General features: G+C 71.9%; 101 protein-coding genes and 1 tRNA gene (2 of these 102 only partly in view). 43 read left to right on the top strand and 59 right to left on the bottom strand.

Going from position 1 to position 113193, the window contains the following annotated elements; translation table 11 throughout:
- Together ACFY3I_RS21225 and ACFY3I_RS21220 are read left to right on the top strand one after the other, a co-directional pair.
- On the top strand, positions 1-839 hold the 3' portion of the coding sequence (locus ACFY3I_RS21225; protein WP_390861963.1) for an amino acid permease. It extends 691 nt beyond the left edge of the window; only the last 839 of its 1530 coding nucleotides appear in the window; its start codon lies off the left edge, out of view; it ends in the stop codon at positions 837-839.
- Between the two features lie 141 nt (positions 840-980).
- A complete protein-coding gene (locus ACFY3I_RS21220; RefSeq protein WP_390861962.1) occupies positions 981-1937 on the top strand; it encodes an RluA family pseudouridine synthase in 957 nt (318 codons plus the stop codon).
- Here the strand turns inward: ACFY3I_RS21220 and ACFY3I_RS21215 are convergent.
- The 6 genes from ACFY3I_RS21215 to ACFY3I_RS21190 form a co-directional block, all read right to left on the bottom strand.
- Positions 1934-3460, bottom strand: a complete 1527-nt coding sequence (locus tag ACFY3I_RS21215; protein WP_390861961.1) for a cytochrome P450 — start codon at positions 3458-3460, stop codon at positions 1934-1936. The two genes, ACFY3I_RS21220 and ACFY3I_RS21215, sit on opposite strands and share 4 nt — an antisense overlap.
- A gap of 23 nt (positions 3461-3483) precedes the next feature.
- Entirely contained in the window at positions 3484-4104 is a 621-nt protein-coding gene (locus ACFY3I_RS21210) for an ATP/GTP-binding protein (RefSeq protein ID WP_365287859.1), read from the bottom strand.
- Positions 4085-4519 carry a DUF742 domain-containing protein gene (locus ACFY3I_RS21205; RefSeq protein WP_365287861.1) on the bottom strand — a complete coding sequence of 145 codons (435 nt, stop codon included), beginning with the start codon at positions 4517-4519 and terminating at the stop codon, positions 4085-4087. Before ACFY3I_RS21205 ends, ACFY3I_RS21210 begins: the two co-directional genes overlap by 20 nt.
- On the bottom strand, positions 4516-4923 hold the full coding sequence (locus tag ACFY3I_RS21200; RefSeq protein ID WP_351320402.1) for a roadblock/LC7 domain-containing protein: 408 nt from the start codon (positions 4921-4923) through the stop codon (positions 4516-4518). Before ACFY3I_RS21200 ends, ACFY3I_RS21205 begins: the two co-directional genes overlap by 4 nt.
- Entirely contained in the window at positions 4920-6539 is a 1620-nt protein-coding gene (locus ACFY3I_RS21195; protein ID WP_390861960.1) for a sensor histidine kinase, read from the bottom strand. The genes ACFY3I_RS21200 and ACFY3I_RS21195 overlap by 4 nt, the downstream gene beginning before the upstream one ends.
- A gap of 357 nt (positions 6540-6896) precedes the next feature.
- The gene (locus ACFY3I_RS21190) at positions 6897-7523 is read right to left on the bottom strand and encodes a TetR/AcrR family transcriptional regulator (RefSeq protein WP_390861959.1); all 627 of its coding nucleotides are present in this window, start codon (positions 7521-7523) and stop codon (positions 6897-6899) included.
- 228 nt (positions 7524-7751) lie between these two features.
- On the opposite strand from ACFY3I_RS21190, the gene ACFY3I_RS21185 reads away from it, so the two are divergent.
- Genes ACFY3I_RS21185 through atzF form a run of 4 tightly spaced genes read left to right on the top strand, consistent with a single transcriptional unit; the run spans position 7752 to position 14356 of the window.
- Positions 7752-8576: an urea amidolyase associated protein UAAP1 gene (locus ACFY3I_RS21185; RefSeq protein WP_390861958.1), complete on the top strand. Its 825-nt coding sequence runs from the start codon at positions 7752-7754 to the stop codon at positions 8574-8576.
- The gene (locus ACFY3I_RS21180) at positions 8573-9175 is read left to right on the top strand and encodes an urea amidolyase associated protein UAAP2 (protein WP_390861957.1); all 603 of its coding nucleotides are present in this window, start codon (positions 8573-8575) and stop codon (positions 9173-9175) included. Before ACFY3I_RS21185 ends, ACFY3I_RS21180 begins: the two co-directional genes overlap by 4 nt.
- Positions 9172-12681: a 5-oxoprolinase/urea amidolyase family protein gene (locus ACFY3I_RS21175; RefSeq protein WP_390861956.1), complete on the top strand. Its 3510-nt coding sequence runs from the start codon at positions 9172-9174 to the stop codon at positions 12679-12681. Before ACFY3I_RS21180 ends, ACFY3I_RS21175 begins: the two co-directional genes overlap by 4 nt.
- A 19-nt stretch (positions 12682-12700) precedes the next feature.
- Complete coding sequence (gene atzF / locus ACFY3I_RS21170; protein ID WP_390861955.1) at positions 12701-14356, top strand: allophanate hydrolase; 1656 nt, start codon at positions 12701-12703, stop codon at positions 14354-14356.
- A gap of 97 nt (positions 14357-14453) precedes the next feature.
- Here the strand turns inward: atzF and ACFY3I_RS21165 are convergent, their stop codons facing one another.
- From ACFY3I_RS21165 to ACFY3I_RS21115, 11 genes are all read right to left on the bottom strand, one after another.
- On the bottom strand, positions 14454-17306 hold the full coding sequence (locus ACFY3I_RS21165) for a DEAD/DEAH box helicase (protein WP_390861954.1): 2853 nt from the start codon (positions 17304-17306) through the stop codon (positions 14454-14456).
- Between the two features lie 85 nt (positions 17307-17391).
- Entirely contained in the window at positions 17392-18336 is a 945-nt protein-coding gene (gene tatC, locus ACFY3I_RS21160) for a twin-arginine translocase subunit TatC (RefSeq protein WP_365287877.1), read from the bottom strand.
- Between the two features lie 47 nt (positions 18337-18383).
- Positions 18384-18668, bottom strand: a complete 285-nt coding sequence (gene tatA / locus ACFY3I_RS21155) for a Sec-independent protein translocase subunit TatA (RefSeq protein WP_365287879.1) — start codon at positions 18666-18668, stop codon at positions 18384-18386.
- A gap of 259 nt (positions 18669-18927) precedes the next feature.
- A complete protein-coding gene (locus ACFY3I_RS21150; RefSeq protein WP_390861953.1) occupies positions 18928-19122 on the bottom strand; it encodes a hypothetical protein in 195 nt (64 codons plus the stop codon).
- 10 nt (positions 19123-19132) lie between these two features.
- Positions 19133-19366, bottom strand: a complete 234-nt coding sequence (locus ACFY3I_RS21145) for a hypothetical protein (protein WP_365288196.1) — start codon at positions 19364-19366, stop codon at positions 19133-19135.
- A gap of 126 nt (positions 19367-19492) precedes the next feature.
- On the bottom strand, positions 19493-20506 hold the full coding sequence (locus tag ACFY3I_RS21140; protein ID WP_390861952.1) for a helix-turn-helix transcriptional regulator: 1014 nt from the start codon (positions 20504-20506) through the stop codon (positions 19493-19495).
- A 19-nt stretch (positions 20507-20525) separates the two neighbouring features.
- On the bottom strand, positions 20526-21503 hold the full coding sequence (locus ACFY3I_RS21135; protein ID WP_390861951.1) for a helix-turn-helix transcriptional regulator: 978 nt from the start codon (positions 21501-21503) through the stop codon (positions 20526-20528).
- 205 nt (positions 21504-21708) lie between these two features.
- Positions 21709-22080, bottom strand: coding sequence for an FKBP-type peptidyl-prolyl cis-trans isomerase (locus ACFY3I_RS21130; protein WP_390861950.1), 372 nt, complete (start codon positions 22078-22080; stop codon positions 21709-21711).
- A 74-nt stretch (positions 22081-22154) separates the two neighbouring features.
- Positions 22155-23156, bottom strand: a complete 1002-nt coding sequence (locus ACFY3I_RS21125; protein WP_365287889.1) for an FKBP-type peptidyl-prolyl cis-trans isomerase — start codon at positions 23154-23156, stop codon at positions 22155-22157.
- 104 nt (positions 23157-23260) lie between these two features.
- On the bottom strand, positions 23261-24622 hold the full coding sequence (gene pafA / locus ACFY3I_RS21120; RefSeq protein WP_390861949.1) for a Pup--protein ligase: 1362 nt from the start codon (positions 24620-24622) through the stop codon (positions 23261-23263).
- Between the two features lie 9 nt (positions 24623-24631).
- The gene (locus tag ACFY3I_RS21115) at positions 24632-25891 is read right to left on the bottom strand and encodes an MFS transporter (RefSeq protein WP_390861948.1); all 1260 of its coding nucleotides are present in this window, start codon (positions 25889-25891) and stop codon (positions 24632-24634) included.
- Between the two features lie 88 nt (positions 25892-25979).
- Between ACFY3I_RS21115 and ACFY3I_RS21110 the strand changes: the two genes are divergently transcribed.
- A complete protein-coding gene (locus ACFY3I_RS21110; RefSeq protein ID WP_390861947.1) occupies positions 25980-26996 on the top strand; it encodes a LacI family DNA-binding transcriptional regulator in 1017 nt (338 codons plus the stop codon).
- Positions 26997-27064: 68 nt separating this feature from the next.
- Here the strand turns inward: ACFY3I_RS21110 and prcA are convergent, their stop codons facing one another.
- From prcA to arc, 6 genes are all read right to left on the bottom strand, one after another.
- A complete protein-coding gene (prcA, locus tag ACFY3I_RS21105) occupies positions 27065-27823 on the bottom strand; it encodes a proteasome subunit alpha (protein ID WP_365287895.1) in 759 nt (252 codons plus the stop codon).
- A 71-nt stretch (positions 27824-27894) separates the two neighbouring features.
- Positions 27895-28740: a proteasome subunit beta gene (gene prcB, locus ACFY3I_RS21100; protein WP_390861946.1), complete on the bottom strand. Its 846-nt coding sequence runs from the start codon at positions 28738-28740 to the stop codon at positions 27895-27897.
- On the bottom strand, positions 28692-28958 hold the full coding sequence (locus ACFY3I_RS21095; RefSeq protein ID WP_390861945.1) for an endonuclease domain-containing protein: 267 nt from the start codon (positions 28956-28958) through the stop codon (positions 28692-28694). Before ACFY3I_RS21095 ends, prcB begins: the two co-directional genes overlap by 49 nt.
- An 84-nt stretch (positions 28959-29042) precedes the next feature.
- The gene (locus ACFY3I_RS21090) at positions 29043-29261 is read right to left on the bottom strand and encodes a ubiquitin-like protein Pup (RefSeq protein ID WP_365287899.1); all 219 of its coding nucleotides are present in this window, start codon (positions 29259-29261) and stop codon (positions 29043-29045) included.
- 195 nt (positions 29262-29456) lie between these two features.
- Positions 29457-30968, bottom strand: a complete 1512-nt coding sequence (gene dop, locus ACFY3I_RS21085; protein WP_390861944.1) for a depupylase/deamidase Dop — start codon at positions 30966-30968, stop codon at positions 29457-29459.
- 244 nt (positions 30969-31212) lie between these two features.
- The gene (gene arc, locus ACFY3I_RS21080; RefSeq protein WP_365287903.1) at positions 31213-32979 is read right to left on the bottom strand and encodes a proteasome ATPase; all 1767 of its coding nucleotides are present in this window, start codon (positions 32977-32979) and stop codon (positions 31213-31215) included.
- Between the two features lie 569 nt (positions 32980-33548).
- Here arc and ACFY3I_RS21075 point away from each other — a divergent pair.
- Positions 33549-33854, top strand: coding sequence for a ferredoxin (locus ACFY3I_RS21075; RefSeq protein ID WP_365287905.1), 306 nt, complete (start codon positions 33549-33551; stop codon positions 33852-33854).
- A 46-nt stretch (positions 33855-33900) separates the two neighbouring features.
- Here ACFY3I_RS21075 and ACFY3I_RS21070 read toward each other — a convergent pair whose 3' ends face one another.
- The 3 genes from ACFY3I_RS21070 to ACFY3I_RS21060 form a co-directional block, all read right to left on the bottom strand.
- Positions 33901-34482 carry a hypothetical protein gene (locus ACFY3I_RS21070; RefSeq protein WP_390861943.1) on the bottom strand — a complete coding sequence of 194 codons (582 nt, stop codon included), beginning with the start codon at positions 34480-34482 and terminating at the stop codon, positions 33901-33903.
- Positions 34483-34981: 499 nt separating this feature from the next.
- Entirely contained in the window at positions 34982-35884 is a 903-nt protein-coding gene (locus tag ACFY3I_RS21065) for a tRNA (adenine-N1)-methyltransferase (RefSeq protein ID WP_365287909.1), read from the bottom strand.
- A gap of 50 nt (positions 35885-35934) precedes the next feature.
- Positions 35935-37614, bottom strand: a complete 1680-nt coding sequence (locus ACFY3I_RS21060) for a site-2 protease family protein (protein WP_390861942.1) — start codon at positions 37612-37614, stop codon at positions 35935-35937.
- Between the two features lie 141 nt (positions 37615-37755).
- On the opposite strand from ACFY3I_RS21060, the gene ACFY3I_RS21055 reads away from it, so the two are divergent.
- Both ACFY3I_RS21055 and ACFY3I_RS21050 read left to right on the top strand, forming a co-directional pair.
- Positions 37756-38697, top strand: coding sequence for a RecB family exonuclease (locus ACFY3I_RS21055; protein ID WP_390861941.1), 942 nt, complete (start codon positions 37756-37758; stop codon positions 38695-38697).
- A 15-nt stretch (positions 38698-38712) separates the two neighbouring features.
- Positions 38713-39384 carry a response regulator transcription factor gene (locus ACFY3I_RS21050; protein WP_020939010.1) on the top strand — a complete coding sequence of 224 codons (672 nt, stop codon included), beginning with the start codon at positions 38713-38715 and terminating at the stop codon, positions 39382-39384.
- A gap of 77 nt (positions 39385-39461) precedes the next feature.
- Here the strand turns inward: ACFY3I_RS21050 and ACFY3I_RS21045 are convergent, their stop codons facing one another.
- The 3 genes from ACFY3I_RS21045 to metH form a co-directional block, all read right to left on the bottom strand.
- Entirely contained in the window at positions 39462-41063 is a 1602-nt protein-coding gene (locus ACFY3I_RS21045; protein WP_390861940.1) for an ABC transporter substrate-binding protein, read from the bottom strand.
- Between the two features lie 423 nt (positions 41064-41486).
- Positions 41487-42188 carry an HAD family hydrolase gene (locus ACFY3I_RS21040; RefSeq protein WP_390861939.1) on the bottom strand — a complete coding sequence of 234 codons (702 nt, stop codon included), beginning with the start codon at positions 42186-42188 and terminating at the stop codon, positions 41487-41489.
- A 163-nt stretch (positions 42189-42351) separates the two neighbouring features.
- A complete protein-coding gene (metH, locus tag ACFY3I_RS21035; RefSeq protein ID WP_390861938.1) occupies positions 42352-45867 on the bottom strand; it encodes a methionine synthase in 3516 nt (1171 codons plus the stop codon).
- 411 nt (positions 45868-46278) lie between these two features.
- Here metH and ACFY3I_RS21030 point away from each other — a divergent pair, with 411 nt between their 5' ends.
- From ACFY3I_RS21030 to ACFY3I_RS21000, 7 genes are all read left to right on the top strand, one after another.
- The gene (locus ACFY3I_RS21030) at positions 46279-47043 is read left to right on the top strand and encodes an IclR family transcriptional regulator (protein ID WP_390861937.1); all 765 of its coding nucleotides are present in this window, start codon (positions 46279-46281) and stop codon (positions 47041-47043) included.
- Between the two features lie 379 nt (positions 47044-47422).
- On the top strand, positions 47423-48217 hold the full coding sequence (locus ACFY3I_RS21025; RefSeq protein ID WP_365287923.1) for an MIP/aquaporin family protein: 795 nt from the start codon (positions 47423-47425) through the stop codon (positions 48215-48217).
- Between the two features lie 81 nt (positions 48218-48298).
- On the top strand, positions 48299-49837 hold the full coding sequence (glpK, locus tag ACFY3I_RS21020; protein WP_365287925.1) for a glycerol kinase GlpK: 1539 nt from the start codon (positions 48299-48301) through the stop codon (positions 49835-49837).
- Positions 49838-49890: 53 nt separating this feature from the next.
- On the top strand, positions 49891-51507 hold the full coding sequence (locus tag ACFY3I_RS21015; RefSeq protein ID WP_390861936.1) for an FAD-dependent oxidoreductase: 1617 nt from the start codon (positions 49891-49893) through the stop codon (positions 51505-51507).
- Between the two features lie 374 nt (positions 51508-51881).
- Positions 51882-54953 carry an NACHT domain-containing protein gene (locus ACFY3I_RS21010; protein WP_390861935.1) on the top strand — a complete coding sequence of 1024 codons (3072 nt, stop codon included), beginning with the start codon at positions 51882-51884 and terminating at the stop codon, positions 54951-54953.
- Positions 54954-55020: 67 nt separating this feature from the next.
- Entirely contained in the window at positions 55021-55692 is a 672-nt protein-coding gene (locus ACFY3I_RS21005) for a FadR/GntR family transcriptional regulator (protein ID WP_390861934.1), read from the top strand.
- Between the two features lie 163 nt (positions 55693-55855).
- The gene (locus tag ACFY3I_RS21000; protein ID WP_390861933.1) at positions 55856-56875 is read left to right on the top strand and encodes a PAC2 family protein; all 1020 of its coding nucleotides are present in this window, start codon (positions 55856-55858) and stop codon (positions 56873-56875) included.
- 166 nt (positions 56876-57041) lie between these two features.
- On the opposite strand, the gene mshC is transcribed toward ACFY3I_RS21000, so the two are convergent.
- From mshC to ACFY3I_RS20980, 4 genes are all read right to left on the bottom strand, one after another.
- A complete protein-coding gene (gene mshC / locus ACFY3I_RS20995; RefSeq protein WP_365287935.1) occupies positions 57042-58271 on the bottom strand; it encodes a cysteine--1-D-myo-inosityl 2-amino-2-deoxy-alpha-D-glucopyranoside ligase in 1230 nt (409 codons plus the stop codon).
- Positions 58272-58374: 103 nt separating this feature from the next.
- Positions 58375-59190: an SCO1664 family protein gene (locus ACFY3I_RS20990; RefSeq protein ID WP_390861932.1), complete on the bottom strand. Its 816-nt coding sequence runs from the start codon at positions 59188-59190 to the stop codon at positions 58375-58377.
- Positions 59154-59744, bottom strand: a complete 591-nt coding sequence (locus ACFY3I_RS20985) for a DUF3090 domain-containing protein (RefSeq protein WP_365287939.1) — start codon at positions 59742-59744, stop codon at positions 59154-59156. Before ACFY3I_RS20985 ends, ACFY3I_RS20990 begins: the two co-directional genes overlap by 37 nt.
- 108 nt (positions 59745-59852) lie before the next feature.
- Positions 59853-60539: a histidine phosphatase family protein gene (locus tag ACFY3I_RS20980; protein ID WP_390861931.1), complete on the bottom strand. Its 687-nt coding sequence runs from the start codon at positions 60537-60539 to the stop codon at positions 59853-59855.
- A gap of 62 nt (positions 60540-60601) precedes the next feature.
- On the opposite strand from ACFY3I_RS20980, the gene corA reads away from it, so the two are divergent.
- The gene (corA, locus tag ACFY3I_RS20975; protein ID WP_365287943.1) at positions 60602-61606 is read left to right on the top strand and encodes a magnesium/cobalt transporter CorA; all 1005 of its coding nucleotides are present in this window, start codon (positions 60602-60604) and stop codon (positions 61604-61606) included.
- A gap of 12 nt (positions 61607-61618) precedes the next feature.
- On the opposite strand, the gene ACFY3I_RS20970 is transcribed toward corA, so the two are convergent.
- Together ACFY3I_RS20970 and ACFY3I_RS20965 are read right to left on the bottom strand one after the other, a co-directional pair.
- A complete protein-coding gene (locus ACFY3I_RS20970) occupies positions 61619-62407 on the bottom strand; it encodes a ferritin-like domain-containing protein (protein ID WP_390861930.1) in 789 nt (262 codons plus the stop codon).
- A 229-nt stretch (positions 62408-62636) separates the two neighbouring features.
- A complete protein-coding gene (locus tag ACFY3I_RS20965; RefSeq protein ID WP_390861929.1) occupies positions 62637-63692 on the bottom strand; it encodes an LLM class F420-dependent oxidoreductase in 1056 nt (351 codons plus the stop codon).
- A gap of 150 nt (positions 63693-63842) precedes the next feature.
- On the opposite strand from ACFY3I_RS20965, the gene ACFY3I_RS20960 reads away from it, so the two are divergent.
- Complete coding sequence (locus ACFY3I_RS20960) at positions 63843-64826, top strand: aldo/keto reductase (RefSeq protein ID WP_390861928.1); 984 nt, start codon at positions 63843-63845, stop codon at positions 64824-64826.
- Positions 64823-67105, top strand: coding sequence for a helix-hairpin-helix domain-containing protein (locus ACFY3I_RS20955; protein WP_390861927.1), 2283 nt, complete (start codon positions 64823-64825; stop codon positions 67103-67105). Before ACFY3I_RS20960 ends, ACFY3I_RS20955 begins: the two co-directional genes overlap by 4 nt.
- A gap of 89 nt (positions 67106-67194) precedes the next feature.
- On the opposite strand, the gene ACFY3I_RS20950 is transcribed toward ACFY3I_RS20955, so the two are convergent.
- Positions 67195-67920, bottom strand: a complete 726-nt coding sequence (locus tag ACFY3I_RS20950) for a hypothetical protein (protein WP_390861926.1) — start codon at positions 67918-67920, stop codon at positions 67195-67197.
- A 47-nt stretch (positions 67921-67967) separates the two neighbouring features.
- On the opposite strand from ACFY3I_RS20950, the gene ACFY3I_RS20945 reads away from it, so the two are divergent.
- The gene (locus tag ACFY3I_RS20945; protein ID WP_046732800.1) at positions 67968-68156 is read left to right on the top strand and encodes a DUF5703 family protein; all 189 of its coding nucleotides are present in this window, start codon (positions 67968-67970) and stop codon (positions 68154-68156) included.
- Between the two features lie 85 nt (positions 68157-68241).
- On the opposite strand, the gene ACFY3I_RS20940 is transcribed toward ACFY3I_RS20945, so the two are convergent.
- The 3 genes from ACFY3I_RS20940 to ACFY3I_RS20930 all read right to left on the bottom strand — a co-directional run bounded on the left by ACFY3I_RS20940 (position 68242) and on the right by ACFY3I_RS20930 (position 71237).
- Positions 68242-69360 carry a chaplin gene (locus tag ACFY3I_RS20940; protein WP_390861925.1) on the bottom strand — a complete coding sequence of 373 codons (1119 nt, stop codon included), beginning with the start codon at positions 69358-69360 and terminating at the stop codon, positions 68242-68244.
- A 136-nt stretch (positions 69361-69496) separates the two neighbouring features.
- Positions 69497-69730: a chaplin ChpH gene (chpH, locus tag ACFY3I_RS20935; RefSeq protein ID WP_046732802.1), complete on the bottom strand. Its 234-nt coding sequence runs from the start codon at positions 69728-69730 to the stop codon at positions 69497-69499.
- 181 nt (positions 69731-69911) lie between these two features.
- Entirely contained in the window at positions 69912-71237 is a 1326-nt protein-coding gene (locus ACFY3I_RS20930; protein WP_390861924.1) for a M20/M25/M40 family metallo-hydrolase, read from the bottom strand.
- Positions 71238-71447: 210 nt separating this feature from the next.
- Here ACFY3I_RS20930 and ACFY3I_RS20925 point away from each other — a divergent pair.
- Positions 71448-71535: transfer RNA gene (locus ACFY3I_RS20925), tRNA-Leu, on the top strand.
- 52 nt (positions 71536-71587) lie between these two features.
- Here the strand turns inward: ACFY3I_RS20925 and ACFY3I_RS20920 are convergent.
- Together ACFY3I_RS20920 and ACFY3I_RS20915 are read right to left on the bottom strand one after the other, a co-directional pair.
- Positions 71588-71815: a DUF397 domain-containing protein gene (locus tag ACFY3I_RS20920; RefSeq protein ID WP_390861923.1), complete on the bottom strand. Its 228-nt coding sequence runs from the start codon at positions 71813-71815 to the stop codon at positions 71588-71590.
- Between the two features lie 3 nt (positions 71816-71818).
- Positions 71819-72685: a helix-turn-helix domain-containing protein gene (locus ACFY3I_RS20915; protein ID WP_390861922.1), complete on the bottom strand. Its 867-nt coding sequence runs from the start codon at positions 72683-72685 to the stop codon at positions 71819-71821.
- A gap of 283 nt (positions 72686-72968) precedes the next feature.
- Between ACFY3I_RS20915 and ACFY3I_RS20910 the strand changes: the two genes are divergently transcribed.
- The 4 genes from ACFY3I_RS20910 (at position 72969) to ACFY3I_RS20895 (ending at position 79761) form a co-directional block, all read left to right on the top strand.
- Complete coding sequence (locus ACFY3I_RS20910) at positions 72969-73370, top strand: ATP-binding protein (RefSeq protein WP_390862164.1); 402 nt, start codon at positions 72969-72971, stop codon at positions 73368-73370.
- A 399-nt stretch (positions 73371-73769) separates the two neighbouring features.
- On the top strand, positions 73770-77741 hold the full coding sequence (locus ACFY3I_RS20905) for a Pls/PosA family non-ribosomal peptide synthetase (RefSeq protein WP_390861921.1): 3972 nt from the start codon (positions 73770-73772) through the stop codon (positions 77739-77741).
- Positions 77742-77818: 77 nt separating this feature from the next.
- Positions 77819-79192, top strand: a complete 1374-nt coding sequence (locus tag ACFY3I_RS20900) for a M1 family metallopeptidase (RefSeq protein WP_365287964.1) — start codon at positions 77819-77821, stop codon at positions 79190-79192.
- Positions 79193-79338: 146 nt separating this feature from the next.
- On the top strand, positions 79339-79761 hold the full coding sequence (locus tag ACFY3I_RS20895; protein WP_390861920.1) for a YchJ family protein: 423 nt from the start codon (positions 79339-79341) through the stop codon (positions 79759-79761).
- 38 nt (positions 79762-79799) lie between these two features.
- Here the strand turns inward: ACFY3I_RS20895 and ACFY3I_RS20890 are convergent, their stop codons facing one another.
- Positions 79800-80501 carry a FadR/GntR family transcriptional regulator gene (locus ACFY3I_RS20890; RefSeq protein ID WP_390861919.1) on the bottom strand — a complete coding sequence of 234 codons (702 nt, stop codon included), beginning with the start codon at positions 80499-80501 and terminating at the stop codon, positions 79800-79802.
- Positions 80502-80683: 182 nt separating this feature from the next.
- Between ACFY3I_RS20890 and ACFY3I_RS20885 the strand changes: the two genes are divergently transcribed.
- The 3 genes from ACFY3I_RS20885 to ACFY3I_RS20875 all read left to right on the top strand — a co-directional run bounded on the left by ACFY3I_RS20885 (position 80684) and on the right by ACFY3I_RS20875 (position 83716).
- Positions 80684-81205 (top strand): gluconokinase, encoded by a 522-nt coding sequence (locus ACFY3I_RS20885; protein ID WP_390861918.1) that lies wholly within the window; start codon positions 80684-80686, stop codon positions 81203-81205.
- Positions 81206-81253: 48 nt separating this feature from the next.
- Complete coding sequence (locus ACFY3I_RS20880) at positions 81254-82651, top strand: gluconate:H+ symporter (protein WP_365287972.1); 1398 nt, start codon at positions 81254-81256, stop codon at positions 82649-82651.
- A 66-nt stretch (positions 82652-82717) separates the two neighbouring features.
- Entirely contained in the window at positions 82718-83716 is a 999-nt protein-coding gene (locus ACFY3I_RS20875; RefSeq protein ID WP_390861917.1) for an NAD(P)H-dependent flavin oxidoreductase, read from the top strand.
- 18 nt (positions 83717-83734) lie between these two features.
- On the opposite strand, the gene ACFY3I_RS20870 is transcribed toward ACFY3I_RS20875, so the two are convergent.
- The 3 genes from ACFY3I_RS20870 to ACFY3I_RS20860 all read right to left on the bottom strand — a co-directional run bounded on the left by ACFY3I_RS20870 (position 83735) and on the right by ACFY3I_RS20860 (position 86140).
- Positions 83735-84361 (bottom strand): cytochrome b/b6 domain-containing protein, encoded by a 627-nt coding sequence (locus ACFY3I_RS20870; protein WP_390861916.1) that lies wholly within the window; start codon positions 84359-84361, stop codon positions 83735-83737.
- Complete coding sequence (locus ACFY3I_RS20865) at positions 84345-85067, bottom strand: molybdopterin-dependent oxidoreductase (protein ID WP_390861915.1); 723 nt, start codon at positions 85065-85067, stop codon at positions 84345-84347. The genes ACFY3I_RS20870 and ACFY3I_RS20865 overlap by 17 nt, the downstream gene beginning before the upstream one ends.
- 104 nt (positions 85068-85171) lie before the next feature.
- Positions 85172-86140, bottom strand: coding sequence for a hypothetical protein (locus tag ACFY3I_RS20860; protein WP_390861914.1), 969 nt, complete (start codon positions 86138-86140; stop codon positions 85172-85174).
- Between the two features lie 373 nt (positions 86141-86513).
- Here ACFY3I_RS20860 and ACFY3I_RS20855 point away from each other — a divergent pair, with 373 nt between their 5' ends.
- The 4 genes from ACFY3I_RS20855 (at position 86514) to ACFY3I_RS20840 (ending at position 89050) form a co-directional block, all read left to right on the top strand.
- On the top strand, positions 86514-87425 hold the full coding sequence (locus ACFY3I_RS20855) for a DMT family transporter (RefSeq protein WP_365287982.1): 912 nt from the start codon (positions 86514-86516) through the stop codon (positions 87423-87425).
- Between the two features lie 238 nt (positions 87426-87663).
- Entirely contained in the window at positions 87664-88173 is a 510-nt protein-coding gene (locus ACFY3I_RS20850; RefSeq protein WP_390861913.1) for an NUDIX hydrolase, read from the top strand.
- A gap of 164 nt (positions 88174-88337) precedes the next feature.
- Positions 88338-88730, top strand: a complete 393-nt coding sequence (locus tag ACFY3I_RS20845) for a DUF202 domain-containing protein (protein ID WP_365287986.1) — start codon at positions 88338-88340, stop codon at positions 88728-88730.
- Positions 88727-89050, top strand: coding sequence for a DUF202 domain-containing protein (locus ACFY3I_RS20840; protein ID WP_390861912.1), 324 nt, complete (start codon positions 88727-88729; stop codon positions 89048-89050). The genes ACFY3I_RS20845 and ACFY3I_RS20840 overlap by 4 nt, the downstream gene beginning before the upstream one ends.
- A 90-nt stretch (positions 89051-89140) precedes the next feature.
- On the opposite strand, the gene ACFY3I_RS20835 is transcribed toward ACFY3I_RS20840, so the two are convergent.
- Positions 89141-90085: an NADP-dependent oxidoreductase gene (locus ACFY3I_RS20835; RefSeq protein WP_390861911.1), complete on the bottom strand. Its 945-nt coding sequence runs from the start codon at positions 90083-90085 to the stop codon at positions 89141-89143.
- A gap of 127 nt (positions 90086-90212) precedes the next feature.
- Between ACFY3I_RS20835 and ACFY3I_RS20830 the strand changes: the two genes are divergently transcribed.
- The 3 genes from ACFY3I_RS20830 (at position 90213) to ACFY3I_RS20820 (ending at position 92920) form a co-directional block, all read left to right on the top strand.
- The gene (locus ACFY3I_RS20830) at positions 90213-90509 is read left to right on the top strand and encodes a hypothetical protein (protein ID WP_365287992.1); all 297 of its coding nucleotides are present in this window, start codon (positions 90213-90215) and stop codon (positions 90507-90509) included.
- Between the two features lie 167 nt (positions 90510-90676).
- Positions 90677-91699 (top strand): phosphotransferase family protein, encoded by a 1023-nt coding sequence (locus ACFY3I_RS20825; RefSeq protein ID WP_365287994.1) that lies wholly within the window; start codon positions 90677-90679, stop codon positions 91697-91699.
- Between the two features lie 6 nt (positions 91700-91705).
- On the top strand, positions 91706-92920 hold the full coding sequence (locus ACFY3I_RS20820; protein ID WP_390861910.1) for an acyl-CoA dehydrogenase family protein: 1215 nt from the start codon (positions 91706-91708) through the stop codon (positions 92918-92920).
- A gap of 77 nt (positions 92921-92997) precedes the next feature.
- Here the strand turns inward: ACFY3I_RS20820 and ACFY3I_RS20815 are convergent, their stop codons facing one another.
- From ACFY3I_RS20815 to ACFY3I_RS20805, 3 genes are read right to left on the bottom strand one after another with little or no spacing between them, the layout of a single operon-like run.
- Positions 92998-93591 (bottom strand): TetR/AcrR family transcriptional regulator, encoded by a 594-nt coding sequence (locus ACFY3I_RS20815; protein WP_365287998.1) that lies wholly within the window; start codon positions 93589-93591, stop codon positions 92998-93000.
- 29 nt (positions 93592-93620) lie between these two features.
- A complete protein-coding gene (locus tag ACFY3I_RS20810; RefSeq protein ID WP_390861909.1) occupies positions 93621-95297 on the bottom strand; it encodes a class I adenylate-forming enzyme family protein in 1677 nt (558 codons plus the stop codon).
- The gene (locus ACFY3I_RS20805) at positions 95294-96058 is read right to left on the bottom strand and encodes an SDR family NAD(P)-dependent oxidoreductase (RefSeq protein WP_390861908.1); all 765 of its coding nucleotides are present in this window, start codon (positions 96056-96058) and stop codon (positions 95294-95296) included. The genes ACFY3I_RS20810 and ACFY3I_RS20805 overlap by 4 nt, the downstream gene beginning before the upstream one ends.
- A 161-nt stretch (positions 96059-96219) precedes the next feature.
- Between ACFY3I_RS20805 and ACFY3I_RS20800 the strand changes: the two genes are divergently transcribed.
- Entirely contained in the window at positions 96220-97470 is a 1251-nt protein-coding gene (locus tag ACFY3I_RS20800; RefSeq protein ID WP_390861907.1) for an exo-beta-N-acetylmuramidase NamZ domain-containing protein, read from the top strand.
- 80 nt (positions 97471-97550) lie between these two features.
- Complete coding sequence (locus ACFY3I_RS20795; RefSeq protein WP_390861906.1) at positions 97551-98870, top strand: serine-threonine protein kinase; 1320 nt, start codon at positions 97551-97553, stop codon at positions 98868-98870.
- 25 nt (positions 98871-98895) lie between these two features.
- Here the strand turns inward: ACFY3I_RS20795 and ACFY3I_RS20790 are convergent, their stop codons facing one another.
- Positions 98896-101685 (bottom strand): penicillin acylase family protein, encoded by a 2790-nt coding sequence (locus ACFY3I_RS20790; RefSeq protein WP_390861905.1) that lies wholly within the window; start codon positions 101683-101685, stop codon positions 98896-98898.
- A gap of 268 nt (positions 101686-101953) precedes the next feature.
- Between ACFY3I_RS20790 and ACFY3I_RS20785 the strand changes: the two genes are divergently transcribed.
- The gene (locus ACFY3I_RS20785) at positions 101954-102556 is read left to right on the top strand and encodes a hypothetical protein (RefSeq protein WP_390861904.1); all 603 of its coding nucleotides are present in this window, start codon (positions 101954-101956) and stop codon (positions 102554-102556) included.
- A gap of 348 nt (positions 102557-102904) precedes the next feature.
- Positions 102905-103972: an RNA ligase (ATP) gene (locus tag ACFY3I_RS20780; protein WP_390861903.1), complete on the top strand. Its 1068-nt coding sequence runs from the start codon at positions 102905-102907 to the stop codon at positions 103970-103972.
- A 130-nt stretch (positions 103973-104102) separates the two neighbouring features.
- Here ACFY3I_RS20780 and soxR read toward each other — a convergent pair whose 3' ends face one another.
- Positions 104103-104573 carry a redox-sensitive transcriptional activator SoxR gene (soxR, locus tag ACFY3I_RS20775; protein ID WP_390861902.1) on the bottom strand — a complete coding sequence of 157 codons (471 nt, stop codon included), beginning with the start codon at positions 104571-104573 and terminating at the stop codon, positions 104103-104105.
- A 124-nt stretch (positions 104574-104697) separates the two neighbouring features.
- Between soxR and ACFY3I_RS20770 the strand changes: the two genes are divergently transcribed.
- A complete protein-coding gene (locus tag ACFY3I_RS20770) occupies positions 104698-105159 on the top strand; it encodes a MaoC family dehydratase (protein ID WP_390861901.1) in 462 nt (153 codons plus the stop codon).
- 37 nt (positions 105160-105196) lie between these two features.
- Here ACFY3I_RS20770 and ACFY3I_RS20765 read toward each other — a convergent pair whose 3' ends face one another.
- From ACFY3I_RS20765 to ACFY3I_RS20755, 3 genes are all read right to left on the bottom strand, one after another.
- Positions 105197-105820, bottom strand: coding sequence for a TetR/AcrR family transcriptional regulator (locus ACFY3I_RS20765; RefSeq protein WP_365288018.1), 624 nt, complete (start codon positions 105818-105820; stop codon positions 105197-105199).
- Between the two features lie 101 nt (positions 105821-105921).
- On the bottom strand, positions 105922-106209 hold the full coding sequence (locus tag ACFY3I_RS20760) for a YiaA/YiaB family inner membrane protein (RefSeq protein WP_365288020.1): 288 nt from the start codon (positions 106207-106209) through the stop codon (positions 105922-105924).
- Positions 106210-106268: 59 nt separating this feature from the next.
- Positions 106269-107420: an acyl-CoA dehydrogenase family protein gene (locus tag ACFY3I_RS20755; RefSeq protein WP_365288200.1), complete on the bottom strand. Its 1152-nt coding sequence runs from the start codon at positions 107418-107420 to the stop codon at positions 106269-106271.
- 65 nt (positions 107421-107485) lie between these two features.
- Here ACFY3I_RS20755 and ACFY3I_RS20750 point away from each other — a divergent pair, with 65 nt between their 5' ends.
- On the top strand, positions 107486-108133 hold the full coding sequence (locus ACFY3I_RS20750) for a TetR/AcrR family transcriptional regulator (RefSeq protein WP_390861900.1): 648 nt from the start codon (positions 107486-107488) through the stop codon (positions 108131-108133).
- Between the two features lie 81 nt (positions 108134-108214).
- Positions 108215-109183 carry a DMT family transporter gene (locus ACFY3I_RS20745; protein WP_390861899.1) on the top strand — a complete coding sequence of 323 codons (969 nt, stop codon included), beginning with the start codon at positions 108215-108217 and terminating at the stop codon, positions 109181-109183.
- Between the two features lie 64 nt (positions 109184-109247).
- On the opposite strand, the gene ACFY3I_RS20740 is transcribed toward ACFY3I_RS20745, so the two are convergent.
- The 5 genes from ACFY3I_RS20740 to ACFY3I_RS20720 all read right to left on the bottom strand — a co-directional run.
- The gene (locus ACFY3I_RS20740; RefSeq protein ID WP_390861898.1) at positions 109248-110336 is read right to left on the bottom strand and encodes a Zn-dependent alcohol dehydrogenase; all 1089 of its coding nucleotides are present in this window, start codon (positions 110334-110336) and stop codon (positions 109248-109250) included.
- Between the two features lie 13 nt (positions 110337-110349).
- Entirely contained in the window at positions 110350-111738 is a 1389-nt protein-coding gene (locus ACFY3I_RS20735) for an aldehyde dehydrogenase family protein (RefSeq protein WP_390861897.1), read from the bottom strand.
- A gap of 106 nt (positions 111739-111844) precedes the next feature.
- Positions 111845-112297: a DUF3574 domain-containing protein gene (locus ACFY3I_RS20730; RefSeq protein ID WP_390861896.1), complete on the bottom strand. Its 453-nt coding sequence runs from the start codon at positions 112295-112297 to the stop codon at positions 111845-111847.
- A gap of 185 nt (positions 112298-112482) precedes the next feature.
- Positions 112483-113139 carry a class F sortase gene (locus ACFY3I_RS20725; RefSeq protein WP_390861895.1) on the bottom strand — a complete coding sequence of 219 codons (657 nt, stop codon included), beginning with the start codon at positions 113137-113139 and terminating at the stop codon, positions 112483-112485.
- Positions 113126-113193, bottom strand: the 3' end of a protein-coding gene (locus tag ACFY3I_RS20720; protein WP_390861894.1) for a hypothetical protein. The gene runs 658 nt beyond the window's last position; only the last 68 of its 726 coding nucleotides appear in the window; its start codon lies off the right edge, out of view — the gene reads right to left on this strand; its stop codon occupies positions 113126-113128. The genes ACFY3I_RS20725 and ACFY3I_RS20720 overlap by 14 nt, the downstream gene beginning before the upstream one ends.

Genomic DNA, 113193 nt, shown 5'->3' with positions numbered 1-113193 from the left:
TCGGTTCGTTCACCGCCGCGTACGTGCTGATCGGCTTCGACAGCGCGGGCGAGATGAGCGAGGAGACGCACCGGCCGCGGCGCACGGCGCCCCGCACGATCCTCACCGCGTTGGCGGCGGCGGGGCTGCTCGGCGGGCTGGTCGTCCTGGGCGGACTGCTGGCCGCGCCCAGCCTGACCGACGGGCGGCTGGGCGTGGACGGGCTGAGCTACGTCCTGACCAGCAGCCTCGGCGACGGGGTGGGCCGGGTGCTGCTCGCCGACGTGGTGGTGGCCGTCGCGGTGGCGACGCTGGCGATCCAGACCGCCGCCTCGCGCATGCTGTTCTCCATGGCCCGTGACGGGCAACTGCCCTTCGCCCGACGGCTGGCGCGGGTCGATCCCGGTACCGGGATGCCCGGCGCCCCGGCCGTGGCGGTGGGCGCCCTGGCCGCCGCGCTGCTGTTGCTGAACTTCGCCTCACCGGACGCGTTCCTGGCGATCGGGACCACCTGCATCGTGATGCTCTACCTCGCGTACGCGATGGTCACCGGTCCCCTGCTGGTCCGGCGGCTGCGCGGCGGGTTCGGGGCCGAGGGAGCGGACGAGACCGGGGCGCCGCTGTTCTCGCTGGGGCGGTGGGGGGTGCCGGTCAACGCGGCCGCGCTGCTGTACGGACTGGCGATGAGTGTGAACCTGGCATGGCCCAGGGAGGCGGTGTACGACCCCAGCGGGGGACACTGGTACTTCCGGTGGTTCACCGTGCTGTTCCTGACCGCCACCGTGGTCGTGGGGGCCGTCTGGCGCTTCTCCCGGGCGGAGTCCCGAACCGCGGCCGCGGTGCCGGAGGCTGTCGCGTAGGCGGCCGGGGGCGGGTTCCGAAGCGTGGTCGCGGTGCCGGAGGCTGTGGCACGGGCGGGCGGGTCGCGCCACGCGGACGGGACCGGGTCCCGGCACCGCCCGCGCCCCGGGACAGGGGCCTCGCGCTTACCCTGGGCTGCGATGAGACGCAAGACGAGCATCCCGCCCTCCCCGCTTCCCCAGCGCCACGGGGTGGACCCCGTCCGGGTGCGGCTGCCCCCCTCCGAGGAGTGGGAGACCGTCGGCGCCTACCTCGTCGCACGGCTCTCCGGAGCCGCCCCGGGAGCCGTCGAGGCGATGCTGGCGTCCGGGCTCGTCGTGGCCGCCGACGGAGTGCCCGTCGCCGCCCGCACCCCCTACACCCCCGGTCTCTGGCTCTGGTTCCACCGCGACCTGCCCCCCGAGGTCCCCGTCCCCTTCCGGCTCGACGTGGTCCACCGCGACGATCACCTCGTCGTCGCCGACAAGCCGCACTTCCTCGCCACCACCCCTCGCGGCAGCCACGTCACCGAGACGGCCCTCGCCCGGCTCCGGGGGGAACTGGGGGTACCCGCGCTCGGGGCCGCGCACCGCCTGGACCGCCTCACCGCCGGGCTCGTCCTGTTCACGGTGCGGCCCGAGGAGCGGGGGGCGTACCAGACGCTGTTCGGCGAGCGCCGGGTGCGCAAGGAGTACGAGGCGATCGCGCCGTACGACCCCTCGCTCGCCCTTCCCCGGACCGTGCGCAGCCGGATCCTCAAGGAACGCGGGGTGCTGCAGGCGCGTGAGGTGGAGGGAGCGCCCAACGCGGAGACCCTCGTCGAACTGGTCGGGCGCAGAGGGGACCTGGGCCGCTACCGGCTCACCCCGCGCACCGGGCAGACCCACCAGCTGCGCGTCCACATGAGCGCGCTGGGCGTGCCGATCCTCGGCGACCCGCTGTATCCGGTCGTGACCGGCCCCGTGCCGGCCGGTGACTTCCGGCGTCCGCTGCAACTGCTGGCGCGGAGCCTGGAGTTCACCGACCCGGTCACGGGGGTCGAGCACCGGCTGCGCAGCGGGCGAACGCTGCGGGCCTGGGAGTCGTACGAGGACTGGGCAGGTGGTGAGGGCCGCTAGCGGCCGAGCCACCAGCGGCGCAGCCTCGGCCAGATGCCCTGCGGCCTGGCGGATTCCGGGACCGGGGCCGAGGCCGGGACCGGGGCCGGGACCGGGGCCGGGGCCGGGGCGGCGGTCGGCGGAGGCGCCACCGGCCGGGGCTCGGGGGCCGGTGCCGGTGCCGGTGCCGCCGGGCGGGTGCCGGCGACCTGCCAGTCGGTGCGCTGCGGCGGGACCAGCGCGGGGCTCGGCATGAGGGTGACGTCCTGCTTGGGCTTCGGGTCGAAGCGCACCGGCAGTTCCACCAGGTGCCGGGAGGCGATCGAGGCGCGCCAGCGCAGCTCCTCCTCGTCGCAGTCGAGCTGGATGTCGGAGAGCCGGGTGAGCAGCTGGTCGACGCCGACGTCGGCGATGGCACGGCCGATGTCCTGACCGGGACACTCGTGCGGGCCGCCGCCGAAGGCGAGGTGGGAGCGGTTGCCCTGCATGTTGGCGCGCAGGTCGGGGCGGACCCGCGGGTCGACGTTGCCCGGCGCGGGCGCGTACAGCAGTCCGTCGCCCCTGCGGATGCGCTGGCCGCCGAGTTCGGTGTCCTGCTTGGCGAAGTAGGCGAAGACCGTGCTGAACGGCGGCTCGTCCCACAGGGACTGCTCGATCGCCTCGGGCACCGTCATCTGGCCACCGTTGAGCTGGGCACGGAACCCGGGCTCGGTGAGGACCATGCGCAGCGCGTTGGCGAGGAGGTTGGCGGTGGTCTCGTAGGCCGCGTACAGGACGACCCGCAGATGCTGGGCGACCTCGTCGTCGTTGAGCCCGGCGGGGTGGGTCACGAGGTGGCTGGCGAAGTCGTCCTCGGGACGGGCCCGGCGCCGGGCGGTCAGCCGGATCAGGCAGCCCATGACGTACTCGTTGCTGGAGATCGCGGTCTCGGTGCCCTTGAGCGCGTCCCGGGTGGCCTCCACGATCCGGTCGTTGTACTCCTCGGCCATCCCGAGCAGTTCGCACATGACCGCCATCGGCAGGTGCTCGGAGTACTGGGAGACCAGTTCGGCGCGCCCCCGCTCGCAGAACTCGTTGACCAGCAGCTGGGTGTAGCGGCCGATGAGGCGGCGGATGCTGCGGTGGTCGATGGTGGTCATGGCGCCCTGCACCGCCGCCCGCAGCCGCAGGTGTTCGTCGCCCTCGGCGTGCGAGCAGATGGGCTGCCACGCGATGTGCGGCATGAGCGGGTGGTCGGGTTTGACCATGCCCTCGCGCAGCGGGGTCCAGATCCGGCTGTCGCGGGTGTAGACGGCGGGGGTGCGGACCATCTGGAGGTTCTCGGTCAGTCCGAGGACCACCCAGATCGGTACGTCGTCGTGGAGCAGTACGGGGGCCACGGAACCGTGTTCCGTGCGCAGCTTCTCGTAGAGCTCGCCCAGGTGGTCCGCGTCGGCGCCGAAGAGCCGCTGCAGTCCGCCGGGTCCGCGGTCGTGCGCCGGGCAGCCGGGCGGCGGGACCGGGTCGGTGCCGGTGCCGGCCGGGAAGGGGGATTCAGGCGTCACAGTGATCGCTCCGAAGGGGGGTGTCAGGTGAGCGCGCCGGACATGGCGAGCGAGTGCAGGAAGCGCACCAGGGTCATCAGGACGTCCCGGCTGGAGGCCCGGCGCCGGGCGTCGCACTCCACGATGGGGACGTCGGGGGGCAGGTCCAGCGCGGTGCGCAGTTCGTCGAGGGGGTAACGGGGCGCGTCGGGGAAGGAGTTGACGGCAACGACGAACGGCACGCCGCGTTCCTCGAGACGGCCCATGACGTCGAAGCTGACCTCCAGGCGCCGGGTGTCGATGAGCACGACCGCACCGAGGGCGCCTTCGAACAGTCCGTTCCACAGGAACCAGAACCGCTCCTGGCCGGGGGTGCCGAAGAGGTACAGGACCAGCTGGTCGGTGATGCTGATGCGGCCGAAGTCCATCGCCACGGTGGTGGCGGTCTTAGAGTCGGAGCCGTAGTTGTCGTCCACCCCGATGCCGGCCTGGGTCATGGTCTCCTCGGTCGTCAGCGGTCTGATCTCGCTGACGGAACCGACCATGGTGGTCTTGCCGACTCCGAAGCCGCCCACGATCACGATCTTCACCGCGGCCTGGGCGGTGTGCGGCAGCTGGTCCTCGGTGCGGGGGCCGGGGATCGCCTCAGAGCTTTTGAAGTCCATGCATCACCGCTTCGAGAAGTGAACGGTCGGGGAGCGCCTGCCGGACGATCGGGGCGCGCGCCTGAACCAGTTCGGCCGTGATCAGTTCGGTGATCAGTGCCGTCATCGCGCTGAACGGCAGATTGAGGTAGGCCGAGAGCTCGGCCACGGACAGCGGGGCGAGACAGAGCCGGAGCATCACCGCCTGCTCCGGTGTGACCGAGGGCGGTGGGTCGGCGCGGGCCACGATCAGGGTGACCAGGTCGAGTTCGGCCCGTGCTCCGTCCGCTCCGCTGATGACGTAGAGCCGCTCGGGGTTCTTGTTGTCGCCGTCCTCGCCGCCGCCCTCGGCGGCCGGCGGCTCGGGCGGCAGCGGAGGGGGTGGCGGCTGGTGCTCCGGCCTGGGCTGACGCCTTCTGCGTTGCGGAGGAGTCATACGGTCTGCCCGTTCCGCCGCGGCGGACTGGTGAGATGGGTGCCGATGCGGACGACGAGGTCGCGCATCATCTCGCTCATCCGGCCGGGTTCGCACGTCACGTCGGCGAGCACCGCGAGGTAGGCGTTGGCTCCGGCGGACATGAGGTAGAAGTAGCCTCGGTCGATCTCGATCAGGACGAGGTTCATGTCGCCGTTGCTGATGGGGAGTTCCTGGGCGACGGCGGTGGCCAGGCTCTGCACGCCCGCGCAGGCCGCGGCGAGGCGGTCGGCGGCGTCGGGGTCGCCGCCGTGCCGGGCGATGCGCAGTCCGTCGGCGGAGAGGACGACGATCATCTCGACGCCGGGTACCCCGTCGGCGAGCTGCTTGAGCATCCAGTCGAAGTTGCCTCGCTGCTGGATCACTTGAGGTCCCCCTCGTCGTCGGCGTCGGGGCCGGCCGGATCGTTGATGAGGTGCTGGTACTTGGTGGGGTTCCGGGTGAAGTCGGTGGGGTGCACACCCGGGTTGTTCTTCTTGAGGCCCTCCCAGAAGGCCTCGACCCACAGGCCGGGCGCGGGACGCTCGGGCGCCGGTTCCGGCTCGGGCTCCTTGTGCTGCGACCAGATGGTCGGGTTGCCCTCGCGCTCGGCACGCTCGATGGCGGCCTGCTCGGCGTAGCGCTGGCTGAGCGACGTCTTCATCCGGCTGCGCCGCTGCGGCAGGCCGCCCGCGGTCCACTCGGTGACCTCGGGGACGTCGTCCTCCATGGAGATCCCGGCGGGGATGCGGGGGCTGGTGGGCCGGCGCTTCTTGGGGGGCCGCTTGGGGCCTTCGAGGGCGCCGAGTTCGGGCTTGGGGATGCCGGTGGCGCCGATGCCGTGGGCGATGCCGGGGGCCGGGTCGGTGGTCATCATGTCGCTGGGCACGATGAGGACGGCCCGGACGCCGCCGTAGGCCGAGGCGCGCAGCGAGACGTCCATGTCGTAGGTCGTGCACAGGCGGCCCACGACGGAGAGACCCAGACGCGGGTTCTCGCCGAGGACCTGGATGTCCTTGCCCTGCTTGGCCTTCTCCAGCATGCCCTCGATGCGGCCGCGGGCCTCCTCGTTGAGGCTGACGCCGGCGTCCTCGATCTCGATGCACACGCCGGACTGCACCTCGACCGCGGTGACGTGCACCTTGGTGGAGGGCGGCGAGTACCGCGTGGCGTTGTCGAGGAGTTCGGCGGCCGCGTGGATGAGCGGTTCGACGGAGGTGCCCTTGATGTTGACCTGGCAGATGGAGTGCAGCTCGATCCGCCGGTACTCCAGGATCCGGGACATGGCGCCGCGCAGCACGCTGTAGAGGGCGACGGGGTTGGGCCACTGGCGACCGGGGCGGCCGCCGCCGAGCACGGAGACCGAGTCGGCGAGGCGTCCGATCAGCGCGGTGCCGTGGTCGATGCGCAGCAGGTCGTCGAAGACCTCGGGGTTGCGGCCGTGGTCCTCCTCCATCTCCCGCAGTTCGTGCGCCTGCTGGTGGACGATGGCCTGGACGCGGCGGGCGACGCTGACGAACGAGCGCTCCAGGGAGTCGCGCTGGAGGTCCTCCTCGTCGACGATGTCGAGCATGGTGCGGATCAGCCGGCGCTGCGACTCGGGGGCGTGGCGCAGCCGGGGGTCGAGGTCGAAGACCTGGCGGATCACCTCTTTGGGGGACTCGCCGGCCTTCAGCCGGTAGAGCGCGGTCGGGAACACGTCCTTGCCGAGGCGGTCGATCTCCTCGTCGCTCGTGGTGATGCGCTGTTCCAGATACGCACGGTGACGGGCGTGTTCGGCCTGGGCGTCCTGGAGCCTACGGCCGCGGCGTACCGCTTCCGCCGCCGTCGCGAGCACCAGCACCATGCCGACGGCCCCGCAGACGCCGACGGCGGTCCGGGCGGGCTCCGATACCAGGAGGACGGCGGCGGCGATCGCCGCGGCCATCAGTATGGCGGGCAGCAACAGCACGCGCGCCAGGGGAAGTTCACGGCCATTGGGAGGCGATTGCACACTCACCATGTATGCCTTCTGAGACGAATCGGCTGGATGTCGGGGGAGTTCGTGGGGGGAAGGTTCATGGAGCAGTCAGGATCTTCCGTATGATTGGGAACAGGCGCACGAATTCATCTCAACTCGGTGCGCCGCGGGCGAGCTTAGTCCGACCGGATCAACGCCGTGTCTAATTCGGCGAGCACCTGAAACAGCCCGGACGACTGGAGTATCCTCGGTCGTTTTGCACACAGGGAAGTCGCTCGAACACCATCCGTGACGGCGTACGGGTATGCGAGAACGACTCACCGTGACGGGTGAATCAGCGCTCCGGGCCGAAACCCCGGCCGGCTCCGGGCGCCCAGGCCCGCGGTCCGGCCGCCCGGGTCAGACCCCCGCGATCCGCAGCGCCGCGTCGGCCGTGGCGCGGGCGAACTCGTCGACAGGACGCTCGGGTTCGGAGCGGTGGATCAGGATGACACCCTCGATCAGCCCGAAGACGAGGTCGGTGCGCAGTTGGAGCTCCCCCTTGGCGAGCCGCCCGCCCGCAGCCGTCGCGGCGATCAACTGCCGGTAGGCGTCCTTGAGTTCGGACCGCACGGCATGGAACCCGGCGAACCGCTCGGTGTGCACCTCGGGCAGCAGGTAGAGCGCGCCCAGGTTGTGCGGACCGGCGCACAGCAGCTCCACGTCGGCCCGGCACAGCGCCCGCAGCCGCCCCTCGGCCGGGGTCGCGTCGTCGGCGAGCAGCTCACGCGCCCACTCCAGCGACGGGGTGACGGTGGACTCCAGCAGCTCGGCGAGGAGTTCCTCCTTGCCGGAGACGTAGTGGTACATCGACGCCTGCCGCATGCCCGCCCGTTCCGCGACCGCCCGGGTGGTGGTGGCCGCGTAACCGCGGGTGGTGAACAACTCGGCTGCGGCCACCAGCAGTTCGGCCCGCGGATCCAGACCGCTGTCCGGCCGCTGCGCCGCCCGCGGCCTGCCGACCCGGCGGCCACTGCTCGTCCCCATGCGTTCGATCCTCGCACACGGCACCGCGCGGCGATCACCACGCGACCCGGCGGCCGGCGCGGCACGCGTGGCCTTCTCGACCCACCCGCGGCCCCGCTCCCCCGTGAGCCCTCGGTAACCGGGCCGGAACACCGGGGCAACGCCCCCGACCCGGCCCGCCCCTAATTTCTGTCGGGCGACAGAAACACTCCCGAGTCCCACCCGAACCCACGGAGCCGGAGGTCAGCGATGGCGACAGCCACCACGTACGGAGCCAGGGCGCATGCCCGCGCCCAGGCGGGCACCCGCGCCGACGCCATGCCCGTCGTACCGGCCACCGACTGGCCGGACCCGCCCTGCGAGGCCGGCCACCTGGTGTGGGCGGAGACGGTGGCGGGCGGCAACTACACGCACCGCGTCCTGGCCCGCGGCACCGAGCTGCGCCTGACCGACCCGCACGGCGACGCCTGCGCCCACCTCCTGCTGTACGTGGCCGACCGCCCCTGGGAGCGGCTGAACGTCGCGGACACGGTCAAGGTCCAGTGGAACGCCTACCTCGGCGAGGGGGTGCTGCTCCTCTCCGACCAGGGCCGGGTCCTCGCCTCGGTGGTCGCCGACACCTCCGGCCGGCACGACGCGCTGTGCGGCACCTCGACCCTGGTCCGCAACACCGCCCGCTACGGCGACGGCACCCCGCAGTCGCCCTCCCCCGCCGGCCGTGAACTGTTCAAGCTGGCGGCGGCGAAGAACGGCCTGGAACCACGCGACCTGGCGCCCTCCCTGTCGTTCTTCCAGGGCGTGGCGGTGCGCGACGACGGCACGCTGGACTTCACCGGCTCCGCCGGGCCCGGCGGCAGCGTCACGCTCCGCGCCGAGCAGGACCTGACCGTCCTGGTCGCGAACGTCCCGCACCCCGCCGATCCGCGCCCGGACTACGTCAGCACCCCCCTGGAGGTGCTGGCCTGGCGCGCCGAGCCCACCGCGCCCGGCGACCCGCTCTGGGACGCCACCCCCGAGGGCCGCCGCGCCTTCCTGAACACCGCCGGATTCCTCACCGCGAGGGGGCTCGCATGACCACCAGAACCGTCGTCCCGGCACGCGCCGCCTGGTCCGCCGTCCTCCGCACCGGGGAGACCCTGACCATCACCGACCTGCACGGCAACCAGGCCGTCGACTTCCTCGTCTACGACGCGCACGACACGGCGGTCCGCTACAGCGCCCCCGACACCGTGCACGCCCAGGGATCCCTCTTCCTCACCACGGGCAGCGTGCTCCTCTCCGACGAGCACACCCCGCTGATGACCGTGACCGCCGACGAGGTCGGCCGGCACGACACGGTCGGCGGCGCCTGCTCCAAGGAGTCCAACACCCTGCGCTACGGCCACCACACCTGGTCGCAGCACGCCTGCGTGGACAACTTCCTGGCCGAGGGCGCGAAGCACGGCCTCGGCAAGCGCGACCTGGTCTCCAACGTCAACTGGTACATGAACGTGCCGGTCGAGCCGGACGGCACCCTCGGCATCGTCGACGGCCTGTCGGCCCCGGGCCGGAAGGTGACGCTGCGCGCCGAACGGGACGTCCTCGTCCTGGTCTCCAACTGCCCGCAGACCAACAACCCGTGCAACGGCTTCGAACCGACCGCCGCGGAGATGACGATCGGGGCCGCCGGATGAGCTTCGACACCCTGCTGGTCGCCAACCGGGGCGAGATAGCCGTCCGCGTCATCCGCACCGCCCGCGAACTGGGCCTGCGCACGGTCGCCGTCTACTCCGACCCGGACCGCTCGGCACCCCACGTCCGCCTCGCCGACGAGGCGGTACGCCTCGGCCCGGCTCCGGCGCGGGAGTCCTACCTCGACGCCGACCTGGTCCTCAAGGCCGCGAAGGACACCGGCGCGGGCGCGATCCACCCCGGGTACGGCTTCCTGTCCGAGGACGCCGAGTTCGCCCGGCGCTGCGAGGCGGCCGGGATCGTGTTCGTCGGCCCGGCCCCCGAGCATCTGGAGCTGTTCGGCGCCAAGCACACGGCACGGGCGGCGGCCGAGGCCGCCGGCGTGCCCCTGGCGCCCGGCACCGGGCTCCTCTCCGGCCTGCCCGAGGCCCTGCGCGAGGCGTCCGCCATCGGCTACCCCGTCATGCTCAAGGCCACCGGAGGCGGTGGCGGAATCGGCATGTCGGCCTGCCGGTCCGACGCCGAACTGACCGACGCCTGGGACCGGGTGCAGCGCGTGGCCGCCGCCTCCTTCTCCTCCGCCGGGGTCTTCCTGGAACGCCTGGTCGAGGACGCCCGCCATGTCGAGGTGCAGGTCTTCGGCGACGGCGCGGGCCGGGTGGTCGCCTTCGGCGACCGGGACTGCTCCCTGCAGCGCCGCAACCAGAAGGTCGTCGAGGAGGCCCCGGCCCCCGGCCTGCCGCCCCGGGTACGCGCCCGACTCGCCGCATCCGCGCGTGACCTGTGCGCGGCCGTCGGCTACCGCTCCGCGGGCACGGTCGAGTTCGTGTACGACGCGGCCCGTGAGGAGGCCTACTTCCTGGAGGTCAACACCCGCCTCCAGGTGGAGCACCCGGTCACCGAGGAGATCTACGGCGTCGACCTGGTCGCCTGGATGCTGCGCCTGGCGCGGGGCGAGTCCGGCGTGGTCCGGGACCCGGGCGCGCCGCGCGGCCACGCCGTCGAGGCCCGCGTCTACGCCGAGGACCCCTCCCGCGACCACCGGCCCGGAGCCGGCCTGCTCACCCGGGTGGAGTTCCCGCCGGGGGTGCGCGTGGACGGCTGGGTGGAGACCGGCACCGAGGTGACGACGTCGTACGACCCGATGCTCGCGAAGGTGATCGCCCACGGTCCGGACCGCGCGGAGGCACTGCGCCGGCTGGACGAGGCGCTGGCCGGCACCCGTGTCGACGGCATCGAGACCAACCTGGGGCTGGTCCGCGCCGCCCTCGCCGAACCGGCCTTCCGGTCGGCCGCCCACTCCACCGCGACCCTCGCCGCCGTCACCGACCCGACCCCCCGGATCGAGGTCGTCACGGCGGGCACCCTCACCACGGTCCAGGACTGGCCAGGACGCACCGGCCACTGGCAGGTCGGGGTGCCCCCGTGCGGTCCGATGGACGACCGGTCCTTCCGGCTCGGCAACCGCGCGCTGGGCAACCCGGAGGGCGCCCCCGGCCTCGAATGCACCCTCGAGGGCCCGGCCCTGCGCTTCACCCACCCCACGACCGTCTGCGTGACCGGCGCCCCGGCCCCCGTGACCCTGGACGGCACCGCCGTCGCGCAGTGGGAACCGGTCACCGTCCCGGCGGGCGGGCTGCTGGAGATCGGCGCCCCCTCCGCGCACGGGCTGCGCACCTACGTCCTCTTCGCCGGCGGCGGCCTGGACGTGCCCGCCTTCCTGGGCAGCGCGAGCACCTTCACGCTGGGCCGGTTCGGCGGCCACGGGGGCCGGGCGCTGCGCACCGGTGACGTCCTGCACGGCGGCGCCGTCACGGACGGCTCGCCCGTCGCCGAGCGCCCGCGCCTCACGGCCGAGTGGCGGCTCGCGGCCGTCGAAGGCCCCCACGCCGCACCGGAGTTCTTCACCGAGGAGGACATCAGGGAGTTCTACGCGGCCGAGTGGAAGGTGCACTTCAACTCCGCGCGCACCGGGGTCCGGCTGGTCGGTCCGAAGCCGCGCTGGGCCCGCACCGACGGCGGCGAGGCGGGCCTGCATCCGTCCAACATCCACGACACCCCGTACTCGGTCGGCGCCGTCGACTACACCGGCGACATGCCGGTCCTGCTCGGCCCCGACGGGCCCTCCCTCGGCGGGTTCGTGTGCCCGGCGACCGTGCTGAGCGGCGAACGCTGGAAACTGGGCCAGCTCCGGCCCGGCGACACGGTCCGCTTCGTCCCGGTCGACGTGACCGGCGCGCCCCGCCCCGAGATCACCGACGGCGGTGTCCTGGCCCGGGACGGGGACGTGACCTACCGGCGCAGCGGCGACGACAACCTGCTGGTCGAGTTCGGCCCGATGCGGCTGGACCTGGCCCTGCGGATGCGGGTGCACGCGTTGATGGAGGCGGTGACGGCGGCGGACCTGCCCGGTGTCACGGACCTCACCCCGGGGATCCGCTCGCTCCAGATCCGGACCGACCCGGCGCTGCTCACCCAGGCCGGACTCCTCGCGGCGGTGCGGGAGATCGTTCCGGAGCTGCCGCCCACCGACGAACTGGTGGTGCCCTCCCGCACGGTCCATCTCCCCCTGTCCTGGGACGACCCGGCGACCCGCGAGGCGATCGCCCGCTACGTGGCGGGCGTCCGCGACGACGCCCCCTGGTGCCCGTGGAACATCGAGTTCATCCGCCGGGTCAACGGCCTGGACTCGGTCGAGGACGTGTACCGCACGGTCTTCGACGCGGAGTACCTGGTCCTGGGCCTCGGCGACGTGTACCTGGGCGCCCCGGTCGCCACCCCGCTGGACCCGCGCCACCGCCTGGTCACCACGAAGTACAACCCGGCCCGCACCTGGACCGCCGAGAACTCCGTCGGCATCGGCGGCGCCTACCTGTGCGTCTACGGCATGGAGGGGCCGGGCGGCTACCAGTTCGTGGGGCGTACGACCCAGGTGTGGTCGGGCTGGCAGCAGCGCGGGGCGTTCGAACCGGGCATGCCGTGGCTGCTGCGGTTCTTCGACCGGATCAGGTGGTATCCGGTGTCCGCGGCCGAACTCCTCGACCTGCGGGCCGACATCACCTCCGGCAGGTTCGTACCGCGGATCGAGGAGGGGACCTTCTCGCTGGCGTCGTACCGGGAGTTCCTCTCCGAACACGCCGGATCCGTCGCGGACTTCCGGGCACGCCAGCAGCGGGCCTTCGACGCGGAGCGCGACGCCTGGGAGGCGGCCGGCGAGTTCACCCGGGCCGAGGCGGCGACGGTACCCGCCGCCGCGGCGGCCGAGGTCTGCGTGCCGCCGGGCGGCCGGCTGGTGGAGGCCGAGTTCGCGGCCTCCGTATGGCAGCTGAACGTGGCGGCCGGTGACGAGGTGGCCACCGGCCAGACCCTGCTCGCCCTGGAGGCGATGAAGATGGAGTCCAGGGTGCGGGCGCCGATGGCCGGCGTGGTGACGGAGATCCTGGCGCGGCCGGGCGACCAGGTGGAGGCGGGGACGGCACTGCTCGTCCTGGCGCCCGCCGCGAACTGACCGACAGGAGTCACCGACCATGTCCAGCACCGTCTCCCGGATCCGTGCCGCCTACGCGCGCGTCGAAGCGGTCGACCGCCCCGAGATCTGGATCGACCTGCGTCCGCCCGAGGAGACCGAGGCGGAGGCCCGGACGATCGACGAGCGGGTGGCCGCGGGCGAGCACCTCCCCCTCGCCGGACGGCTGGTCGCCGTCAAGGGCAACATCGACGTCCAGGGGCTGCCGACCACGGCCGGCTGCCCGGCGTACGCCTACCGTCCGGCCACCGACGCCCCGGCGGTCGCCCGCCTGCGAGCGGCCGGCGCACTCGTCCTCGGCACGACCAACCTCGACCAGTTCGCGACGGGCCTGGTCGGCACCCGTTCTCCCTACGGCGCGGTCCGCAACGCGGTCGACCCGGCCCGGATCAGCGGCGGTTCCAGCTCGGGTTCGGCGGTGGCGGTGGCCCTCGGGATCGTCGACCTCGCGCTCGGCACGGACACGGCGGGCTCGGGCCGGGTTCCGGCGGCCTTCAACGGCATCGTCGGTCTGAAACCGACCCGCGGCCTGGTCCCGACCGGCGGCGTGGTCCCGGCCTGCGCCTCCCTCGACTGCGTGACGGTGTTCGCCCGCACGCTGCCGGAGGCCGAACAGGCCCTGCGCCACCTGACGGCGCCGCCCGACCGTGCCCTGCCGCCGCCGCCCCCGCGGGCCCCGGGCCCCTGGCGGATCGCGGTTCCGCCGCTCGCCCGGCTCGGGGACATGGACGAAGGATGGGCTCAGGCCTACGAAGAGGCCGTGGAGCGTCTCGCCGCGTCCGGCGCCTCGGTCCGCCCGCTCGACCTGACCCCCTTCACCGAGGCGGCGGCCATGCTCTACGAGGGAGCGTTCGTGGCGGAGCGCTACACGGCGGTGGGCGCCTTCGTCGACGGGCTGCTCGCCGCCGGCGGCGAAGGCCTGGACCCCACGGTGAGCGGCATCGTCTCCCGGGCCCGCGACATCCCGGCGCACCGCCTCTTCGCCGACCGGGACCGCCTGTCCGTCCTGCGGGCCCGCGCCCTCGCCGAGCTGTCCGACGCGGACGCCCTGCTGCTCCCCACGGCTCCCGGCCATCCCACCCTGGCCGAGGTCGCCGCCGACCCGCTGGGCGCCAACGCCCGGCTGGGCCGCTTCACCAACTCGACCAACCTCTTCGACCTGGCGGCGGTGGCGGTACCGGCCGGCGAGGTGAACGGCCTGCCGTTCGGCGTGATGCTGATCGGCCCGGCGTTCACGGACGAGCGCCTGGCCGCCGTCGCCCGCGCCCTGGAACCGCGGGTGAGCCTGGCGGTGGTGGGCGCCCACCTGACCGGCCAGCCGCTGAATCCGCAGCTCCTGGCCCTGGGAGCGGTCCTGGACCGTACGACGACGACGGCACCGGCGTACCGCCTGTACGCGCTGCGGACGGAACCGCCGAAGCCGGGTCTGGTCCGCGTCTCCGCGGACGGGGCCGCGATCGAGACGGAGGTGTGGCACCTGCCGGCGGAGGGCCTGGGCCGCCTGCTGGCGCAGCTCCCCCATCCGATGACTCTGGGCAGGGTGGACCTGGCGGACGGCACGAGCGTCCCTGGTTTCCTGTGTGAACCGGGCGCACTGGCGAACGCGGAGGACATCACACGCCACAAAGGCTGGCGGAACTACCTCGGTGGGGGGTGACACACCCGACCTGGGGGCGCTGGGGGTGCCCCCGGCCGAAGGCTGGGGGAGGAACTGCGCGACCAGCCACAGCGCACCCACACCCGTCGGACAGAGCTCACCCCACCGACGAGTAGGCCACAACCCCCCGCAGCACAAGATCAACGGCCTTCCGCGCGTTCTTCCCCACGGTCGAGCCCTCCACGGGAGAGGCCGCCGCGATCTGCCCGAGCACGTCGATGACCTGCTTGCACCACCGCACGAAGTCCCCGGCCGGCATCTCCGCCTCCCGCAGCACCTCGTCGAGACCCGTCCCGGAGGCCCACATGTACACGGCCCAGGCGAAGCCGAGGTCCGGTTCCCGCTGGCCGACGCCCTCGGTCTGGTTGATCCGGAACTCCTCCTCCAGCGCGTCCAGCCGCCCCCAGATCCGCACCATCTCACCGAGCGCCGCCTTGGCCTTGCCGGAGGGCAGCTTCGGGGCCATCGCGTCGTCCCCGACGCGTGCCTCGTAGACCAACGCCGAGACGCACGCGGCGAGTTCGGCGGGGCTGAGTCCTTCCCAGACACCGGCCCGCAGGCATTCGCTGGCGAGCAGGTCGAGTTCGCCGTACAGCCGGGCCAGCCGCTTGCCGTGCTCCGTGACCTCGTTGCCGCGCAGGTAGTCCAGCTCGGTCAGCAGCGCCACGATCCGGTCGAAGGTGCGGGCGATGGTGTTGGTCCGGCCCTCGATCCGCCGCTCCAGCTGCGTGGTGTCGCGCATCAGCCGGTGGTACCGCTCGGCCCAGCGGGCGTGGTCCTCACGGTCGTTGCAGCCGTGGCAGGGGTGCGCCCGGATCGCGGTCCGCAGCCGGGCGATCTCCCGGTCGTCCGCCGCCTGCGCCCGCTTCTTGCGGGCCCGCTCCGGCGGGATGTGCCCGGCCTTGGTGCGCAGCGCGGACGCGAGGTCCCGACGGGACTGCGGGGAACGGGGGTTGAAGGACTTGGGGATCCGCATCCGCTCCAGCGCCTCGACGGGCACCGGGAAGTCCATGGACGCCAGCCGCTTGACCTGCCGTTCGGCGGTCAGGACCAGCGGCCGCGGACCGTCGTGGTGCTCGAAGCCCCGGTGGCCGTTGGACCGTCCGGCGGGCAGGCCGGGGTCGAGGACCAGCGCGAGACCGGCGTACTTGCCCGTCGGCACGTGGATGACGTCGCCCGGCTTGAGCTTCTCCAGCGCCACCGCCGCCTCGGCCCGCCGCTCGGCCGCGCCCTGCCGGACGAGTTCGGTCTCCCGGTCCTTGAGCTCGCGCCGCAGCCGCGCGTACTCCTCGAAGTCGCCGAGGTGGCAGGTCATGGACTCCTTGTAGCCCTCGAGTCCTTCCTCGTTGCGCTGCACCTGCCGGGAGATCCCGACGACCGACTTGTCGGCCTGGAACTGCGCGAACGAGGTCTCCAGCAACTCCCGCGACCGGTGCCGGCCGAACTGCTCGACCAGGTTGACCGCCATGTTGTACGACGGCTTGAAGCTGGAGCGCAGCGGATAGGTGCGGGTGCCCGCGAGCCCGGCGAGGTGGTCGGGGCTGAACCCCCGCTGCCACAGCACCACGGCGTGGCCCTCGACGTCGATGCCGCGGCGGCCGGCGCGGCCGGTCAGCTGCGTGTACTCGCCGGGGGTGATGTCGGCGTGCTGCTCGCCGTTCCACTTGACGAGCTTCTCCAGCACCACCGAGCGCGCCGGCATGTTGATGCCGAGCGCGAGGGTCTCGGTGGCGAACACGGCCTTGACCAGGCCGCGTACGAAGAGTTCCTCGACGACTTCCTTGAAGGTCGGGAGCATGCCCGCGTGGTGGGCGGCGATACCGCGCTCCAGGCCCTCCAGCCATTCGTAGTAGCCGAGGACGTGCAGGTCCTCGTGCGGGATCGACGCGGTGCGCTCCTCGACGAGGGCGCGCACCTGTTCGCGGGCCTCGTCGTCGTTGAGCCTGAGACCCGCGTACAGGCACTGCTGGACGGCGGCCTCGCAGGCGGCGCGGCTGAAGATGAAGGTGATGGCGGGCAGCAGGCCCTCGGAGTCGAGCCGTTCGATGACCTCGGGACGGCCCGGCGTCCACACCCGGGAGCGCTGCCGGCGCTCCCGCTCGCGGTCGGCCTCGCGCATGGCGCGGCCACGCCTGCGGTCCTGGTAGGAGGGTCCGCTCGCCTCCATCCGGGCCAGCCTGGTCAGGTCGGGGTTGACGGCCTTCTTCTGGCCCTCCCCCTCCTCGAACAGGTCGTACATCCGGCGCCCGGCGAGGACGTGCTGGAACAGCGGGACGGGCCGGTGTTCGGAGACGATGACCTCGGTGTCGCCCCGGACGGTGTCGAGCCAGTCGCCGAACTCCTCGGCGTTGGACACGGTCGCCGACAGTGACACCAGGGTCACGGACTCCGGCAGGTGGATGATCACCTCTTCCCAGACGGCGCCGCGGAAGCGGTCGGAGAGGTAGTGCACCTCGTCCATGACCACGTACCCGAGGCCGAGCAGGGTCTGGGAGCCCGCGTACAGCATGTTCCGCAGCACCTCGGTGGTCATCACGACCACGGGGGCGTCGGAGTTGACGCTGTTGTCGCCGGTGAGCAGGCCGACCTTGTCCGCTCCGTAGCGGCGGCACAGGTCGGCGTACTTCTGGTTCGACAGCGCCTTGATGGGTGTCGTGTAGAAGCACTTCTTGCCCTGCTCCAGGGCGAGGTGGACGGCGAACTCGCCGACGATCGTCTTGCCGGAGCCGGTGGGGGCGGCCACCAGGACGCCCTTACCGGCTTCGAGTGCCTTGCACGCCTCGATCTGGAAGGGGTCGAGGCCGAATTCGTACATCTCGCGGAACGACGCGAGCGCGGTGGCCTGCTCGGCGGCCCGCCTGCGGGCCGCCGCATACCGCTCGGCCGGTGAGAGGTCCTCTGTCATCGTGCTTTCGAGCGTACCGGTCCCCACTGACAACAGGACGATCATTATCCGGAACAGGGGACGGCGGACGACGAAGAGGTGCCCGCGCCGTGTGGCGCGGGCACCTCTTCGTCGGGTGGATCGGACCCGGTCAGGTCACGTCGTCGTAGCCGTTGACCCGCTCCGGGGCCTCGGGCCGGGTGCGGCCCGCCGAGACGGTCTCGACCTCGTCGATCTCGTCGGGCGTGAGGTCCAGGTCGGAGGCCTCGTCGTCGGCGGGGCCCTCGGCCTCGCGGCGGCGCTTGCGCCGGTCGTTGAGGAGCGAGAAGAGCACCGCGCCGAAGTACAGCACCCAGATCGGCCCGGCGAGCGCCAGCATGGAGAGCGGGTCGGTGCTCGGGGTGGCCACGGCGGCGAAGACCGTGATCCCGAGGATCATCGCCCGCCACCAGCCGAGCATCCGCTTGCCGGTGACGATTCCGGTGAGGTTGAGCATGACCAGCAGCAGCGGCAGCTCGAAGGAGAGCCCGAAGACGATCACCATGCGGGTGACCAGCTGGAGCAGGTCGTCCAGCGGCAGCAGGTTGCTCACGCTGTGCGGGGTGAACTGGAGGAGCACCTTCGCGGTGGTCGGCAGCACCTTGTACGCGAAGAACGCGCCGCCGAAGAAGAGCGGGACGCCGGTGGCGACGAACGCGTAGGCGTACTTCTTCTCGCTGCGGTGCAGACCGGGCGCGACGAAGGCCCACAGCTGGTAAAGCCAGACCGGGGAGGCGAAGACCACACCCGCCATCAGCGAGACCTGGAGGGCCAGCGTGAAGGGCGCCAGCAGGCCGTTGATCGTGATCTGGGCGCAGGGGTGGGAGTCCGCCTTGGACCTGGCCAGTTCCCCGAAGGCCTGCTCACAGCCGACCGAGTCGAGGACCGGCTTGGTGAGGAAGTTGATGATGTCGTTGTAGAAGAAGGCGGCGACGACCGTCACGACGACGATGGCCAGCATGGCCTTCGCGAGCCGGTTGCGGAGCTCACGAAGGTGATCTCCGAGAGGCATCCGCCCCTCGGGATCCTTCTCCTGTTTGCGGGCAGACTTGGGCAACCCACGTCCTCATCTCGTGCGGCGGGCCGGGGGGCACCGGCCCTGCGTCAGCGCTGGGTGGTGTCCGACGGCTCGTTGACCGGACGGGAGCTGGTCACGTCACCGGGGGCCGCCTGGATGGTGCGCTGGGCCTGGGCCTGCTCGCCGGAGGCGGGCGCCTGGGCGGAGGAGGTGGTGTTGCCGTCTTCCTTCATGGCCTTGGCCTCGCTCTTGAGGATGCGTGCGGACTTGCCGAGCGAGCGAGCCATGTCCGGAAGCTTCTTCGCGCCGAACAGCAGGATGACGACGACAAGGATGAGAATGATCTCGGGAGCGCCGAGCCTTCCGAACATAAGTCTTTACCTTCTCACCGAGGCGGCTGGGTGGGGGCTGTCCGATCAGTCAGACGTATGTCCGAGTAATCGTGCTGACAGCGATCGTAACGCTCAGGGGTAAACGTCAGGCAATCCCCGCGCGTACGCCCGGTCCGCGGTACGGGCCTCGTTATCCGCGCCGCGATCAGCAGCGTACCTGCCGGGGTGGGCACCGTGACAGGGCGAAGTGACGCAAACCGCTTATGGCGCAGTACTCACACCGGTTGCACAACAGGGCTCAGAGGGTCTCCGCGGCGCGGGCGGCACCGGCCGCCGCCCGCTCCAGGTCCTCGGCGGCCCGGTTGATACGGCGGGCGGAGTCCGAGACCTGCGCGCCCAGGCGCCGCGCCTCCAGGAACACCCGGACGGCGAGTACGCCGAGCACGGCGAGACCCAGGAAACCCGCGGCTACCGCGAACATCGGCCAGAACATGCGGGTGAGCCTAGACGGTGGGGTGCAGGCGCAGGGTGCTGACCCCGCCGCCGGTGAGCAGTTCGACGATCCGCTCGCCCGCCGGCTTGCGGACCAGGATGTCGCAGTCGGGGCAGGTGAAGGAGTAGAACGTGGTCTTGCTGGTGGCTCCGATGGCCAGCCGCAGCGCGCTCGCGGCGAGCTCGAAATTGCCCCGGCAGTCCGGGCAGCCGGCCCTGAACACCACGGGGACCACTCTTCTCATCCCCGCGAACGCGGCCGCGACCGTCACGTCCCGCACACCTGCGACACCGGAACCCGAAGACTCGTCCAAATCCCTGGCCCTCTCCTTCTCGATCGTTCCCCTGCGGAGCGTCTCAGCCGGTCGGGCTCACTCGTGCCCTCCCGCCCCGCCGTGGACCACGGGGCCGTCGTAGGCCGCCAGGGCCGCACGGGCCGCCTCGCGGGCGCTGTCGGCCAGCTCCGGCGGCGACACGATCCGGCCGTCGCCTCCGAGCCTCAGCGCCAGCCGGCGCAGGGAGGCCGGATCGGGGGTGCGCAGGGTAATACGCAGCCCGCCGTCGGGAAGCTCATCCGCGCTGTCGTGCGGGTAGTACTCGGCGACCCAGCGGCCGGCCGGGCCGACCTCGACGACCACCTCGGGATCCTCGGCGGCGGGCTGCACCAGGGCCTCGGACAGGTCGCGCAGTTCGATCTCGGGGGGTGCCGACGGATCGTCGAGGATCCTGATCTCGGCGACCCGGTCGAGGCGGAAGGTGCGCCGGGCCTCGGAGCGGCGGCACCAGGCCTCCACGTAGGTGTGGCCGACGCTGACCAGGCGGATGGGGTCGATCTCGCGCTCGGTGACCTCGTCACGGGCCGGCGAGTAGTAGCGGATCCACAGCCGGCGGCGCTCCGAGATCGCGCGGTCGACGTCGGCGAAGACCCCGCCCTCGGACTCGAAGGTCACCGACAGCCGGGCGCTGGCGTCGCCCGCCTCGCCGGCCGCGGTCTCCACCTTGGCGGTGGCCCGCAGCAGCGCCTGCCGGTCGCCCTCGCGCAGTCCTGGCAGGGTGGCCACCGCGCGGGCGGCCACCAGCAGCGCGGTCGCCTCGTCGGCGGCCAGCCGCAGCGGCTCGGCCGCCTCCTCGCCGAGCGCGGCGGCGTTGTGCCACCAGATGCGCTCGCCGTCGGTGTCGATGTCCAGCAGGTCGCCGCCCCGGAAGCTGGTGCCGCACATGGGCAGCACGTCGAGGTCGGAGACCAGCTCGTCCTCGGTGATGCCGAAGGCCCGGGCCACGTCCGCGATCCGGGCGCCGGGGCGCTCGCGCAGATAGGTCACCAGGGAGAGCATCCGCCGGGTCTGGTCGATGGCGTTCACGGGCCTGACCGGTTTGCCTGCCACTGTCTTGCTCCGCTCCCCCTCAGCCCTTGGCCACGGCACGCAGCCGGTCCACCACGTCCGCGCGCAGTTCGGCCGGCTCCAGGACCACCACGTCCGGCCCGAACTCCACCAGCCAGGCGTCCAGGCCGTGCCCGTACGGAATCTCCAACTCGTCCCAGCCGTCGCCGAGTTCCCGGACCGCCCTGGCCTTCGCCCGAAGGGGGTAGCCGGCGCCCGAGCGCAGCCGGATCAGCGCCGAGCGGTCGGCGATCTCACCGGCCCAGCTCGCGACGGTCTCGCGGACGGTGACGACGTCCGGGACGGGCGCGGTGAAGCGGGTGCCCCGGGAGCGGACCCGGCCGGTGATCCGGGACAGCCGGAAGACCCGCTCGGCGCCCCGGTCGCGGTCCCAGCCCGCCAGGTACCAGTGGCCGCGCCAGCACTCCAGCGCCCATGGCTCCACGTGCCGGGGCTCGGGGTGGGCGGCGGTGGCCTTGCGGTAGTCGAAGAGGACCGGGCGGCGGTCGCGGCAGGCCAGCATCAACGGCTCGAAGGCGGCCTCGTGCACCGGGATGCGCGGTTCCAGGGCGCTGTGCGCCTCGTACGGGTCGACGTCCTCGGGCAGCCCGGCCGCGCGCAGTTTCTGCAGGGCGCCGCTGGCCGCGCCGGCGAGGCGGGCCTGCTGCCAGACCTTGGCGGCCAGCCCCAGGGCGGCGGCCTCCTCGGCGTCCAGGGTGATCGGGGGCAGCCGGTTGCTGTCGCGGCGGGCGAGGTAGCCGACCTCGCCGTCCAGGTTCTCGACGGTCTCGATCACCAGTCCGAGTTCGCGCAGATCGTCCTTGTCCCGCTCGAACATCCGGTTGAAGGACTCGTCCGCGCCGGCCGCGCCCCTGCCCGGTCCGGAGGCCTCGACGTATGCCTCGATGGAGTCCCGCAGCTCACGCTTGCTGAGCGGACGCCTCGTCCCGAGCAGACACAGCGCCAGGTTCATCAGCCGCTCTGCCTTGGCAATGGCCATCGACGCCCTTCGCCTTCCCTATGGTGCTCCTGACGGATGACCGTACCGCTCCGGAGTGGCACGGCAAAAGCCAGTACGCACAACGCGGGCCGAAACGGACAGGACCCGACAAACAGCAAGGGCCCGCGCACACGGCACGGGCCCTCGTCCGGCCGGTTTCCGACCGGGAACGATCAGCGCCGCCAGGGCGCCGACCTGCTCGGGGTCAGACCCCGAGCAGGTCCACGACGAAGATCAGGGTCTCGCCGGGCTTGATCGCCGGGGTCGGGCTCTGGTCGCCGTAGGCGAGGTGGGCCGGGATGGTCAGCTGGCGACGGCCGCCGACCTTCATGCCCTGCACGCCCTGGTCCCAGCCCTTGATGACCCGGCCGCCGCCCAGCGGGAAGCGGAACGGGGCGCCCCGGTTCCAGCTGGCGTCGAACTCCTCGCCGGTGCTGAACGCGACACCCACGTAGTGCACGGTGACGGTCTGGCCGGCCTGGGCCACCTCGCCGTCACCCTCCCAGATGTCCTTGATCTCCAGGTCGGCCGGGGCCGAGCCCTCGGGGAAGTCGATCTCGGGCTTGTCGATGCTCACGTCTCTAGCTCCTGCTTGTGTACGACACGGAACCCGGACAGTCTTTCATCCCCGCCCGCCTCGCGCCCGCATGACTACATCGCCGCGAGGATGTCCACCGTGAAGACCAGGGTCGACCCCTTCTTCACCACGCCGCCGCTCGGCGGGTTGTTCCCGTAGCCCAGGTCCGGCGGTACGACGACCAGCAGCCGGCTGCCCACCTTCTTCCCGGTGATGCCCTGCGCGAGACCCTTGAGGACCTCCTGCATCTGCGCGACGGCGAACTGGGCCAGCCGCCCGCTGTCGTACGTCTGCTCGAAGGTCTTGCCGCTGTCCCACACCTCGCCCTTGAACTGGCACAGGACCGTCTGCGCGGCCGCCACCGCCGGGCCGTCACCCTCCAGGATGTAGTTCGACACCAGCGTCTTCGGCGGGTCGGTCTTGGGGATGTCGACCGACGGCGCCTTCCCGTCGGTGTTGGTGCCGACCTTGGGCAGCGCGGCGTTGCTCTGCGCGACCTCCTTGCCGGTGCTGGAGCTCTTGGAGTTGAAGGAGTTCAGGATGTCCACCACGAACACCAGCGTGTCGGTGCCCTTGATGCCCGCCTGCGCGTTTCCCGACGTCCCGTAACCCCAGGTCGGCGGGACGGCCATCAGGACCCGGCTGCCGGCCTTCTTGCCGGCCAGCCCGTACCGCCAGCCGTCGATGATGCTGCCCTGGGCCAGCTGCAGGAGCAGCGGCGAACGGTCGTACGACTGGTCGAAGACCTTCGCCGTGGACCAGATCTGCCCGAGGTAGTTGGCCTGGATGAAGTCGTTCTCCGCGACCGCCTTGCCGCCGCCGGCGATCAGCGTCTTGACCGCCAGGTCCTTCGACGGTTCCCCGGAACCCTTGGCCACCGTCGGCTTCTCGTCGAACTTCGTGCCCGCCGTGATCGCCGGCAGCGGCCCGTCCACGATCTTCGGCGGTGGCACCGAGGAGGCGGAACCCGACGGCGCCGCGCTGGCCTTGCTGGAAGCGGACTTGTCGTCACCGCACGCGGCGAGTGTGACCAGTCCTGCGGGTACGGCGGCAAGGAGGAGAGAGCGTCGGCGCACGGAAACAGCCTCATCATCGGTCGATCTTGCGGATGCGTGCGCGCAACTCTACGACGTGACACGGGCGCCGTACGGAAAACGTACGGCGCCCGTGTGGCGTTCGCTCACATACCGGCGATGAGTTTCTCCACCCGGTCGTCGACCGAACGGAACGGGTCCTTGCACAACACCGTCCGCTGGGCCTGGTCATTGAGCTTGAGGTGCACCCAGTCGACCGTGAAGTCCCGGCGCTGTTCCTGGGCCCGCCGGATGAAGTCACCGCGCAGACGCGCCCGAGTCGTCTGCGGCGGTACCGACTTACCCTCGAAGATCTTCAAATCGTTGCAGATCCGAGTGGCTTGGCCCTTCCTCTCCAGCAGGTAGTACAGACCCCGGCGACGGTGGATGTCGTGATAAGCGAGGTCTATCTGCGCCACCCGCGGATGGGACATGGTCATGTTGTGCTTGGCCCGGTACCGCTCGATGAGCTTGTACTTCATCACCCAGTCGATCTCGGTGCCGATCCGGTCCAGGTCCTCGGCCTCGATCGCGTCCAGGGTGCGGCCCCACAGCTCCAGGACCTGGTCGACCGTGCCGGTACGGATACCGCGGCGCTCGACGAAGTACACGGCCTTCTCGTAGTACTCCCGCTGCACCTCCAGGGCGGAGGCCTCGCGGCCGCTGGCCAGGCGCACCTTGCGGCGGCCCGTGATGTCGTGGCTGACCTCGCGGATCGCCCGGATGGGGTTCTCCAGGGTCAGGTCCCGCATCACCGTGCCCGCCTCGATCATGCGCAGCACCAGGTCGGTGGCACCGACCTTGAGCAGCATGGTCGTCTCGGACATGTTCGAGTCGCCCACGATGACGTGCAGCCGGCGGTAGCGCTCGGCGTCCGCGTGCGGCTCGTCCCTGGTGTTGATGATCGGCCGGGACCGGGTCGTCGCCGAGGAGACGCCCTCCCAGATGTGCTCCGCCCGCTGGCTGACGCAGTACACCGCACCGCGCGGGGTCTGCAGCACCTTGCCGGCGCCGCACAGCAGCTGCCGGGTCACCAGGAACGGGATGAGGATGTCCGCGAGGCGGGAGAACTCCCCGTGCCGCGCCACCAGATAGTTCTCGTGGCAACCGTAGGAGTTGCCCGCCGAGTCCGTGTTGTTCTTGAAGAGGTAGACGTCGCCCGCGATTCCCTCCTCGTGCAGGCGTCGTTCGGCGTCCACCAACAGTCCTTCGAGAATGCGCTCGCCGGCCTTGTCGTGGGTGACCAGTTCGGTCACGTTGTCACATTCGGGTGTCGCGTATTCCGGATGTGATCCCACGTCGAGATAGAGCCGGGCGCCGTTTCGAAGAAAGACATTGCTGCTACGGCCCCATGACACGACACGGCGGAAGAGGTACCGCGCCACCTCGTCAGGCGACAGGCGGCGCTGTCCCCTGAACGTGCACGTGACGCCGTACTCGTTCTCCAGCCCGAAAATGCGGCGGTCCATGACTGAACATTACGCCCGATCCCCCGAGCTGAAACGGGGTTCGGCAGCACGATTTGGATCATTTTCCGATGAAGCCGCAACCACCGCGCCCCCACCGGGAGCTGCGAGGACCCGCCCGGTGGCCATCAGGACCAGCAGAGACACACCCCCCGCCGCACCCGGCACCGCGAACCCCCACAGCGCCCCGCCGGCCTCGACGACCGGGCCCGCCAGGCCCGTTCCCACCGACGCGCCCACTGTGAACGTCGTCACAAGCCAGGAGAAAGCCTCGGTGACCGTCCCCCGCGGCGCGTGCCGGTCCACGAGCACGAACGCGCAGGCGATGGCCGGCGCCAGGAACACCCCCGCCACCACCGTGAGCGACACCATGGCCAACGCTCCCGGCATCGCCATGAGCGGCAGGTAACACACCGCCAGAAGGGCCACCAGCACCCGCAGTCGCGCCGCCGGCTCCCCCCGCCACTGCCGGGCCCCGTACACCGTGCCGCCGAGCAGCGCGCCCAGCCCGAGCCCGGCCATCATCCAGCCGTACACCCCGTCGCCACCGTGCGCGTCCGCGTACGGCACCGACGCCACCGTGATGGAACCCATCGCGATCCCCACGAACAGGAACGCGCCCAGCAGCGCCAGCAGCCCGGACGACCGCAGCGCGCCCAGCCAGTGCGCCTCGCGCGGCGCCGAACGCCACGCGCGCGAGGGCGTCGAGACGACCACGGACAGCGCCCCGAGCACCCCGAGCGCGTTCACCACCAGCAGCGCCGCCTGCGCCGACCACAGCGACACGCAGAGCGTCACCAGCAACGGTCCGACGGTGAACATGACTTCCTGCGCCACCGCGTCCATGGCGTAGGCCGTGTGCACCTGCTCCTCCCTGCCGAGCACACTCGGCCACAGCGCGCGCAGACCGCCCTCCAGAGGGGGCGTGAACAGGCCCGCCGCGGCCACGCACGCGTAGGCGAGCGGCAGCGGATCCGTGCCGGCGAAGGCGAACCCGGTCATGGCGAGGGCCGACGCGACGGCCGCGGGCAACTGGACGCGCGGCTGCCCGTGCACGTCCACCAACCGGCCCAGCACCGGCTGGCCGACCGCGTTGGCCACCCCGTAGACGGCCGCGAGCGCCCCCGCCAGGGTGTAGGTGCCGCCCTCCGCGCGAACGAACAGCACGATCGCGAGGGCGGCCGTGGCGTTCGGCAGCCGCCCCACCAAGGTGCCCGTCAGCAGGCGGACCGCATGCCTCGCCCTGAGGATCTCCAGGTACCCCGCGGCCATGGCCCGCCTCCAAGTTTTACGTATAACCTCGGCTTCCATACGTACCATGTGCGCAGTTCACGCGTCCAGACGAAGGAGCCCGCACCCGGTGGCACGCAGCAGCACGCGCCCGACGAGCCGCGACGTCGCCCAGGCCGCCGGAGTCTCCCAGGCGGCCGTGTCGCTCGTCCTCGGCGACAAGTGGCGCGGCCGCGTCTCCGAGGCCACCGCCGAACGGGTCCGGGAGGCCGCGCGCGACCTCGGCTACCGCCCGAACCTCGCCGCCCGCAACCTCCGCCTCGGCCGCACCCGCACCGTCCTGCTCGTCGTCCCCGCGCTCACCACCGAGTTCTTCGCGGGCGTCTACACCGGCGCCGCCCGGGTGGCCGCCGCCCACGGCTTCGGTGTGGTGCTCTACCCCTCCCCCGAGGGCATCGGCCCGGCCCGCGACCCCTTCGCCTCCGCCCAGGCCGCCCTCGACGGCGTCATCGCCTCCTCGATGGCCGCCGACGCCCTCACCGACATCCGCGGCGACCAGCTCCCCCTGGTGATGCTCGACAGCGACCCGGACGGCAGCCTGGGCGCCGCCACCGTCAACCTGGACATCGCCGACGGAGTGCGCCAGGTCGCCGACCACCTGCTGAGCCTCGGCCACCGCCGCTTCCTCCACCTGGCCGCCGACGTCGCCTCCTGGACCTTCGAGGTACGCGCCCGGGAACTGGCCGCACGCGCCGCACGGGTGCCCGGCACCTCGGTACGCACCGTCCACGCCCCGATCTCCATCGACGGCGCCCTGGCGGCCACCGAGGCCGCCCTCGCCGCACCGGGCCCCCGCCCCACCGCCCTCGTCTGCGACGACGACAAGCTCGCCGCCGGCGCCTACAAGGCTCTGCGCCGCCGGGGCCTGCGCGTCCCGGACGACCTCTCCGTCACCGGCCTGGACGACCTCGCCCTGGCCACCGCCATCGACCCCGAACTCACGACCGTACGGCTGGACGCCGAGCTCTTCGGCGAACGGGGCATGCACGCCCTGCTGGCCGTCCTGGAGGGCCGCGCCCCGGAAGGCGGGGCCCTCCCCGTGGAACTTGTCGTACGAGGCTCCACGGCGCCCCCGCCGCGGCCCTGACCCCGCAAACGCCCGCGCCCCGCCCGGTCGGTCTGCCCGGGCGGGGCGCGCGAAGCGAGCGGAACGGGCTACTCGACGTCCCCGCCGGACTCCTCCGCCTCGTCGGCGGCCGCGGCCGTGGCCGTGCCCTGCGCCTCCAGCAACCGGGACAGCTGCGGGCCGCCGATGCGCTTGAACTTGCGCTGCTGCGGACGCGTGCGGTCCAGCACCGCGACCTCCAGGCGCTCCGCCGGGATCTCCCGCTGCGTGCCGTTCGACTCCCGCGACAGCGCCGTCACCGCCAGCTTCAGCGCCTCCGCCAGGGTCATGCCCTCGCGGTGCTCGCGGTCCAGGTAGCTGCTGATCTGCTCCGCGTTGCCGCCGACCGCCACCGAACCGTGCTCGTCGACGATCGAGCCGTCGTGCGGCAGCCGGTAGATCTGGTCGCCCTCCGGGGTCTCCCCGACCTCCGCGACCACCAGCTCCACCTCGTAGGGCTTCTCGGCCGCACTGGAGAAGATCGTGCCCAGGGTCTGCGCGTAGACGTTGGCGAGACCGCGTGCCGTCACGTCGTCGCGGTCGTAGGTGTAACCACGCAGGTCCGCGTAGCGCACGCCGCCGATCCGCAGGTTCTCGTACTCGTTGTACTTGCCGGCGGCCGCGAAGCCGATCCGGTCGTAGATCTCGCTGAACTTGTGCAGCGCGCGGGAGGGGTTCTCACCGACGAACACGATGCCGTCGGCGTACTGGAGCACCACCAGGCTCCGACCGCGCGCGATGCCCTTCCGGGCGTACTCCGCACGGTCCGCCATGGCCTGCTGAGGTGAGACATAGAACGGCGTCGACACCGGTATCCGTCCCCTTCCTTAGGGTTCCGTCGAAGTCACTGGGATCACCTTCACAACAAGCGCCGCGCGCCTCAGAGCAGCGCCGCGCGCGGGCCGTCCGGCTCCTCCAGACGGCGCGCGAGCACCGCGCGGGCGAGCTCGGAGGCCTCGTCGTCGGTCAGCCTGCGGAACCCGTCCTCGGTGATCACGGTGATGATCGGGTAGATCCGGCGCGCGACATCGGGACCACCGGTCGCCGAGTCGTCGTCGGCCGCGTCGTACAGAGCCTGCACCACCAGTGTGGTCGCCTGCTCCTCGCTCAGGTCCTCACGGAACAGCTTCTTCATCGCACCGCGCGCGAAGATCGAGCCGGAACCGGTCGCGGAGAAGTTGTGCTCCTCGGAGCGGCCGCCGGTGACGTCGTAGGAGAAGATCCGGCCCTTGCCCCGGTCCACGTCGTAGCCGGCGAACAGGGGCACGACCGCCAGGCCCTGCATGGCCATGCCCAGGTTGGAGCGGATCATCGTCGAGAGCCGGTTCGCCTTGCCCTCCAGCGACAGCTGGGCGCCCTCGACCTTCTCGAAGTGCTCCAGTTCCAGCTGGAAGAGTTTCACCATTTCCACGGCGAGGCCGGCGGTGCCGGCGATACCCACCGCCGAGTACTCGTCGGCGGGGAACACCTTCTCGATGTCGCGCTGGGCGATCACGTTCCCCATCGTGGCCCTGCGGTCACCGGCGAGCACCACGCCGCCGGGGAAGGTCACCGCCACGATCGTCGTCCCGTGCGGCGCCTCGATCACCCCCTGGACAGGGGGCAACTGCCGCTTCCCGGGCAGCAACTCCGGCTGGTGCTCGCCGAGGAAATCCATGAACGAAGAGGATCCAGGCGTCAGGAAGGCAGCTGGCAGACGCCCGGTACTACGAGTGTTGGCTTCCACGGAGTTCCTTCCAGGTTGGCGGCTGCCCGACGAACAGCGTCGGGATCGTCTCCCAACTTGCCGCTGGCCGAATTGCAGTTGAAGCTCAGTACGCCTCGGACCCTACCCGCCTCACGGCGGTGATCCACGTGCGCGGGCGGGGCAGTCGGTCGGATCTGGCGAAGGAGCCCGGCCTGCCGGTCTCCTCTGCTACGAAGGCTGCGCGCGGCTCGGTCCATCCGGGCCGCGCGCAGCCTTCGTCACGGTCGACGCCCCCGACACTTCCGATCTCCGTCCACCTTCGTTTCGAAGGAAAAAGGGGTCTACTGCCCACCCTTTTGAACGAAGGATCGTACGAAGTCCTCGGCGTTCTCCTCAAGGACGTCGTCGATCTCGTCCAGAACCGAGTCGACGTCGTCGCTCAGCTTCTCGTGGCGCTCCTTGAGGTCCTCCGAGCCCTGCGACTGCTCCGCCTGCTGCTCTGCCTCCTCGGTGGAGCGCGTCGCCTTCTGCTGTCCGCCGCCGGTGTCCTTGGTTGCCATAACCCTCACCCCGCTCAGTTCGCGTTCGCCCGACATGGTCGGCTGGTCGGCATTCCTGCCGATCGGTGATGATCAGACCCTACAAGCCGGGCCCGACATCGGCCCCGCAGTTTCTCCAACGTACGGGGGCCACCTCGATGATTCCCGGGCGGCGGGGTTTTGACCCCGCCCGCCCGGTACGGTCCGGGCGCCCGCTCAGCCCCCGGAGAGGACCCTGACCAGGTCTTCCGCGGTGCGGCAGCGGTCCAGGAGCTCCTTGACGTGATTTCGCGTTCCGCGTAGCGGTTCCAGGGTTGGGACGCGCTGGAGGCTGTCCCGGCCGGGGAGGTCGAAGATGACCGAGTCCCAGCTGGCCGCGGCCACGTCGTCGGCGTACTGCTCCAGGCAGCGGCCCCGGAAGTAGGCGCGGGTGTCCTCCGGCGGGTTCGTGCGGGCCTCCTCGACCTCCGCCTCGGTCAGCAGCCGCTTGATGCGCCCGCGGGCCGCTAGACGGTTGTACAGGCCCTTCTGTTCCCGCACGTCCGCGTACTGGAGGTCGAGGAGGTGCAGCTTGGCCGCGTCCCAGTCGAGGTCGTCGCGGCGCCGGTAGCCCTCCATGAGCTCCTTCTTCGCCACCCAGTCGAGTTCGCCGGAGAGGCTCATGGGGTCGTTCTCCAGGCGGTTGAGCGTGTCCTCCCACCGCTGCAGGACGTCCCGGGTCTGGTCGTCGGCGTCGGAGCCGTAGCGCTCCTCGACGTACTTCCGGGAGAGCTCGTAGTACTCCATCTGGAGCTGGACGGCGGTGAGTGTGCGGCCGCTGCGGAGCGTGACCAGGCGCTTGAGGCCGGGGTCGTGCGAGACCTGGTGGAGGGTCCGTACGGGCTGGTCGACGGCGAGGTCTACGGCGATGAAACCGTCCTCGATCATCGACAGGACCAGGGCCGTGGTCCCGAGCTTCAGGTACGTCGAGATCTCCGACAGGTTCGCGTCGCCGATGATCACGTGCAGCCGGCGGTACTTCTCGGCATCCGCGTGCGGTTCGTCGCGGGTGTTGATGATGGGGCGCTTGAGGGTGGTCTCGAGGCCGACCTCGACCTCGAAGTAGTCGGCGCGCTGACTGAGCTGGAAACCGTGTTCGTGGCCGTCCTGGCCGATGCCGACGCGGCCGGCGCCGGTGACGACCTGGCGGGAGACGAAGAAGGGCGTGAGGTGGCGCACGATCTCCGAGAAGGGGGTCTCCCGCTTCATCAGGTAGTTCTCGTGCGTGCCGTAGGAGGCGCCCTTGTTGTCGGTGTTGTTCTTGTACAGGTGGATGGGCTGGGCGCCGGGGAGCTGGGCGGCTCGTTCGGCGGCCTCGGCCATGATGCGCTCGCCGGCCTTGTCCCACAGGACCGCGTCGCGCGGGTTGGTGACCTCGGGGGCGCTGTACTCGGGGTGGGCATGGTCCACGTAGAGGCGCGCGCCGTTCGTGAGGATGACGTTGGCGAGGCCGATGTCCTCGTCGGTGAGCTGGCTGGAGTCGGCGGCCTCGCGGGCGAGGTCGAATCCTCGGGCGTCCCGCAGCGGGTTCTCCTCCTCGAAGTCCCAGCGCGCCCGGCGGGCCCGGTGCATCGCCGCCGCGTAGGCGTTGACGATCTGGGATGAGGTGAGCATGGCATTGGCATTGGGGTGGCCGGGGACGGAGATGCCGTACTCCGTCTCGATGCCCATTACTCGCCGTACGGTCATGCGGCCCTCCTTGCCCGGCGGAGCCCTCGGTCGTGGGCTCCGCTCGCGTACCGCTGGCGCTCCGGTGCGTGTGCGGTGCCCGTCCCCGCACTGCGCGACTCGGCGGTAGGAAAGAGCCTAGAACGCCTTTGCACTGGTGGGGAGATCATTTGCGTCATTGCCTTGCTCGCCTCGGTCCCGGCTCTGGCCGGAAAAGCAGTCGGCTGCGGGTGCCCGGAGGGGGCACCCGCAGCCGCCCTGCGTTTTACAGGTACTGCCCGGTGTTCGCCACCGTGTCGATGGAGCGTCCGGTGTCCGCGCCCTGCTTTCCGGTGATGAGGGTGCGGATGTAGACGATCCGTTCACCCTTCTTTCCGGAGATCCGGGCCCAGTCGTCCGGGTTCGTGGTGTTGGGCAGGTCCTCGTTCTCCTTGAACTCGTCCACGCAGGCCTGGAGGAGGTGTGAGACGCGCAGACCCTTCTGCTTGTGCTCGAGGAAGTCCTTGATCGCCATCTTCTTGGCGCGTCCGACGATGTTCTCGATCATCGCGCCGGAGTTGAAGTCCTTGAAGTAGAGGACTTCCTTGTCACCGTTGGCGTAGGTGACCTCCAGGAAGCGGTTCTCCTCGGATTCGGCGTACATGTGTTCCACCGCCGTCTGGATCATGCTGGCGACGGTGGTGCCCTTGCTGCCGCCGTGCTCGCCGACGTCGTCGGAGTGCAGCGGAAGGCGCTCGGTCAGGTACTTGCCGAAGATGTCCTTGGCGGCCTCTGCGTCCGGACGCTCGATCTTGATCTTCACGTCGAGCCGGCCGGGGCGGAGGATGGCGGGGTCGATCATGTCCTCGCGGTTCGAGGCGCCGATGACGACCACGTTCTGCAGGCCCTCGACACCGTCGATCTCGGCGAGCAGCTGGGGGACGATGGTGTTCTCCACGTCCGAGCTGACACCGGAGCCACGGGTGCGGAAGAGCGACTCCATCTCGTCGAAGAAGACGATGACGGGGGTGCCCTCGCTGGCCTTCTCGCGTGCGCGCTGGAAGACGAGGCGGATCTGCCGCTCGGTCTCGCCGACGTACTTGTTCAGGAGCTCGGGGCCCTTGATGTTGAGGAAGAAGCTCTTGCCCGCGGCCTGACCGGTGACCTCGGCGACCTTCTTGGCCAGCGAGTTGGCGACGGCCTTGGCGATGAGCGTCTTGCCGCATCCGGGGGGCCCGTAGAGCAGGACGCCCTTGGGCGGGCGCAGTTCGTGCTCCTTGAACAGGTCCGGGTAGAGGTACGGCAGCTCGACCGCGTCGCGGATGGCCTCGATCTGGCCGCCGAGACCGCCGATCTGCTCGTAGCCGATGTCGGGCACTTCTTCGAGGACGAGTTCCTCGACCTCGCTCTTCGGCACGATCTCGTAGACGTAGCCGGAGCGGGGTTCGAGCAGCAGGGCGTCGCCGGGGCGGATGGTGACGTCCAGCAGCGGCTCGGCGAGCCGCACCACCCGCTCCTCGTCGGTGTGCCCCAGCACGAGGGCGCGTTCGCCGTCCTCGAGGATCTCCTTGAGGGTGACGATGTCGCCGACGCTCTCGTACTCCATGGCCTCGACCACGTTGAGCGCTTCGTTGAGCATGACTTCCTGGCCGCGCCTGAGCTCGTCCAGGTCAACGCTTGGGCTCACGTTCACCCGCAGTTTGCGACCGCCGGTGAAGATGTCGGCGGTGCCGTCCTCGTTCGCCTGCAGGAAGACACCGAAGCCGGCCGGCGGCTGCGCGAGCCGGTCGACCTCCTCCTTGAGGGCCACGATCTGGTCGCGGGCCTCGCGGAGCGTGTTCGCCAGTCGTTCGTTCTGGGCGGACACGCCGGCCAGGTTCGTCTGCAGCTCGACGATCCGCTCTTCGAGAATCCTCGTGTGTCGCGGAGAGTCGGCGAGCTTGCGTCGCAGGACGGCGATCTCCTGCTCAAGATAAGCGATCTGCCCGGCCGGGTCGTCGGACCCTCGTCCCGGGCGGATGCCGCGGTTCATGTCGTCGTCGTGGGCTGCCACGGTCCTCACCTCCTCCAAGGGGAGCTGGACGCTTCCAGACCCTACCTGGGTGGGTGTCGATTGAAACCCCTAGATCACAAAGACTGTCAAGGTGTGTCGTCGGTCACCCGTTGCTTCTCCCCCGTGCCCGGTGGATACCCACTCAACGCGATTTAGAAGCTGTGTGTTCCGGGCCGGGAGCGGTCAAAACCCTCCGTGACTGACCGGAGTTGTCCGCTCCAATGCCGGTTCAGGGGTTGTGCCCCGGTGAGGGCCTCCTTACACAGAGCTACCGGGCGGACGGTGCGGGTGGCCGTGGACGCGCGCCGCGGGGTGGCTCAAGTCGATCGATCCGGTGGCCGAGCGCCGCCGTCCCGAGCGGCCGGCCGCGCCGTGCGCGCTCCCGTGACCGATCGGAATCGGTCAGAACCGGTCGGCAGGGGTGCCCGCCGGGCGGCGTGGACGCACGGGTGACGGGCCCGCCCGGGGGCGGTTCGGGCGAGGGTAGGGTCAGGGGAGTCCAACACCCGCCGGGGCGGGACCGGGTGACGGCCGGGTCCGGCCGACCGGCGCTTTCGACGGCAGGAGAGATGACCGTGCAGCAGGAGGCCGTGGCCGGCGCGGAGGCGCTCGAGGTCTGGATCGACCAGGATCTGTGCACCGGTGACGGGATCTGTGCCCAGTACGCCCCGGAGGTGTTCGAGCTGGACATCGACGGCCTGGCCTATGTGAAGGGCTCGGACGACGAGCTGCTGCAGGCGAAGGGGGCGACGGTGCCCGTGCCGCTGACACTGCTGACGGACGTGGTCGATTCGGCGCGGGAGTGCCCGGGCGAGTGCATCCACGTGCGCCGGGTCGAGGACCGCGTCGAGGTGTACGGGCCCGACGCGGAGTGACTTTCCGGCCACCCCGCGTGGCCCGTGGGTCGAAACGTTCCGCCGGTCAGACGCTGCTGGTCGCCGCGGGCGCCGAGCGGACGAACATGTGGCCGTTCCACTGCCAGGTGGCCGCGGTCTTCACGTCCGGGCAGCAACTGGGCACGTTGTCCGAGGAATAGCCGAGCAGGGTCGCCGTGACCGTCCGGGCCGCGACGGCGAAGTCGGTGACCGTGAACCGGTCCTTGGGGTCGACGAGAGTGGCGACGACCCGGGGCCGGGCGGCGTCCGCGGCCTGGGTGAGGACGTAGACGCCGTCGGGCGGGGTGCCCATGGCCGAATCGCAGTGCACCACCGCCACGGTTTCCGGCCTGCCGTCCCCGTCGAGGTCGCCGGTGGCCTTCTTGACGACGACCTCCTTGACGGGGCCGCAGTCGAGGGGGAAGTCCACACCGGTGGTACTGGGCGGCGCGGTGGCCGTGGGGGTGGACTTCGGCTCGGGGCCGGCCGTGGACTGGGCGGCCTTGGCCGCGCCCGGATGCAAGAGGGACGACAGAGCGATGACGCCCGTCAGGGCAGTGGCCGTGGCGAGCCAGTGCATGGGACGGGTGTCGGTGTGAGCGAGCTCCGGGACCACGGATTGCTGCACTAGGAGTGTCTCCTGTGAGGCCTGTGCCGGTGGGGATGGGCTGCATAGTGCCACACGTCACAGCGGGTGGGGAACGGCGGGGTCGGCTTCCGACGACGTCCGGCTCGCGCCGTGCCGCGCAAGGGATCCGACGGGCACCGCGAGTCCTCCGCCGGCCGACCGCTCCCGCCTCCCCGCCTCGCCCGGGACGAGCCGGTGGGAGCGGAGCCGGGACCGCGACGCAGGCCGCCCCGCGCCGGGGCGGGACCGGTGGGGGGCGGCGGGGCCGGTGCGGACCGGCGGGGGGGCAGGGCTGTGGGGGCAGGGCAGTGGAGGTACGGCCGTGGGGGCAGAGCAGTGGGGGTACGGCGATGAGGCACGGCGGTGGGGTCCGTAGGCTGCCGCGCCGATCTGCCGCCGCGTCAAAGCGTGAGCGCCGCCGTCGAGTTCCGGTCGGGCCGGGGAAACTCGGCGGCGGCGCTCCTGCGTCGGCGCGGCGGGACGGCGAAGGACGGCAGGCTCAGCGGCCCGCGCCACCGTCGGCGTTCGGACCCTCGTAGTCCTCGCCGTAGGCACCCTTGGCGGGGCGGCGGCGGCGCATGGGCGGCTCGACGCCGTCGGCGAGACGGCGGGCGGTGAGCAGGAAGCCGGTGTGCCCGATCATCCGGTGGTCGGGGCGGACGGCGAGGCCCTCCACGTGCCAGTTGCGGATCATCGTCTCCCAGGAGGTCGGCTCGTTGAAGCAGCCGATCTCGCGGATGGACTCGACGGTCCGCGCGAGCTGGGTGGTGGTGGCGACGTAGCAGCACAGGATGCCGCCGGGCACCAGCGCCTTGGAGACCGCCTCCAGGCACTCCCAGGGGGCGAGCATGTCGAGGATGACCCGGTCGACGTCGGTGTCCGAGAGGTTGTCCTGGAGGTCGCCGACGGTGAGCTGCCAGGCGGGGTGCGGGCCGCCGAAGTAGCGCTCCACGTTCTGCCGGGCGATGTCGGCGAAGTCCTCGCGGCGCTCGTAGCTGTGCAGCATGCCCTGGTCGCCGATGGCCCGCAGCAGGAAGCTGCTGAGCGAGCCGGAGCCGACGCCGGCTTCGACGACGCGCGCGCCGGGGAAGATGTCGGCGAAGGACAGGATCTGCCCCGCGTCCTTCGGGTAGACGACGGCTGCCCCGCGGGGCATGGACAGGACGTAGTCGGGGAGCAGGGGGCGCAGCGCGAGGTAGGCCACGTTGCCGGTGGTGCGGACAACGCTGCCCTCGGGAGCACCGATCAGTTCGTCGTGCGGGAAGGAGCCCTTGTGGGTGTGGAAGTTCTTCCCTGCTTCGAGCGTGAACGTGTAGTGGCGGCCCTTGGGGTCGGTCAGCTGAACCTGGTCCCCGACCTTGAAGGGCCCGCGCCTGCGGGCGGCACCGGTCGGTTCGGACATGTGAACAGCCTACCGGGGTTTGCGGAGGGGCCCGACCACCAGGTCCCGCGCTAGGACGGCCGGGCCATGGCCCTGACGAAGGCCCGTTCCACGTCGGCGGCCGACAGGACGCCGTAGATCTCGCCGGTCTCCTCGACCACCAGGTACTCGGTGGCGGGGGTGGCGCGCAGCACGTCGAGGAGTTCCTCTCCCGCCAGTTCCGCGGAGACGCGCATGCCGTCGGTGAGGTCCTGGGCCAGGCCGCTGACGGCCACCCAGGGACGGCGGTGTTCGGGTACGCCGACGATGGCGGCCTCGCGGACCAACGAGAGGGGGGTGCCCTCGGCGTCGACGACGACCAGGGCGCGGGCGCCGGCGGCGTTGGCGCGGCGCAGGGCCTCGGAGAGGGGGGTCTCGGTCTCGACGGGGACGGCGCGGCGGGTCAGGGTGCGGGCGCGCAGTTCCGGGAGGTGCTCGCGCAGCCGGGCCATGCGCAGGCTGTTGCCGGCGCCGGTCCAGATGATCGCGGCGAGGACCGCGGCGAGCAGGCCGTCGGTGAGGGCGTCCATGCCGTTGGCGTTCTCGGTGCCGCCGCCGAAGGCGCCCGAGTAGTTGAGGAGCGGGAGGCCGATCAGTACGGAGACGGCGAGGGCGCGGCCGACCCAGGCGGCGGCGACGGTGCCGCTCATGGGCCTGCCGGTGATCTTCCAGACGACGGCGCGGAGCATCCGTCCGCCGTCGAGGGGCAGGCCGGGGAGCAGGTTGAAGATGGCCACGATGAGGTTGGAGACCATCAGGCCGGCCAGCAGGACGCCGGGGACCGTGCCGGGCTCGACGGGCTGCATGGCGAGGTAGAAGAGGCCGGCGAGGACGAGGGAGAGCAGGGGACCGACGAAGGCCAGCACGAACTCCCGGCCGGGGGTCTCGGCTTCCTTCTCGATCTCGGAGACGCCGCCGAAGAACTGCAGCTGGATGCGGCGCACCGGGAGCTTGAAGCGGATCGCGGCGACCGTGTGGGCCAGTTCGTGGACCAGGACGGAGGCGTAGAAGGCGATGGCGAAGAAGAGGGAGACGAGGTAGCGGGCCGCCCCCAGTTCGGGCAGTACGCGGTCCAGCTGGCCGCCGAAGACCCAGGTGATCAGCGCGGCGACGACGAACCAGCTGGGGGCGACGTACACGGGGACGCCGAAGGGCCGCCCCATGAGCAGGCCGCCGCCGGGCTCCTTGGGCCGCCGCGGCGGCTTCCCCCCGGCCGCGCCGCCCTGTTCGTGGCCGCGTCCGTCGGCGAGGTCGGCGCGGGCGGCGTCCGGGTCGAAGGCACCGCGCACGCCGTCTGCACCGTGGACACCGTCCGCACCGTGGACACCGGTCCCGCCGGGACCGGGGGCACCGGGGGCACGAGTCCCTTCGGGACCGGACGTGCCCGGAGCGGCGGGACCGCCGGGATCGTCGGGGCCGTCGGGCCCGTCGGGATCGGCGGTGTCCGGAGCGGGGGGGTCGCCGGCGTCGGAGGGCGGGGATCCGAGGGGCGTTCCCGCCCTGTCGTCCCGCGGTGCGGGCGGCTCGGCGGACCGTTCCGGCCGGGGCTCCGGTTTCCCGGTACCGGCGGACGCCCCGCCCCGGGGCGGGGCCGTCGGGGCGTCGGTGGACTCCGGGCCCCGGTCGTCGGTCCGGGCCGTAGGAGCCGCGGGCCGCTCGGCCGGTTCGGCGTCGTCCGACCGGGGCTGCCCGCTCCCGCCGCTCACGTCCACGGTGTCCCCTCGTTAGAAGCCGTCGTCTCCGGTCGATGGTATGCGGCCGTCGCGACGCGTTCCGCCCCGGCACCCCTTGTGTTGGCCGGGGCGTCGCGCGGGTTGGGTGACTGTCAGTGGCGGGCCGTATGGTCTGTCGTCATGGAGAGCAGCATCGAGGACGCCCCGCGGGCCGAGGGCGCGGCCGTCGCACAGGGGGAAGAGCCGGTCACGGCGGCGCGGTCGGCGGCGGCCGGACCGCCGGCGTCGCTGTCGCCGTCGCGGGCCAGTGACTTCATGCAGTGTCCGTTGCTCTACCGGTTCCGGGTGATCGACCGGCTGCCGGAGAAGCCGAGCGAGGCGGCGACGCGGGGCACCCTGGTGCACGCGGTCCTCGAGCGGCTCTTCGACGCCCCCGCGGCCGAGCGGACGGTGCCACGCGCCAAGTCGCTGGTTCCCGGGCAGTGGGACCGGCTGCGGGAGAGCAGGCCGGAGGTCGGTGAGCTGTTCGCGGACGATCCCGAGGGCGAGCGGCTGGCCCGCTGGCTGGGCGAGGCGGAGCAGCTCGTCGAGCGCTGGTTCACGCTGGAGGATCCGGTCCGCCTGGAGCCGGTGGAGCGGGAGCTGTTCGTCGAGACCGAGCTGGAGTCGGGGCTGCGGCTGCGCGGGATCATCGACCGGGTCGACGTGGCGCCGACGGGTGAGGTGCGGATCGTCGACTACAAGACCGGCAAGGCGCCCCGAGCCGAGTACGCCGAGGGCGCGCTGTTCCAGATGAAGTTCTACGCGCTGGTGGTGTGGCGGCTGAAGAACGTGGTGCCGAGGCGGCTGCAGCTGGTCTATCTCGGCAGCGGTGACGTGCTGACGTACGACCCGGTGCTCGCCGATCTGGAGCGGGTGGAGCGCAAGCTGCTCGCGCTGTGGGAGGCGATCCGGGAGGCGACCGAGTCCGGGGTCTGGCGGCCGCGTCCGACGAAGCTGTGCGGCTGGTGCGAGCACCAGGCGCACTGCCCGGAGTTCGGGGGTACTCCCCCGCCGTACCCGCTGCCGGTGAGGTCGGCGGAGTCCGGGGACGCCTCGCAGGGCAGAATGGGCGCGGACTAGCGAAGGAGACTCACCGTGGCCATCCGCGTCCTACTGGTCGACGACCAGCCGCTGCTGCGAACCGGGTTCCGGATGATCCTGGAGGCCGAGCAGGACATCGCGGTCGTGGGCGAGGCCGGAGACGGCCTCCAGGCTCTCGACCAGGTGCGCGCCCTCCAGCCGGATGTGGTGCTGATGGACATCCGGATGCCGCGGATGGACGGTGTGGAGGCGACTCGGCAGATCACCGGTCCCGGCCGGGACGGTCCGGCGAAGGTGCTGGTGCTGACCACGTTCGACCTCGACGAGTACGTGGTGGAGGCGCTGCGCGCGGGCGCCAGCGGTTTTCTGCTGAAGGACGCTCCGGCCAACGAACTGGTGCAGGCGATCCGGGTGGTGGCCGGTGGCGAGGCGATGCTCGCGCCGAGCATCACCCGCAGGCTGCTGGACAAGTACGCCACGCACCTGCCGTCCGGTGAGGAGCCGGTGCCGGACACCCTGCACACGCTGACGGACCGTGAGGTGGAGGTGCTGAAGCTGGTCGCGCGGGGGCTGTCGAACGCGGAGATCGCCGCGGACCTGTTCGTCAGCGAGACCACGGTGAAGACGCACGTGGGTCACGTGCTGACCAAGCTGGGGCTGCGGGACCGGGTGCAGGCGGCGGTGTACGCGTACGAGAGCGGGCTGGTGCGCCCCGGAGCGCAGTAGGGCGGGCCTGTCACGACGCGAGGGCGCCCCCTCTCCCGTGGGAGAGGGGGCGCCCTCGCGTCGTGACAGGCCCGGCGTTACTTGGAGCCGCGGCCGAGCTCCCACAGCTGGAGGCTGGCGGAGGAGTTGAGCGCGTAGGCGACGCCGGTGATGTCGTCGCGGGCGGCGACGTACTGCTTGCCCTGCCACAGCGGCAGCACCGGGACGTCGTCGGCGACCGTGTTCTGAATCTCGGTCAGGCTGCCGGAGGCGCTGGCCCGGTCGGCCGTACGGCGGGACTCCGGGATCAGCGTGTTGATGATCTTGTTGTTGACGTAGGGCGACTTGAGGAAGTTGTCCTTGTCGAGGAACGGCGCGAGGAAGTTGTCGGCGTCCGGGAAGTCGGGGAACCAGCCCATGCCGTAGACGTCGTAGGCGCCCTTGCGCTCGGCGGTCTGGTACGTCGACCAGGGGGTGCCCTCGATGCTGACGTCGAACAGGCCGCTGCCGTTGAGCTGCTGCTTGAGGACCTCGAACTCCTCCTTGGTGGCGGAGCCGTAGTGGTCGGTCGTGTAGTGCAGCGCGATCTTCACCGGCGTGGTGATGTTGGCCGCGGTCAGCATGTCCTTGGCCTTGGCGACACTGGGGTCGCCGTACCTGTTGAAGAACGAGTTGGAGTGGCCGGTCACGGAGGCCGGGACCAGCGAGTACAGCGGCTCGGCCTGGGTGCCGTACACCTTGGAGACCAGTCCGGCGCGGTCGACGATCTGCGCGATCGCCTGGCGGACGGCCTTGGACTTGACCGAGGGCGCGTCGGTGTTGAAGCCGAGGTAGCGGATCTCGAGGCCGGACATCTCGACGAGGTCGACGTTGGCGTCGTCGCCGGCGTCGAGCTTGTTGATCTGCGCGGGCGACATGCTGCGGGTCATGACGTCGATGTCGCCCTTGTCGATCGCCGCGCCCATGGCGTCGGCGTCCTTGAAGGAGCGCAGCACGACCTTGTCGTTGTTGACCGTCACGCTGCCCTTGTAATTGGGGTTCTTCGTGAAGGTACCGGTGACCATCGAGTCGTTCTGGACGTCGGCCTTGAAGGTGTAGGGGCCCGAGCCGTCGACGTCGAAGCCGTCGCGGAGCTTGTCCTTGTCGTAGTCCTTCGGGTTCAGGACGCCCGCGACCGGAGTGGACAGCTTGTACGGGAAGGTCGCGTCGGGCGACTTGAGGTGGAAGACGATCTCGCGGTCGCCCTGGGTCTCGATGGTGTCGATGTTCGACAGCAGGGCGAACACACCACTGTCGGACTTGATGCGCAGGGCGCGTTCCATGGACCACTTGACGTCCGCGGCGGTGACGGCGTTGCCGTCGGAGAACTTCAGGCCCTCACGCAGCTTGCAGGCGTAGCGCTCACTGCCGCTGTCGGTGAAGGAGCAGCTCTCGGCCGCGTCGGGGACCGGGTCACCCTCGCCCTTGGGCTGCGACATGAGGGTCTGCACGGTCTGACGCAGAACGTTCCAGCCGCCCACGTCGTAGGAGTACGCCGGGTCGAGCGGTGCCGGGGCGTCCTTCGTGGCGGTGAACCCGTCGGTGGTGCCGACGACGATCGCGTCGCCACCGTTGCTCCCGCTGCCGGATCCACCGCACGCGGCGAGAACCGGAGTGAGCAGACCGATGACGGCCGGCAGCACCAAAGTCTTGCGGTTCATGCTCGAAGTTCTCCAGAGCTGTTCGAGTCCGTGTATCCGACAAACAGGGGTGTGGAAGCGGATCACGGGGGTATCGGCGATGTTCTCGCGCTGACATTAGTCGGCCCCCGCAGGACGGCTCACTGGCCCCTGAGTTGAGGTTCCATCACGCAGTGGAACCGGCCGCGGACACACCGAAAACCCGAGGACGGCAGGATTAGTGCAGCCGCTGCCCAATCGGGACACAAGGGTGCCTGATTTCCCCCTGATCAGGGGAGAAGCGGCACACGGGGGCAACGTTGTCGACCCCCGCGCACGTGGCGAACATCACACGCCTGCTGATCGGGGGCCGCAACGCAATTCAGCCTGTTGAACAGTTGCGAATTACATGGACCGAGTTCCGCCCGGATTTCGTCCGCCGGCGTCGGCACGCTGGGTGCGCGGCTAGCGCATTTCTGTCATCAGTCCGCGCAGAAATGCCAGGTCGACCTCTTCCAGGGAGCCGACCACGGTGCGCCGTTCGGCCGGGGCGATGGGCGCGACGGAGGGCACGGCGACCACCCGGCAGCCGGCGGCCTCGGCGGCGGCGACGCCGGTCGCGGTGTCCTCGACCACCGCGCATCTGGCCGGATCCACTCCGAGCCCCGCGGCGGCGAGCAGGTACGGGTCCGGATAGGGCTTGGTGCGGGAGACCTCGTCGCCGGCGACGGAGAGGGTGAAGTGGTGGGGGCCCAGCGAGGTCAGGACCCGGTCGATGATGCGCCGGTGCGAGGCGGAGACCAGGGCGGTCGGGATCCGCTGCTCGTGGAGTTCGGCGAGGAGCCGCTCGGCGCCCGGCATCAGCGGCAGCGCGGTGCCGATGCGCTGTTCGAAGCCGTCGTTGAGCAGCACGCTGAGTTCGGCGAGCGTGATGGCGGCGCCGGTGGCCTCGATGAGGAATCCGGCACTGCGGGTCATGGGGCCGCCGACCACCACATGGCGCCAGGACTCGTCGAGGACGTGGCCGAGGCGGGCGAAGATCTCGACCTCGACGTCCCACCAGAAGCCCTCGGTGTCCACCAGGGTGCCGTCCATGTCGAGGAGCACCGCCTGAAGCGCCGAGCCTTCCGCCGTACGGGTACCGAGCGCGGGGACCGTACTGGTCATCCGGGCGCACCTCCTTGAGGGACGACCAGGCCGGTTCCCATGCGGGGAACCGGCCTGCTGTGGACCGACCAGTGTACGACTTATCCGATCAATGCGCTCTGTGGCGCGGGTCTCGGCGCGGCGCGGCACCCGTTCGGCTCGGCACCGGACGGGTGCGGCCCGCTCAGCGCGCGTTGAAGTACTTCGCCTCCGGGTGGTGGATCACGATGGCGTCGGTGGACTGCTCGGGGTGCAGCTGGAACTCCTCGGACAGCTGGACGCCGATCCGCTCCGGCCGGAGCAGGTCCGCGATCTTGGCGCGGTCCTCCAGGTTCGGGCAGGCACCGTAGCCGAGCGAGAACCGCGCGCCCCGGTACTTGAGGGCGAACATGTCCTCCATCTCGCTCGGGTCCTCACCCGCGAAGCCGAGTTCCGAACGGACGCGCGCGTGCCAGTACTCGGCGAGCGCCTCGGCCAACTGGACGGACAGGCCGTGCAGTTCGAGGTAGTCGCGGTAGGAGTTGGCCTCGAAGAGCTCGGCGGTCCGCTCACCGATGCGGGAGCCGACGGTGACGACCTGCAGGCCGACCACGTCCGTCTCGCCCGACTCCTCGGGACGGAAGAAGTCGGCGAGGCACAGCCGGCGGCCGCGGCGCTGGCGGGGGAAGGTGAACCGGGTGCGTTCGTTGCCGCGGTCGTCCAGGATGATCAGGTCGTCGTCCTTGGAGACGCACGGGAAGTAGCCGTAGACCACGGCCGCTTCCAGCAGGTTCTCGGTCTGGAGCTGGTCCAGCAGGCCGCGCAGCCGGGGCCGCCCGTCGGTCTCGACGAGTTCCTCGTACGTCGGTCCCTCGCCGGTGCGGGCCTGCTTGAGACCCCACTGGCCCTTGAAGAGGGCGCCCTCGTCGAGCCAGCTCGCGTACTCCTTGAGCTGGATGCCCTTGATGACGCGGGTGTCCCAGAACGGCGGGGTGGGCACCGGGTTGTCGACGGCGACGTCGGAGCGGACGTGGCCCTCCTCGGGCCGTTCCTCGGTCTCGACGGTGGCGGCGGGCCGCACCCGGCGCTGCTTCAGCTCCGGCAGGCTGGCGCCGGGCACCCCGCGCTTGACGCCGATGAGCGCGTCCATCAGGCGCAGGCCCTCGAAGGCGTCCCGGGCGTAGCGGACCTCGCCCTCGTAGATCTCGTGCAGGTCCTGCTCGACGTAGGCCCGGGTGAGGGCGGCGCCGCCCAGGATCACCGGGTAACTGGCGGCCAGGCCGCGCTGGTTCAGCTCCTCCAGGTTCTCCTTCATGATCACCGTGGACTTGACCAGCAGGCCGGACATGCCGATGACGTCGGCCCGGTGCTCGTCGGCGGCCTCCAGGATCGCGGAGACGGGCTGCTTGATGCCGAGGTTGACGACGTTGTAGCCGTTGTTGGACAGGATGATGTCGACGAGGTTCTTGCCGATGTCGTGGACGTCGCCGCGCACGGTGGCCAGCACGATGGTGCCCTTGCCCTCGGCGTCCGACTTCTCCATGTGCGGTTCGAGGTAGGCGACCGCGGACTTCATGACCTCGGCGGACTGGAGGACGAACGGCAGCTGCATCTGGCCGGAGCCGAACAGCTCGCCGACGACCTTCATGCCGTCCAGCAGCGTCTCGTTGACGATGTCGAGGGCGGGGCGGTCCTGGAGGGCCGCGTCGAGGTCGGCCTCCAGGCCGTTCTTCTCACCGTCGATGATGCGGCGCTTGAGGCGCTCGTCCAGCGGGAGCGCGGCCAGCTCCTCGGCCTTGCCGGCCTTGAGGGACTTGGCGGTGGCGCCCTCGAAGAGGGCCATCAGCTTCTGGAGCGGGTCGTAGCCCTCGGCGCGGCGGTCGTAGACGAGGTCGAGGGCGGTCCGGACCTCCTCCTCGGAGAACCGGGCGATCGGCAGGATCTTGCTGGCGTGCACGATCGCCGAGTCCAGGCCCGCCTTGACGCACTCGTCGAGGAAGACGGAGTTGAGCAGGATGCGGGCGGCCGGGTTGAGGCCGAAGGAGATGTTGGACAGGCCGAGCGTGGTCTGGACGTCCGGGTGGCGGCGCTTGAGTTCGCGGATCGCCTCGATGGTGGCGATGCCGTCGCCGCGGGACTCCTCCTGGCCGGTGCAGATGGTGAAGGTCAGGGTGTCGATGAGGATGTCCGACTCGTGGATGCCCCAGTTCCCGGTCAGGTCCTCGATCAGCCGTTCGGCGATCTCGACCTTCTTCTCGGGGGTGCGGGCCTGGCCCTCCTCGTCGATGGTCAGCGCGATCAGCGCGGCGCCGTGCTCCCGCGCCAGCGCGGTGACCTTGGCGAAGCGGGACTCCGGGCCGTCGCCGTCCTCGTAGTTGACGGAGTTGATGACGGCGCGGCCGCCGAGCTTCTCCAGACCGGCCTGGATGACCGGGACCTCGGTGGAGTCCAGGACGATCGGCAGGGTGGAGGCGGTGGTGAAGCGGCCGGCCAGCTCCCGCATGTCGGCGACGCCGTCCCGGCCCACGTAGTCCACGCAGAGGTCGAGCATGTGGGCGCCCTCGCGGATCTGCTCGCGGGCCATCTCCACGCAGTCGTCCCAGCGGGCGTCCAGCATGGCCTCGCGGAACTTCTTGGAACCGTTGGCGTTGGTGCGCTCGCCGATGGCCAGGTACGAGGTGTCCTGCCGGAACGGCACGGTCTGGTAGAGGGAGGCGGCGCCGGGCTCGGGGCGCGGGCTGCGCTCGGGCGGGGTGACGCCCCGGACCCGCTCGACCACCTGGCGCAGGTGCTCGGGCGTGGTGCCGCAGCAGCCGCCGATGAGGGAGAGGCCGTAGTCCCGTACGAAGGTCTCGTGGGCGTCGGCGAGTTCGGCGGGGGTGAGCGGGTAGCTGGCGCCGTTCTTGCCGAGGACGGGCAGACCGGCGTTCGGCATGCACGACAGCGCGATGCGGGAGTGCCGGGAGAGGTAGCGCAGGTGCTCGCTCATCTCGGCGGGGCCGGTGGCGCAGTTCATGCCGATCATGTCGATGCCGAGCGGCTCCAGCGCGGTGAGCGCGGCGCCGATCTCGGAGCCCAGCAGCATGGTGCCGGTCGTCTCGACGGTGACGGAGACGATGATCGGGACGTCCAGGCCGGCGATCTCGCGGGCGCGGTGGGCACCGATCACGGCGGCCTTGGTCTGGAGGAGGTCCTGGGTGGTCTCCACGATCAGCGCGTCGGCGCCGCCCTCGATGAGGCCCTCGGCGTTCTGCTGGAAGGCGTCGCGGATGGTGGTGTACCCGATGTGGCCGAGGGTGGGCAGCTTGGTGCCGGGGCCGATGGAGCCGAGCACCCATCGCCGGCGGCCGTCCCTCGCGAAGTAGGTGTCGGCGGTCTCCCGGGCGATCCGGGCGCCGGCCTCGGACAGCTCGTGGACGCGCTCGGGGATGTCGTACTCGGCCATCGCCGCGTGGTTGGCGCCGAAGGTGTTGGTCTCGACACAGTCCACGCCCGCGTCGAAGTACGCCTCGTGGACCGAGCGGACGATGTCGGGCCGGGTCACGTTGAGGATCTCGTTGCAGCCTTCGAGCTGCTGGAAGTCGTCCAGGGTCGGGTCCTGCGCCTGGAGCATGGTGCCCATGGCTCCGTCGGCGACCACCACACGGCTGGCGAGCGCCTCCCGGAGCGCGGACACACGGGTCCGGCTGTCGGCGGCAGGGGACAGTGGCGACGAGGCCATGAAGGGCTCCCTTGGATGCGACGGCTGTCGGCTATGCGGTCCACCGGGACGGGCCCGGGCACGGACGCACTGCGCCAGCCTAACCGGGTGCGGGCCCGGATGGGCAGGGCGTCCATGTGGCGGACGAGTGAGGAGGCGGACGGGCGGCGGGCGGGGCGGCGGATGGGTGAGTATGTCGCCCACCACGGTGTTCGCGCCGCGCGCGGGACACGCGCCGGGGTGGGCCGCGGCAACCGCGTCCGAGGACGGCCTGACGGCCACGCGTGCGGTGAGCGCGGACCACGCCCGGTGTAACGCTTGTCGACCGACCATTAGCGGAGAGTCGACATGGACCGGTAGTGTTCGACATTGCCGAACGACGGTTACGGCATTCTTACGGCGAGGGTCGTAGGGGACGGAGGCAGGACTGCGATGGCACGGAACATCCAGTCGCTCGAACGGGCGGCCGCGATGCTGCGACTGCTCGCGGGCGGCGAGCGACGGCTCGGACTGTCCGACATCGCCTCGTCACTGGGCCTGGCCAAGGGGACCGCGCACGGCATACTGCGCACCCTCCAGCAGGAGGGGTTCGTCGAGCAGGACGAGGCCTCCGGCCGCTACCAGCTGGGCGCCGAGCTGCTGCGGCTCGGCACCACCTACCTGGACGTGCACGAGCTGCGGGCCCGCGCCCTGGTGTGGACCGACGACCTGGCCCGGTCCAGCGGGGAGAGCGTCTACCTGGGCGTTCTGCACCAGCAGGGCGTGCTGATCGTGCACCACGTGTTCCGGCCCGACGACAGCCGGCAGGTGCTGGAGATCGGGGCCATGCAGCCACTGCACTCCACGGCCCTGGGCAAGGTGCTGTCCGCCTACGACCCGGTGGCGCACAGCGAGGCCCTGGAGGCCGACCGCAAGCCCTTCACCGACCGTACGACCTGCGACCTGGACGCCTTCGAACACATCCTGGACCTCACGCGCGCCCGGGGGTACGCGGCGGACGTGGAGGAGACCTGGGAGGGCGTGGCGTCGGTCGCGGCCCCGATCCACGACCGGCGGCGCATGCCGGTGGGCGCGGTGGGCATCACCGGCGCGGTGGAGCGGCTGCGCAAGGACGGGGAACTGCGGCCCGACCTGATCGCCGCGGTACGCGACTGCGCCCGCGCGGTGTCGCGGGACCTGGGCGCCGGACGGTTCTGACCGCGCGCCCCTGATCACCCCTGAGGCCGGTCCGCCTGTCGGCGGACCGGCCTCGGTCGTACCCTGATCTGGACAAAATAGAACAAAAGCGCAGTTCAGTGGGGTTACCGCGGCGCATCCGGCGCACACCCCCGACAGGGATCCACGACACACGGCACTCAATAACGATCGCGCTTTCGATAACGGAACTCTTGACGCACGCGTGACGCCGGGGCGAGACTCCCGTCCATCGGTCGGCATTGTCGAACACCTACCGGCAATACGCGCTAGAGTGTGACAACGCCAAGGGCCGGATTCGCTCTCACCCACGAGAGCGGCGCCAACACCCCGACGGGACTCGGGGTTCGGCTTCCCTGGACGAAGGACAAAGGAGTCGCGGGTGTCCAGCTCCGACATCTTCATCGGCGAGACCATCGGTACCGCCATACTCATCCTGCTCGGCGGCGGTGTGTGCGCCGCCGTCACGCTCAAGGCCTCCAAGGCCCGCAACGCCGGCTGGCTCGCCATCGCCTTCGGTTGGGGCTTCGCCGTCATGACGGCGGTCTACATCTCCGGACCGCTGTCCGGCGCCCATCTCAACCCGGCCGTCACCGTCGCCCTCGCCATCAAGGACGACGACTGGAGCAACGTTCCGGTCTACTTCGCCGGCCAGCTGCTCGGCGCGATGATCGGCGCGGCCCTGGTGTGGGCCGCTTACTACGGCCAGTTCCAGGCGCACCTCACCGACCGGGAGATCGTCGGCGGTCCCGGCGCGCAGGACACCGCGGCCAAGGCCGTGGAGGCCGAGGAGAAGGGCGCGGGCCCGGTCCTCGGCATCTTCTCCACCGGCCCGGAGATCCGTAACGCGGCGCAGAACCTCGCCACGGAGATCATCGGCACCGTCGTGCTGATCCTCGCGGTCCTCACCCAGGGCCTCAACGACAAGGGCAACGGCCTCGGTGTGCTGGGCGGCCTGATCACCGCGCTGGTCGTCGTCTCCATCGGTCTCTCGCTCGGCGGCCCGACGGGCTACGCCATCAACCCGGCCCGTGACCTCGGCCCCCGCATCGTGCACGCACTCCTCCCCCTGCCCAACAAGGGCGGCTCCGACTGGAGCTATGCCTGGATCCCGGTGGTCGGTCCGCTGATCGGCGGAGCGATAGCCGCAGGCATCTACAACGTCGCCTTTGCTTAAGAGCAGTCCTCCGCCACCGGCAGCACTCCGCTGAAGCAGCAGACGTACCGCCCCACACCACGGATCTTCGAGGAGCACACAGTGACCGACGCCCACACCGCAGGCCCGTTCATCGCCGCGATCGACCAGGGCACGACCTCCAGCCGCTGCATCGTCTTCGACAAGGACGGCCGTATCGTCTCGGTCGACCAGAAGGAGCACGAGCAGATCTTCCCCAAGCCGGGCTGGGTCGAACACAACGCCAACGAGATCTGGACCAACGTCCAGGAAGTCGTGGCCGGGGCGATCCAGAAGGCCGGCATCACCCGCGACGACATCAAGGCCATCGGCATCACCAACCAGCGCGAGACCACCGTGCTGTGGGACAAGAACACCGGTGAGCCGGTCCACAACGCCATCGTGTGGCAGGACACCCGCACCGACGCCCTCTGCCGCGAACTCGGCCGCAACGTCGGCCAGGACCGCTTCCGCCGTGAGACGGGCCTCCCGCTGGCCTCCTACTTCGCCGGCCCCAAGGCCCGCTGGCTGCTCGACAACGTCGACGGCCTCAAGGAGCGCGCCGAAGCGGGCGACATCCTCTTCGGCACCATGGACACCTGGGTCATCTGGAACCTGACCGGCGGCGTCGACGGCGGCAAGCACTACACCGACGTCACCAACGCCTCCCGCACCCTGCTCATGAACCTGCACACCATGCAGTGGGACGACAAGATCGCCGAGTCCATCGGCGTGCCGCTGCAGATCCTCCCCGAGATCCGCTCCTCCGCGGAGGTCTACGGCGAGGTCACCGGCGGCCCGCTCGGCGAGCTGCTCGGTGGCATCCCGGTCGCCTCCGCGCTCGGCGACCAGCAGGCCGCGCTGTTCGGCCAGACCTGCTTCTCCGAGGGCGAGACCAAGTCCACCTACGGCACCGGCACCTTCATGGTGATGAACACCGGTGAGAAGATCATCAACTCCTACGCGGGCCTGCTGACCACGGTCGGCTACAAGATCGGCGACGCGCCGACGGTCTACGCGCTGGAGGGCTCGATCGCCGTCACCGGCTCGCTGGTGCAGTGGATGCGCGACCAGATGGGGCTGATCTCCACCGCGGCCGAGATCGAGACGCTCGCGCTCTCGGTCGAGGACAACGGCGGCGCGTACTTCGTACCGGCCTTCTCCGGCCTGTTCGCCCCGCACTGGCGCTCCGACGCCCGCGGTGTCATCGCCGGCCTGACCCGGTACGTCACCAAGGCGCACCTGGCCCGCGCCGTCCTGGAGGCCACCGCCTGGCAGACCCGCGAGATCGCGGACGCCATGGTGAAGGACTCCGGCGACGAGCTGGTGGCCCTGAAGGTGGACGGCGGCATGACCGCCAACAACCTGCTGATGCAGCAGCTCGCCGACGTCCTCGACGCACCGGTGGTGCGCCCGATGGTCGCCGAGACCACCTGCCTGGGCGCCGCCTACGCCGCCGGCCTCGCCGTCGGCTTCTGGTCCAGCACCGACGAGCTGCGCGCCAACTGGCGCCGGGCCGCCGAATGGACCCCCCGCATGGACGCGGAGACCCGCGACCGTGAGTACAAGAACTGGCTCAAGGCCGTCGACCGGACCATGGGCTGGATCGACGACGAGAGCTGACGAGAGCGCGCACGCTCTCACGATCGAGCTCTGACGAGGAGTAAGAACCCGACATGACCAGTCAGTCCACCCTGCAGTCCGTGCCTGCCCTGGGAACGCACCCGGCCTCCGGCTCACTGCCGACCCGCGCCGAGACCAGGGAGCAGCTTTCCAAGGCGTCGTACGACCTTCTTGTGATCGGCGGTGGCATCCTGGGCATCTCCACCGCCTGGCACGCCGCGCAGTCCGGTCTCAGGGTGGCCCTGGTCGACGCCGGCGACTTCGCCGGCGCCACCTCCTCCGCCTCCTCCAAGCTCCTCCACGGCGGTCTGCGCTACCTGCAGACCGGCGCGGTGAAGCTGGTGGCGGAGAACCACTTCGAACGCCGTGCGGTCTCCCGCCAGGTGGCCCCCCACCTGGCGAACCCGCTCACGTTCTACCTCCCCGTGTACAAGGGCGGTCCGCACGGCGCGGCGAAGCTCGGGGCGGGCGTCTTCGCCTACTCCGCGCTCTCCGCGTTCGGCGACGGCGTCGGCCACCTGCTCTCGCCCGCCCGGGCCCAGCGGGACGTGCCGGAGCTGCGCACCGAGAACCTCAAGGCCGTGGCCGTGTACGGCGACGACCAGATGAACGACGCCCGCATGGCGCTGATGACGGTCCGCGCGGCCGTCGAGGCGGGCGCGGTCGTCCTCAACCACGCCCAGGTCACCGGCCTGCGCTTCACCAAGGGCCGGGTCACGGGCGCCGACCTGAAGGACGCGGTCTCCGGCGAGGAGTTCGGCGTCAACGCCCGGCTGGTGCTCAACGCGACCGGCCCCTGGGTCGACCACCTGCGCCGCATGGAGGACCCGAACGCGGCCCCGTCCATCCGGCTGTCGAAGGGCGCGCACCTGGTCCTGAAGCGGACGGCTCCGTGGAAGGCCGCCCTGGCGACCCCCATCGACAAGTACCGGATCACCTTCGCCCTCCCCTGGGAGGACATGCTGCTGCTCGGCACCACCGACGAGGAGTACGAGGGCGACCCGGCGGACGTCTCCGTCACCGAGAAGGACACCGCGCAGATCCTGGACGAGGCCGCGTTCTCGGTCCGCGACCAGCAGCTCCGGCGTGACCTGATCACCTACGCCTTCGCGGGCCTGCGGGTGCTGCCGGGCGGTCCCGGCGACACCGCCAAGGCGAAGCGGGAGACCGTGGTGACCGAGGGCCGGGGCGGCATGCTGTCCGTGGCGGGCGGCAAGTGGACCACCTTCCGGCACATCGGCCGGACCGTGATGGAGAAGCTGGAGGCGCTGCCGGGCCACCCGCTGGGCGACGACTTCGAGCCGATCGCCTCGCTGCCGAAGAAGCTGCCGCTGCCCGGTGTCGCCAACCCGCGCGCCGTCGCCCACCGCCTGCTGGTGGACAACCCGGCCCCCGGCCCGCGCATGGCCGCCGACACGGCCAAGCACCTGGCCACCCACTACGGTTCGCTGGCCTTCGACATAGCCCGGATCGCCAACGAGCACCCGGAGCTGGCCGAGCGGGTCCACCCGGACGCCCCGGAGATCTGGGCGCAGGTGGTCTGGGCCCGCGACCACGAGTGGGCCGAGACCACGGACGACGTGCTGCGCCGCCGTACCACGCTGACGATCCGCGGCCTGGCCACGGACGACGTCAAGGCGAAGGTCCAGGACCTGCTCGACAAGAAGTGACCGCGCCCGGCCGCCGGGTTCGGCGGACGAGCGGCGCGCCGGGCACGCCCTGACCGGCCCGGCGCCCCGGAACCCCCGGCCCCGCCGTACCGGTGCCGGGTCCTGAGGGGCGGCTCCCCTCCCCTAGGGAGCCGCCCCTCACCCATGCACGCGCCCCCTCCCCCCTGCACGCGCCCGGGCGTACGCGCGTATGCCGTCGCCTTATGCCCGGGTGAGGTGCCCGACCCCTGCCACCGCGCCACCGGCCGCTCCCCGGACGCTTCCACGCGCTCACTCACACGTGTTTCGAACAGTCCGTTCTCCGCAGCTCCGGCGGCTAAAACGGGTCATTCGGCACAGCAGTCTGCGGTGCGTGACAGGAGGTGAAGCTGCGGATGCGGAGCGGATGGCACACGCCGCGCGGGCGACGGCGCCTGGCGCTGTCCGCGTGTGCGGTGGCGCTGGTGGCGCTGACGGTCGTGCTGCGGTACTGGCGGCACGACGCGGCCACCGCGGGCGTCCTGGTGTCGGCGATCGGCACGCTGGTCTCGGTGGCGGCACTGGTGGCCGACGTGCTGCGCCGTGACGCCGATCCGGCTCCGGCGTCCGCCGAGGAACCGCGGCGGCGGGCTGCCGACGCGCTGGCCGAGGCGGTGCGGGAACAGTGGGCGACGGAGGCCCGGCTGCGCAGGCTCCAGGACCCGGAGCCGATCGACGTCCCGTGGGCCCCCGCGGACCGCCGCCTGGCCGACCATCCGCAGAACATCCGGCGCACCGACGGGGGCGGAGCCACCGGGGCGCCCCGGAACCAGGACCAGAACGCCGACGCGGGCCACTCCTGGGAGGGGCACCACCCGCCGGCCGGCGGCGAGGCCTGGCGGGAGCCCGGGGTACCCGCCCCCCGGACGTCGGTGCCGGCCGGCCTCGCCGACGGGTTCGACGCGCTTCCCTGGCGGCGGCTGGTGGTGCTGGGCGGGCCCGGCTCGGGCAAGAGCGTGCTGGCCCTGCGGTTCGTCCTGGCCAGGCTGTCCGGCCGGCGCACCGGCGACCCGGTACCGGTGATCTTCCCGCTGGCCGGCTGGGACCCGCGGCAGACCGGACTGCGCGACTGGCTCACGGATCGTCTCGCCACCGACTATCCGCCGCTGGCCACGGTCACCGACGGCAACCGCACCCTCGCACGCGACCTGCTGGACGCGGGGCTGGTGGTGCCGGTCCTCGACGGCTTCGACGAGCTGACCCGCCCCGCGCACGTGGACGCCGTGCGGCGCATCAACGCGGAACTCGACGCCGACCTCCCGCTCCTGCTCACCAGCCGCACCACGGCCTGGGCGGCCGCGGTGACCGAGGGCGACGTGCTCACCGGAGCCGAGGTGGTGGAACTGCTGCCCCTCGGTCTCGGCGGGGCCGCCGCCCACCTGGAGCGCACGGCACGGCCGCGGCGGGGTGCCGGCGGGACGTCCGACACCGTGTGGAGCCCGGTCCTGCGGCACCTGGAACGCCACCCCCGCTCGCCCCTCGCCCAGGCGCTCGGCACGCCCCTGATGGTGGCCATGGCCCGCGCGGTGTACGGCGACACCTCACGTGACCCCGCGGAACTCCTGGACCCCGGGCGCTTCGCGTCGCCGGCCGCGGTCGAGGAACATCTGCTCGGGGCGTTCCTGCCCGCCGCCTACGCGGACGCGGATGCCGAGGCGGCGGCGGACGCGGTACGACGGCTGGTCCTGCTGGCCCGGGAGCTGCGCCGTCGGGACACCGCACGGCTTGCCTGGTGGGAGCTGGAGGCGCTGCTGCCGCGCGCCTTGCGGCTCTACGCGCCCGGACTGCTGTCGATGGCCGTGCTGTCCGCCCTGCTGCTGCCGGTGGCCGTGACCCGGGCGGTGCGCGAACTCGCCGGGGTGGAGGACGTGTTGTCGCTCGTCGCCGCACTGGTGGGGCAGACGGCGGGGTTCGCCTTCGGGGTGGCCCGGCTGCTGCCGCACGGCGAGCACGGACCGGACCGGCGGTTCCTGCTCCACCAGGCGCTGACGGTCGTGGGGGTGTGCACGGCCCTGTGGGCGGCCGTCGCGTACGCCGACGATCTGCGGTTCGGCTTCCGTTTCGGCTCGGTGACCGACGGCTGGCTGCCCGACCTGCTCGGCGGGTGTCTGTTCTCCTTGCTGTTCACGCTGTTCTTCGGCATCGCCGGCCTGTCCCGGCGGCCGCTGCCGCTCGGTCTGCCGTGGACCGGTGCCGCCGAGCGGGCCTGGGCGCGGGCGTGCGGCGCGATGCTGGTGCTGGGCGGGTCCGGCGCGGCGGTGAACGGGCTGCTGGACCGCTCGACCGGTCCATGGCCGGTGCTGATGGGCGTGACGGCCGGCGGTGCGGGCACCGCGCTGCTGGTCAGCGGCGCCCGCCGGGCGGCACGGGCGGCCGCGCCGCCGCAGCGGGCCGGGCGGATCGTACGGCGGTTCGCGACCGGCATGGCCAGGGGCACGGCCGTCGCGCTGCTCACCGGAGGCACCGCGTGCGCCCTGGCGGGGTGCGCCGCCGCGGGCGTGACCGTCCTCAAGTCGGGTGCGGCGCCCGACCTCGCCGGGCGGCACGCGGACGGCTGGCGGTACGGGGAGCGCGGGGGCGTCCGTACGGCGTTGGCACGCCGGCCGTCGGAGGGCACGCTGCTGATCCCGGGCGGGAGCGCCCGGCCGGTCGCCTATCCGGCCGGTGCGGTGCCTCCGGACTGCACGATCCCGTTGGTGCGCGGCCGGCACTGTGCCGGGTTCCACACGGATGTCACGGTGTTCGAGTCACGGCGGGGCCGGGTCGTCGTACGGCTGTCGCCGGCCGGCCGGGGGCGCTCGGAGTCGGTCGCGGACGCGGCCAACCTGCGGTCGATGCTGCCGCCGGAGGCCCGCGCCTGGCTGACGGAGACGCCCCCGGCGGTGGTCCTGACGCGTTTCCTGCCGACGTTCGTGGCCGCCGGGGTGCTGCTCGGGGTGGTGGGCGGGTGCGTGTGCGGGGTGTACGCGGCGCTGAGCGTGCCCTCCGACACCATGCGGACGCCCGGTCCCGGTTCGTCCCTGCGCACCGACCGCACGGCCGCGCTGACCCGTGGCGGGGTAGTGGCCCTGCTGGTGGCGCTGGTCTGTGTGCCGGTGACGCTGGTGCCGGGCGACCGGGGCGGCCTGGCGCACGTGGGCACCCAGCTCTGGCTGCCGCTGGGCACGGCCGCACTGGCGCTGAGCGCCTGGGGCCGGCTCGTGGTGGCCCGCGGCTGGCTCGCGCTGACCGGGCGGCTGCCGTGGCATCTGATGGCGTTCCTGGCGGACGCGCACCGGCGGGGCGTGCTGCGGCAGTCCGGCGCGTACTACGAGTTCCGGCATGTGCGGTTGCAGTCGTACCTCGCGGGTCCGGGCGGCGCGTCCGTCGCCCCACCGGGCCCGCGGGAGTCGCCGGAGGTGAGAGCACTGAACGAGCCGCCCCGCTGACCGGGGCCTGACCAGGTCGCATAATGTGGCCCAGACATCGGAGGTCTGAGCCGCGAGGAGGCCCGGTATGGCAGTCACCGACGAGGCGATCGAGAAGATCAAGGACATGATCGTCTCCGGTGCGCTGCGCCCCGGTGACCGGTTGCCGAAGGAGAGCGAACTCGCCGCGGAACTCGGGCTGTCCCGCAACTCGCTGCGGGAGGCGGTACGGGCCCTGTCGCTGATCCGGATCCTGGACGTGCGGCAGGGCGACGGCACCTACGTGACCAGCCTGGACCCGCAGCTGCTCCTGGAGGCGATGAGCTTCGTCGTCGACTTCCACCGCGACGACACGGTCCTGGAGTTCCTCGCGGTGCGCCGGATCCTGGAGCCGGCCGCCACCGCGATGGCCGCGTCCCGGATCAGCGAGGGGCAACTGGACGCCCTGGCTTCCCAGTTGGACGAGCTGGGCGCCGACCCCTCGGTGGAGGAGCTGGTCGCCTGCGATCTGGAGTTCCACCGGGGCATCGTGCAGAGCGCGGGGAACTCCGTGCTCTGCTCGCTCCTTGACGGGCTGTCGGGACCCACCACCCGGGCCCGGATCTGGCGCGGCCTGACCCAGGAGGACGCGGTGGCCCGGACCCTGCGCGAGCACCGGGCGATCCTGGCCGCACTGCGCGACCGGGACGCGGAGGCGGCCCGCTCCTGGGCGACCGTGCACGTCGCGAGCGTGGAGCAGTGGCTGCGCAGCAGCCTGTGAAGCGCTTGCTGCCCGTGATCCGTTCCTCGCCGGTTCGGGGTGTCCGGGGGCGGTGAACGGGGCAGTGATCCGTTCACTCCCCCGTGCAAGGGGGCTGCGGGCGCCCCCGCCGGACGCCGTAAGGTTGGGGCGTAGGCGAGGGTACGTCGGAAGGAGGCGCTGGGTGATCGAGCTGGAGGGGGTACCCGAGCTGATCGACCCAGTCATGGTGGCCGCGTTCGAGGGCTGGAACGATGCCGGCGACGCCGCCTCCACCGCGGTCGCGCATCTGGACCGGGAATGGAAGGGCGAGGTGTTCGCTGCCCTGGACGCCGAGGACTACTACGACTTCCAGGTCAACCGCCCCACGGTGTGGATGGACGCCGGCGTGCGCAAGATCACCTGGCCGACGACGCGGCTGTCGGTGGTCCGGGTGGGCGGCGACAAGCCGCGCGACCTGGTGCTGGTGCGGGGCATCGAACCGTCCATGCGCTGGCGCTCGTTCTGCAACGAGCTGCTCGGCTTCGCCCACGAGCTGGGCGTGGAGCTGGTGGTGGTCCTCGGCGCCCTGCTGGGCGACACACCGCACACGCGTCCGGTGCCGGTCAGCGGCGTCACGTCCGACCCGGACCTCGCGCAGCGGATGGACCTGGAGGAGACCAAGTACGAGGGCCCCACGGGCATCGTGGGCGTCCTCCAGGAGGCGTGCACCCACGCGGGCGTGCCCGCGGTCTCGCTCTGGGCGGCCGTGCCGCACTACGTCTCCCAGCCGCCCAACCCCAAGGCCACGCTGGCGCTCCTGAACCGCCTGGAGGACCTGCTCGACCTGCGGATCCCGCTGGGCGAGCTGCCCGAGGACGCGCGCGCCTGGCAGGTCGGCGTGGACCAGCTGGCGGCCGAGGACACCGAGGTCGCGGAGTACGTGCAGACGCTGGAGGAGGCCCGGGACACCGCCGAGCTGCCGGAGGCGTCGGGCGAGGCGATCGCCCGTGAGTTCGAACGCTACCTGCGGCGCAGGGACGTGAATCCGCCGGGCGGCGGCCACGCCACGGACGGCACCGAGAGCGCGCCCTACCTGCGGGACAACCCGGGCGGTCCCGGCGGGAAGGCCAGGCGGCCACCCAGGCCCGACACGCCCGGGAGCACCGGAAATCCCGGCGACGGGGACCCGGGTCCGGACGGCGAGGACACCTCCGAGGACTGAGAAAGGGGCGGTACGCGTGGCGCGTACCGCCCCTTTCCCGTCGGGTGGGGGTTGAGCCGGTGTGTTCGCTGCGGGTGGGCCGTGGCCGGTCGGGCGGGTGCTCCCCCAGCCTCCGGACGGGGAACCCCGGCGCCCCGGAGAGACGGGGCGCGGGGCCTGCGTGTCCTTAGAGGGCCACGCCCATCAGCGCGTCCACCGCACGTGACACCACGCCGGGCGCGCCGGTGTCCGTGCCGCCCTCGGCCTCCTGGAGCGCCGCCCAGCGGTCCACCGCGGCCAGTGCGGCAGGGGCGTCCAGGTCGTTGCTCAGCGCCTCGCGGATCTCCTCCACCAGGGCCTCGGCCGGCGGGCCGTCGGGGCGGGAGACCGCCGCGCGCCAGCGGTCCAGGCGGGCCACCGCGTCGGCCAGGACCTGGTCGGTCCACTCCCAGTCGGCGCGGTAGTGGTGGGAGAGCAGGGCGAGGCGGATGGCGGCCGGGTCGACGCCGTCGTGGCGCAGCCGGGAGACGAAGACCAGGTTGCCCCGGGACTTCGACATCTTCTCGCCGTCGAGGCCTACCATGCCGGCGTGCACGTACGCCTTGGCCATCGGGAACTCGCCGGTGAGCACCTGGGCGTGCGAGGCGCCCATCTCGTGGTGCGGGAAGGCCAGGTCGGAGCCGCCGCCCTGGACGTCGAAGGTCATCCCGAGGTGGTCGAGGGCGATCGCCACGCACTCGATGTGCCAGCCCGGGCGGCCGTGGCCGAGGGAGCCGCCGTCCCAGCTGGGCTCGCCCTCGCGGGCGGCCATCCACAGCATCGGGTCGAGCGGGTTCTTCTTGCCGGGGCGGTCCGGGTCGCCGCCGCGTTCGGCGGACAGCAGGCGCATGGCGGCGGCGTCCAGGCCCGAGACCTTGCCGAAGTGGGGGTCGGACCCGACGGAGAAGTAGATGTCGCCTTCGAGTTCGTAGGCGGCGCCGAGGTCCCGCAGACGCTCGACGAGCGGCACGATGCCGGGTATCGCCTCGACCGCGCCTATGTAGTGCCGCGGGGGCAGCATCCGCAGGGCGGTCATGTCCTCGCGGAAGAGGGTCGTCTCCTGCTCGGCGAGGGCGACCCAGTCGACGCCGTCGCGCTCGGCGCGCTCCAGCAGCGGGTCGTCGACGTCCGTCACGTTCTGGACGTAGTGCACCTGCCGCTTGGTGTCGAGCCACACGCGCTGAACCAGGTCGAACGCGTTGTAGGTCGCCGCGTGCCCCATGTGGGTGGCGTCGTACGGCGTGATGCCGCAGACGTAGATTCGGGCGACGGGACCGGGGTCGAGGGTGACGAGGCCGCCGGTCGCGGTGTCGTGGATCCTCAGGTCGCGGCCCTGACCAGGCAGGGCGGGGACCTCGGAAGCGGGCCAGGCATGCATGTACATGAGCGTAACCGGACCCGAGTTCGGTATACGAACCGGACCAGGCCAGATGGCCGGGAAGGCCCTCTTGATCTTGCGCCCGGGGTGTGCTGCGGAAAGGTCACACGGGCGGCCAGGGGATGGCCGGCCACTCTCCGCTCGGTTCCGGGTGCCGCCCGGTGGTCAGCAGCGCGTCGACACGCGCGCGCGTGGCCTCCAGCTCGACCGGGGTGATCAGCTCGGCCAGCCGGGCGCCCAGCGCCCCGCCGAGGGCCGCACGGAGCCCCTGGAGGGTCTCCACGGCCTCCGCGGTGAGCGTCTCGCCCGCCCAGCCCCACAGCAGGGTGCGCAGCTTGTTGTCGGCGTTGAAGGTGACCCCGTGGTCGATGCCGTACAGCCGGCCGTCGGCGGTGGGCAGCAGATGGCCGCCCTTGCGGTCGGCGTTGTTGATCACGGCGTCGAGGACGGCGAGCCGGCGCAGCCGTTCGTCGTCGGCGTGCACCAGCAGCGCGGTCTTCCCCTCGCCGACCTCGGCGAACCCGATCGCCTTCCAGCCCGGCTCCGGCTCCTCGGCGTCGACCAGCGCGAGCAGGTCGGCGCTCTGCGGGTCGACGTCGATCCAGAGCTGGCACATGCCCTCGCCGTACGGCCCGTCGCGCAGCACGGTGGGCGGGACCAGGTCCCAGCCGGTGGCCGCGGACACCTCGTAGGCGGCGACCTCGCGCTGGGCGAGGGTGCCGTCGGGGAAGTCCCACAGCGGGCGTTCCCCGGCGACCGGCTTGTAGACGCAGGACACTTCCTCGCCGTCGTACGCGACCGTGCAGAACAGGGCCGCGTTGGAGGCGTCGCGGATGCGTCCGCGTACCTTCAGCTCACCGCGGGCGAGCAGCTCGGCGGCGGTCACGCTCCGCGGCGGTATCCGTTCTGGCGCGGACATACGTGTCCTTCCGGGTCGAGCGGGAGGCTGCACAGCGGGCACGGCGGCCGCCCGGCGTTGACGACGTCCAGGGCGCGCTTGGCGAAGGCCCTGGCCTGCGCGCCGGTGAGCCGGACCCGCAGCATCGGGGGCCCGTTCTCCTCGTCCTGCAGGAGCCGCTCCTCGGCCTCGGCGAGGTCCTCCTCGGAGTCGGCGTCCAGCTCCACGAGCGCCTGCGCCTCGACGATCATGCGCTCTTCGTCGCCGTCCCAGGCGAGGGCCATGGTGCCGACGCGGAACTCCTCGTCGACGGGGGTCTCCAGCGGCGCGCTGTCGGCGATCTCGGTGGGAGCCACGGCGGGTACCGCCGCGTTGCCGCCGCTGCGCCGGACGACCTCGTCGAGGAGTTCGTCCATGCGTTCGGCGAGCGCGGCCACCTGGGTCTTCTCCAGGGCCACGCTGGTCGTCCGGGGGCCGGCCGTGGCCTGGAGGAAGAACGTACGGCGTCCGGGCAGTCCGACCGTGCCCGCGACGAAGCGGTCCGGCGGATCGTAGAGGAACACCTGACGGGACACGTCCTGTCTCCATGGGAATCGAGAGTGCGTGGGCTCGGATGGGCGACTGACCGCGCGGGGTGCCGGTCGGCGACTACGTGGACCGCTTCACCCTACTGCGGCTGACGATCACGGCGCGCCGGCACCGCCACCGACCGGGGCGTCTTCCCCCGCGGGTTCCTCGCGGGGCGCAAGGGAGGCGAAATCCCCGGTGTCCCCGAGACGAACGAGAAAAGGCCTCAGGCGGGTGTAACGGATCGCGGTGACGGAACACGGTTCGACGGAGATCCGCTGGAAGAGGTCGAGATGCAGCCCGAGCGCGTCCGCGACGAGCGACTTGATGATGTCGCCGTGCGAGCACATCAGGTACACGGCGTCGGCGCCGTGGTCGCGCTCCACGCGCGCGTTCCACTCGCGCACGGCCTCGGCGGCGCGGGTCTGCATGGCGCGCATGGACTCCCCGCCCGGGAACGCGGCGGTGGACGGGTGCGCCTGCACCACCTCCATCAGCGGCTCGTCCTTGAGCTCGGCGAGCTTGCGGCCGGACCAGTCGCCGTAGTGGGCCTCCCCGATCCGTTCGTCGGTGTGGGCGGTGAGGCCGGGACGGGCGTCCAGCAGCGGGCGGATCGTCTCCTGACAGCGCTGCAGGGGGCTGGCGACGACCTCGGAGATCGGCAGCCCGGCGAGCCGGCCGGGCAGCGCGGCCGCCTGCGCGGTGCCGCGCTCGTCGAGGGCGATGCCGGGCGTCCAGCCGGCGAGCAGCCCGGAGGTGTTGGCGGTGGACCGTCCGTGCCTTACGAGGATCAGCGTGGGCATGCGGCCCAGGGTAGGCGTTCGCCGAAGTGCGCAGGCGTCCGGGCGACGGGAGAATACGCTCCGTGATCGTGGACTGCGCCATCTACCGGGACGGGGAGCGGACGGAGACACCGCAGGACTTCTCCGACGCCCTCGCGGAGGCACGCGCGCGTGGCGACAGTTTTCTCTGGATCGGCCTGTACGAGCCGACGGAGCACGAGTTCGACCTGGTCACCGACGAGTTCGGGCTGCACCCGCTGGCCGTCGAGGACGCGCTGACCGCCCACCAGCGGCCCAAGCTGGAGGTGTACGACGACTCGCTGTTCGTCGTCCTGAAGCCGGTCACGTACGAGCCGAAGAGCGACACGGTGACCGCCGGCGAGCTGATGCTCTTCATCGGGGACTCGTTCGTGGTGACGGTGCGTCACGGGACGCCCTCGCCGCTCGGGGACATCCGGCGCCATCTGGAGGAGCAGCACGAACTGCTCAGGCACGGGCCGACGGGGGTGCTGTACTCGATCTCCGACGCGGTCGTCGACAACTACCTGGAGGTCTGCACCGAGCTCCAGAACGACCTGGAGGAGCTGGAGGCGGAGGTGTTCTCGCCGAGCGGTGGCGGCTCCCGGCACACCGCGTCCCGAATCTACACCTTCAAGCGGCAGATCCTGGAGTTCCGCCGGGCCACCGTGCCGCTGTCGATGCCCATGACGAAACTGGCGGGGGTCGGCCCGTACGGCGGCGGCACGACGGTGCCCTTCGTACGCGAGGACGCCCGGCCGTTCTTCCGGGACGTCAACGACCACCTCCTGCGCGTGAACGAGGGTGTGGAGGGCCTGGACCGGCTGGTGTCGGACGTCCTCAGCGCCCATCTCGCGCAGATGAGCGTGCGGCAGAACGACGACATGCGGAAGATCTCCGCGTGGGCGGCCATGGCGGCGGTCCCCACACTGATCGCGGGCATCTACGGCATGAACTTCGACCACATGCCCGAGCTGCACTGGATCTGGGCGTACCCGGCGGTGATCCTGCTCATGGCCGCCCTGGAACTGCTGCTCTACCGGACGTTCAAGCGGCGCGGCTGGATGTGAGGCGCCCGGGGCTCAGGCGAACTCGGGGGCGGCGGTGCCCGGGCCGCCGAGGGCGTTCCTGCGCTCCGGCATCCGCAGCGAGACCAGCCGGCGCCAGCCGGCGGCGCGCTCGTAGGCGTAGACGGCGTGGATGCCGCACGCCAGGAGCGCGGACCTGCCCCTTGGCCAGCCGAGGATGCGGCCCATGTGGGCCATGACGGCGAGGCTGACGTCCCGGTAGACGCGGATCTCCGCGAGCGCGCACGCGCGCAGGGTGCGCTGGATCGCGCGGCCGTGTCCGGCGGCGGCGAACCGCAGCAGTTCCTCGTGGCAGTAGGCGAGGTGGTTGTCCTCGTCGTCGGAGATCATCCGCACCGCGCGGCCGAGCTCCGGGTGGTCGGCGAAGCTCCGGCGCAGCAGCTCCATCTGCTCCGAGGCACGCTGCTCGGTGACCCGGCTGTGGGCGAGGTAGGTGACGATGTCCGGCACGGTGAGCGGCCGGTCGGCCCGGAGCCGGTCGTGGGCGAGCCCGATGCCGTGCCGCTCCAGGAGCATCGTGTAGTCGGTGTCGGTCGGCACGGGGACGGGGGCGAGCCCGCGCCTCTTCATGAGGGCGCGGAAGATCCGCCCGTGTTTGTCCTCGTCGGCGCCGTGCCGGGCGATCTTGGGCGCGAGGTGGCGCTCGCTCTCCGGTACCAGTGCGGCGATCCGCGCGTTCTCCCAGCCGCCCTGCGCCTCCCCGCTGGCCGCGATGGAGCAGAAGAGCCGGAAGGACTCGTCGTCGTCGAGGATCTCCAGGAACAGACTCTTGGCCGAAAGCATCGTGGGCACCCCTCCGGAGGACTCACCAGACCCGCAGAGAACGAGTCAAATGCCGCGTCCGGGCGGTTGCAACAGCTGTGCGGACGGACTCGGCCGAAAGGAGGAGCACCGGGGTCGCCCCGAGGGCGTAACCGCGCGGGCGCCGGCGCGTTGTTCTCCGTGACGGCCGTGGCGGGGAAGACCCCCCGAGCCCCCACCACGGCCGCGGACTTCACTCTCGCCGGGGCCCTTACGCGAGTCCCGCGCGCTCCAGGGCCTCGGCGCCGGCCCGCAGCGAGGCGAGCCGCTCCTCCAGGGCGAACCCGGCGGGCGCGAGGGACAGCGTGGTGACCCCGGCGGCCGCGTAGGCCTTCATCCGGTCGGCGATCCGCTCCACGGAGCCGAGCAGGGTGGTCTTGTCGATCAGGTCGTGCGGGACGGCGGCCGCGGCGCCGTTCTTGTCGCCGGACAGGTATTTGTCCTGGATCTCGGCGGCCTCCCGCTCGTACCCCATGCGCTGCGCGAGCTGGTTGTAGAAGTTCTGCTTGCGGCTGCCCATGCCGCCGACGTAGAGCGCGGTGTACGGCCGGAAGGTGTCGGCCAGCGTGGCCACGTCCTTGTCGTCGCCCACGGCCAGCGGAAGCGTCGGGCAGACGTCGAACCCGTCGAGACCCAGGCCCGCCTTCTCGCGCCCCGCGCGCAGGTACTTGACGGCCGTCTCCTCGAGGTGCTCGGCGGAGGGGAAGATCAGCAGCGCGCCGTCGGCGATCTCGCCGGTCTGCTCCAGGTTCTTCGGCCCGATGGCGGCGATGTAGACCGGGATGTGCTCACGCTCGGGGTGCACGGTCAGTTTGATCGGCTTGCCGGGACCGCCCGGCAGCGGGAGCGTCCAGTGCTCGCCCTCGTACGACAGCCGTTCGCGGCTCATCGCCCTGCGCACGATCTCCACGTACTCGCGGGTGCGGGAGAGCGGCTTGTCGAACTTGACGCCGTACCAGCCCTCGGAGACCTGCGGGCCGGAGACGCCGAGACCGAGCCGGAAGCGGCCCTTGGAGAGCGAGTCGAGCGTCGCGGCGGTCATCGCGGTCATCGCCGGCTGCCGGGCCGGGATCTGGAAGATGGCCGAGCCGACGTCGATGCGCTCGGTCTGGGCGGCCACCCAGCTGAGCACGGTGGCGGCGTCGGAGCCGTAGGCCTCGGCGGCCCAGCAGACGGCGTAGCCGAGCCGCTCGGCCTCCTGCGCCACGGCCAGATTGTCCCCGTCCATCCCGGCGCCCCAGTAGCCGAGGTTGATCCCGAGCTTCATGGCCGATCCCCTTACCGATCAGTAACGTCGCTGTCGCGGAGACCTTAGCGCGACAGCGCCCGGCGAACCGGCTCCCGGCCTCCCTCTCCGGTGAAATCGGTTGTCCACAGGCAACCCAACGCACCAGCTCTGGCCAGTAATCTCGCGGGCATGGAGCAGAGGCATCTCGGCCGTACCGGCCTGCGCGTGTCCCGGATCGGGCTCGGCACCCTCACCTGGGGCCGGGACGTCGACGAGCACGACGCCGCGGACATGCTGAAGGCGTTCTGGGAGGCCGGCGGCACGCTCGTCGACACCGCGGACGTCTACGGCGACGGAGAGGCCGAGTACCTGCTCGGACAGCTCATGGAGGGCCTGGTCCCGCGCCGGGACCTGGTCATCTCGACGAAGGCCGGCAGCGTCCCCGACCCCGACCGCCGGTTCAACGGCTCCCGCGGCCACCTGCTCGCCGCGCTCGACGCCTCCCTGGCCCGGCTCGGCACCGACCACGTCGACGTCTGGCACGTGCACGCCTACGACCCCGACACCCCGCTCGAGGAGACGCTCCAGGCCCTGGACCTCGCCGTGAGCAGCGGCCGTGCCCGGTACGCCGGGGTCTCCAACTTCTGCGGCTGGCAGCTCGCGAAGGCGGCGACCTGGCAGCTCGCGGCGCCCGGGAACCGCACCCGGCTGGCCAGCACCCAGCTGGAGTACTCACTGCTCCAGCGGGGGATCGAGCGCGAGGTGCTGCCCGCCGCCCTCGACCTCGGCATCGGCCTGCTGCCGTCCTCCCCGCTGGGCCGGGGCGTGCTGACCGCGAAGTACCGGCACGCCACTCCCCCGGACTCCAGAGGCGCCTCGGAGCACCTGGCGCCGTTCGTCGCGCCGTATCTCGACGACACCGCGACCCGGATCGTGGACGCCGTGCAGACGGCGGCGGACGGGCTCGCCGTGACGCCCCTCCAGGTGGCCCTCGCCTGGGTGCGCGACCGGCCGGGCGTGGCCGCGCCGATCGTCGGCGCGCGCAACGCGCAGCAGCTCGCGGGGGCGTTGTCAGTGGAGGCGCTTACTCTTCCTGACGAGATCTGCCGGGCGCTCGACGACGTGTCGGCGCCCGTGCACCGTTATCCCGATCACGACTGGAGCACGCTGTGAGCACGGAGCCGGGGCTGGGCGCCACGCCCGGGGCCGACGAGGCCGTCGAGGGCGACGAGAGCACGACGGCCGGGAGGGCGACGGGGGCCGGCGGCGCGGCCGCGGCGGACGGGGCGCGGCCCGCCGGTTCCCGTGCGGACGGCACGGACGGAGCGGACTCCGGCCTGGACCCGACCGGGGAGGAACCCGGTGCCACTGCGACGGCCGGCGGGGCACCGGACGGCGACGCGGCGGAGGGCGCGGCGAAGCAGTCCGAGGCCGAGGGGGAGCTGGCCGCGCAGCGGATCGAGCGGGAGCGGATCGAACGTCGTAAGGCGGAGAAGAGGGCCCCGATCAGCAGCGGGGCCGGCCTCAGCGGCAAGGCGGCCGACCTGCTCGCGGCGGTCCGGGCGGTGGAGGGCGGCGGCAGGCCGGCGGCCACCGTGTTCACCGCCCCCGAGCCCGCCGCGCGCCCGGTGCCCGTGGCGGAGCCGGTTCACCGGCCGCAGCCGACACCCGCCACCGCGCCCGCCGCGCCCGCCGCGCCGGCCATGGAGACGATCGCGGCCGCGCGGGCGGTGCTGGCCGAGGGCGGTGCGCCCGAGTCGCTCGCTGCCCAGGCCGCGGCCGTCCTCGGTGAGGGCGCGGACACGCTGCTGCGCGAGGACCCCTGGCAGCTGCTGCGGGTCACGGGCGTCCGGCCGGACCAGGCCGACGGGTTCGCGCGGGCGCTGCTGGGCGCGGAGTGCGCTCCCGACGACGAGCGGCGCGGGCGCGCGGTGACCGGCTGGCTCCTGGAGCAGGCCGCCCTGGCCGGGCACACCGCGCTGGAGATGCCGGCGCTCGTCGCCGCCCTGGCGCAGCGGGCGGTACCCGCACCGGAGTCGGCCGTGCAGGACGCGCTCGCCGAGGGGGAGGCGCTGGTCTTCCAGGACCTCCTGGACCCGGGCGCCCCCGAGCCCGAGGACGACGAGGAGGAGCGGCCGGTCCGGGTCCTGGTCGGTCTGGAGCGGTACGCGCTGGCCGAGGAGAGCCTCGCCGACGGACTGGCCCGGCTGGTCAGCTCACCGTCCAAGGACGCCTCGGAGCCCTGGGAGGCGGCTGCCGCGGCGGCTGCCGGCGGCGCGGCCGAACTGGCGGCCGCGGTCGCCGGTCACGGGCTGGTGCTGCACACGGGCGGCGAGGCGGCCCGCGCCGAACCGGCGGCCCTGCTGGCCGCCGCCCGCGGCGCCGGACTGCGCGCCTTCGCCGCCGTCCACACCCCGGACGCGCGCCGCCGCCTCGCCGCACCGTCGGCGGACGCCGGCGCGGACACGGACGGTACCGAGGACGGCGCCCCGGCCGTCGGCACGCTCGCCGGTCTGCTCTCCGGCGCCGAGGGGCCGGGCCGGGACGCGGAGGGCGCCCTCGACCTCGACCTGCTGATCGTGCTGGACGCGCCCCAGCTGGACGTGGAGGGCGCCGCGATGCTCGTGGAGGCGCTGCCCGACGGCGCTCGGCTGGTCCTCAGCGGAGATCCCTCGGTGCTGTGGTCCGCGGGCCCCGGGCGGGTCTTCGCCGACCTGCTCGCGGCCCGGGTGTGCCCGCAGATCGCCTCGCGCAGGCCCGACCCCGGCCCGCTCGGCGAACTGGTCTCCGGGATCGGTGCCGGCGAACTCGGCCAGGTCGAGGCGCCCGGCAAGGAGATCGTGATCGTGCCGGTGCGGGACGCGGGCGAGGCGGTGCACCGGACGGTGCAGCTGGTCGCCGACTCCGTGCCGCGGGCCATCGGCGTCCCCGCCGAGCAGACCGTGGTGATCACCCCGGGCCACGGCGGCGCGGCCGGCACCCGCGCCCTCAACTCCGTCCTCAAGGAACGGCTCAATCCCGGCCCCGGCCGCTTCGGCGGCTTCGACCCCGGCGACCGGATCGCCTACTCCCCCGCTCCGGGCCGTACGGTCACCGGCGTGGTGGTGAACGCCGACGCCGACGGGTTGCACCTGTCGTGCTCGGGAACGCCCGTGGTCGTCCCGAAGGACCGGGTGGAACAGGCCGTGCGGCACGGCTGGGCGCTCACCGCCCACCAGGCGGTCGGCGGCCGCTGGCCGGCCGCGGTCGTGGTGCTGCCCGGGGACGCCGCCCAGTCCCTGAGCCGTCCCTGGGTGTACACGGCCTTCGGCCGCGCGGACCGGCATCTGTCGGTGGTCCACGGCGTGGAACAGGCCCTGCCGAAGGCGGTGGCCGAGTCCCTGCCGAAGCCCCGGACGACCCGACTGCCGTTCCTGCTCAGAACACAGGTGCCGCCGACGGCCGGGGTCTGAGCCGCCGCCGGTCCGTCCGCCCCACCTGCCGTGCCCGCCGGTCGGCGGTGTCCCTGGACCGCGAGGTCCACGGACACGGCCGACCGGGGTCAGCGCTCGGCGTCGAGCGGCTCCAGGTCCTCGTCCTCGTCGAGGTCGAGGTCGAGGTCGTCGGTGTCCCCGCCGCGCCGGGTGCCGTCGCCGTCCTCGGCGCCCTCACCGTCCTCGTCGTCGAAGACGGCGCTGACGTCGAACCGGCACACGACCCGCTGCGGATCGACGCCCTCGAACGGGGCTTCCAGCCACTCACCGGGCTCGGCGGGCTCGTCGGAAGCGGTCACCCACAGCGTGGAGTCGCCCTCCTCCAGGCCGAACTCCTTGTGCCGGGAGGCGATCTCGTCCGGCTCGTACTCGCCGAACATGATGCCCAGGGCCCCGTGGATCGTGCCGGCGGCGTCCTCGTCCACGCCCAGGCCGTCGCCGTACTCCGCCGCCTCGACCCGCTGGGCCTGTGCCAGCAGCCGCTGCGGTTCCGCCACGGCGTAGTCGCGGCGGATCAGCACACTGATCGCGTTCGGTTCCTCGGGCCCCGCGTACGGCGGCAGCGAGTCCTCGGTACCGGGGATCTCGAAGGGTGTGACCTCGTCGTAGCGGTCGTAGAGCAGCTCGTCGTAGACCTCGGCGGCCGCGGCAAGCTGGTTGAACGCCTCGTAGACAGCCGGGTCGTCCTCCCCCGACCTGCGTTCGACCGCGGCCAGATGGCGGTCGAGCGCGGTCTTGACCGCCTCGGCGGCGGCGCGTACCTCGGCAGCGGTGGGCTGCGCAGCATCAGACATAGTGCAGACGCTATCCGTACCGGGCACCAGCCCGCACAATAGATGCGATGCCGGAATACGAATTTGTCGACGTGTACGTGCCTCGCGGGGTCTCCCGCAAGGAGGCGACGCGTCTGCTGACGGACCATGCCGAGTACGGACACTGGGAGTTGGACCGACTGAGTCTCATGCGCGACGGCAGCCGCAGGGTGCGGTTGCGCCGGCGGATCATCCGCCAGGTGCGTGCCACATGGTGAGACTCTCCGCATGACGGAAGGGGCCCCGCCTGGACGGGGCCCGCTCCGTTTCACCCGCCGTCGCGTGAACGTTACCTTCCGTGTGTCACGCCGAGGCGCGCGCCTTGCGGTACAGCACCGCGCCCGCGAGCAGCGCGCCGGCGCCCGCGGGGAGCGTGAGGCCCAGCGGCAGTCCACTGCCGGTGTGCGCGAGCTGGGCGGCGCCGGGACCGGGCTGGGTCACCGAGCTGTTCCCCAGCGGACTGACGACGGACGAGCTGTGCCCGCCGCTGCCGCCGGGGTGACCGGGGGTACCGGGCCCACCCGGGGTGCCGGGGTGACCGGGGGTGCCGGGGTGACCGGGAGTACCCGGAGTGCCGGGAGTGCCCGGGTTTCCAGGCGTACCAGGGTTACCGGGGTTTCCCGGAGTGCCGGGGTTACCGCCGTGCCCACCACCGTGACCGCCACCGTGACCGCCGTGGCCACCACCGCCGTGACCACCGTGGTGGCCACCGCCACCATGACCGCCATGACCGCCGTGGTCGCCACCGCCACCATGACCGCCGTGACCACCATGGCCACCACCGCCATGACCACCGTGACCGCCGTGGTCGCAGTCGCCACCGTGACCGCCATGGCCACCGCCGCCGTGACCGCCACCGCCGCCGTGACCGCCACCACCGCCATGGCCGCCGTGGCCACCGTGGCCACCGTGGTCGCCGCCACCCCCGTGGCCCCCGGAGCCGCCGTACCCTCCGTCGTCGGCGCAGTCGTTGCCCAGGGCCGGGTTGCCGATGCCGATGATGTCGACGCTGTTGCCGCACACGTTCACCGGGACGTCGACCGGGACCTGAACCGTGTTGCCCGAGCCGACCCCGGGCGAGCCGGCGGTGTGCCCGACGGCTCGCGAACCGCCGTGGCCGCCGCGGCCGCCGGAGTCGCCGTAGCCGCCCGAGTCGCCGTGGCCTCCGGTCGCGCCGCCGCCGCGGTTCGCGCACTTGTTGCCCATCGCCGGGTTGAGGGCGCCGACGACGTTGACGGTGTTGCCGCAGACGTTCACCGGGACGTGCACCGGCGCCTGCACGGTGTTGCCGGACAGCACACCGGGTGAGTCGGTGGCGGAGCCGGTGGCCCCCGAGTCGGCGTGGGCGTAGCCGCCGGCCGCGGCGATCACGCCGGTCGCCGCGGCCATGGTCATGAGGCCCTTACGGGCACCCTGTCGCATTTCTGAATTCCCCCCTGCCTTCGTATCCTGACTCTTGCATTTCCCGCGGAATCAGCCCGCGAAAAACCGGCCGGCCCCGGAGCGCATGGCGCGCACTCCGGGGCCGACGGAAAGACGCCCCCTCAGGGAGTCGGCGTCACTTGTTGATGCAGGTGTTGCCGAAGGCGGGGTTCAGCAGCCCGATCACCGAGATCGTGTTGCCGCAGACGTTCACCGGGACGTGCACCGGAACCTGGATCACGTTGCCGGAGATGACACCCGGGGAACCCACGGCAGCGCCCTGAGCACCCGAGTCGGCGACGGCCAGACCCGCACCCGCGAGAACCAGACCACCGGTGGCAGCCGCAGCGGCGACGACCTTCTTGAGCATTGTTCCTCCTTGTTGGCAATGCGGTCCCAAGTAGCGGATCGCATCATGTGTAACGAGGAGGAAGTAATCGAGCTACGAGCTTATCGTCGCATTCACTCTTCTCAGTCGATCTCGCACAGCCGCCCGATTAGCTAAAGCCACTGCTTCACCGCAGGTACTGGTTCACCACCGGGTATGGGAATCACGACGCGTCGATGAACCGGTCGAGCACCCGCACGCCGAACTGGAGACCGTCCACCGGGACCCGCTCGTCCACCCCGTGGAACATGCCGGCGAAGTCCAGCTCCGGCGGCAGCTTGAGCGGTGCGAAGCCGAAGCCGCGGATGCCGAGGTCGTCGAAGGACTTGGCGTCGGTGCCGCCGGAGAGCATGTACGGGACCGCCTTGGCGGTGGGGTCCTCGGCGAGCAGCGAGGACTGCATGGCCTCCACCAGCGCCCCGTCGAAGGACGTCTCCAGCGCCTTGTCCGAGTGCACGTCCGCGCGGACCACGTGCGGGCCGAGGAGCCGGTCGAGGTCGGCGAGGAACTCGTCCTCGTGGCCGGGCAGGAACCGGCCGTCGATGTGCGCGGTGGCCTCGCCGGGGATGACGTTGACCTTGTAACCGGCGTTCAGCTGGGTGGGGTTGGCGGTGTTGCTGAGCGTCGCGCCGATGAGCTTGGCGATACCCCCGAGCCGGGCCAGCGTGGACTCCATGTCCTCCGGGTCCAGCTCGGTGCCGAGCGCGTCGCCCAGTTCGTCGAGGAAGGCCCGGGTGGTCTTGGTGACCCGCACCGGGAACTTGTGCCTGCCCACGCGCGCGACGGCCTCGGACAGTTCGGTGATCGCGTTGTCGCGGTGGATCATCGAGCCGTGACCGGCGGTGCCGGCCACCTTCAGCTTCATCCAGTGCATGCCCTTCTCGGCCGTCTGGATCAGGTAGAGCCGGCGCTGCTCGTTCACCGTGAAGGAGAACCCGCCCACCTCGCTGATCGCCTCGGTGACGCCCTCGAAGAGCTCCGGGTGGTTGTCGACGAGGTGCCGGGCGCCCCAGGTCCCGCCGGCCTCCTCGTCGGCGAGGAAGGCGAGCACGATGTCCCGGGGCGGCCTGCGGCCGCTGCGCAGCCGGTCCCGTACGACCGCCAGGGTCATCGCGTCCATGTCCTTCATGTCGACCGCGCCGCGGCCCCACACGCAACCGTCCGCGATCTCACCGGAGAACGGGTGGTGGGTCCAGTCGTCGGCGTTGGCCGGTACGACGTCGAGGTGGCCGTGGATCAGCAGGGCGGGCCGGGTCGGGTCCGCGCCCTCGATGCGGGCCACCGTGGAGGCGCGGCCCGGGTGCGATTCGAAGATCTCCGGTTCGAGCCCGACCTCGGCGAGCTTCTCGGCCACCCACTCGGCGGCCTTGCGCTCGCCGGGTCCCGAGTGGTCGCCGTAGTTGCTGGTGTCGAAGCGGATCAGCTCGCGGCAGAGGTCCGCGACCTCGTCCTCGCCGGTGACGCTCCTGGCCGTGTCCGTCTCGCTCACGCTGCTTCCTTCCGCTGTCACTGCCGGCCGGTCCCTGTCATCCTCGTCGTCATCCTCTCTCCCTTCCCGCCCGAGCCCAAGAGCGGGCCCGGCCCGTCACACGCCGTTCACGCCGGCCCGCGCCCGGAACGGGGTGTGATCGGCCACCTCCGAAAGCCTGGTAATGTTTCCTTCGTCGCCGCGAGGGAGGCCTCGCACGACAGACACCTTGTCCGGGTGGCGGAATGGCAGACGCGCTAGCTTGAGGTGCTAGTGCCCTTTATCGGGCGTGGGGGTTCAAGTCCCCCCTCGGACACCACGAAGAAACCCCTGCTGAGCAGGGGTTTCTTGCTTTTCGGGGGGTGCGCGGGTCAGCCGCGGCCGGCTATTCGGCCGTCACGGAGGGCCACCGCTGAGGTGAACGCTCGGAGCGTGGTCCGGCCCAGCAGCAGCGCGGGCCCGTGGGGCCGCTTGCTGTCGCGCACGGCCACCGTCGTCTCGTCGACGATCCCGCATTCCACGCAGTCGGACTGTGATGCGGACGCCGAGGACTTCCACCAGGCAACCGGCAGAGTCGACGCGTCGTCAACGTGCTTCATTAGCTATTCGTTCTTCCTAATCCGGGTGATCAGTTCCACCGACGCCTCGACGGACTCGGCGGCAGACGTGAGGCGTTGCCACGCGGCCCGGTGCGTGGAGACCCGATCACGTTCCTCGATGTACAGGGCGGAGGTCAGCCCTTCCTGGTGGACGACGTCCAGGTCCGCGTGCGGACCGAAGCCCAGGATGCTGAAGGTGCCGGTCAACCCGGCGTGCAGGGGGGCGTCCGAGCGCAACACCTGGATGTTGATGTTCGGGCGCCGCCCCATCGTAAGCAGGCGCCCCAACTGCTCGTACATCAGGGCGGGATCCTCGGTGGTGCAGCGCAGGGCCTGTTCGGAGACGATCGCCCAGAGCGCCAGCGGGTCGCTGTCGCGGGTGAGCACCGCCTGGCGTGCCAGCCGTACCTCGACCAGCGCGTCGACCCGTGCCTCCACCGCCTCGGACATGGCGGTCGCCCGGATGATCTCGCGGGCGTACTCGGCGGTCTGGAGCAGTCCGGGGATCATCCCCAGCTGCCAGGTCGAGACCGTCTCCGCCTCGGCCTCGAGACTGATCAGGTCCTCGTAGACCGGGGTGAGGACACCCCGGTAGGAGTGCCACCAGTCGCGGCGGCCGCCGTCCTTGGTGAGTGTGATCAGGGCCGCGCGCAGTTCGTCGCTCACGTCGCGGCCGAGTGCGGTGTACAGGTCGAGCAGCGCCTGGATGTCCGCTGCCTTGGGAGCCGTCTTGCCGGTCTCCATCCGGGACAGCTTCGAGGAGACGAACGCGCCCGTGGAGTGCTCCGCGACCTCGTCGAGGGTGAGTTCGCCGCGCAGTTCGCGCAGTTTCGCACCGAGTCGTCGCCGGCGCACCGTGGGCGTGCTCACGGATTCCCCCTCCTGTCCGGTGAACTGACCGACAGTCTGCCGTGCCTCCCAGACCCTCGCCACCGGCTGGCGGCTTGTGCCGCAAGTCTCTCGCGAAGGTGCGCAATTTTTCACATCCCGTGGGACGTATTGCTATCGACTGTGCCGTGAAGGCACCATGAATCCGGGAAATACGAAAGTGACCGCACTCGCATGGCGAACCACCGTGCCTGCGTTGGGACATGCCCGTGAGGGGATCCACATGATCGAACGCCAGCGGAGCACCGCGACCGAAAACCGTGCACTGCAAGTCGCCCCGCCGCCCGTCCTGTTACTGGCGAGCGAGCCTCAGTCGGCAAGGGCGGCACGGATGTTCGTGAGCGACTTCATCATCCATCACACCCCGGACGCCTCCCGGGACCACATCGAGGCCGTCGCGCTGATCACCTGCGAGCTGGTCACCAACTCCCTGCGGTACGAGACCGACCCGGACGATCCGGTCCGTCTCCTGATCGACTCGGACGGCACCCGGACCCGGGTCGAGGTGCACGATCCGCTCAACCACCGCCCCCGGCTGCGGCCCATCTCCGTGGAACGCGACCGCGGGCGCGGACTGCTGATCCTGGACGCGCTCTGCTCGGGCCGCTGGGGCGTGGGCAACCTGCCCTGGGGCAAGTCCATCTGGGCCGAGGTCACCGCCGCCTGACCCGTACCGCCCCGCGACGACGGCCGGTTCCGTGGCGCACTCCCCTCCCTGCCACGGCACCGGCCGTCGTCGTGCGCGGCCGGGACGCCCTACTCGGGCCGCCGCACCTCGCGTTGACCGGCCTCACGCCGCGTCGCACCGGCCGGCCTCACGCTGTGTTGAACCGCCTCACGCTGTGTGTCCCATCTCTCGCCACTCCCAGAGAAGACCTGGTCAGAGGTGGCGTAGAATTGAGGCGACTGCTCCGAACGGCCGCCTCCAGGTGGCCGCGAGATGAACGGCAGCCTAGCGTCGTACTAATATTTCCGGCTTGTCACCTAGCCGGAGCCGGACAACCCCAGGCAGACCTGGGGACCCGCCGGCGCCCCGGAGGTTCCGGGAACGAGACGCGAGGACCGGATGGCAGCGATTGACGAGAGCAGCGCTCTCGGCCTGCTCGACGATGAGATCCGCGAGGAGTTCGGGGACACGGCACGCTTCTCGGCGGGAGCGGCCGCCTCGCCGCGCACGCTCGTGGACGTGTTCGAGGCCACGGTACGGACCCACCCCGACGAGCCCGCACTGGACGACGGCACCGCCCAGCTGACCTACCGCGCCCTCGCGGTGGAGGTCGAGCGGCTGCGGCGCCGGCTCCACGAGGCCGGGGTGGGACTCGGCGACCGGGTGGGCGTAAGGGTGCCGTCCGGGACCAACCACCTGTACGTCGCCGTCCTCGGCACACTGGCGGCGGGAGCCGCCTACGTCCCCGTGGACGCCGAGGACCCGGACGAGCGGGCCGCACTGGTGTTCGGCGAGGCCGGGGTCGCGGCCGTGCTCGGCGCGGGGCTCTCGATCGACGTACGGACCACCGAGCCCGAACAGACCACCGAGCCTGTACAGAACGACGCCGTACAGACCGACGCCGTACAGAACCTCGGCGCTCGGGACGACGCCGTACAGAACGTCGGCGCTCGGAACGTCGGCACCGCCCGGCGGCCCGGCGTCGAGGACGACGCCTGGATCATCTTCACCTCCGGGTCCACCGGCAAGCCCAAGGGCGTCGCCGTCACCCACCGCAGCGCCGCCGCCTTCGTGGACGCCGAGTCCGCCCTGTTCCTGACCGAGGACCCGATCGGCCCCGGCGACCGGGTCATGGCGGGCCTCTCGGTGGCCTTCGACGCCTCCTGCGAGGAGATGTGGCTGGCCTGGCGCTACGGCGCCTGCCTGGTCCCGGTGCCCCGCTCCCAGGTCCGCAGCGGCGCCGACCTCGGCCCCTGGCTGGTCGAGCAGGAGATCACCGTCGTCTCGACCGTGCCGACGCTGGCCGCCCTGTGGGAGCCCGAGACCCTCAACGACGTCCGGCTGCTGATCTTCGGTGGCGAGGCCTGCCCGCCGGAGCTGGCCCAGCGCCTGGTCACCGAGGGCCGTGAGGTCTGGAACACCTACGGCCCCACCGAGGCGACCGTCGTCGCCTGCGCGGCCCTGATGAGCGGCGAGGAGCCGATCCGCATCGGGCTGCCGCTCAACGGCTGGGAGCTCGCCGTCGTCGACGACGCGGGCCTGCCCGTGGCGATGGGCGAGAGCGGCCAGCTGGTGATCGGCGGGGTCGGCCTGGCCCGCTACCTCGACGCCGAGAAGGACGCGGAGAAGTACGCGCCCCTGGAGTCGCTGGGCTGGGAGCGGGCGTACCGCAGCGGTGACCTGGTGCGTGCCGACCGCGAGGGGCTCGTGTTCCTCGGGCGCGCGGACGAGCAGATCAAGCTCGGCGGCCGCCGGATCGAACTGGGCGAGGTCGACGCGGCCCTCCAGGCGCTGCCGGGCGTCGCGGGCGCCGCGGCGGCCGTACGGACCGCGCGCAGCGGCAACCAGCTGCTCGTCGGCTATGTCGTCACCCAGGACGGCTGGGACCAGGCGACCGCCGTCGAGAAGCTGCGCGCCGAGCTGCCCGCCGCCCTCGTCCCGCTGCTCGCGCCCGTCGAGGAGCTGCCCACCCGCACGTCCGGCAAGGTCGACCGCAACGCCCTGCCCTGGCCCCTGGAGGGCCTGGAGACGGGCGGCAGAGCCGAGCAACTGTACGGCACCGAGGCGTGGCTCGCCGAGCAGTGGACCGAGGTCCTCGGCATTCCGGTGAGCAGCGCCTCCGACGACTTCTTCGCGATCGGCGGCGGCAGCCTGTCCGCCGCCCAGCTCACCACCCGGCTGCGCACCCGCTACCCGAGCGCGGCCGTGCTCGACATCTACCAGCGTCCGGTGCTGCGCAAGCTCGCCCGGCACCTGGAGGAGTCCGCGCAGGAGGACACCGCACAGCGGGCGATCGCGCCCGTGCCGCGCGCCGCCCGGCTGGTGCAGCTCATGGTGCTGCTTCCGCTGTTCACCCTGCTCGGACTGCGCTGGACGGTCGTCCTGGCCGCGCTCGGGAACGTGCTCGGCGGCTACGGCTGGCTGCCCACCGCCCCCTGGTGGCTGGTCGCCGTCGGTGCCCTGGCCCTCTACACCCCGCCCGGCCGGATCTCCATCGCGGCCGGTGGCGCGCGGCTGCTGCTGCGGGGCGTGAAGCCCGGCCGGTACCCGCGGGGCGGCTCCGTGCACCTGCGGCTGTGGACCGCCGAGCGGCTGGCCGAGTTCACCGGTGCGACCGCGCTGACCGGGTCCTGGCTGGAGCGGTACGCACGGGCGCTCGGCGCCAAGATCGGTCCCGAGGTGGACCTGCACTCGCTGCCGCCGGTCACCGGCCTGCTCAAGGTGGGACGCGGCGCGGCCGTGGAGTCCGAGGTGGACCTGTCCGGCCACTGGCTGGACGGCGACCGGCTGGTGATCGGCCCGGTCCGGATCGGCGCGCACGCGGTGGTCGGCACCCGGAGCATGCTCTTCCCGGGCGCCAGGGTCGGCAAGCGCGCCGAGGTGGCCCCGGGCTCGGCGGTCACCGGGCAGGTCCCGACGGGCCAGCGCTGGGCCGGCGCGCCGGCGGTGAAACTGGGCAAGGCCAAGCGGAACTGGCCCAAGCAGCGGCCGCAGCGCGGCACCTACTGGCGGGTGATGTACGGCCTGACAGGCGTCGGACTCAGCGCGCTGCCAGTGCTCGCGGGTGCCGCCGCGCTGCTGGTCGCCGGTCGTTTCGTGGCTCCCGGGGACGGTCTGGCCGAGGCCCTGCGGGGCGCGGCGGCCGCGCTGGTCCCGGCCACGCTGGCCTTCGGGCTCGCCTACGCGCTGCTGATCCTGGTCTCCGTACGGCTGCTCAGCCTGGGTCTGCGGGTCGGCACGCATCCGACGCACAGCCGGGTCGGCTGGCAGGCGTGGACCGTCTCCCAGCTGATGGACCGCTCCCGGGACACCCTGTTCCCGCTGTACGCCGGTCTGGTCACGCCGGTGTGGCTGCGGCTGCTCGGGATGCGGATCGGCAAGGGCGCCGAGGTCTCGACCGTGCTGGCGCTGCCGAGCCTGACGACGGTCGGCGAGGGCGCGTTCCTGGCCGACGACACGCTCACCGCGCCGTACGAGCTCGGTGGCGGGTACGTGCGGATCGGGCGCGCGGAGATCGGGCGGCGGGCGTTCCTCGGTAACTCCGGGATGACCGCGCCGGGCCGCAGCGTGCCGGACGGCGGTCTGGTGGGCGTGCTGTCGGCGACGCCGAAGAAGGCCAAGAAGGGCACGTCCTACCTGGGGCTGCCGCCGGTGAAGCTGCCGCGCAGCGCCTCCGACGGCGATCAGAGCCGGACCTACGAGCCGCCGGCGCGGATGCTGTGGGCGCGCGGTCTGGTGGAGGCGTGCCGGATCGTCCCGGTGCTGTGTTCGGTGGCACTGGCCGTGCTGACGGTCGCCGCGCTGTGCGCGCTGGGCGGCTGGGCGCCGCTGCTGTCGGGGCTGGTGCTGGTCGCCGCCGGTGCGGCCGCCGGCCTGGTGTCGGTGCTGGCGAAGTGGCTGCTGGTCGGGCGGCACCGCAGCGGGGAGCACCCGCTGTGGAGTTCGTTCGTGTGGCGCAACGAGCTGGCGGACACCTTCGTCGAGGTGCTGGCGGTGCCGTGGCTGGCCGGCTCGGTTCCGGGTACTCCGTTGATGACGGCCTGGCTGCGCGGCCTCGGCGCGCGGATCGGCAGGGGTGTCTGGGTGGAGAGCTACTGGCTTCCGGAGACGGATCTGGTGACCCTGGAGGACGCGGCGACCGTGAACCGCGGCTGTGTCCTGCAGACTCACCTCTTCCACGACCGGATCTTGCGGACGGATACTGTGGTTCTCCGTGAGGGCGCCACACTGGGTCCTGGCGGGATCGTGCTGCCCGGCAGCACGATCGGGGCCCGTACCACCCTGGGTCCCGCGTCGCTCGTCATGGCGGCGGAGTCGGTTCCCGACGACACCCGCTGGCTCGGCAACCCGATCGAGGCATGGCGTCCCTGAGCGCGGGCCGTTCGGTGGCCGCGGGCATCGGTGCGCCGAGAGACGGTTCGAGCACAGCGCAGGGAGCGGACGCGGAAGTGGCAGTACAGCAGTCAGCGGGTCCGGACCCGTACTTCCCGGACAACGGCGACCCCCGGTACCGGGTGCATCGCTATGAGCTCACGCTGGACTACCGGCCCGGCCCCAACCGACTGTCCGGCTCGGTCCGGATCAACGCCATCGCGGGCCGGGCGGCACTGCCCGAGTTCCAGCTGAACCTGGCCGACTTCAAGATCGGCCGGATCCGGGTGGACGGCCGCCAGCCGCACTGGACGCACCGGGGCGGCAGGCTGCGGGTGAAGCCGGCGAAGCCGCTGCGGGCCGGGGCCGCGTTCACGGTGGAGATCCACTGGTCGGGGAATCCCAAGCCGGTGAACAGCCCGTGGGGCGGGATCGGCTGGGAGGAGCTGACGGACGGCGCGCTGGTGGCGAGCCAGCCGGTCGGCGCGCCCTCCTGGTTCCCGTGCAACGACCGGCCGGCCGACAAGGCGTCCTACCTGATCTCGGTCACCTGCCCGTCCGCGTACTCGGTGGTGGCCGGCGGCCGGCTGCTGACCCGCACCACGAAGGCGTCCACGACGACCTGGGTGTACGAGCAGGCGGCGCCGACGTCGAGCTATCTGGTGGGTCTGGCCATCGGCAAGTTCGAGACGGTGCTGCTGGGCGACCCGGGGTTCGGCGGGATCCCGATGCACGGGCACATACCCGCGCAGCTGCTGCCGGAGTTCTCGCGGGACTTCGCCCGGCAGCCCGCGATGATGGACCTGTTCCAACGACTCTTCGGGCCCTACCCGTTCGAGGAGTACGCGGTCGTCGTCACCGACGAGGAGTTCGATGTCCCCGTCGAGGCGCAGGGGTTGTCGCTGTTCGGCGTCAACCACGTGGACGGGGCGCGGGGTTCGGAGCGGCTGGTGGCGCACGAGTTGGCGCACCAGTGGTTCGGCAACAGCGTGTCCATCGCGGACTGGCGGCACATCTGGCTGAACGAGGGACTCGCCAAGTACGCGGAGTGGCTGTGGTCGGAGCGGTCCGGCGGCCGCAGCGCCCAGCAACTGGCGGCCCTCGCGCACCGGTTGCTGTCGGGGCTGCCGCAGGACATCCGGATCGCCGACCCGGGACGCAAGGCGATGTTCGACGACCGGCTCTACGAGCGCGGCGGGGTCGCGATCCACGCGCTGCGCTGTGCGCTGGGCGACGAGCGGTTCTTCCACATGCTGCGGGCGTGGGCGGGGCTGCACCGGGGCGGGACCGTGACGACCGCCCTGTTCGCGGCGCACGTCAACCGGTTCGCCGAGGAGCCGCTGGACGCCCTCCTCGACGCCTGGGTGCACGGCGCGGCACTCCCCGCGCTGCCCGTCCAGACCCTGCCGGCCCGCCCGGTGCAGCCGCCCACCAACGCCGAGTCGGCGTAGCGGGTACGGCCGGCCTGCGGAGGGGCCCACGGAGTCCCGCGCGCGGGACCATACGCGCGCGGGATCAGCCGTGCGCCGGTGCGTGGGGTCCGGCGTGCGCCGGGGTGCGCGGGTCCGCCGCCCGTCGGGTGCAGCAGAATGGGTCCATGTCCCGACGCACCCCGCCGTCCCGCCGGCAGCCCGGCTCCGCCCCGGATCCCGCCCGCCGGTGCCCGTGCGGTCTCCCGGAGCCGTACGAGGGGTGCTGCGGCCGGTTCCACCGGGGCGAGGCGGCGGCGCCCACGGCGGAGCGGCTGATGCGCTCGCGCTACAGCGCCTTCGTCGAGCGCGACGAGCCGTACCTGCTGCGCACCTGGCATCCCCGGACCCGTCCGGTGCGGCTCGACCTGGATCCCGCGATGCGGTGGACCGGCCTGGAGATCCTGGCGGCGGCCGACGGCACGGCCTTCCACGCCACCGGAACGGTGGAGTTCCGGGCGTCGTACCGGGGCGGTTCCCTGCACGAACTCAGCCGGTTCGAGCGGGTCGACGGCGCCTGGGTCTACGTGGACGGCGACTTCCCGGCCTGAGGGCCGTCCCGCACTCCCGGCGGATCACGGGACGGCCCTCAGGGCGCCAGGATGTCCAGTTCCTGGAGGGCGCCCACCGTGATCTCGCGGGTCAGCCGTTCCGCGCGGTCCGGGTCGCCCTCCCGTACCGCCTCGGCCAGCTGGACGTGGAGGGTGACGGCGGCCGGGTCGGGGTCCTCGAACATCACCTCGTGGTGGGTGCGGCCCGTGAGGACCTCCGCGACGACGTCGCCGAGCCGGGCGAACATCTCGTTGCCGGACGCCGTGAGGATCACCCGGTGGAAGGCCATGTCGTGGACCAGGTACTGCTCGAGGCGGTGGCCGCGTGAGTTGGCCACCATGCCGAGCGCGCACTCGGTGAGTTCCGCGCACTGCTCCGCCGTGGCGTTGCGCGCCGCCAGGCGCGCGGCCACCGGCTCGACCGCCGAGCGCAGCACGGTCAGCGAGCGCAGTTGGTGGGGGCGGTCGGCACCGGCCAGCCGCCAGCGGATGACCTGCGGGTCGTAGACGTTCCACTCGGCCTTCGGGCGGACCGTCACGCCGACCCGGCGGCGGGACTCGACCAGGTGCATGGACTCCAGCACCCGGACCGCCTCGCGCATCACGGACCGGGACACCTCGAACCGCTGGGCCAGTTCGTCCGTGCGCAGGACGCTGCCCGGCGGGTACTCGCCTGCGGTGATCGCGGGGCCGAGGGAGTCGAGTACGCGGCCGTGCAGCCCGCGGCCCATGGTGCTCATGCACTCAGCGTACCGAGTGGATCACAGGATCAAAAAGTCAGACTTATTTGTCACAGACTCTTGAATTCGTCGTACCTAATGGGTTTCAGTGAGGCCGACGCCGGATGTCGTGAGCCGGCGCCTCTCGTCGAGGAAAGCGTCGAGGAACGTCGAGGAACACCGAAGAAGACAGCGAGGCAGTGATGCGGACCCCCCACGTCGTCGTCGTGATGGGCGTCGCCGGCACCGGCAAGACCACGATCGGCCCTCTGCTCGCCGCCCGGCTCGGCGTCCCCTACGCCGAGGGTGACGACTTCCACCCGCCGGCCAACATCGCCAAGATGTCCGCCGGGCACCCGCTGGAGGACGCCGACCGGTGGCCCTGGCTGGACGCCATCGGCTCCTGGGCGCACGGCCGTCAGGGCCTGGGCGGAGTGGTCAGCAGCTCGGCGCTGAAGCGGTCCTACCGCGACCGGCTCCGCGCCGCCGCCCCGGGCGTCGTCTTCGTGCACCTCACCGGTGACCGCGGGCTCATCGAGGACCGGATGGCGCACCGTCGGGGCCACTTCATGCCGACCGCGCTGCTGGACTCCCAGTTCGCCACGCTCCAGCCGCTGGCGGCGGACGAGCCCGGCGTCGCGGTGGACGTCACCGGCACCCCCGAGGAGATCACCGAACGGGCCGTCCGCGCCCTGGACGCCCTGCCCGACCGCACCCCGCAGTAACCCCCCGACTCCCCGTCCCCGTATCCCCGTACCCGCAAGGAACCCCCCGTGACCAGACTCAGCGTCGAGATGCTGGCAGCGGACACCGTCGCGCCCATCACCTCGGCCGGACATGCCCAGCTCGGCATCGCCGTCCTGGCGGGCATCGCCGTCATCGTCCTGCTCATCACCAAGTTCAAGCTCCACGCCTTCCTGGCGCTCACCATCGGCTCGCTCGCGCTCGGCGCGTTCGCCGGGGCGCCGCTGGACAAGGTCATCACCAGCTTCACCGCCGGCCTCGGCTCCACGGTCGCCGGCGTGGGTGTCCTGATCGCGCTCGGGGCGATCCTGGGCAAGCTGCTGGCCGACTCCGGCGGTGCCGACCAGATCGTCGACACGATCCTCGCCAAGGCCGGCGGGCGGTCCATGCCGTGGGCGATGGTGCTGATCGCCTCCGTGATCGGTCTGCCGCTGTTCTTCGAGGTCGGCATCGTGCTGCTGATCCCGGTGGTGCTGATGGTCGCCAAGCGCGGCAACTACTCCCTGATGCGGATCGGCATCCCGGCGCTGGCCGGCCTGTCCGTGATGCACGGGCTGGTGCCGCCGCACCCCGGCCCGCTGGTCGCGATCGACGCGGTCGGCGCCAACCTGGGTGTCACCCTCGCCCTCGGCGTGCTGGTCGCCGTCCCGACCGTGATCGTCGCCGGTCCGCTGTTCTCCAAGGTCGCCGCCCGCTGGGTGGACGTCCCGGCCCCCGACCGGATGCTCCCGCAGCGCCCCTCGGAGGAGCTGGAGCGGCGTCCCGGCTTCGGCGCCACCCTCGCCACCATCCTGCTGCCGGTCGTGCTGATGCTGGCCAAGGCACTGGTGGACATCGTGGTCGACGACCCCGCGCACACCGTCCAGCGGGTCTTCGACGTCATCGGCTCCCCGCTGATCGCCCTGCTCGCGGCCGTGATCGTCGGCTTCTTCACGCTCGGCCGCCCGGCCGGGTTCTCCAGGGGCCGGCTCCAGCAGACCGTCGAGAAGGGCCTGATGCCGATCGCGGGCATCCTGCTCATCGTCGGCGCGGGCGGCGGCTTCAAGCAGACGCTGATCGACTGCGGTGTCGGCCAGATGATCCTGGAGATCTCCAAGGACTGGTCGATCCCGGCGCTGCTGCTGGCCTGGCTGATCGCGGTGGCGATCCGGCTGGCGACCGGCTCGGCGACGGTGGCGACCGTCTCGGCGGCCGGCCTGGTGGCCCCGCTGGCGGCGGACATGTCGACCGCCCACACGGCCCTGCTGGTCCTGGCCATCGGCGCCGGCTCGCTCTTCTTCAGCCATGTCAACGACGCCGGCTTCTGGCTGGTCAAGGAGTACTTCGGGCTGAGCGTCGGGCAGACCGTCAAGACCTGGTCGATCATGGAGACGATCATCTCGGTGGTGGCGGGCGGGCTGGTCCTGCTCCTGTCGCTGATCATCTAGGGCCGGACGGACCCACCCTGGACAGGCGGACCATCGCTTTTGCGGTGGTCCGCTACTGTTCGCCCCATGCTGCGGACGCGGTTCACCGACATGTTCGGACTCACCCATCCGATCATGTGCGCCCCCATGGCCCTGCACAGCGGCGGGACGCTCGCCGCGGCGGTCTCCGCCGCCGGCGGGCTCGGCTGCTTCGGGGGCACCCATCCCTGGCGGAAACCCGACTGGATCCGGGCGGAGACGGCGATCGTCCGCGCCGCCACGGACCGACCGTTCGGGGTCGGTTTCATCACGCCGTTCCTGCCCTTCACGGAGGCGCTGTTCGACGCCGCGCTGGAGCAGCGGCCCCCGGTCGTCGCCCTGTCGTTCGCCGATCCGAGACCGTGGCTCGCCCGGGCCAAGGACGCCGGCGCCCGGGTGATGTGCCAGGTCCAGGAGTACGAGGGCGCGGCGGCGGCGGTGGCCGCGGGCACCGACGTCCTGGTGGCCCAGGGCGCCGAGGCCGGCGGTCACACCGGGACGATGGGCCTGCTGCCGTTCCTGGCCGGCCTGGTGCGCAGGTACCCCGACGTCCCGGTACTGGCCGCGGGCGGCATCGGTGACGGACGCACCCTGGCCGCCGTCCTCACCGCCGGGGCGGACGGCGCCTGGCTGGGCACGGCGTTCCTCGCCACGCCGGAGGCGGTCGAGGTGCACGACGTCCACAAACGCCTGATCGTCGGGAGCGACGGCGGCGACACCGTGTGGACGCGGGCCTACGACATCGTGTCGGGGCTGCCGTGGCCGGCCGGCATCGGCGAACGCGTCCGCCGCAACCGGTTCACCGACGAGTGGTCCGGGCGCGAGCCGACGCTGCGCGAGCGCGCGCGGGAACTCCGGGACGCGGCGGGCGGCGAACCCTTCGGGACCCCGCCCGACCCCGACACGGGCGAGATCCTCTACGGCCAGTCGGCGGCCTTCGTCGAGAGCGTGCGCCCCGCCGCCGACGTGGTCCGTTCGATCAGCGCCGAGGCCGAGACGATCCTGGACTCGCGGCCGCGCTCGCTGCTCGGCCGGCCGCCGGCCTGACCGGCGTCCGGCGCGGGATCAGGGCCGCCACAGCGGGTGCTCGCGCTTGGCCCACTCCCTGCTCACCTCGCCGGTGCGCAGCCCGCGTCTCGCCTCCGCGTCGCCCAGGGCCATGCCGATGTGGCCCGCCAGGACCACGCCGATCGTCAGGGCCAGCCAGTCGTGCACGAAGGTGGCCGAGGTCCGCCACATCAGCGGGGTGAGGTGGGTGAACCACATCAGCAGGCCGGTGGCGAGCATGACCAGGGTCGCGCCGGCGATCCAGTTCGCGTAGATCTTCTGGCCGGCGTTGAACTTGCCCGCCGGCCGCGAGGACGGGCGCTTGTCACGGTTCAGGGCGGCCCGCAGCCACAGCCGGTCGTGCGGGCCGAAGCGGTTCAGGAAGCCGAGGTCCCTGCGGAAGGCGCGGGAGGCGAGGCCGAGCAGGACCGGGGCGGGCAGGGCCAGGCCCGCGCACTCGTGGACGCGGACGACCAGTTCACGGCGTCCGACCAGGACCGCGAGCTGCGGGACGTAGAGGCAGGCGGCCGTCAGGACACAGATCCCCATCAGCACGGCCGTCGTGCGGTGGATCCAGCGCTCGGCGGGGGTGAAGCGGTGCAGCCGGTCCGTGGCGGCGGCCGGTGCGTCAGCTCGTAGGGGCATCGTCGCGTCCGTTCGAACGGCCGACCCAGGCGTCGACGTCGTAACCGAGGTGTTCCCAGTAGCCCGGCTGCACCTTGTCGGTCACCGTGATGCCGGAGAGCCACTTGGCCGATTTGTAGAAGTACATGGGGGCGACGTAGAGGCGGACCGGGCCACCGTGGTCGTGCCCGATGTCCTTGTCCTGCATCCGCAGCGCGACCAGGATGTCCGGCCGCCGCGCCTGGTCGAGGGTGAGGCTCTCGGAGTAGGCGCCGTCGAAGCAGGTGAAGCGGATCGCCCGCGCGCTGTCGCGGACCCCCGCCAGCTCCAGAAGGTGCGACAGGCGGACGCCCTCGAACGGGGTGTCCGGCACCCGCCACCCGGTCACGCACTGGACGTCCTTGACCAGTCGGGTCTGCGGCAGGGCACGCAGGTCGGCCAGGCTGAAGGTGCGCGGAGTGTCGACCAGGCCGTCGATCTTCAGCCGGTAGTCGGCGGCGGTCCTGTTCGGCACCGACCCGGTCACCGAGTAGTAGCGGAAGCCGCCGCCGTTCGGGAGCAGGCCGGTCAGGCCCGTGGGGTCCTTGCCGGAGAAGGTGCCGAGGACCGATTCGGTGACGCGTTGCAGCACCGGCGCCGTCACGACACCGAGCGCGCCCAGTCCGATGGTGCCGAGGAACACCCGGCGGCCGACGGGCCTGCCCTCCTCGGGTCGTTCAGAGTTCACGTACTCATTCGAACACTCTCGGGGCGGACCCGGCCAGGAAATGGGGCCGCCGTAAGAAATCCACAACCTCTTCTCATCCACCGTCCGCGCGACGGCCGCTCCCGTCAGCCCCCGAGCGCGCGCTCCCGGGCCGTCCGGAACGCCTCGCACGGGTCGCGGTCCGGGTAGGACCAGGGCGCCCGGGTGGTGTGCGGGCCGATGCGCTGGAACAGGGCCGCGGCCTCGGCGTACCGGCCGGCTCCCGAGGTGGCGTGGGCGAGGTGGTTGAGGTCGACGTGGCCGCGCGGGTGCTCCTCGGTACCCCATTCCAGCCACCAGTCGAAGGCCGCGTTCAGGGCGTGCCGGGCGGCCGGTTCGGCCCAGTGGCCGGCTTCGAGGGCGTCGGCGGATGCCCGGCCGGCCGCGGCGAGCACCCGGTGACGCTCGGTGCACGCGACGACGGGCAGGACGGCGAGCGGGGAGTCGGCCGGGGCCGCGGCGGCCGAGCGCTCCGCGAAGACTCGCAGCTCATGGCCGCCGTCGGTCTCGGTCTCCGCGATCCGGGCGGCCATCAGGTGGTGGGCGTGGTGGTGCTCGGGGTGCCGGTCGCGCACCTCGTCGAACAGGCGGCGCGTCTCGCGGCAGGTGCCCAGGCGGCGGGCGAGCAGCAGGAGGCCCAGCCACGGGGTGGGGTCGGCCGGGGCGAGCGCGGCGGCGCCGGCGCAGGCGTCGCGGACCCGCTCGGGGGGTTCCTTGCCGCGCAGGGCGCGGCGGACCAGGGCCAGGGCGTGGAGGGTGGCGGCGCCCGCGGAGTCCGGCTCGGCGAGCAGCCATTCGCGGGCCCAGGCGACGGCGTAGGGCTCGCGGGCCAGGACGGTGACCCGGTGGCCCCGGCGGTCCCAGTCGTCACCCGTGTGGAGCAGCAGGGAGCGGGCGGCCTGCCAGCGGCCCTGGGCCAACGCGGCTCGCGCCGACATGAGTTCGGCGTCGTCGAGCGCGGCGTCGGGGCAGTGTTCGCACCCGGGGTGCGCCGGCGCGCGGGGCCCTTCGGCGACGGCCCGGCCTGGGCCTAAGAGGGGCGGGGTTGGGGGCACCGCGGAACTTCCTGGTTGTCGGGCTGCCATCGGCCGATCACGCACAGCAAACCCCCAGCCAAGACTTTGCGTCAAGCTGAACAGGACTGGTACTCCGTTCAACTACCCGGAACGCAGCGGAACTTGGCGCGCGCCGGGGTCCGCCTGGCGTACCGTGACCGTGGGGTTCCGGGTTCCGGATGTGGCCCACGCCATGGCGCGGGGCGCCCGGGCATCGGACCATGGCCGTACCGGTCCGTCGCCGCCCCGCTCCACCCGCCGCGTCCGGCTCGGACATCGTGACCGAGTCGACCGCCCGGTTCCGGGTACTCCCGGAACACCACCCGTCCGCGAGCGCTACAGTCGGCCACTACGCACCCCGTAGCCCGGCCGCATGATCGAGGTACGCAGCGTGTCCGTCCTGGTTCTGACTCTCGCCGTGAGTGCGGCCTGTTGCCTCGGCTTCGGGTTCGTGCTCCAGCAGAACGTCGCCCAGAAGGCTCCGCTGAGCGACTTCCTGTCGCCCCGGCTGCTGCTCGACCTGATGAGGGTGCCGCGCTGGCTCGGCGGCATCGGCCTGATGGCGGCGGGCATGATCCTCGGCGCGATCGCCCTCGGCAAGGGCGAGATCTCGCTGGTCGAACCCCTGCTCGCGACCAACCTCCTGTTCGCCCTGGCGCTGTCCCGGCATCAGACCAAGCACCCGCTGAGCCACCAGGGCTGGGCCGGTCTCGGCCTGCTCGCGGGCGGGGTGACCACGTTCATCCTGGCGGGCCAGCCACGCGGCGGCGACGCCATCGCCAACCCGCTGCGCCACTGGCTGATCATCGGCGTGACGGTCGGCATCGCCCTGGTGCTCACCACCTGCGCCAAGCGCTCCCGGCTCAGTGCGGGACCGACCCTGCTCGCCCTCGCCGCCGGCCTCCTGTACGGCGTACAGGACGCCCTGACCAGGGTCACCGGCACCCGGTTCTCCGAGGGCGGCATCATGGAGGTGCTGACCGGCTGGCAGCCCTACGGCGTCCTCGTGCTCGGGGTCAGCGGACTGATCCTCGTGCAGAGCGCCTTCGAGACGGCGGAGCTGCGCATGTCGCTGCCCGCGCTCACCGCGGCCCAGCCGCTCGCCGGGATCCTGTGCGGCGTCGGCTTCCTCGGGGACCGGCTGCGCACCGACACCGGCGCGCTGGCCTGGGAGGCGGCGGGACTGGCCGCGATCGTGGCGGGCATCGTGCTGCTCGGACTCCATCCCGCGATGCCCCGCGGTCCGGCCCCGAAGGAACCTTCGCTGGACCTCCAGCCGCGCTGACGTCCGGGGAACCCCCGCGGGACGTCGGCCGCGCCGACGCACAGGCCTCCGCCTGACTCCGGACCCGCCGACGCACAAGCCTCCACCGCACTCCGGAACCGCCGACGCACAAGCCTCCGCCGCACTCCGGAACCGCCGACGCACAGGCCTCCGCCGCGCTCCGGATGGGTCGGCGTCCGCGGCCGCGGGACTCCGGACGCGCCGACGTCCGGGGCCGTCGGGCTGCTTGGATGGCGGCATGAAGCCTGCTGACGAAATCCTCGACATCGTCGACGAGCACGACCGGGTGATCGGACAGGCGCCCCGCGGTGAGGCGTACGCCAAGGGCCTGCCCCACCGCTGCGCCTTCATCCTGGCCCGGGACGCCGCCGGCCGGATCTTCGTCCACCGCCGCACCTCGACCAAGCTGGTCTTCCCCTCGCTGTACGACATGTTCGTCGGGGGCGTGGTCGGCGCGGGCGAGTCCTACGACGACGCCGCGCTGCGGGAGGCCGAGGAGGAACTGGGCGTGTCCGGGCTGCCGCGCCCGACGTACCTCTTCAAGTTCCGGTACGAGGACGCCCGGGGCCTCAGCTGGTGGTCGGCGGTGTACGAGGTCCGCTGCGAGCTGCCGGTGCGGCCGCAGGTGGAGGAGGTGGCCTGGCACGACTTCCTGACGGAGGAGGAACTGGCGTCGCGGCTCGGGGAGTGGGAGTGGGTGCCGGACGGGCTCGCGGCGTGGGAGCGCCTGCGGGAACGGCGGGGCTGAGGCGGAAGGGTCGCCGGCCGGCGCCCGCCGGGTGCCGGCCGCCGGCCGCCGGGTGCCGGCCGCCGGGTGCCGCCCGCGCCCGCGAGGGGCGTGGGGAACCGGACGGGCACCCCGCCCCCACCCGCACCTGCCCCCGGCCCTCCCCCCGGGTAGGCTCCCGGTACGTGATCGAATTCGCGAGGAACGTCCGTTTGTGGTTCGCGCCCGAAGCGGTGCGTGAAGAGGGGACGACCCCCGACTACCGTTTCTCCCTCGCCAACGAGCGGACCTTCCTGGCCTGGCTGCGTACCGCCCTCGCGCTGATCGGCGGCGGTTTCGCCGTGGACCAGTTCCTGCCCGACCTCCGCTGGGCCTGGCGGGTCGGCCTCGCGCTCGCCCTCCTCGCCGCCGGTGTGCTGTGCTCGCTGCGGGCCGTGAACCACTGGATGCGCTGCGAGCGGGCGATGCGGCGCGGCGAGGACCTGCCGGTCTCCCGGTTCCCGGCCCTGCTCAGCGTGGTCGTCGCCGTGGTCGCCGTCGCGATGGTCGTGGTGGTGCTCGTCGGCTGGGAAGGGTGACCGCGGTGGCGTCGCCCACCCGCGATCCGGGGCTCCAGCCGGAGCGGACCCGGCTGGCCTGGCGTCGTACGACGCTCTCCGCGACGGTCGCCGCCGTGCTCGCCGCGAAGACCGCGCTGCACGGCGGCACCTCGGCCGCCGGCGTGCTCGCCTGCGCGGCCTGCTGCGCCCTGTGGCTGGGCTTCCTGCTGGTCGCCAACCACCGGATCCGGACGCTGGCGGCCACCGATCGCCCTGCGGCGCTCTCTCCCCGGCAGGCGGCCGTGGCGGTGCTGTGCACGGTCGCCGTCGCCCTCTGCGCCGCCGCGCTGGTCGTCTGAGTCGTCCGAGTCGTCCGAGCACCGGTCGTCCGAGCCCCCTCCGCCGCCGGCGAAGTCCCCTGCCCCAGGACGACCCGATGGACGGCCCTGCTAGCCCTCCTCCTCCGGCCACTCCACCGTGACCACGAGCTTGCCCCGGGTGTGGCCCTCCTGGCTGCGCCGGTGCGCGTCGGCCGTGCGTTTCAGGGGGAACGTCTCGTCGACGTGGACGGTCACCGCCCCCTGTTCCGCGAGCGCGGCGAGCCGGTTCAGGTCGCCGGCGTCGGGGCGCGCCCAGCAGTAGCGGCCGCCGAAGTCGACGACGTCCGGGTCGGCGATCGAGGCCATCCGGCCCTCGGGGGCCAGCAGGTTCGCCGAGACGATCAGCGCGTCCCCGCCGACGGTGTCGAAGACGGCGGCCACGCCCTCGGGGGCCAGCCCCCGGACCCGCTCGGCCAGGCCCGGACCGTAGGTCACCGGCTCGCCGCCGATGCCCCGGACGAAGTCGTGGTTGCTTTCGCCGGCCGTGCCGATGACCCGGGCGCCGAGGTGGGCCGCGATCTGGACGGCGAGGGAGCCGACCCCGCCGGCGGCGGCGTGCACCAGCACCGTCTCGCCGCGCCTGACCTCCAGGACGTGGACCAGCACCTGGTAGGCGGTGAGCCCGGCCAGCGGCAGTCCCGCGGCCTCCTCGAAGGAGAGGTTGCGCGGTTTGCGGGCGAGGGTGCGCACCGGGGCGGCGACGTACTCGGCGAAGGTGCCCCGGGACAGGAAGTCCTCGCGGACGTAGCCGATCACCTCGTCGCCGACCGCGAAGTCGGTGACGGCCGGGCCCGGCTGGACGACCACGCCCGAGACGTCCCAGCCGGGGACGACCGGGAAGACGGCGTCCATGATCCCGTGCAGCGCCCCCTCACGGCATTTCCAGTCGACCGGGTTGACGGCCGCCGCCCGGACCTTCACCAGGACCGAGTCGGGGCCGACCTTCGGGTCCTTGACCTCGCCGTACTCCAGCACGTCGGGGCCGCCGTACCGGCTGTAGCTGATGCCCTTCATGGAACCGACCCTCCGGGCTACTCGGACGCCACGCAACCGGGATGCCCGCATATGTGCCGTTCGCGTGGCAGCCTGTCCGTCGGCAGCACGCCACCCTCCCGACCCCGTACCGCCGAAGGCGAACACCATGACAATCCTTCATCAGGAACACACCGCGCACGGCCACAGCCACGGCCCGGACTGCGGCCACGACCAGGTGCCGCACGGTGACCACGTCGACTACGCGCACAACGGGCACCTGCACCGCGAGCACGGCGGCCACTGGGACGAGTGCGAGCCCGACGGGCACGTCACCCACGACGCCCACGACCACCGGCACGGCGACGGCTGCGGCCACACCGGCGTCCTGCACGGCGACCACGTCGACTATCTGCACGACGGCCACCGGCACGCCGAGCACAACGGCCACTGGGACGACCACTGAGGTCTGCCCGACCCCGGTTCGACGGCTCCCCCGCGCGTTCGGGGAGCCGTCGTTCCATGCCCGGGACGGGGGGTGGTCCCGGTCACGTTCGGCTCACCGGCTGGACGACATACCGACTGGTCGGCATCATGTGTGGGGTCCTGTTCACTCGTTCGTAGGAGCGATGCATGAGCCCCGACCACCCGCCCGGACTGGATCTCGACCGGCTGCGCGGACTGCTCGACCGCGAGCGCCCCGGCCTGGCGAACGGTCCGCTGACCGGAAGGCTGATCGAGGGCGGACGGTCGAACCTCACCTACGCGGTCTCCGACGCCACCTCGAAGTGGGTGGTACGGCGGCCGCCGCTGGGTCACGTCCTGGCCACCGCGCACGACATGAAGCGCGAACACCGGGTGATCAGCGCGCTGTACCCGACCGAGGTCCCGGTGCCGCGGCCGGTACTGCTGTGCGAGGACACCGAGGTCCTCGGCGCCCCGTTCTACGTGATGGAGTTCGTGGCGGGCACCCCGTACCGCACCTCCGACCAGCTCGTCCCGCTCGGCCCCGAGCGCACCCGCGACGCCGTGCTGTCCCTCGTCGACACCCTCGTCGAGCTGCACGCCGTGGACCCTGAGGAGGTCGGCCTCGCCGACTTCGGGCGCCCCGAGGGGTTCCTGGACCGGCAGCTGCGCCGCTGGGGCAAGCAGCTGGACGCCTCCCGCAACCGGGAGCTGGCCGGCATCGACGAACTGCACGCCACCCTGGGCCGCCGGCTGCCCGGCTCCCCCGCGCCCACCGTGATCCACGGCGACTACCGGCTCGACAACGTGCTGATCGGCGACGACGACCGGATCAAGGCGATCCTCGACTGGGAGATGTCCACGCTCGGTGACCCGCTCACCGACCTGGGCCTGCTGGTGATGTACAGCAAGCCGCTGGGCACGCCCGACTCCCCCGTGTCGACGACCGCCGAGGCGCCCGGCCACCCGGACCCGCGGGAACTGGTCGAGCGCTACGCGGCCCGCTCCGGGCGGGACGTCTCGCACATCGCCTGGTACACGGCGTTCGCCTGGTTCAAGCTCGCCGTGATCCTGGAGGGCATCCACTACCGGTACACGCAGGGCCAGACACTCGGACAGGGCTTCGACCGCATCGGCGAACTCGTGCCCGTCTTCATCGACCACGGACTGACCACTCTTCAGGAAGGCTGACCGGCCATGGACTTCGCGTTCGACGCGCGCACCGAGGAACTCCGCGCCAAGCTGCTCGCCTTCATGGACGAGTACGTGTACCCGGCCGAGGCGGTCGCCGAGGAGCAGCGCGCCGCGCTCGCCTCGCCGTGGGACACCCCGGCCGTGGTCGGCGAGCTGAAGGCGGAGGCGCGCAGGCAGGGCCTGTGGAACCTCTTCCTCCCCGACGCCGAGTACGGCGCGGGCCTCACCAACCTCCAGTACGCGCCCCTCGCCGAGATCACCGGCCGCTCCCCGCACCTGGCGCCCACCGCGCTGAACTGCGCGGCCCCGGACACCGGCAACATGGAGGTGCTGGCCCAGTTCGCCGACGAGGCGCAGAAGAAGCAGTGGCTGGAGCCGCTGCTCGCCGGTGAGATCCGCTCCGCGTTCGCCATGACCGAGCCGGAGGTGGCCTCCTCCGACGCCACCAACATCACCACGCACATCGAGCGGGACGGCGACGACTACGTCATCACCGGACGCAAGTGGTACATCTCCGGGGCGATGAACCCGGACTGCAGGATCTTCATCGTGATGGGCAAGACCGACCCGGACGGCGCCGACATCCGGCGCCAGCAGTCCATGGTCCTGGTCCCGCGCGACACCCCGGGTGTCACCGTGAAGCGCGCGATGAAGGTCTTCGGCTACGAGGACCACTCGCACGGCGGCCACGCCGAGGTGGTCTTCGACCACGCGCGCGTGCCGGTGTCGAACCTGGTCGGCGAGGAGGGCGGCGGCTTCGCCATCGCCCAGGCCCGGCTCGGCCCGGGCCGGATCCACCACTGCATGCGGCTGATCGGCATGGCCGAGCGGGCGATCGAGCTGATGTGCCGGCGGGCCGTGTCCCGCACCGCCTTCGGCAAGGAGCTGGCGCACCAGGGAGTGGTCCACAACTGGATCGCGGACGCCCGGGTGACCGTCGAGTCGCTGCGGCTGCTGGTCCTGAAGACCGCCTGGCTGATGGACACCGTCGGCAACCGGGGCGCCCACACCGAGATCCAGTCCATCAAGATCGCCACCCCGCGTGCCGTGGTCGGCATCATCGACCGGGCGATCCAGCTGCACGGCGCGGGCGGTGTCAGCCAGGACTTCCCGCTGGCCGACCTGTACGCCGGGGCCCGGACCCTGATGATCGCCGACGGCCCGGACGAGGTCCACCAGCGCTCGCTGGCTCGGCGGGAGCTGAAGAAGTACGTGTAGGCGGACCACGTGGGAGGGGCCCCGGCCGTGCGGCCGGGGCCCCTCCCACGTCACGGTCGCCCGGCTTCCCGGGCCGGTCAGGGCCGCAGGGCCCGCAGCAGCAGGTCGGCGAGCTGGTCGGCGACCTGCTGGGGGGTCATCGGGCCGTCCGGCCGGTACCAGGTGGACAGGTGGTGGATCGAACCGAAGTGGTAGTCCACCACCAGGTCGGCCGGGGTGGCGGTGGAGAAGACGCCCTCGCGCTGGCCCTCCTCGATCAGCGCGCGGAAGCGCTCGTGGTAGCGGCGGCGCTCGGCGCGCACCTGCTTGTTCTTCTCCGGGCTCAGGTGGTGCATGGAGCGGAAGAAGATCGACGCGTCGTCGAGGTTCTCGATGGTCGTGACGACCACGTCCGCCGCCGCGCCCCGCAGCCGCTTCTCGATCGGCTCGTCCGCGTTCGCGAAGGCGTCCAGCCGCTCCTGCTGCACGCGCAGCACGCGCGCGTACACCTCGTGCAGCAGATCGTCCTTGGAGCCGAAGTAGTGGTACAGCGCTCCCTTGGTGACGCCTGCCGCCTCCACGATCTCCTGCACGGAGGTGCGGTCGTAGCCCTGCTCCGCGAAGAGCCGGGTGGCGGCGGCGAGGAGCCGCTGCGGAACAGGTGCTCCGTCGCCGTCCGTCGTCCTTGGCACTGCCGCCACCCGCCTCTCTCGTATGTCTGCTAACCCTGTTGCGGTCGGGAACGAAGTTCCCGTCGGAGGATCTTCCCACTTGCCGTCTTCGGCAGGTCGGGCAGGATCTCCACCAGCCGCGGATATTTGTAGGCGGCCAGCCTCTCCTTGCAATAGAGGGCCAGATCGTCCGCGTCGGTTGCAGCGCCGGGGCGGAGACTGATGTACGCCTTGACGGTCTCCCCACGGTAGCCGTCGGGCACGCCGACGACGGCCGCCTCGCGTACCGCCGGATGGGTGTACAGGACGTCCTCGACCTCGCGCGGCCAGACCTTGAAGCCGGACGCGTTGATCATGTCCTTCTTGCGGTCGACGACGTACAGCCAGCCCTGCGGGTCCATGAAGCCGATGTCGCCGGTGCGCAGTTCGCCGTCCGGGAAGGTCTCGGCGGTGGCCTCGGGCCGCCGCCAGTACCCGGGCACGACCTGCGGCCCGCGGACGAGGATCTCGCCCTGCTCGCCGAACGGCAGCTCGTTGCCCGCGTCGTCGACGATCCGCACGACCGTGTCCGGGCCGGGCACCCCGACGGCGAGGGTCCCGGAGACCGGGTCCACGGGCGCCTCCAGGGACGGCGGCACGGAGGCGCAGGGCGCGGTGCACTCGGTGAGGCCGTAGCCGTTCCTGATGTACGGCCCGTAACCGGCCCGGAACTTCTCCACCAGGGCCGGGGGCAGGGGCGCTCCGCCGGAGGAGATGTTCGCGAAGGAGGCGAAGTGCTCCGGGGTGACGTCCGGGTGGGCGGCCAGGGCCATGAAGGCGGTGGAGGGGCCGACCGTGTAGTGCGGCCGGTGCTCGGCGAACGCCTCCAGGACCAGGCCCGGCTCGAAGCGGTACGTCAGCACCAGCGTGCCCGTGCTGTTCAGACAGGCGCCGAGCTGGCAGACCATGCCGGTGATGTGGAAGAGGGGCGCCAGGGCGTAGTACACGGGCGCGTCCGGCAGGCCGAGCCCGGTCTTCTGCCGCTCGGCGTTGTACATGATGTTGCCGTGCAGGTTGATGGCGCCCTTGGGGGTGCCGCTCGTCCCCGAGGTGTAGCTGATCAGCGCGATGTCGGACGGTACCGGGTCGCGTCCCTCCGGGGCCGTGCCGCCCCGGCGGGCCACCGCCACCAGGTCCTCGGCGTCGGCGGCCTGCGGCAGCCGCTCGAAGGCCAGCACGCGGGTGTCGTCGCGGGTCTGGAAGTCCAGTTCGCTGGCGGTGAGGACGATCCGCACCGTGGAGCCGGCGGCCGTGTCGCGCAGGTACGACTCCCAGGCCCGCTGCGAGCAGACCAGCGCGGCCACCTCGCCGTCCCGCAGGACGTGACCGACCTCGCCCGACTTGTACATCGGGTTGACCGGTACGACGGTCGCGCCGGCCTTCCAGGCGCCGAGCAGCGCGAGCACGAAGTGCGGCGAGTTCTGCAGGATCACGGCGACCCGGTCCCCGCGCTCCAGGCCGCGCTCGGCGAGGTGGGCGGCGACGGAGTCGGTCAGCTCGTCGACCTCGCGGAAGCTGAGCCGGGCGTCGAAGTAGGCGAGGAAGGTGCGGTCGGGCGCCTCGGCGACGGCGGCACGCAGCGCGTGCACCATCGAGGCGGGGGGATCGACCGGGCCGCGCTGGGCCTCGTCGAGGAGCGCCACCCAGGGCTTGGCGGCGTAGAGCGAATCGGTCCGCGACCGGGTCACAGGGTGGCCTCCCACTTCTGCTGGATGTGGTTCATGTTGGTCAGCCAGCGGTCCGGGGCGGCCGCCCGCGCCCGGTAGAACTCGGCGACCTCGGGGTGCGGGAGGATCAGGAAGCGGTCCTCGGCCATCCCCTCGAACAGGGCGTCGGCGACCGCCGCCGGCTCGATCGCGGTCGGCTGGAGCACCAGGTCGCCCGCGCTGCCGGTGGCGGCGAGCATGTCGGTGCGTACGCCCTGCGGGCAGATCGCGTGCACCTTGAGTCCCCGGTGCCGGTAGGTCAGGGAGAGCCATTCGGCGAAGGCGTACGCGCCGTGCTTGGTCACGCTGTACGGCGCGGCGCCGATCATGGTGAGCAGTCCGGCGGCGGACACGGTGGACACGAACCGCCCGGCGCCCCGCTCCAGCCAGTCCGGCACCAGTTCCTGGGCGGCCCGCACATGGGCCATGACGTTGACGTCCCAGGCGGCGGCCCAGACGTCCGCGTCGGCCGCCTCGGAACCGCCGGAGCCGAGCCCGGCGTTGGCGCAGTAGATGTCGACGGTGCCGCCGAGCGCGTCCCGGGCGGCACCGACGATGCCGGACGCGTCACCCGGGAGGGCGATCCCGCCGATCTCCTCGGCGACGGCGGCGGCCCTGTCCCCGTCCAGGTCGTTCACCACGACCCGGGCCCCTTCGGCGGCGAACCGCCGGGCGAGGGCGGCCCCGATGCCGCCTCCCGCCCCGGTGACGACGACTCCGGCATCCTGCACGGCTCCCACCATCGGTCTCCTTCGACACGACGCGAAACAACACGGCCCAGTCACGACACACTAACCGGTCGGTATGTTTGAGGATAGGGCGGCTGTCACACCCCATAGGGGCGTGGGGAACCACGCGACCAGCCATTGCAGGACCCGCACCCGGTCGACGACGGAGGTCTCTCATGCGGCGCCCTTCCAGACGCGGTGTGCTCGCCGCGGCCACGGCGGCGGCCGTGATGCCCATGCCCGCGGCGTCCCCGGCCGACGCACCCGGCCGCCACGAGGCCCGCCTGGAGACCGGCTTCGACCGTCTCTCCGCCGACGGCTACGCCCTGCTCGACGACAGGAAGGTCGGCGTCGTCACCAACCCCACCGGCATCACCACCGACGTCCGGCACATCGTCGACGTCATGCACGCCGACCCCCGGGTCCGGCTGACCGCGGTCTTCGGGCCCGAGCACGGATTCCGCGGCACCGCCCAGGCGGGCGGCTCCGAGGGCCGTTACGACGACCCGGCGACCGGCCTGCCGGTCTACGACACCTACCTCAAGAGCGGACGGCCGCTCGCCGACGTCTTCACCGCCTCCGGCGTGGACACCGTCGTCTTCGACATCCAGGACGTCGGCGCCCGCTTCTACACCTACATCTGGACTCTGTACGACTGCATGGAGGCCGCGCAGCTGGCGGGCAAGCGCTTCGTCGTGCTCGACCGCCCGAACCCGGTGACCGGGCGCGCCGCCCAGGGCCCGGTCCTGCACCGGGAGTTCGCCAGTTTCGTGGGCCGGCAGCCGATCGCGCAGGCGCACGGGATGACGGTCGCCGAGCTCGCGAAGCTGTTCAACGCGGAGTTCCTGACCACCCCGGTCGGGCTGGACGTCGTGCCGATGACGGGCTGGCTGCGCGACCGCTTCCACGACGCCTACGGGCTGCCCTGGGTGCCGCCGAGCCCCAACATGCCCACCCCGGACACCGCCCTCGTGTACTCCGGCACCTGCCTCTTCGAGGGCACGAACCTGTCCGAGGGACGGGGCACGACCCGACCGTTCGAACTGCTCGGCGCGGAGGGCGTCGACGCGCGGTGGGCGGCCGCCGTCAACGCGCTGGGCCTGCCGGGCGTGCGGTTCCGGGAGGCGTACTTCACGCCCACGTTCTCCAAGTTCCAGGGCAGAACGGCGGGCGGGGTGCAGATCCACGTGCACGACCGGGCCGCCTACGACCCCGTCCGCACCGGGATCGCGCTCCTGGTCACGGCCAAGAAGGTGTGGAGCGGCTTCGCCTGGCGGGAGGACCACTGGATCGACACGCTCACCGGGTCCACGACCGTGCGCACCATGACGGACGCGGGCGCCGGCACCGACGAGATCGTCGGCTCCTGGCAGGACGAACTCGCCGCGTTCGGCCGGATCCGAAAGGAATTTCTCCTCTACGGGTGAGGCGCGTCGTATGGCCAACCCTGCCCGGCGGCGGGACGATGCGCCCACATCGCACCGGTTCGGGGCACGAGGAGCCTGGTATGGCCGATCCTGGGATGAGTGTGGCTCCCTACTGGGAGCTGGCCTTCGACGCCGACGGCGACCCGGACGGCACCGAACGCGACCGGCTGCTGGGCGAGGTGGCGGGGCACGGCCTGCGCGATCTGATCGTCTTCGCGCACGGCTGGAACAACGACCGCGGGGAGGCGACCTCCCTGTACCGGCGGTTCTTCGCGCCGATCCCGGAGCTGGTGCCGGACGCGAGGATCGGGTACGTCGGGGTGGTGTGGCCGTCGATGCGGTTCTGCGACGAGCCGATCCCCGACTTCCCGAGGTCCGTGGTGGCCACGGAGGCCCAGGAGGGACCGGCCCCCGTCCTCGACAAGGACACCCGGCACGCGCTCCTGGACACCTTCCCCGGGCGGGCCACCGTGGTCGACCAGATCGCCCGGATGCTGGACCAGCGCCCGGCGAACGAGCTGGCGGAGTTCGGCCGGCTGGTACGGCTGCTCGTGGAGGTCCTGCCGGGCGGCCCCCAGCCGCTGTTCGCGGCGGACACGATCGCCGAGGGCGTCCCGCAGAGCGAGCCGGTGCTGTTCGGCGAGGACACGACGGCTCTGTGCGCACAGTTCGCGCAGGCGCTGGCCGCGCTCCGGCAGGGGCCCCACGCCGAGGGGTTCGCGTTGCCCGACCCCTGGGACGGCGCCAAGGAGCTGCTGCGGCAGGCGACGTACTACGCGATGAAGCGGCGCGCCGGGACCGTCGGTGAGCGCGGGCTCGGACGGGTGGTCGGCCGGCTGGCAGGTGTCGCCCCGTCGCTGCGGGTGCATCTGGTCGGGCACAGCTTCGGCGGCCGGCTGGTGTCGTTCGCGCTGCGCGGGCTGCCGGACGGGGTGCGGACGGTGAAGTCCGTGACGCTGCTGCAAGGCGCCTTCTCGCACTACGCGTTCGCCGCCCGGCTGCCCCACGACGCGCGTGCGGGCGGGGTGCTGCAGGGCCAGGAGAACCGGATCGACGGCCCGCTGGTGTGCTGTCACTCGCGCTTCGACGGCGCGCTCGGCACCATGTACCCGCTGGCCTCGCGGATGGCGGACGACGACGAGTCGCTGCTGGGCGTGGACGTGGGCGGGCTGCTGGGCGCCCGGTGGGGTGCGATGGGGCACGACGGGGTGCAGGCGGTGCCGGGCACCCGGTCGCTGGACCTGGCGGCGGCGCTGCGCGGCCCGCTCGCCGCGTCGGGCTGTGTGAACGTCGACGCGGCGGCGGTCGTCCGCAGGGGCGGCCCGCCGTGCGGGGCGCACAGCGACATCGTGCACCCCGAACTGGCGAGGGTGGTGCTGGCGGCGGGGCGGATCGGCTGACCCCGCCGCCATGGACGCGGCCGGCTCAGCGGTGCGAGGTGAACTCCACGACCTGCTGGAAGGTCGGGCGGTTCTGCCAGCTGATGTTGTAGTGCTTGATGCCGCCCAGGGTGCGCTGGACGATCGAGTCGGCACACCACTGGTCGCCTGCCGAGCACAGGGAGTCCCCGGGGTAGACGGTGGACGCGCTCGTGCCGGCCGCCGTCTTCAGCGTGCTGATCAGGATGTCCCGGCAGGCGCTGAGGCTGCCGCCGCCGCAGTACTTCTCGGCCAGCGGACCCGACACGCTCTGCCCGAGCACCGACCGGATGTCCTTGTCGACATAGCTCCACCAGCCGTACTGGAAGGAGCTTCCCGCGTGCGAGCCGGTGGGCCCGTGGGCGGCCGACGGGGTCTCGTCGATCGGCAGGTTGGCGCCGAGCGCGGTGTACAGGCCGGCGCCGAGGCCGGGCTGGAACTCGGCCTTCACCAGCAGCGGCCACCAGGCGTCCAGGATCCGCACGGCGTCGGCGTCGGCGTAGGTCTTCGAACCGGCCGAGGTCTCGGTGCGTTTGCCGCCCGCGGTCAGCCAGGTCTGCAGCTTGGCGACGGCGGCGGCGGCCGTGGAGTCGGTCACCGTACTGCTGTTGACGACCTTCAGCAGGTCCGGCAGCACGTCCTCGGCCCGCAGGTCGGTGAGCGACGCGTCCGCCATCGCCTTGACGAGGGAGGTGCGGGTGACTCCCCCGGCCGCGACGAGCTTCTTCACCCGGTCGTCGAGCAGGTTGCCGCGGTGCACGGAGCCGTCGCCCCAGCTCGCCGTGGTGTAGTTCAGCGCCTGCTTGTTGTTCCAGGAGACGTAGTAGTCCTGGTCGACGGAGTTGGGGTGCTGGGAGGCCGGGGTGTAGTCGGCGGTGTTGGTGGCCGGGTTCCAGTTCTGCCACTCGTAGGCGGCCTGGCCCCAGACCGGGAACTCGGGGTCGACACCGCTCGGGCGCACCGGGTTGTCGCCGCTGTTGTAGTACGCGGTGTGCGCGGAGTCGGCGTAGAACCAGTTGAAGGTGAAGTTGATGTGCTGCGCCGCGCTCTGGAAGGTCGCGGGGCTCTTCACGTAGTCGGGGTCGTTGAGCATCTGGAAGCCGATGATCGAGTCGGCCTCGTGCATGTAGGAGGAGCGCAGGGTGGTGTAGGCGACCTTCTTCCCGCCGACGGTGGCCCGGTACTGGACGGGGCCGTACTTCGTCTTCCACACGCGCATGGTGTACGAGCCGGCAGCCGTGCCGTCGGCGGTCGTCGGCTTCCAGGAGTTCTTCTGCTCGACCTTGTCCATGGCCGTGCAGGTGCCGTGGAACAGGTAGTGGTAGTCGTCCTGGCAGAGTTCGACGGCGTAGCTGTCGATGATGTCCTGGCCGGATGTGGTGGCGGACCAGGCGTAGTCCTGGCCGCGGCCGAGCTCGACGTACATGCTCAGACCGGCGAAGGAGGCGCCGCGGGCGCTGATGCCGGGGCCCTGGATCTCCTGGAGCATGAGCAGCTGCGGGGCGAAGTAGCCGGTCTGCGGTCCGAAGACGGCGACCGGGTGGCCGCTCGCGGTGTACTTGCCGCTGACCACCAGCGCGTTGGACATCCCGCGCCGGGCCGAGCTGAGGGCGGTCGCGGTGGCGGCGGCCGAGGCGGCGGAGGCGCTCTGGGAGGCGCCGGTGCCGGTGGCGTCGTAGACCAGCGGCTCGGTGGTCACCGAACCGGAGTCCGGCAGCGCCTCGCCCTGGGGGTCGGCGGGCTTGGTGCCGTACGGGAAGCTCTCGCCGTTGTGGACGGTGAGGGCGGCCTCGGGGTCGTTGCGCTCGCGGAACGACTCCCAGACCTTGGTGCCCTGCTCGACGCCGTACTGCTGCTGGGCGGCGAGCAGCGAGACGGCGTTGCTGACCTCGCCGCCGCCGCCCGAACCGAACAGCGAGCCGATGACGGAGGCCAGCGCCACCAGATCGGTGATCTTGAAGTGGTCGATGGTGCCGGCGTTGGTGATCGAGTCCTTGTGACCGGTCAGGACGTACTCGCCGGGGAAGTAGCGGCCGCTGTCGGAGGCGTCTATGTAGGAGTTGATGCCGGCGAGGTAGGCGTTGGCGTCCGCGAGGGCCTGCTGGCCTCGGCTGCCGTTGTTCGCGACGGCGTTGTCGATCTGCGCCTGGAGGTCGGCCTCGGTGTACGGGGCGTTGCGGTAGAACTGCTGCTCGAGGCCCTGGTTGGAGGCGGCGCCGCCGGCGAAGGTGGTGAGCTGGCCGCGGCCGACGTGCCGGAACACGTCCATCAGCCACAGCCGGTCCTCGGCGGCCGCGTAGCCGGCTCCGAACTCGGTGCCGTATCTGGTGGTACCGGTGATGTGCGGCACACCGGTCTTCTTGTCGCGGACGATCGTCACGTCACTGCGGCCCGCCGGGCTCTCCGTGGAGGCGACCTGGTCGGAGGCGACGCCGAACGAGGAGTCGTTGAAGAACGTGTTGATCTTCGCGTCGGTGAGGCCGGAGTAGCCGGTGGCCAGGTTGTTGTAGGGGCCGAGCTGGTCCTCGGCGTGCGCGGGCTGGGTGCCGAAGATCTGGTTGAGGAGAACCTGGGCGAGAGTGGCGTTTCCGTTCTCGCCGGGCGGCAAGATGTCCGAACACTGGCCGCCGCAGTAGTCGTTGGAGGCCGTGGCCGCCGCGGCCGGAGTCGCCTGGGCCAGCGGGGAGAGCAGACCGGCGACGAGGACGCATACAGATGCCGCTTTCAGGAACCCGGGGAGCTTGCGGGGAGTTCTCAGTCTGTCGAACAACGCGTGATGTCTGGTGCGCCGGGGCATGGCGACTCCTCACGACGGGGGTGGTGCCGGACGTTACCGCCGGTATCCCCGAGATTGAAGATGAACATGCGTCAAGTTTTGGAGTGGTCGCCCGAGTCGGTCGCGTCACCGGCCGTCGGTCAAGGCGGGCGGCCTTATGGACGGCATCGGAAATCGGATGGAGCCGATTCGAGTGTCGATACGTCTATACGGCAACGCCGCGCGAAGTCGGTGCGACGCCGCCGAAGTGACCGAAGTACAGGTGCAGGTGTGACGGAGGTGCAGGGCGATGGCAGGTTTCCGGAGTCTGGCGAGACAGGTGCGAGACCCACGGTGTGATCTGGCGCTACGGCGTTATTCGCTGCGCAAGTGCCTGGAGCGGTTCGCTCCCTACGGCCACCGCGCGACCTGGGACCATCTCTGCTCGCGGGCCGGGTTCGATCCCGAGGACCGGTCCCCCGACCCGGCGCGCCTCGTGGGCGCACTGGAGGAGTTGGAAGAGGCGCGCACGGTGTGGCTGGCCTACGAGGTCGAGTTCGCCTCCCGCCGCAAGAAGGAGAAGCACGACGGGCTGCGCCGCCCGGGCAGCGTGGACGACTGGCACCGGCTGACCTGGGGCGGGTTCGGAGTGGCCTGGTGCGACGACCCGAGGGTCCACCCCGACGAACCACTGGCCGAGGTGCTGCGACGGCTGATCGCCGCCCTGGAGCGCGAACCGGGCGCGGTCTGCCCGGTGTGCGCCGGGGAGCACCTCATCTGGAAGTACGACCTGGACCACGAGCCCTCCGCCGGTCCGGTCTGCGCGGACTGCGGAATCCTGGTGCCGCGTCCGGTGCTCACCCCCGAGGCCCTGGCCTATGCCAGGCGCGGGCGTCTGCTCATGTCGGCCTGACCACACGGGGGTGCGCCGGGGATGCCGCACCCCCATCCCACCCGGTGACCGCACCTCCCCATCACCGACGGCCGCGACGCTAAGGGCTGTCCCGTAATCCCCGGTGGGTCGGCGCACGGCGTCAGATGCGGTGCATCGCAAGGCGGAGGGTCGCCCTCATACCGGGCGTATTCGGGCGACCCCGACAACGCCGCGAGGTGCCGTAGCTGTCGTCGTGCGCCCGCCGGGGATTACGGGACAGCCCTTAGCAGGGGGTAATCCGCTGGTTCCACCCGTTTCCCGTCCGGACAGTGGGGGTCGATGACACCCGGCTGAGGGGCCCCGTCCCCGTCCGAGCGAGGAGAACCGATGTCGACGCTGCGCGTCACCGCCGAAGTGCTGACGGTCCATGAACACCCCGATGCCGACGCGTTGGAGCTGGCCCAGGTGGGTCTCTACCGCGCGGTCGTGGCCAAGGGCGCGTACCGCACCGGGGAGGCCGCCGTGTACATCCCCGAGCAGTCGGTGCTGCCGGCCGGGCTGATCGAGGAACTGGGGCTGACCGGACGGCTGGCGGGGAGCAACGCGGACCGGGTGAAGGCGGTTCGGCTGCGCGGTGAGCTGTCGCAGGGGATCGTGTGCCGGCCGAAGGCGCTGGCCGGTGTGGACCTGGGGCGGGCGGCCGCCGACGGCACCGACTTCGCGGAGGCCCTCGGCATCACCAAATGGGTACCGCCGGTGCCGCCGACGATGAGCGGCGACGTCGAGCCGGCCCCCGCTCTGATGCCCTGGGTGGACATCGAGAACATCCAGCGCTACCCGGGTGTCTTCGAGCCCGGTGAGCCGGTGGTCCTCACGGAGAAGATCCACGGTTCGGCGTGCCTGCTCACCTATGTCGCCGAACAGGACCGGGTGCACGTCTCCTCGAAGGGCTTCGGCGCGAAGTCGCTGGCGCTGCGCGAGGATCCTCGCAACCTGTACTGGCGTGCCGTCCGGGGCCACGGTGTGGCCGAGGCTGCCGCCCGCCTCGCCGCGCGGCTCGGAGCGCGGCGGGTCGGGATCTTCGGCGAGGTGTACGGAGCCGGCGTCCAGGACCTGACGTACGGCGCCGACGGCCGCCGCGAGTCGCTCGGGTACGCCGCGTTCGACCTCTCGGCGGAGATCGGCCAGGAGGTGCGATGGCTGGACCCGGCGGAGTTCCTGACGGGTGAACTGCCGCTGGTGCCACGCCTGTTCGTGGGCCCGTACGACGCCGACCGGGTCCTGGAGACCGCCACCGGGCGGGAATCCGTGTCGGGGCGTGCCCTGCACCTGCGGGAGGGCGTGGTGATACGGCCGGTGGTGGAGCGCTACAGCGCGGTGACCGGCGGCCGGGCGATCGCCAAGGCGGTCAGCGGCGCGTATCTGACCCGCAAGGGCGGAACGGAGTTCGAGTAGCCCACCGGGTGCCTCCGCACCCTGGGACCCGCCTGTCGGGTCACCCCGGGGCGCGGGGGTCGCACACCTGCCCACGCGCCCCGGCCGGGAGCGTCCCGCCCCGTGGCCGGTCCGGTCCGGACGACGGTGGTCAGCGGTCCCGGTTCGCCCGCTCCGGCAGCAGCCGGGACCCGGCCGCGCGTTCACCGAAGGCGTCGTCCGGGTTGGACAGTACGCAGGTGTCCAGCGAGAGGCAGCCGCAGCCGATGCAGTCGGTGAGGTGGTCGCGCAACCGGTTGAGCTGCCTGATGCGTTCGTCCAGTTCGGCACGCCACGCCTGCGAGAGACGGGCCCAGTCCTGACGGGTCGGGGTGCGTTCCTCGGGGAGTTCGCCGAGGGCCTCGCGAATGGTGGCCAGGGGGATCCCGACGCGTTGTGCCGCGCGGACGAAGGCCACCCGGCGCAGCGTGTCGCGGCTGTAGCGGCGCTGGTTGCCGGTGGTCCGCCGACTGCTGATGAGCCCCTTGGCCTCGTAGAAGTGGAGCGCGGAGACGGCGGCGCCGCTGCGTGCGGACAACTGGCCGACGCTCAGCTCTTGGATCTTCTCGGGAATCTGCGGCACCCCGCAGAGCCTACCGACCCGGCCGCGTCGCGGTCCGTTGACAGGGAGCACACACACGACCATGCTAAGCAGTCGCTTAGTTTTTGATCAGGCAGGGACGCACGACCGCGAGAGGGCCGGGAACATGGCAGAACCTAGGATCTTCACCTCCCCCGACGAGTTGAGGACGGCCGTGGGCGAACAGCTGGGCCACACCGACTGGGTGGAGATCGACCAGAAGCGGATAGACCTGTTCGCCGAGGCGACCGGCGACCACCAGTGGATCCACGTCGACCCGGAGAGGGCGGCCGCCGGTCCGTTCGGGACGACCATCGCGCACGGGTACCTGACCCTGTCACTGCTCCCGCTCTTCGGCCCCCAGCTGATCGAGGTCGAGGGCGTGAAGATGGGCGTGAACTACGGCACCGAGAAGGTCCGTTTCCCCGCACCCGTCCCGGTCGGCTCCCGGCTGCGCGCCACCGCCACGATCACCGGCGTCACCGACGTCACCGGCGGCGTCCAGGTGAACGTCGCCTTCACCGTGGAGCGCGAGGGCGGCGACAAGCCGGTCTGCGTGGCGGAGTCGGTGTCCCGGTACTACCTGTAGGCCCGGCCGGCTTCCGGGCTCGCCCGGTCCGCCGCGGTCACCCGGCCCCCACCATCCGGAGCACGAGGTCGGCGTAGAGCTCGCCGACCTGCTCGGGTGTGCGGGGGCCGTCCACGTTGAACCAGCGGGCGACGTCGATGCACAGGGAGAGCACCGCGAGCGTGGTGCCGTGGACGTCGATGACGTCGAACTCGCCGGACGCGACGCCGTCCTCGATGATCCCGCGCACCTCGGCGTCGACCTGGCGGCGGAGGTCGAGGATCTCGCCGCGGGCGCCGGGGCCGAGGGCGTCCAGCTCGTACTGCACGACCCGGGCGGTGGTGCGCCGCCCGGCGTGCCAGCGGACGAAGGAGCTGACGCCGTCCGCGAGCCGCTCGGCGGCGGTGCCCTCGCGCCGGGCCGCCGTCTGGAGGATCTCCAGGGCCTTGTCGTGACCGATGCGGCTGATCCGGTGGAGCAGCTCTTCCTTGGTCTTGTAGTGGATGTAGAGCGCGGCAGGGCTCATGCCGGCGCGGCCCGCGATGTCACGCGTGGTGGTGGCGTGGTAGCCGCGCTCGGCGAAGGCCTCCACGGCCGCGACCAGCAGCCGCCGGGCCGCGTCAGGGGTGACCTCGTCCCACGGCTCGACCTCGCCGCCGGTCGTCTCCTCCGCCGTACTCATCGCTCGCTCGCCCCTCTCGGTACCGGAGCTCCACCATACCGCCGAAGCTGAGCGGGCGCTTAGTGTGCCCGCTCAGGGCTTGTCCGGCAGCTCGGGGCGGGTCAGAGCTTGTCGAAGGGGTCGTGCTCGGCGAGCAGCTTCTCCAGCCGGGCCTGGTCGACCCGGCTGACGATCTGCCCGGCCTCCTGGCGGTCGCGGACGACCTTCGCGAGCGTGAAGGCGGAGGTGACCAGGTAGAGGACGGCGATGGCCAGGAAGCCGCGCACCCAGGCGTCGGCGTGCAGCCGGAAGATGCCGATGCAGGTCGCCGTCATGGCGAGGGCGAAGGAGGCGACGGCCTGCCCGTAGAAGGCGGCGGTGTTCTGCTGTCTGACGGGTGTCTCACTCATGGACCGAGCATCGCCGGACGTGGCCCGCGCCACATCCGCCGGAATACTCAGGGACGTACTCAGAACGCCGAAACGCCGGTCAGGGCCCGACCGATGAGCAGCTTCTGGATCTGGCTGGTGCCCTCGTAGAGGGTCATCACCCGGGCGTCCCGCAGGAGTTTGCCGACCGGGTACTCGTCGATGTAGCCGTACCCGCCGAAGACCTGGAGGGCGTTGCTGGCGGCGCGCACGGAGGCCTCGGAGGCGAAGAGCTTGGCCTTGGAGGCCTCGGTGGCGAACGGCAGGCCGCGGTCGACCAGATCGGCGACCCGCCAGGTCAGCAGCCGGGCGGCGTCCACGTCGACGGCGATGTCACTGATGAGTTCCTGGACCAGCTGGTGGCCGGCGATCGGGGTGCCGAACTGTTCGCGCTCGGCCGCGTAGCCCACGGCCGCGTCCAGTGCGGCCTGCGCTATGCCGACACAGCCCGCGGCGACCGACATCCGGCCCTTGGCCAGTGCCGACATGGCGACCGAGAAGCCCTTGCCCTCGGGTCCGAGCATGGCGGCGGCGGGCACCCGGACGTCCTCCAGGACGAGTTCAGCGGTGGCCTGGCCGCGCAGGCCGAGCTTGCCGTGGACCGTGCGGCGGGTCAGTCCGGGGGTGTCGGCCGGCACCAGGAAGGCGGAGACGCCCTTGTGGCCGGGCGCGTCGGTGGAGCGGGCGAAGAGCAGGACCACGTCGGCCCAGGTGCCGTTGGTGATGAACATCTTGGCGCCGTTGACCACGTAGTCGTCGCCGTCGCGGACGGCACGGGTGGTGAGGTTGCCCGCGTCCGAGCCGGTACCGGGCTCGGTCAGGCCGAAGCAGCCGACCAGGTCGCCGGAGGTCAGTCCCGGCAGCCACTGCCGCTTCTGCTCCTCGTCGCCCCAGGCGGCGACGGTCTTGGCGACCAGCCCCAGGGAGACCGAGACGATTCCGCGCACGGAGGAGTCCCCGCGGCCGAGTTCCTCGGTGACCAGGCAGTACGACAGGTGGTCGCCGCCCGAGCCGCCGTACTCCTCGTCGATCGTCAGGCCGAGGAAGCCGACCTCGCCGAGCTTCTTCACGATTCCCCGGTCCACCTCCTCGGCGCGGTCCCAGGCGATGACGTGCGGGGCGATCTCGCGCTCGACGAAGTCCCGGGCGAGCCGGCGTACGGCGGTCTGCTCCTCGCTGAGTCCCAGGTCCACCATGTGATCACCTCACATTTAAATTAGCACTGCTAGTTTATTGGTACAGCCCTACTATGTGCGCCATGGCCCGACCGCGCAAGCCCCTCCTCAGCACCGACCGGATCGTCCGGGTGGCACGGGAACTCGTGGACGCGGAAGGCCTGGCAGCCGTCTCCACCCGTCGGCTCGCGGCCGAGCTCGGGGTGAGCGGGCCCTCGCTCTACAACCACTTCCGCACCAAGGACGAGATCCTGGAGGCGGTGGCGGACTCGGTGAGCGCGCAGGTCGACCTGTCGATGTTCGGGGGCGGTGCCGGCCGGGACTGGCGGACCGCGCTGCACGACTGGGCGGTGTCCTACCGGACCGCGCTCCGCGACCACCCGAACATCGTGCCGGTCCTGGCCCGCGGCCCCGGCCGCCGCCCCGCCGGACTGCGGCTCGCGGACGCGGTCTACGGGGCGATGGTGGACGCGGGCTGGCCGCCGGCCCAGGCGACGTCGATCGGTGCGCTGATGCGGTACTTCGTCATGGGGTCCGCGCTGGGGTCGTTCGCCGGCGGGTTCGTGGACGACGCCGGCGCCTACGATCCGGCCGACTATCCCCACCTCGGCCAGGCGCACCTGCTGGCGGACCAGCAGGAGAAGATCGACGAGCGCGCGTTCGAGACGGGGCTGCGGGCGCTGCTGGACGGGTTGCAGGAGCAATTCTCGGCGGTGGGGCGGAACGCGTAGGGCCGTCCGGGCCCCCGCTCGCCACCACCCCGTCCGAAATCCGCGAGCCCGCGGCCGCCCCCGCTCCCTACTCTCGGTGCCATGAACGATCCCGCCGCCTCCGCCCCCGCCGGCCGCCCGCCGCTCCCCTCCTTCCCCGCCCTCCCGGCCCTCGCCGCCGTCGTCACCGTCGTGCTGTGGGCCTCCGCCTTCGTGGCGATCCGGAGTGCGGGGGACTCCTACTCCCCCGGCGCGCTGGCCCTCGGCCGCCTGCTCTCCGGGTCCCTGGCCCTCGGGCTGCTCTGCCTCGTGCGGCGCGAGGGGCTGCCGCCCCGGTCCGCCTGGCGGGGCATCGCGATATCCGGTGTGCTGTGGTTCGGCTTCTACATGGTGGCCCTGAACTGGGGCGAGCAGCAGGTGGACGCCGGGACCGCCGCCCTCGTGGTGAACGTCGGCCCCCTGCTGATCGCCCTGCTCGGCGCCCGGCTGCTCGGCGACCCGATGCCGCCCCGGCTGCTCGCGGGGATGGCGGTGTCGTTCGCGGGTGCCGTGACCGTGGGACTGTCGATGGCCGGCGGTGGCGGCTCCTCGGTGCTCGGCGTCGTACTGTGCCTGCTCGCGGCGGTCGCCTACGCGGCCGGCGTGGTCTCCCAGAAGCCCGCCCTGGCCCGGGCGAGCGCCCTCCAGGTGACGACGTACGGCTGCCTCGTCGGCACCGTGGCCACTGTGCCGTTCGCCGGGCAGCTGGTCCACCAGGTGGCACACGCACCCCTGTCCGCGACCCTCGACATGGTCTACCTCGGGGTCTTCCCGACCGCGCTCGCCTTCACGACCTGGGCGTACGCCCTCGCCCGGACCACCGCGAGCCGGATGGGCGCGACGACGTACGCGGTGCCGGCGCTGGTCGTGCTGATGTCCTGGCTGGCGCTCGGCGAGGTGCCGGGGCCGGTCACCCTGGTCGGCGGGGTGCTGTGCCTGGCCGGTGTGGCGGTGTCGCGTTCGCGGGCCCGGACGCGGGCTCCCCGTGCCGTGCCGGCGGCCGGGGAGCCGCACTCCGAACAGGTGCCGTGAGGGGGCACCCGGTGCCGCGACCGGAAAGTTCACCGGCCCGCGACGCCGGCTGCGAACCCAGGGGTCAGAACACGACCAGGGCCCGGCCGCCCTTGCCCGCCAGCATGTTCTCGAACGCCGCCGGGATGCCCTCCAGCGTGGTCCGCTCCGTCACCAGCGCGCCGAGGTCCAGGCGGCCGGCCCGGACGTGCTCGGCGAGCACCGGCAGGTCGTGGGCGGGGTCCGAGTTGCCGTAGACGCAGCCGGACAGGGTGCGGCCCCAGTGGAAGAGCTCCAGGGCGTTGAAGGTGACCTGCTCGCTCTTGCCGCCGATGCCGACCACCGTCGTACGACCGCCCCGGCGGGTGGACTCCCAGGCCGCGCGGATGCTGACCGCGCGGCCGGCGCATTCCACGGAGACGTCGACGCCCTGTCGGCCGGTGAGGGCCCGGATCGCCCGGGGCGTGGTGTCGGAGGCGACCACGTAGTCGGTGGCACCGGCCGCCCTGGCCAGTTCCTCCTTGGCCGGGGAGACGTCCACCGCGACGATCCGGGACGCGCCCGCGATCCGGGCCGCCTGCACCGCGGCCAGACCCACCCCGCCGACGCCGAACACCGCGACGGTCTCGCCCTCCCGGACGCGCGCCGAGTTGTGGACGGCGCCGTAGCCGGTGAGCACCGCGCAGCCGAGGAGGGCCGCGTCGGTGAGCGGGATGCCGTCGGGCAGCGGCAGGACGCAGGACTCCGCGACCACCGTCTCCTCGGCGAACGCGGCGACGTTCAGGCCGGGGTGCAGGTCGGTGCCGTCCGCCGCGCGGGCGTACACGCCGGCGGCGCCGGCCAGGGCGTCGACGCACAGCCAGACCTCGCCGAGCGAGCAGGCGTGGCACTTTCCGCAGGAGGGTGCCCAGTTGAGGACGACCGGGTCCCCGGGTGACAGCCGGGTCACCCCCTCGCCCACGGCCAGGACCGTGCCCGCGCCCTCGTGGCCGAGGACCGCCGGGACCGGCACCCGCATGGTGCCGTCGGACAGGGACAGGTCGGAGTGGCAGACACCGGCGGCGGCGAGGCGGATCCGGACCTGGCCGGGGCCGGGGTCCGGGAGTTCGATCTCGGTGACCGTGAGCGGGGCGCCCACGGCGGGCAGTACGGCGGCTCGGACCTTGGCAGGCATCGGAGCGGCCTCCTCAGAACTGGAGGGACTTGGTCTGGAGGTACTCGGCGAGGCCGTGCGCGCCGAGTTCCCGGCCGACGCCCGACTGCTTGTAACCGCCGAACGGGGCCAGGGGGTTGAAACGCCCGCCGTTGATGTCGACCTGTCCGGTCTCCATGCGCCGGGCGAAGGACACCGCCTCCGCCTCGTCCCCGGCCCAGACGGCACCCGCGAGCCCGTAGACCGTGCCGTTGGCGATCCGCAACGCGTCCTCCTCGTCCGTGTACCGCAGGATCGACAGCACCGGGCCGAAGATCTCCTCCTGCGCGATCGTCATCTCGGGAGTGACGTCGGCGAACACGGTCGGGCTGACGAAGTAGCCCCGCTCGCGCGTGGTCTCGGGACCGCCCGCGACCAGCCGGGCGCCTTCCGCGACGCCCTTCTCGATGTAACCGCGCACGCGGGTCCGCTGCCCGGCGCTGACGAGCGGCCCGATGCGGTCCGCGTACTTCGCGGCGGCGGCCGCCGCCAGTTCCACCGCCTGCGCGTACTGGTCGGTGTGCACCAGCATCCGTGTCCAGGCGCTGCACGTCTGACCGGAGTTGGACATCACGTTGGCCACGCCGACGTTGACGGCCTTGGCCAGATCGGCGCTCGGCAGGATGACGTTGGCGGACTTGCCGCCCAGTTCCAGGGCCACCTTCTTCACGGCCGCCCCGGCCGTCGCGCCGATCTGCCTGCCGACGGCGGTGGAGCCGGTGAAGGAGACCAGGTCCACGCCGGGGTGCTCGGCGAGGGCCTGCCCGGCCACCGGTCCGAGGCCGGTGACCAGGTTGAACACACCGGCCGGGAAGCCGGCCTCGGCCACCGTCTCGGCGAACAGCTGGGCGGTGAGCGGGGTGTCCTCGGCGGGTTTGAGCACGACCGTGCAGCCGGCCGCCAGCGCCGGGGCGACCTTGGCGACGATCTGGTGCAACGGGTAGTTCCAGGGGGTGATCGCGCCGACCACGCCGACCGGCTCCTGGTGGACGGTGGAGTTGCCGACCTTCTCCTCGAAGGGGTGGGTCGCGGCCAGTTCGGCGTAGGAACCGGCCACCGCGATCGGCAGCCCGGCGTGCACGGCCTGCGCGAACTGCGGCGGCGCGCCCAGTTCCGCGGTGACCGTCGCGGCGATCTCGTCCTTGCGGGCCGCCAGCGCGTCGCGGAGCGCGCCGAGCCGGGCGGCCCGCTCGGCGGGCGGGGTGGCGGCCCAGGCCGGGAGGGCGGCACGGGCGGCACGCACGGCGGTGTCGACGTCCAGCGCGCCGGCCGCCGGGACCCGGCCGATGACCTGCTCGTCGACCGGGTTCACGACCTCGATCACGTCATCGCTCTCGGCGGCGCGCCAGGCGCCGTCGATGTACAGGCCGTCGTGTGCCTTCATACTGCGTCCTCCCGGCGGGGCTTGGTCTGCGACCACACAAACTAGCGGCGATAGTTTTTCGGCGCCAGAGACCCCGCGGGGCCGCGGACGGGTGGCGACGGGACCATCAGAGGTCGACCCGGGCGCGTTCGTCCACCCGCCCCACGCTCTCCTGGCCGAAAGCCTTCTCGTAGGCCCGCCGGATCTCCTCGATCCTCCGGTCACCGCGCCCGGCCGCCGACTCGGGGTACAGCAGGATCAGTTCGTACGACCGTTCCTTCTCGATCGTGCCGTGCGCGTCCCGCCACTGCCCGCGCCCGCTCTGCACGGTGAGGCCGTCGGGGAAGCCGGGGGTGACCTCCCTGTCGACGAAGGCGGAGAACTGCCGGTCGGTGACGGCGGGTCCGCCGTCCGGCCGGGCGGTGCCGAAGAAGAGCCGGGTCTCGACGTAGGCCTTGCCGCGCGCGGGCACGGCCGCGGGCCGGTCGTCCGCCAGCGCGGTGTAGGCGGCGGGGACGCCGGCGAGCAGGACACCGGCCAGCGCGAGCGCCGACCGGTTGCGAAGCAGATGAGCAGACATGCCCCTTTTTTTAGGGGGTTCGCGCCGGCCGGGTCCCCGATTCCGGCCGGGATTCACCCGTCCAGGCCGAGGGGAAGCGCACCTCCGGGAGCGCGGGGAAGCGCACCTCCGGGGCGCGGGGAACCGCGCGACCGGCCCGCGCGGGCGCGGCGGGGGTGGTGCGGGCAACCGCCCGCACCACCCGGTCACTTGGTCGCGGTGAGATGGGCGAAGACCACGACGTTGCTGGTGTAGCCCGTCGTACGGCTGAAGAGTCCGCCGCAGGTGATGACCCGGAGTTCGGGACGCCGGGTCCGGCCGTACACCTCCTGGCTCGGGAAGCCGACCTTGTCGTAGACCTTCACCCGGTCCACGGTGTACACGGCGGTACGGCCGTCCGCGCGGTCGGCCTCGATCCGCTTGCCGGGTTCGACCTGGGCGAGTGCCGCGAAGACGGCGGGCCCCGTCCTGGTGTCGCGGTGGCCGACGGCGACCGCGAGGCCGGATTCGCCCGGCGTCGCGCCGCCCTCGAACCAGCCGATCAGCTTCGGGTCGTCGACCGGCGGTGTCTCCAACTGCCGTCCGCGGTCCAGCCGGACCCCGGTCACCGGCGCGTCGACGCCCAGGAAGGGGATGCGCATCGACGTCGGCCGGGACCGGGGCAACGGGCGGGGCGGCGGCCCGTCGGCCCCGTTGCGGCCCGCGCCCGGGCCGTCCGCCGCGAGGGCGTCCGACCCGTCCGACCCGTCGGCTCCCCAGCACCGGACCGCCGTCACCAGGACGATCGCCAGCAGGGCTGTCCTCGCGAGGCGGTAGGCGCGGGTCCGGTACCAGGGCCTGCGTCCGCGCCTACGCGGCGCCATGGGGCCGCCGGCGGATCAGCCGGACGTACACCACGCCGCTGGCCGCGACCAGAC

It is taken from the genome of Streptomyces sp. NPDC001068 (assembly GCF_042897315.1).
Classification (GTDB): Bacteria; Actinomycetota; Actinomycetes; order Streptomycetales; family Streptomycetaceae; genus Streptomyces.
This window is presented reverse-complemented; position numbering and strand designations above follow the sequence as displayed.

What these genes read in the sequence shown, in the direction of transcription:
- ACFY3I_RS21220 (WP_390861962.1), top strand. Translation starts at nt 981, where the DNA reads ATGAGACGCAAGACGAGCATCCCGCCCTCCCCGCTTCCCCAGCGCCAC.
- ACFY3I_RS21210 (WP_365287859.1), bottom strand. Translation starts at nt 4,104, where the DNA reads ATGGACTTCAAAAGCTCTGAGGCGATCCCCGGCCCCCGCACCGAGGAC.
- ACFY3I_RS21205 (WP_365287861.1), bottom strand. Translation starts at nt 4,519, where the DNA reads ATGACTCCTCCGCAACGCAGAAGGCGTCAGCCCAGGCCGGAGCACCAG.
- ACFY3I_RS21195 (WP_390861960.1), bottom strand. Translation starts at nt 6,539, where the DNA reads ATGGTGAGTGTGCAATCGCCTCCCAATGGCCGTGAACTTCCCCTGGCG.
- ACFY3I_RS21190 (WP_390861959.1), bottom strand. Translation starts at nt 7,523, where the DNA reads ATGGGGACGAGCAGTGGCCGCCGGGTCGGCAGGCCGCGGGCGGCGCAG.
- ACFY3I_RS21185 (WP_390861958.1), top strand. Translation starts at nt 7,752, where the DNA reads ATGGCGACAGCCACCACGTACGGAGCCAGGGCGCATGCCCGCGCCCAG.
- ACFY3I_RS21180 (WP_390861957.1), top strand. Translation starts at nt 8,573, where the DNA reads ATGACCACCAGAACCGTCGTCCCGGCACGCGCCGCCTGGTCCGCCGTC.
- ACFY3I_RS21175 (WP_390861956.1), top strand. Translation starts at nt 9,172, where the DNA reads ATGAGCTTCGACACCCTGCTGGTCGCCAACCGGGGCGAGATAGCCGTC.
- atzF (WP_390861955.1), top strand. Translation starts at nt 12,701, where the DNA reads ATGTCCAGCACCGTCTCCCGGATCCGTGCCGCCTACGCGCGCGTCGAA.
- ACFY3I_RS21165 (WP_390861954.1), bottom strand. Translation starts at nt 17,306, where the DNA reads ATGATCGTCCTGTTGTCAGTGGGGACCGGTACGCTCGAAAGCACGATG.
- tatA (WP_365287879.1), bottom strand. Translation starts at nt 18,668, where the DNA reads ATGTTCGGAAGGCTCGGCGCTCCCGAGATCATTCTCATCCTTGTCGTC.
- ACFY3I_RS21150 (WP_390861953.1), bottom strand. Translation starts at nt 19,122, where the DNA reads ATGTTCTGGCCGATGTTCGCGGTAGCCGCGGGTTTCCTGGGTCTCGCC.
- ACFY3I_RS21145 (WP_365288196.1), bottom strand. Translation starts at nt 19,366, where the DNA reads ATGAGAAGAGTGGTCCCCGTGGTGTTCAGGGCCGGCTGCCCGGACTGC.
- ACFY3I_RS21135 (WP_390861951.1), bottom strand. Translation starts at nt 21,503, where the DNA reads ATGGCCATTGCCAAGGCAGAGCGGCTGATGAACCTGGCGCTGTGTCTG.
- pafA (WP_390861949.1), bottom strand. Translation starts at nt 24,622, where the DNA reads ATGGACCGCCGCATTTTCGGGCTGGAGAACGAGTACGGCGTCACGTGC.
- ACFY3I_RS21115 (WP_390861948.1), bottom strand. Translation starts at nt 25,891, where the DNA reads ATGGCCGCGGGGTACCTGGAGATCCTCAGGGCGAGGCATGCGGTCCGC.
- ACFY3I_RS21095 (WP_390861945.1), bottom strand. Translation starts at nt 28,958, where the DNA reads ATGGACCGAGCCGCGCGCAGCCTTCGTAGCAGAGGAGACCGGCAGGCC.
- ACFY3I_RS21090 (WP_365287899.1), bottom strand. Translation starts at nt 29,261, where the DNA reads ATGGCAACCAAGGACACCGGCGGCGGACAGCAGAAGGCGACGCGCTCC.
- dop (WP_390861944.1), bottom strand. Translation starts at nt 30,968, where the DNA reads ATGACCGTACGGCGAGTAATGGGCATCGAGACGGAGTACGGCATCTCC.
- ACFY3I_RS21075 (WP_365287905.1), top strand. Translation starts at nt 33,549, where the DNA reads ATGACCGTGCAGCAGGAGGCCGTGGCCGGCGCGGAGGCGCTCGAGGTC.
- ACFY3I_RS21065 (WP_365287909.1), bottom strand. Translation starts at nt 35,884, where the DNA reads ATGTCCGAACCGACCGGTGCCGCCCGCAGGCGCGGGCCCTTCAAGGTC.
- ACFY3I_RS21055 (WP_390861941.1), top strand. Translation starts at nt 37,756, where the DNA reads ATGGAGAGCAGCATCGAGGACGCCCCGCGGGCCGAGGGCGCGGCCGTC.
- ACFY3I_RS21045 (WP_390861940.1), bottom strand. Translation starts at nt 41,063, where the DNA reads ATGAACCGCAAGACTTTGGTGCTGCCGGCCGTCATCGGTCTGCTCACT.
- ACFY3I_RS21040 (WP_390861939.1), bottom strand. Translation starts at nt 42,188, where the DNA reads ATGACCAGTACGGTCCCCGCGCTCGGTACCCGTACGGCGGAAGGCTCG.
- metH (WP_390861938.1), bottom strand. Translation starts at nt 45,867, where the DNA reads ATGGCCTCGTCGCCACTGTCCCCTGCCGCCGACAGCCGGACCCGTGTG.
- ACFY3I_RS21030 (WP_390861937.1), top strand. Translation starts at nt 46,279, where the DNA reads ATGGCACGGAACATCCAGTCGCTCGAACGGGCGGCCGCGATGCTGCGA.
- ACFY3I_RS21015 (WP_390861936.1), top strand. Translation starts at nt 49,891, where the DNA reads ATGACCAGTCAGTCCACCCTGCAGTCCGTGCCTGCCCTGGGAACGCAC.
- ACFY3I_RS21010 (WP_390861935.1), top strand. Translation starts at nt 51,882, where the DNA reads ATGCGGAGCGGATGGCACACGCCGCGCGGGCGACGGCGCCTGGCGCTG.
- ACFY3I_RS21005 (WP_390861934.1), top strand. Translation starts at nt 55,021, where the DNA reads ATGGCAGTCACCGACGAGGCGATCGAGAAGATCAAGGACATGATCGTC.
- mshC (WP_365287935.1), bottom strand. Translation starts at nt 58,271, where the DNA reads ATGCATGCCTGGCCCGCTTCCGAGGTCCCCGCCCTGCCTGGTCAGGGC.
- ACFY3I_RS20990 (WP_390861932.1), bottom strand. Translation starts at nt 59,190, where the DNA reads ATGTCCGCGCCAGAACGGATACCGCCGCGGAGCGTGACCGCCGCCGAG.
- ACFY3I_RS20980 (WP_390861931.1), bottom strand. Translation starts at nt 60,539, where the DNA reads ATGCCCACGCTGATCCTCGTAAGGCACGGACGGTCCACCGCCAACACC.
- ACFY3I_RS20970 (WP_390861930.1), bottom strand. Translation starts at nt 62,407, where the DNA reads ATGCTTTCGGCCAAGAGTCTGTTCCTGGAGATCCTCGACGACGACGAG.
- ACFY3I_RS20965 (WP_390861929.1), bottom strand. Translation starts at nt 63,692, where the DNA reads ATGAAGCTCGGGATCAACCTCGGCTACTGGGGCGCCGGGATGGACGGG.
- ACFY3I_RS20960 (WP_390861928.1), top strand. Translation starts at nt 63,843, where the DNA reads ATGGAGCAGAGGCATCTCGGCCGTACCGGCCTGCGCGTGTCCCGGATC.
- ACFY3I_RS20950 (WP_390861926.1), bottom strand. Translation starts at nt 67,920, where the DNA reads ATGTCTGATGCTGCGCAGCCCACCGCTGCCGAGGTACGCGCCGCCGCC.
- ACFY3I_RS20945 (WP_046732800.1), top strand. Translation starts at nt 67,968, where the DNA reads ATGCCGGAATACGAATTTGTCGACGTGTACGTGCCTCGCGGGGTCTCC.
- ACFY3I_RS20940 (WP_390861925.1), bottom strand. Translation starts at nt 69,360, where the DNA reads ATGCGACAGGGTGCCCGTAAGGGCCTCATGACCATGGCCGCGGCGACC.
- chpH (WP_046732802.1), bottom strand. Translation starts at nt 69,730, where the DNA reads ATGCTCAAGAAGGTCGTCGCCGCTGCGGCTGCCACCGGTGGTCTGGTT.
- ACFY3I_RS20920 (WP_390861923.1), bottom strand. Translation starts at nt 71,815, where the DNA reads ATGAAGCACGTTGACGACGCGTCGACTCTGCCGGTTGCCTGGTGGAAG.
- ACFY3I_RS20905 (WP_390861921.1), top strand. Translation starts at nt 73,770, where the DNA reads ATGGCAGCGATTGACGAGAGCAGCGCTCTCGGCCTGCTCGACGATGAG.
- ACFY3I_RS20895 (WP_390861920.1), top strand. Translation starts at nt 79,339, where the DNA reads ATGTCCCGACGCACCCCGCCGTCCCGCCGGCAGCCCGGCTCCGCCCCG.
- ACFY3I_RS20890 (WP_390861919.1), bottom strand. Translation starts at nt 80,501, where the DNA reads ATGAGCACCATGGGCCGCGGGCTGCACGGCCGCGTACTCGACTCCCTC.
- ACFY3I_RS20885 (WP_390861918.1), top strand. Translation starts at nt 80,684, where the DNA reads ATGCGGACCCCCCACGTCGTCGTCGTGATGGGCGTCGCCGGCACCGGC.
- ACFY3I_RS20875 (WP_390861917.1), top strand. Translation starts at nt 82,718, where the DNA reads ATGCTGCGGACGCGGTTCACCGACATGTTCGGACTCACCCATCCGATC.
- ACFY3I_RS20870 (WP_390861916.1), bottom strand. Translation starts at nt 84,361, where the DNA reads ATGCCCCTACGAGCTGACGCACCGGCCGCCGCCACGGACCGGCTGCAC.
- ACFY3I_RS20855 (WP_365287982.1), top strand. Translation starts at nt 86,514, where the DNA reads ATGATCGAGGTACGCAGCGTGTCCGTCCTGGTTCTGACTCTCGCCGTG.
- ACFY3I_RS20850 (WP_390861913.1), top strand. Translation starts at nt 87,664, where the DNA reads ATGAAGCCTGCTGACGAAATCCTCGACATCGTCGACGAGCACGACCGG.
- ACFY3I_RS20835 (WP_390861911.1), bottom strand. Translation starts at nt 90,085, where the DNA reads ATGAAGGGCATCAGCTACAGCCGGTACGGCGGCCCCGACGTGCTGGAG.
- ACFY3I_RS20830 (WP_365287992.1), top strand. Translation starts at nt 90,213, where the DNA reads ATGACAATCCTTCATCAGGAACACACCGCGCACGGCCACAGCCACGGC.
- ACFY3I_RS20825 (WP_365287994.1), top strand. Translation starts at nt 90,677, where the DNA reads ATGAGCCCCGACCACCCGCCCGGACTGGATCTCGACCGGCTGCGCGGA.
- ACFY3I_RS20820 (WP_390861910.1), top strand. Translation starts at nt 91,706, where the DNA reads ATGGACTTCGCGTTCGACGCGCGCACCGAGGAACTCCGCGCCAAGCTG.
- ACFY3I_RS20805 (WP_390861908.1), bottom strand. Translation starts at nt 96,058, where the DNA reads ATGGTGGGAGCCGTGCAGGATGCCGGAGTCGTCGTCACCGGGGCGGGA.
- ACFY3I_RS20800 (WP_390861907.1), top strand. Translation starts at nt 96,220, where the DNA reads ATGCGGCGCCCTTCCAGACGCGGTGTGCTCGCCGCGGCCACGGCGGCG.
- ACFY3I_RS20795 (WP_390861906.1), top strand. Translation starts at nt 97,551, where the DNA reads ATGGCCGATCCTGGGATGAGTGTGGCTCCCTACTGGGAGCTGGCCTTC.
- ACFY3I_RS20790 (WP_390861905.1), bottom strand. Translation starts at nt 101,685, where the DNA reads ATGCCCCGGCGCACCAGACATCACGCGTTGTTCGACAGACTGAGAACT.
- ACFY3I_RS20785 (WP_390861904.1), top strand. Translation starts at nt 101,954, where the DNA reads ATGGCAGGTTTCCGGAGTCTGGCGAGACAGGTGCGAGACCCACGGTGT.
- ACFY3I_RS20780 (WP_390861903.1), top strand. Translation starts at nt 102,905, where the DNA reads ATGTCGACGCTGCGCGTCACCGCCGAAGTGCTGACGGTCCATGAACAC.
- ACFY3I_RS20770 (WP_390861901.1), top strand. Translation starts at nt 104,698, where the DNA reads ATGGCAGAACCTAGGATCTTCACCTCCCCCGACGAGTTGAGGACGGCC.
- ACFY3I_RS20765 (WP_365288018.1), bottom strand. Translation starts at nt 105,820, where the DNA reads ATGAGTACGGCGGAGGAGACGACCGGCGGCGAGGTCGAGCCGTGGGAC.
- ACFY3I_RS20760 (WP_365288020.1), bottom strand. Translation starts at nt 106,209, where the DNA reads ATGAGTGAGACACCCGTCAGACAGCAGAACACCGCCGCCTTCTACGGG.
- ACFY3I_RS20750 (WP_390861900.1), top strand. Translation starts at nt 107,486, where the DNA reads ATGGCCCGACCGCGCAAGCCCCTCCTCAGCACCGACCGGATCGTCCGG.
- ACFY3I_RS20745 (WP_390861899.1), top strand. Translation starts at nt 108,215, where the DNA reads ATGAACGATCCCGCCGCCTCCGCCCCCGCCGGCCGCCCGCCGCTCCCC.
- ACFY3I_RS20740 (WP_390861898.1), bottom strand. Translation starts at nt 110,336, where the DNA reads ATGCCTGCCAAGGTCCGAGCCGCCGTACTGCCCGCCGTGGGCGCCCCG.
- ACFY3I_RS20735 (WP_390861897.1), bottom strand. Translation starts at nt 111,738, where the DNA reads ATGAAGGCACACGACGGCCTGTACATCGACGGCGCCTGGCGCGCCGCC.
- ACFY3I_RS20730 (WP_390861896.1), bottom strand. Translation starts at nt 112,297, where the DNA reads ATGTCTGCTCATCTGCTTCGCAACCGGTCGGCGCTCGCGCTGGCCGGT.
- ACFY3I_RS20725 (WP_390861895.1), bottom strand. Translation starts at nt 113,139, where the DNA reads ATGGCGCCGCGTAGGCGCGGACGCAGGCCCTGGTACCGGACCCGCGCC.